The organism is Massilia sp. NBRC 108631, from assembly GCF_059704565.1.
On record NZ_BAAKJE010000027.1, the window covers coordinates 1 to 111,881 of the forward strand.

The window sequence follows — 111,881 nt, forward strand, 5'->3', positions numbered from 1 at the left end:
AGGGTTAATTTTCCCGCACGGGAAAATTAACCCTGACCCCATTTGTCTGGCCGGAAAGATCAGCGCTGGACGTGGAGCTTGATGACGCGCCGGGATGCCGGCGGGGACGGCGGGGCGGCGGCGTCTTTGCTACCGCCGCTGCCGCAGCTGCCGCAGGAACCGCAGCCGGAACCGCAGCTGTCCTGCACCTTGAAGAACCTGGCCAGCTTGTCTTCGTTCAGCCCGCACCGGGCCAGCCCGTAGACGATGCGGCGGCGCCAGCCGGCCGGCAGATACTTGGTGCTGGCGTGCACCAGCGCCGCTGCGACGATCAGGCCGACGATGATCTGCTGCCACATATCAGGTTCCCAGCATGACCGCAACGCGGTAGGTGATGAACGACGCCGTATAGGCCAGCGCGAACATGTAGCCAGCCATGATGAAGGCGTAGCGCACGCTGCCGGTTTCGCGGCGCACCACCGACAGGGTGGACAGGCATTGCGGCGCGAACACGTACCAGGCCAGCAGCGACAGCGCGGTGGCCATCGACCAGGTCTGCGACAGGATGGGCTCGAGCTGCGAGGCCAGCTCGTCGCCGGTCTGGGACAGCGCGTACACCGTGCCCAGCGCGCCTACCGCCACTTCGCGCGCGGCCATGCCCGGCACCAGCGCGATGCAGATCTGCCAGTTGAAGCCGATCGGCGCGAAGATGAATTCCAGGCCGCGCCCCAGCAAGCCCGCCAGGCTGTAGTAGATCGGCGGATGGGTGGCGCCTTCCGGCGCGCCGGGGAAGCTGCTCAGCGCCCACAGCAGCACCATCAACGTCAGGATCACGGTGCCGACGCGGGTCAGGAAGATCTTGGCGCGCTCCCACAGGCCGATGGCCAGGTTGCGCATATGCGGCCAGTGGTAGCTGGGCAGTTCCAGCATCAGCGGCTGCTTGCTCTTGGCGCCCAGCGAACGCTTGAAGAACCACGCCACCGCCATGGCCGAGACGATGCCGGCCACGTACAGCCCGAACAGCACCAGGCCCTGCAGGCTGAGCATGCCCCACACTTCGCGCTCGGGGATGAAGGCGGCAATCACCAGCGCGTACACCGGCAGGCGCGCCGAGCAAGTCATCAGCGGGGCGATCATGATGGTGACCAGGCGGTCGCGCGGATTCTGGATGGTGCGCGCCGCCATCACGCCCGGGATGGCGCAGGCAAAGCTGGACAGCAGCGGGATGAAGGCGCGCCCGGACAGGCCCACGCCGCCCATCATGCGGTCCAGCAGGAAGGCCGCGCGCGGCAGGTAGCCGCAGTCTTCCAGTACCAAGATGAAGAAGAACAGGATCAGGATCTGCGGCAGGAACACCAGCACGCTGCCCACGCCGCTGATCACGCCGTCCACCAGCAGGCTGCGCAGCACGCCGTCGGCCATGTGCTCCTTGAGCAGGCCGCCGCCGCCGTCCACCGTGTCCTTGATCCATTCCATGACGGGCGCGGCCCAGGCGAACACCGCCTGGAACACCAGGAACATCAGCACCGCCAGGATGATGGGGCCGAGCACCGGGTGCAGCACCACGTCATCGATCTTTTCGCTCAGGTTGCCCTTGTCCGCGCTGTCGTTGCTGACCACGGACAGGATGCGCCGCACTTCGCGCTGCGTCTCCTCCACCGGCACCGCGTCGATGGCGGCCAGCGGATTGGCCTTGCTGGCGGCCAGCGGCCACATCAGGTCCAGCGCGCGCAGCAGCGACTTTTCGCCGCCCGCCGTCACCGCCACGGTTTCCACCACCGTCATGCCCAGTTCCCGGGCCAGCTTGTCGGCGTCGATCGCGATACCGCGCTTCCTGGCCACGTCCACCATGTTCAGCGCCAGTATCATCGGCAGGCCGAGGCGCTTGATCTCCAGCACCAGGCGCAGGTTCAGGCGCAGGTTGGTGGCGTCCACCACGCACACCACCACGTCCGGCGCCGCTTCGCCGGCGCGCAGGCCGGCCACCACGTCACGCGTGATGGCTTCGTCCGGCGTGTGGGCTTTCAGCGAATAGGCGCCCGGCAGGTCCAGCAGGCGGAAGCCGTGGCCGTCGGGCGAAGTGAACTGGCCTTCCTTGCGTTCGATGGTCACGCCGGCGTAGTTGGCCACTTTCTGGCGCGCGCCGGTGATGCGGTTGAACAGCGCGGTCTTGCCGCAGTTCGGATTGCCCAGCAGGGCCACCATCGGCGCCTGCGCTGCGGCCTGCGCCGGTTTTTCTACTGCACCCATGGTTTATTCCGGTTGAATGGAGATCAGCGCGGCCTCGAAGCGGCGCAATGCAAAAGTGGAGTTGCCGACCTTGATGGCCAGCGGCTCGCCGCCCGGCATGCCGCGCTTCAGCATGCGGATGCGCTCGCCGGGCACGAAGCCCAGCTCCATCAGGCGCCGCGCCAGGTCGGCGCCGTCTTCCATTTCTTGCGGATTGCCCGGCGCCACGTGCACGACCACGGCGCTTCTGCCGGTCTCCAGCGTGTCGAGTTGGGTCAGGGGGGGCGCTTGCGTCATGGGGCTTCCAGTCGGATCGGTGATGAATTTCTGTGCGGCCATTATAGAGCTAAATGAGAATGAGTTGGATTTGCAGGAACTGCTTGCATTGTACGCCGGGTTGCGGCAGAATAGGAAACGTAATGATAATGATTCTCATTAAGAAACAATTAAAAGTGACGAATCGGCATCAGAATCAGTGAGCATTTAGTTAGCACCATCCTAGCCAGAAGGTAACGCAATGATTGTTTGTATTTGCAACAACATCTCAGACCGCGAAATCCGTCAAGCCATAGAACTGGGCATCACTTCGATCGACGAATTGCGCGCCGACCTGGGCCTGGCCACGTGCTGCGGCCAATGCGCTTCGACTGCCGAAGAGATCCTGACCGCACATCTGGGCTGCATCAATGAAACAGTATTGAAGCGGCCTTCCATGACCACGTAAGGAATGCAATGCATGCGATGACGATAGACGGGCCCTCACCCGACGGGCTGGCAAAGCTGGGCAAATTCACGGCGATCGTCGCCATTCATGCAGGATTCTTCTACCTGCTGCAAACGGGCATGCTGCGCGACGCCGTGCATGCCGTGCTGCCGCAGGTAGTCAACGTGTCGTTCGTGGCGCCTCCCGCGCCGCAGCCGGAACCGCCGGCGCCCAAGACCGTTCCCGTCATGCAGGCCCCGGCCATCACGCCGCCGCCACTGCCGCTGCTGAACATCACCGTCGAAAACACCATCACGCCGCCGCCGGCCCAGCCGCGCAGCGCGGACGCGCCAAGCGCGCCGTCCACCGCGCAGCCGCAGCAGGCCGCCCCGGCGCCGCCGGCGCCACCTGCCGCGCCGCGCCTGGTGCAGGGCGTGGAGTACGTGCGTGCGCCGGCGCCGGTGTATCCCACCATTTCACGCCGCCTGGGCGAAACCGGCGTAGTCATGCTGCGCGTGCTGATCAGCGAAAAAGGCTTGCCGGAGCAGGCCATCATCGCCAAGTCCTCCGGTTCCGGCAACCTGGACGAAGCGGGCCGCGTCGCCGCCATGCGCGCGCTGTTCAAGCCCTATATGGAAGACGGCAAGCCGGTCGCCGTGTACGTGCTGGTGCCGATCAACTTCCAGCAGGTCTGAGCGCCCCGCCTCCCCTTTCACCGCTTACGAGTACCACCCCTTCAGTCCCCACCGGCGCCTCATGGCGCCGGCGGGGATTTTTTTCGTCCTGGCTGCCAGCCCCTACATCTCGGCCCACATGCGCAGCAGGTTGTGATAGTGGCCGGTCAGCCCGACCGTGGTGTGGTTGTCGCCCAGCTGGCCGCGCACCTTCTGGATGTTCTGATCCAGCTCGAACAGCATGGCGCGCCGGGCGTCCTCGCGCACCATGCTCTGGGTCCACAGGAAGGACGCCATGCGCTCGCCGCGGGTCACCGGCATCACGCGGTGCACGCTGCTGGACGGGTAGACGATGGCGTCGCCGGCCGGCAGCTTGACCTCGTGCGAGCCGTAGGAGTCCATCACCACCAGTTCGCCGCCTTCGTACTCTTCCGGTTCGCTCAGGAACACCGTGGTGGAGACGTCCGCGCGCAGGGTCTGCAGGGTGCGGCCGTCGGTGCGCACGGCGCCGTCGATATGCAGGCCGTACTGCTCGCCGCCGGCGTAGCTGTTGAAGTACGGCGGCAGGATGCGCAGCGGCAGCGCGGCGGCGAAGAACAGCGGGTTGGCGGTGAGCGCGCGCGCCACCATGTCGCCCAGCTCCTTGGCCAGCGGCGAGCCCTCGGCCAGCTGGCGGTTGCGCTTGACCTGCGCGCCTTGCGCGCCCACGCTTTCGCGGCCATCGACCCAGTCGGTTTGCGCCAGGCGCTGGCGGAAATACAGTACCTGTTCCGGCGTGAGCACGCCGGGAATGTGCAGCATCATATCGGTGTCCTTGCTTGAAGATCAGCCGATATTATCCGCCAAGTGTGCGCAACTGCGCGAGTAACGAAAACGAGAATTGTTCGCACTTCGAACAGCGTTTTCACCACCACTATTATCTGACCATTTTTTCATGTTTTCCTTACAGATATGAGCTTGTTCATGGCAGAATGGCGGCATTTCCTGCTTCAACAACCAGACAAAAAGAGGTATCCCATGAAGGGTGACAACGACGTAATCCGCCTGCTGAACGCGCAGCTGACCAATGAGCTGACCGCCATCAACCAGTACTTCCTGCACGCGCGCATGTACCGCCACTGGGGCTTCGAGAAGATTGCGAAGAAAGAGTACGAAGAATCGATCGGCGAGATGAAGCACGCCGACAAGCTGATCGACCGCATCCTGATGCTGGAAGGCCTGCCTAACCTGCAAGCCATGCACAAGGTGATGATAGGCGAGAACACCGAAGAGATGCTGGACTGCGACCTGAAACTGGAGCGCGCCGCCCACATCACGATCAAGGAAGGCATCGCCCAAGCCGAGAAGGTCGGCGACTACGTGTCGCGCGACCTGCTGCTGATGATCCTGGAAGACACCGAAGAGCACATCGAGTGGCTGGAAACCCAGATCGACCTGATCGGCAAAGTCGGCATCCAGAACTACCTGCAGAGCCAGATGTCCGAATAAGCCGCTCCGCATTACCCCTTGGCCGCCGCCCCCGCTGCGGCGGCCAGTTCCGCTTCTTCCGCGTCCCGGCCGCGCGCCGCCTTCACCTTCACCAGCAGCATCGCCAGCGCAGCGCACAGCAGCAGCGCACCCGCCAGCCTGATCACGTTCTCCGGATGGCCGCCCAGCCACGCGCGGTAGTACAGCGGCAGCGTGAGGATCTGGATGATCATCGGGATCACGATGAACATATTGAAGATGCCCATGTAGACGCCGGTGCGCTCGGGCGGAATGCTGCCCGCCAGGATCACGTAGGGATTGCCCATCATGCTGGCCCAGGCCACGCCGATGCCCAGCATGGGCAGCAGCAGCAAGGCCGGGCTGTCGATCAGCGGGATGCACAGCATGCCCGCGCCGGCCAGCGCCAGGCATACGCTGTGCATGCGCTTGGGGCCGTAGCGGCGCGTGAACGGCACCAGCGCGAACGCGGCCAGGAAAGCGATGAAGTTGTAGAAGGCGCCGATCTGGCCGTTCAGCAGGCCCGCTTCGCGGAAGCCGGGCGAAGCCGGATCGCTGCTGTGGAACATGGTGGCCGCCAGCGACAGCACGATGTATTGCCAGTAGCAGAACATGGCGTACCACTGGAACAGCTGCACCAGCGCCAGCTGGCGCATGGTCGACGGCATGTCGCGCACGGCCGCGCCGATTTCAATCAGCGTGCTGCGCCAGCCCACCGGCGCGGCGCGGATGCGGCGGATTTCCTCGTCGTCCAGCGGCAGCTCGGGCGTGGTCTTCAGCGTCCATAGCACGCTGGCCAGCGAGAACACGGAACCGATCAGGAAGGCGGCGATCACCACATGCGGGATGTGGCTGCCGCTGACGGCGTCCCGGCTCATGCCGAGAAACACCAGCAGCGACGGCGTGAGGTAGGCCAGCGTTTGTCCCAGGCCGGTGAACGCGCTCTGGGTCAGGAAGCCCAGCGAGTGCTGGGCCGGCGCCAGGCGGTCGCTGACGAAGGCGCGGTACGGCTCCATGGTGACGTTGTTGGCCGCGTCCAGTATCCACAGCAGGCTGGCCGCCATCCACAGCGCGGCGCTGAAAGGCATGGCCAGCAGGCCCAGGCTGCACAGGATGGCGCCGACCAGGAAGTAAGGGCGGCGCCGGCCCCAGCGGCTCAAGGTGCGGTCGCTCAGCGCCCCCACCAGCGGCTGCACCAGCAGGCCGGTGACGGGACCGGCCAGCCACAGGTAGGGCAGGCTGGCTTCGTCGGCGCCGAGGTAGCTGTAGATGGGGCTCATGCTGCTTTGCTGCAGGCCGAAACTGAACTGGATGCCGAAGAATCCGACGTTCATGTTGACGATCTGCCAGAACGAAAGGCGGGGCTTGTGCAGCGCCATGGCGTGCTCCGGTTGGGGTGTCAGGCGGCGCTGTGCCAGCGCGCGAGCCAGGGTTGGTAGAAGGCGGTGTCCTGCGGGACGGCGCCGGCGATGCCGCAGATGCCGCCGGCGAAGGCGTTGGCGCGCGCCATGGTGAGCGCGAGCGGCCAGCCTTGGGCGCTGCCGTACAGGTAGACCGCGGAGAAGGCGTCGCCGGCGCCCACGGTGTCCACCATGCGCGGCACGTCGGCCGGGCCGCTGGCGGTAACTTCGCCATCGGCGCCGTAGTGCACCGCGCCGCGCGGGCCCAGCGTGACGATGATGCAGGCCAGCGAGAACTTGGTGATCAATTCGGCGCACGCCAGGCGCACGTCCAGGCTGTCCATGTCGGCGGTGCCGGGGCTGATGTGGGCGTACCAGTCGAACAGCTGCACCAGTTCTTCTTCGTTGACCTTGAGCGTGTCGGCGTGGCACAGCGAATCGAACACGGTGGCTTCGCTGGCCTGGCCGTCGCGCAGGTTCAGATCGAGGTAGCGCGGTGCTTTGCAGGCTTGCAGCAGCGCTCGCAGGGCGGCGCGGCCTTCGGCGGTGCGCTGGGCCAGGGTGCCGAAGTAGACGGCGGAGGGGGCGCCGGGGCCGGGGCCTGGCTCGGCCATGCCGGCCAGCGCGCCCAGCATGGGTGCGGGCTGCACGCGGTCGTAGGCCTGGTCCGGCAGGATGTGGAAGCGGTGGCTGCCGTCACCGGTGCGTTCGACTTGCACGCGGCCGGTCGGTTCACCGGCGCCCACTTGCAGGCCGGCCTCGCTCATGCCGAAGCGCTGGAACTCGCTGCGCATGCGGGCGCCGTTGGCGTCGTCGCCGATGCGGGTGACCATCAAGGGCGGCATGCCGAAGCCGGCCAGGTTGCGCGCCACGTTGAACGGTGCGCCGCCGACTACCTGCAAGTCGCCGAAATCGTCCACCAGCGCTTCGCCAAATACCACGGCCGTTGCCGCTCCGCGTGCTTGTTCCATTGCTGCTCCTTTAAGCTGGTTCATGGCGCCGCCTCCAGCCACAGCATGGACCAGGGCGCGAGCTCCACTACACCCGAGCATAGCTGGCCTGTCAAGCTGTCGCGCCAGCCGGCGTCTGCGGCACCCTGCCCTGGCGTGACTCGCGCCAGGGTGTGCGGCTGCATGCTGCCGGAAAAATTGAACAGTGCCACGAAGCGCGGGCCGCGCGCCAGCGCCAGCACGGCGGCAGCCGAGGCCAGCACGGTGCGCGGGGCGCCTGCCGCCAGCGCCTCCAGCCGCTGCCGGGCGCCCAGCAGCGCGCGCAGGCCGCCATACATTTGCCCGGCGGGCGTGGCCGGGTCGCCGCGCTGGGCGAAAGCATATTCGTCAAATACCGGGCGCTGCAGCCAGCGGCTATCCATGGCGTGCTCGGAGCGCCCGCGGTAGCTGTCGTCGTTGCGCTGGGCCAGTTCATCGCCCATGTAGAGCACGGGCAGCGCGCCCGCACTCAGGGCCAGGCCGTGCAGCAGCAGCGCGCGGCGCAGGGCGGCTTGCTGCCGCTCCAGGTCCTGTGCAAGCGGCTGCGGCCGCGACGGATGCTGCGGCGATGGAGGTGGCGCTACCTGGGCCGGTACCCCGGCCAGGCCAGCCAGCGAGGCGGCCATGCCGTTGCTGCCGTGCGCCGCGTGCGGGTCGCTGCTCTGGAAGGCGGCGCCGCTCGGCCGCGCGCCATCGGCGTACTGACCTGCCGAGCCGCTGTAGAAGTTGGCGATGGCGGCCAGGCGCGCGCGTGCACGCTCCGGGCCGGCGTCCGCGCCGTCCGCCTCGCCCGCCTCGCCCGCCTCGGCGCGCAGCACGTTCCAGCCGATGTCGTCATGGCAGCGCACATAGCTCAGCCACGATGTGTGCGGCGGCAATTCGGGCGTACGGGCCAGCACGGCACGCAGCAGCGCGGCGTCCTGCTCGGCCAGCGCGCCCCACCCTGCCGCCATCAGGCTGCTGTGGTAGGCGATATGGCATTCGGGCGCTTGCGCGTCGCCGAAGTAGGCCGGCAGCTCGCGCGTCGGCACGATGGCCTCGGCCTTGAGCAGCACGCCCGGCGCGGCGATGGCGACAATCGCGCGCAAGGCCTGCAGCAGCGCGTGCGCCTCCGGCTGGTTCATGCAGTTGCTGCCTTCGCGCTTCCACAGGAAGGCCGTGGAATCGAGCCGGAACACTTCAATGCCACGGTTGGCCAGGCGCAGCAGGGCTGCCGCCATGTCCGCAAACACCGCCGGGTTGGCGTAGTTCAGGTCCCATTGGTAGGGATAGAACGTGGTCCAGACCCAGCCGCCCATGTCTTCCACATAGCTGAAATTTCCTGGCGCCACTTGCGGGAACACCTGGCCCAGCGTGCGTTCGTAGCGGTCCGGCATGCGGCGGTCGGGGAAGACGTGGAAGTACGCGCGCAGCGCGCTGTCGCCGCGCCGCGCGCCGCGTGCCCAAGGATGGTCGTCCGCCACGTGGTTGAGGATGAAGTCCGAGCACAGGCTGATGCCGGCAGCGCGCAACCGCGCCGTCAGCGTATCCAGGTCGGCGTTGCCGCCCAGCCTGGGATCGACGTCGTCGAAGCTGGCGACGGCGAAGCCGCCGTCGTTTTCGCCGGCGCGCGGGCGCAGGAAAGGCAGCAAGTGCAGATAGCGCACGCCCAGCTCCCGCAAGTGCGGAATGCGCTGCGCCACGCCGGCCAGGCTGCCGCCGAAACGGTCGGCGTAGGCGCAGTAGCCCAGCATGGACTGGTCCTGGAACCAGTCCGGATTGGCCAGCCGCTGTTCGTCCTGCGCCTGCAGCTCTGCCGGGCGGGCCGCCGCCAGGCGCCCCACTTGCGCCGCCAGTTCGGCATACCAGCGCGCAAAGCCGGGCAGGGTGCCGTACAGTCCGGACAGGCGCTGATGCAGCACGGCCTCCTGTTCGCTGTAGCGGCGCGCGAATTCGGCGCGCCGCGCGTCGGGCAGCGCCGGCATGGCGGACAGCAGGGATTGCAAAGGCGGCAAAGGCTGGGACATCTCGATCATCTTCTTCTAGAGGGTTGCGGGTGGATCAGAAGCTGTAGCTCAGGCTGGCCTTGACCGCGCGGCCGGTAATGGCGCGCGCCGCGTGGCCGTCCCCTTCCACCTCGGTGTAGCCCAGCTTGTTGAACAGGTTGTTGGCGCTGAGCGACAGCACGGTCTGCGGATTGAGCTGGTACTTCAGGTAGGCGTGCACCACGCGGTAGGCCGGCATGTCGATGGTGTTGGCGTCGTCCGCCCACGAGCGGCCGGTGCCGATGATGCTGGCGCCGACGGTCACGTCGCCGATTTCATAACTCGGCGCGACCTGGTACACCACCTTGGCCTGGCGGCGCGGCGTATGGCCGATCACCGATTCCTGGCCGGGGGCGGTGCCGACAATCTCGGCGTCCGTGTAGGTCAGGCCGCCGCTGACGCGGAAGCCGCCCATGCTCCACGCGGCCTCCAGCTCGGCGCCCTTGGCTTCGTAGCGGTTGGCGGTGCTGAGCTGCGTGGTCGCTTCGAAATTGCTCTCGTTGGTCTTGGCCTGGAACAGCGTGAGGAAGGCGCTGGCGCCGCCCTGGCGCCATTTCACACCGCCTTCGGCCTGCTTGACGGTGTTCAGGCTGATCGGCGCGCTGCCGTCCAGCGGGCTGCCGAACAGGATGCGGTCCGCATTGAAGGACACGCCGTCGCTGATGCGGGCGAACAGCGCCAGGTTGCGCTGCAGCTGGTAGTTGCCGCCCACCGAATACGAGGTGCGATCGGCCTGGTAGTTCACCAGTTGCTGCGTGGCCGCTTCGTAGCGCAAGCCGGCATTGCCAACGCCGCTGGCGATATTGCCGCTGCCGGTGGCGCGCTGGTTGTCCTGGCGCACGCTGGCGTCGATGTTCAGCGGGCCGCTTTCCCAGCCCAGGTTGGCGTACGGCGAAGTGAGCTTGTATTCCATGTCCACGGCGCGCGAGCAGCAGCCGCCGAAGGCCGCGCCGATCAGGCCGGGCGTGGCACTGGACGTTTGCAGCAGCGCCGGACTGTCGCCCTTGGCCTGCATCAGGTATTCGTTGAAATTCCAGGTCAGGCCCAGCTTTTGCAGGGAGCTGTACAAGCCCGCCGTGCCGGTCAGCTTGCCGCCGCCGACGGACAGCGACTTGGACAGCTTGACGTCGTTCAGCGTATTGCCCGCGTCGTCGATGGCGGTGTTGAACACCACGGCGTTGAAGGCGCGGCCGTTGTAGGCCTGGCCCTTCTGCGGACCGCTGGCAATGGTGTACGCGCCCATCACGCCATTATTGGCAGGGAACACGCCGATGAAGCGGCCGCTGTTGTCGCTCTTGCGGAAGTTCTCGCTCAGCGTTACACCATTGCCCAGGTCCAGCGACAGGGCGATGCCGAAGCTGTCGCTCTTCACGGCCAGGCCATCGTTGACGTTGCTGGAAACATGGCCGTTGCCCTTGTCCAGCGACACGTCGCGCACCCAGTACGGCGAGTAGAAGCTCACGCTGCGCGGGTCGATACCCGGAATCTCCGAGATGCGGCCGTTGCTGACCTGCACCGGCACCGGCAGCGCGGTAGGCGACTTGTCGTCCAGGTGCTTGAAGGACAGGCGGATGGTGCCGCGTTCGAATTCGTGGGTCAGGTTGCCGCGGATCTGGCCACCCTCTTCCGTGCTCATGCCGGTGCGGCGGATGCCTTCGCCGGTACGGTAGTGGCCGCCGATGAAGAAGCGCGTCTTGTCGGTCAGCGGGGCGCCGTAGCTGAAGTCGTAGCGGGTCTGGTCGTAGCCGAGGCCGCGCGCGATGCCGATGCTGCCGCCCTTGCTTTCGCCGGTCTTGCTGATGAAGTTGATGATGCCGCCCGGCGAGTTGCTGGCCAGGGTGGAGGCCGAGCCGCCGCGCACCACTTCCAGGTGGTCCAGCGTGCCGTCGATCTTCACGTAGCTGTCCGGCGTGATGAAGTTGAAGTCGCCCGACTGCAGCAGCGGCAGGCCGTCTTCCTGCATCTGCACGTAGCGCGAGCCGCCGGCCGAAATCGGCACGCCGCGCACGGTGATGTTGGCGTTGCCTTCGCCGCCGGAGGACTCCGAGCGCAGGCCGGGCACCGAACGCAGCACCTCGGCCGCGCTGGTGGGCGCGGCCAGGGCGATGGTGTCGGCATCCATGGTGCTGACGGAAACGCTGGACTTCATCTTGGAACTGCCGCGCGCGGTGCCGGTGACGACCACGCGCTCCATGTTCAGGCCGTCGGCTGCCGGCGCGGCAGGTGCGGCCGCAGGGACGGGAGCGGCGCTGGCGCTGGCGGCGGTGGATGCGGGAACGGCGGCTTCGGGAGCGGCGGCGGACTGCGCGGCGGCGCTCAGGTGCATCAGGGCGGCTGCGACGGCCGCAGCCATGCAACCCAGTTTTGCGGGATGGTTTTGCATCATGTCTCCTGGTTTTTCTCGGTGGCGCCGCATTCGCTGGCGGCAGGTCTGCGGTGTGCAGTTGCCTCATTATTCACCAGTTCGCATTTTATTGCAATCGATTGCAATAAATTTTCCAAAGACGTTGCAGCGCCTTTGCCTTACGAATTGCAAACGGTTGCAGTTTGACTGTGGGGAAGCGCCGGGTCAGGCGCTGGCGCGCCGCACCAGTTCGGTGGGCAATTGCTGCGAGGCAGCGTCGTGGCCGTCGGCCAGCGCCAGCAGCGCGCCGACCAGCGCGCGCCCGGCCGCGGCGATGGGCTGGCGCACCGTGCTCAGGGGAGGATGGAAATAGGAAGCCAGCTCGATATCGTCGTAGCCGACCACCGCCACGTCGTCCGGCACGCCGCGCCCGAGCGCGCGCAGGGTATTGATGGCCGCCATGGCCAGCAAGTCGCTGCAGGCGAACAGGCCGTCGAAGTGCGCGCCACGGCGCTGCAGTTCGCGCACGCCCTCCTCACCGCCGCCCGGCAGGAAGGACACCGGCACCATCAGCTGCGGATCGGCCTGCAGCCCCTGTGCGGCCAGCGCCTGGCAATAGCCCTGGTAACGCTGCGCCACTTCAGGCAGGTTGGTGTCGCCCAGGAAGGCGATGCGCTTGCGGCCCTGGGCCAGCAAATGCCCGGTGGCCAGCGCGCCGCCGGCCACGTTGTCGCCGCCGACAGTGCAGTACAGCTGCTGCGGCAATTGCGCGCCCCACACCACAATGGGCACGCGGCGCGCGGCCAGCTGGTTCAGCTGGTCATGGTGGCGCCACTGGCCGATCAGGATCACGCCGATCACGCGGCCGCTGTCGAATGGCTGCGCGGCGGCGTCCAGCGTGCCGGCGTCGACCCGTGTCAGCAGCATGTCCAGGCCCTGCTCGGTGAGCGCGTCGGCCAGGCTGCCCAGCATGGCCAGGAAGAAGGGATCGGTGAGCTGCTGGCGGGTGTCCGGGTCGTAGGGCACCACCACGCCCACCGTGCGGTTCTGCTTCAGGCGCAGGTTCTGCGCGCCGATGTTGATGGAGTAATTCAGCGAGCGCGCCAGTTCCATGACGCGCTGCCGGGTTTCATCGTTGACCAGCTTGCTGCCCGCCAGCGCGCGCGACACGGTGGACGTGGACACGCCGGCCAGGCGCGCGATGTCGGCCATCTGCAGGCGGCGCTGCTGGGCGCTGGGCGCGTCCGGCTTGGTGGGCGGCATGGTGCGGCGGGCGGCGGTGGCTTACTGCGGCGCGGTGTCGCGGAACGACGGCCGCTCGGACAGCTTGTCGTACAGGCGCGCCAGGTTGGGATGGGCGCCGCGCCAGTCGATTTCCGGGAAGCGGAAGGACAGCCAGCCCAGCGTGCAGCCCACGGCCACGTCCGCCAGCGAATAGTGGATGCCGGCGCAGTACGGCGACTCGTCCAGCCTGCGCGACAGTTCGGCCAGGCCCAGCTCCACCTTTTTCAGCTGGCGCGCGATCCAGTCGGCGCTCTGCTGCTCGGGCGGACGCTGGGTGCGCTCCAGGCGCACCAGCACGCCGGCGTCGGTGATGCCGTCCGCCAGGGCTTCCCAGCACTTGATGTCGGCGCGGTCGCGGCCGTTGGGCGGCAGCAGCTTGCAGACCGGGGTCAGCGTGTCGAGGTATTCGACCATGACGCGCGAATCGATCATCGCCTGGCCGTCTTCCATGATCAGGCAGGGTACCTTGCCGAGCGGATTGACTTCATTGATGCGGGTTTCGGACACCCACACGTTTTCCAGTTCGAACTGGCAATCCAGCTTCTTTTCTGCCAACACAACGCGGACTTTGCGTACATAAGGACTGGCGAGGGAACCGATGAGTTTCATAGAGGCCAACAGGGTAGAAGTAGGCGCCAGTATAACATCGACAATCCGGCCCAAGGCGCTGCGGTGGTAGAATGGCGGCCTGCTGCGTCTTCTATTGCTCCGTCTTCATTAACTTGCTTCCCGCCTCCATGACTACTACGCCATATTCCACTCTGTCGGCCCTGTCTCCGCTCGACGGCCGCTACGCTTCCAAGACCGACAAGCTGCGCCCCATCCTGTCCGAGTCCGGCTTCATGCACAACCGCGTGAAGGTTGAAATCAACTGGCTGCAAGCGCTGTCGCAAGCCGGTTTCGCCGAGATCAAGCCATTCTCGGCCGACGCCACCGCGCTGCTGGACAAGCTGGTGTCGGACTTCACGGAAGCCGATGCGGCCCGCATCAAGGAAATCGAAGCGGTCACCAACCATGACGTGAAAGCCGTGGAATATTGGCTGAAAGAACAAGTCAAGGACGTGCCGGAACTGGTGGCCGCCTCCGAGTTCATCCACTTCGCGTGCACCTCGGAAGACATCAACAACACTTCGCACGGCATGATGCTGAAAGCGGCCCGCGACGGCGTGATGGTGCCGGCCCTGCAAGGCCTGGTGGCCAAGCTGACCGAGATCGCCCACGTCAACGCCGAGCTGCCGATGCTGTCGCGCACCCACGGCCAGACCGCCTCGCCGACCACGCTGGGCAAGGAGTTCGCCAACGTGGTGGCCCGCCTGCAGCGCGCCGTCAAGCGCATCGAGCAGGTTGAAATCCTGGGCAAGATGAACGGCGCCGTGGGCAACTACAACGCCCACCTGTCGGCCTACCCGTCGTTCGACTGGGCCGCGTTCTCGCAAGCCGTGATCGAGCAGCGCCTGGGCCTGGTGTTCAACCCGTACACCATCCAGATCGAACCGCACGACTACATGGCAGAACTGTTCGACGCCTTCGCGCGCGCCAACACCATCCTGCTGGACCTGAACCGCGACATCTGGACCTACGTCTCGCTGGGCTACTTCAAGCAGAAGCTGAAGGCCGGCGAAATCGGTTCCTCCACCATGCCGCACAAGGTCAACCCGATCGACTTCGAAAACTCGGAAGGCAACCTGGGCCTGGCCAATGCCGTGCTCAAGCACCTGTCCGAGAAGCTGCCGGTGTCGCGCATGCAGCGCGACCTGACCGACTCGACCGTGCTGCGCAACATCGGCGTGGGCTTCGGCTACACCCTGCTGGCCTATGACAGCTGCCTGCGCGGCCTGAACAAGCTGGAAGTGAACCCGGCGCGTCTGGCGGCCGACCTGGACGCCAGCTGGGAAGTGCTGGCCGAGCCGGTACAGACCGTCATGCGCCGCTACGGCATCGAGAACCCGTACGAGCAGCTGAAAGAGCTGACCCGCGGCAAGGGTATCTCGAAAGAAGCGCTGCGCGACTTCATCACCGGCCTGGCGATCCCGCAGGAAGCCAAAGACCTGCTGCTGGCCATGACCCCGTCCAACTACATCGGCATCGCCGACAAGCTGGCCAAGGCCATCTAAGGACCTGCGCGCGGGGCGTGAACGCCCCGCCGCGCGCCCTATCTAAGGCAGTCTTAAGCACGGTTTGATTTTCTTTGGTATATTAGTCCTAACACGTACTAATTTCCGAAAGGCGCCGATGCAACGCTATTCCAAAACCGCCATGCTGCTGCATTGGCTGGTCGCCATCCTCATCATCGCCGCCTTCTTCCTGGGGCTGACGATGGTCGACATCAAGGGCTTCTCGCCCACCAAGCTCAAGTACTATTCCTGGCATAAATGGCTGGGCGTGACCGTGCTGCTGCTGGCCGCCGTGCGCATCCTGTGGCGCAAGGCCACTGTGCCGCCGCCGCCGCCGGCCAGCCTGCCGCAGTGGCAGGTCAAGGCCGCCGACGCCATGCACTACGCGCTGTACTTCTTCATGTTCGCCGTGCCGCTGTCCGGCTACCTGTACACCACCGCCGCCAACGTGCCGGTGGTCTACCTCGGCCTGTGGCAAATCCCCGCGCTGTTCGAAGGCACGCCCGAGCTGAAGGAATTCTTCAAACCCATCCACTACTGGCTGAACATGGCCATGGCCGCCGCCGTGCTGGCCCATGCCGGCGCCGCGCTGAAGCACCATTTCATCGACCGCGACGATGTGCTCAAGCGCATGCTGCCCAAGCTGCCGGACCTGTCCAAGCTGCGCAACTGATTTCCACCTGCCACCTACCCCTGGAGCTTTCATGAACACCACGCACCGCGCCGTCCTCGTTTCCCTGCTGGGCCTGTCGCTGGCCGCCAGCGCCGCCGTCCTGAAAACGGACGCCGCCAAGTCCAGCGTTTCGGCCACCTTCAAGCAGATGAACGTGCCGATCGAATCCAAGTTCAAGAAGCACAACATCGTCATCGACTACAACGCGGCCGCGCCGGAAACGTCCAAGGCCACGGTGGAGATCGAGACCGCCAGCATGGACCTGGGCGACGCCGACATGAACAAGGAAGTGGCCAAGAAGGAATGGTTCAACTCGGCCCAGTTCCCGAAAGCCACCTTCACCTCCACCGCCATCAAGAGCGCCGGCCCCGGCAAGCTGACCGTCACCGGCAAGCTGACCATCAAGGGCAAGGCCGCCGATGTGAGCTTCCCGCTGACCGTGAAGGCCGACGGCAAGAACCAGGTATTCGACGGCGCACTGCCGATCAAGCGCCTGGCCTTCAACATCGGCGAAGGCGAATGGAAGGACACCGGCATGGTTGCCGATGATGTTACGATCAAGTTCCACGTAGTCGCACAGTAAAAATCCCCCCTTTGCACGGAGACGCAATGAAATTCAAGTTCCTGATCGCCGCCTTGATCGCCGCCACCGCCGGTTCGTCCATGGCTGCCGAAACCTTCAACATCGACCCGAACCACACCTTCCCTAGCTTTGAAGCCGACCACATGGGCCTGTCGGTCTGGCGCGGCAAGTTCGGCAAGACCACCGGCACCGTGCAGCTGGACCGCGCCGCCCGGAAGGGCAGCCTGGACATCGTGATCGACGCCAAGACCATCGACTTCGGCCTGGAAGCGATGAACGTCCACGCGCGCAAGGCGGACATGTTCAACGTCGAGAAATTCCCGGAAGTGACCTACAAAAGCACGTCGCTGAAATTCGACGGCGACAAGCTGGTGGCGGTCGAAGGCGACCTGACCCTGCTGGGCGTGACCAAGCCGGTGACGCTGAACGTGAGCAAATTCAAGTGCATCATGCACCCGCGCTACAAGCGTGAAGTGTGCGGCGCCGACGCCACCGGCGAATTCAAGCGCAGCGACTTCGGCATGAACTACGGCCTGCCGAACTTCTCGCCGGAAGTGAAACTGGCGATCCAGGTGGAAGCGATCAAGGCCGACTAAGCCTGCCCGCCTGTGCTCGCAGGCGCCCCCGTCGCCGTGCGCCATGTGCACGGCGGTCTATTTCTGCGCCAGCAGCGCCTTGATGGCCGCTTCGGTCTGGCCATACTGGCCCTCGCCGAAATGGGTGTACACCACCTTGCCGCTGCGGTCGATCAGGTACAGCGCCGGCCAGTACTGGTTGCGGTACGCGCTCCAGGTGGCATAGCGGTTGTCCTGCGCCACCGGGTAGCGGATGTCGAAGCGCTTGAGAGCGGTCTGCACGTTGCTGGTGCTGCGCTCGAAGGGGAATTCCGGCGTGTGCACGCCGATCACCACCAGCCCCTGGTCCTTGTACTTCTCGTGCCAGGACTTCACGTGCGGCAGCACGTTGATGCAGTTGATGCAGGTGTAGGTCCAGAAGTCCACCAGCACCACCTTGCCGCGCAGTTGCTGCACCGTGAGCGGCTCGCTGTTGAGCCATTTTTCGATGCCGGTGAATTCGGCGGCCGGCGTGGGGTTCTTCAGCGGGCCGGCCACGGCGCCGCCGCTGGCGATGGCGCAGGCGGCGGCAAGCGCCAGGGTGCGTGGGATGTTCATGTCACAGTCCTTTCAGGGTAGGGAAAACGGCAGCCACTTGGGCGTAAATCAGGATGTCGTATTGCAGGTAGATGGCAGCTGCGGTGGCAATCACCAGCACGCCGAACACTTGCTGCAGCCGGGCGGCGTGGCGCGCCACGATGCGCACCTTGGCGGTGGCGTACTGGCCGCCGTAGATGATGCCGAGCATGGGGATGGCGGCGCCGATGGCGTACAGCGTGATCAGCAGCGCGGACCAGGCCAGGTCCTGCGAGCGCACCACCAGCGCCAGGATGGAGGCCAGCACCGGACCGGCGCACGGCGTCCATACCGCGCCCAGCGACATGCCCAGCACGAAACCACCGAAATGGCCGTCGCCCGCGCCGCCCGCCCCCACCGCCGCGCCCATGCCGGGCAGCGCCTGCTGCAGGCGCGCCACCAGCCAGTCATAGGGGCCAGGCCACAGGCGCAGCAGGCCGGAAATGGCCAGCATGGCGATGGCGGCGTTGCGCAGCGCCTCCTGCGCCTGGTGCACCGCCGAGGACACCGCGCCCAGCAGCATGGCGAAGGAGGCGAAGGTGAGAATGAAGCCGGCGACGATGAACAGCGGCCGGGTGTTCCTGCCAGCCTTGCCGGCAACGCCGTCAACGCCGGCTACCGCCTCCGCGCCGGGGCGCGCCGCCGCGCTGCCCAGCAGGATGGGCATCACCGGCAGCACGCAGGGGGAAGCGATGGTAAACACGCCTGCCAGCAGGGCCAGCGGCGTTTCGAGCAGGTTGTACATGGCGCCGCTCCCTTTCTCGGATTGGTTTGGATAAGCTCCATTGGACCGCCCGCAGGTATCCTGCATGTGTCCGCCGCGCGGCGCCGTTGCAATGTAGTGTGTACCGCGCCGCAGCGGATACAGAGGGATACAAAGACCGAATTGGGCTGGGGTATCATGGCTGCATGGAAAACACCGACCACATCCTCATCGTCGACGACGACCGCGGCATCCGCGAACTGCTGGCTGCCTACCTTGAAAAGAACGGCATGCGCGTGTCGCTGGCCGCCAATGGGCGCCAGATGCGCGCCGTGCTGGAACAGGGCGAACCGGACCTGATCGTGCTGGACCTGATGCTGCCCGGCGAGGACGGCCTGCTGCTGTGCCGCGAACTGCGGGCCGGCAAGCACCGCACCGTGCCGGTGCTGATGCTGACCGCGCTCAGCGAGGAGGCCGACCGCATCGTCGGCCTGGAGATGGGCGCCGACGACTACCTGTCCAAGCCCTTCGCCTCGCGCGAACTGCTGGCGCGCATCCGCGCCGTGCTGCGCCGCGCGCGCATGCTGCCCAAGAACATGCAGGTGACCGAGGCCGCCCATGTGCTCGGCTTCGGCGACTGGAAGCTGGACACGGTGGCGCGCCACCTGCTCGACGCGGACGGCACCATGGTGGCGCTGAGCGGCGCCGAATACCGCCTGCTGCGGGTGTTCCTCGACCATCCGCAGCGGGTGCTGACGCGCGACCAGCTGCTGAACCTGACCCAGGGCCGCCAGGCCGACGCCTTCGACCGCTCCATCGACCTGCTGGTGAGCCGCTTGCGCCAGACCTTGAAGGACGAGCCGCGCGAGCCGCGCTACATCAAGACGCTGCGCAGCGAGGGCTACGTGTTCTCGTCCGCCGTGACCGTGCTGGAGGGGCGCGAATGAAGGCCGGCGCCAGCGCGGGCATGGATGCCGCCGCCGGGGCGGCACGCGGGTCCGACGGCGGCCCCGACGGCAAGCCCGACGGCGGCCCCAATCGCGGGCCCGCGCTGCGCTGGCCGCGCTCCCTATTCGCCCGGCTGGCGTTGATCCTGTTCGTCGGCCTGGCGGCCGGCAACGCCGCCTCCTTCTGGCTCACCATGACCGAGCGCAACCAGGCCACCATGAACGTCATGGTCGGCTACATCGAGCGCGAGGTGGCCAGCTCGGTCGCCCTGCTGGACCGCCTGCCCGCCGCCGAACGCCCGGCCTGGCTGCCGCGCCTGGCGCGCCGCAGCTACCACTTCATGCTGGAACCGGGCGTGGACGGCGGGGCGCCCGACGCCACCCTGTCGGCCCGCGTAGCCGCCTCGATCGCGGACGGCATCGGCACCACCTACGAGCTGACCGCCAACGCCGTGCCCGGCGACCGCGAGCGCCTGCAGGTGCACCTGCGCCTGAGCGACGGTTCGCCGCTGACCATCGACATCACGCCCATGCCCGGCATCCCGCTTTCGCGCTGGCTGCCGCTGGTGATGGTGCTGCAGCTGGCGGTGCTGATCGCCTGCTGCTGGTTCGCCGTGCGCCTGGCCACCCGTCCGCTGCACCAGCTGGCGCAGGCCGCCGACACCCTGGGGCCGGACCTGAAGGCTGAACGCCTGCCGGAAGACGGCCCATCCGAAGTGGCGCGCGCGGCGCGCGCCTTCAACGCCATGCAGGACCGCATCGCCGGCTACATGACCGAGCGCCTGCAGATCCTGGCCGCCATCTCGCACGACCTGCAAACGCCGATCACGCGCATGCGGCTGCGGGTCGATATGATGGACGACGCGCCCCAGCACGCCAAGCTGCAGCAGGACCTGCAGGAGATGGAAACCCTGGTCAAGGAAGGCGTGGCCTATGCGCGCACCCTGCACGGCACCAGCGAGGAGCCGCGCCGCATCGATCCCGACGCCCTGCTCGACAGCATGCTGGCCGACTACCGCGACGCGGGCCACGACGTCACCCTGCACGGCAAGGCCGGCGGCGCGCTGGTAGCGCGGCCGCAGGCGCTGCGCCGCGTGCTGGGCAACCTGGTGGACAACGCGCTCAAGTTCGGCGGCGCGGCGGAAATCGCGGTGCAGCCGCAAGCGGGCCTGCTGACGATCTCGGTGCTGGATCGTGGCCCCGGCATTCCGGCCGAGTCTCTGGAGGCCGTGTTCGAGCCGTTCGTGCGGCTGGAAACATCGCGCAACCGGGGCACCGGCGGCACCGGCCTCGGCCTGGCGATCGCGCGCCAGCTGGCGCAGGCGATGGACGCTACGCTGAGCCTGCACCAGCGCCCCGGCGGCGGCCTGGAAGCGCGCCTGGCACTGCGCCACGGCTGAGCGACGCAAGCGGCTGGGCGCCGCACGCCCGCCGCGCAGCGTGCCTCGCTTACTTCCCGCTTAAATCCTGATAGGCGGCAGGGACGTTCAAGGCCGGATGGACCCAATCGAACAGCGCGTAACCGGAAAACTCCGGCATGGCGACCTGCTTTACCGTCTCATCCAGGCCCAGCCCTTTGTCCACCGCGGCTTGTACCTGGCTGCGGACGCTATCGAGGTAGTCGATATGCCACTTGATGTCTTCTTTGCCCATCGGCACACCGTGCCCCGGAACGACACGGGCGTCGGCCGGCAGGAAGGCATACACCCGGCGCAGCGTGTCCAGCGTCGCGACCAGGTGGCCATCGAGCAGCCAGGGCAGCGCGGGCTTGTGGGCGATCACCGGGTTGCCCGTCCATAGGACTTTTGCCTGCGGCTCCCATACCCACAAATCGCCGCCGGTCTGTGCAAAGCCGAAGTCGATGATGTCGACTGTTTTGCCGCCCAAGTCCAGCGTCAGTCTGCCGCCCGGCACAACCAGCAGATCAGCCGCGCGCGCCTGGATTTGCTCAATGCCGCGCCCGGTTCCGAAATGCTTGATCATGAACGCCTTGTCGTCGTCCAGGTGCCCGGACAGATAACTGCGCGTCTGCGCATGCTGGATGATGATGGTCTGCGCCGGCAAATACATGTTGCCGTAAGTATGGTCGCCGTGCGAGCTGGTGTTGACGGCGTACAGGATGGGCTTGTGCCCGAGCCGCCGGCTCAAGGCTTGTACCTGGCTGTTCAAGCGCTTGTTCAGCATGGTGTCGACCAGCAGCGCGCCCTTGGCGCCCACCACCAGGCCGCCGCTGGTGGCCGCAGCGCCGCCTTTGGCGTTGAGCTCCTTCGCATTGCTGGCGTAGTAGGCATACACGCCGTCCGCCAGCTTCTCGCTCACCATGTCGACCTGGTTACCGTCCCAGATAGGCTCGGCGCCGCGCGCGTGCGCGGCAAGCAAGGACCCGGCTAGCGCGATAAGGTGAAGAATGTTCATGTCGCTGTCCTCCCAGGCTTCAGGCGATGGAGCGGACCACGCCGCCGTCCGCCTTCAGTGACGTGCCGTTGATCGCGGCCGCCAGGGGACTGCAGACGAACGTGACGACCGCCGCGATTTCGTCCGGGGTGATAAAGCGCTGCAGTATCGATGATGGCCGCACGGTCTGGAAGAATGCTTTCTCGAACGCGTCCCTGCCCTGGCCGCCCTCCCTGGCCATCTGGTCGACAAAGGCGCTCACACCTTCCGAGCTGGTGGGACCGGGCAAGACCGCGTTCACTGTCACGGCGCTGCCTGCGGTCGTTTCCGCCAAGCCGCGCGAGACGGCAAGCTGCGCTGTCTTGCTCATGCCGTAGTGGATCATCTCGGTCGGGATCTGCAGGCCCGATTCGCTGGAAATGAAGACGATGCGGCCCCAGTCCTGCGCCAGCATGGGCGCGAGATAGTGACGGCACAGCCGTATGCCGCTCACCACGTTGACGTCGAAAAAACGATGCCAGTCGGCGTCCGATATGTCACCGAACGGCTTGGCCTCGAAAATGCCCAGGTTATTCACCAGGATATCGACTTGCGGAAAGCGCTCGGTGCATAGCCGGAAACCTTCTTCGCTTGCCAGGTCCGCCGCCAGGCCATGCGCGGCGCCGCTGGCGGCCATCGCCTTGCTGACGCGCTCTTCGGTGCGGCCGTTCACGATCACGTCCGCGCCCTCGCTTGCCAGCCGTGTGGCGATGGCCAGGCCGATCCCGGCGGTGGAGCCGGTGACCAGCGCGGTTTTTCCTGCCAGGTCGAGATTCATGGCTGTCCGCCTTTCATGGAAGGGGCGCCGAGGAATGTGCGGATCACCGCCACGGCCTCGGCCGGTTTCTCTTCCATCAGCCAGTGGCCCGATCCCTGGATGACGGACTCTTGCACATTGGCCGCCACTTCCCGCATGATCTGCGCCTGCATGGCGCCAAAGGACTTTTCCCCGCCCATGGCCAGCACCGGCATGGTCAGCTTGCTCTTGGCAAAGGCCTGGTTGTCCTGGGCGTCCTGGCTGAATGCGGCGAACTGGGCGAAGCCGGCCCGCATGCCGCCCGGACGGGAGTAGGTCTTGGCGAAGAAGTCCTTGGTGGCCGCATTGGGTTGATCCGGGCTGGCGGAAAAGGCGTTCCAGATGCGGTTCAGATAGATCCGTTCGCGGCCCGCCACGAGGCGCTCCGCATCCGGTCCGTTGAAATTGAAATGCCAGACGCCAGGGTGCTGCAGGATCTGGTTCCAGGGGCCGATGCCGGGAATCGGCGCATCCATGACGGCCAGGCGTTCCACCTTGTCGGGATACGTCGCCGTATACGCATAGGCGACCATATTGCCGATATCGTGTGCCACCACCGCTGTCTTGTCATGTCCCAGGGCCTCGACCACAGCGCGGATGTCGCCGGCCTGCGTTTTCTTGTCATAGCCGCCGGCCGGAATCGACGACCGTCCAATGCCGCGCAAATCGGGGACGATCACGGTATGGTCCTTCATCAGGTCGGCCGCCAGCGGGCCCCAGGAATCGCTGTTCTCCGCATAGCCGTGGATGAGCACCACGGCAGGGCCGGACCCGCCCGACCGGACAAAAATCGCCGTGCCGTCGGGCGCCTTGACAGTCCGTGCTTTAAAGCTCGACGGCAGCGAAGGGATCTTCTGCCCGGCCGCCATGGCGGCGTTGAAGAAATACGGACCGCTCAGAGTCAGCATCATGAAAACCGCTGTCACACACCGTTTCATCATCAGCTCCTTTGTTTGCGTAACGTGAAAACCGGAACCGATCATGTCACTGGCGCCTGTTGGCGACTATCCCGTGAAAGGGTTATTTTTCCGCCACCCACATGTCACAAATTCAATGTTAGACTGAAAAAATTCAGTGGACTGCCTCTCAGAAGAAGACGGAAACATGGTGCTAACTTCGCGCTGGGGCGGATGCTGGGTGCTGCTCGGAATGCTGCTGTTGTCCTTGCTGCCCGCCCGCACCGCCCGCGCCCTCGATCCAGACCGCTCAGTCTCGCAATATGCCCATACGACATGGCGCATGGCCGACGGCGAACTGCCTGGCATTCCCCATGCAATCGCGCAGACGACCGACGGCTACCTTTGGGTAGGGACAGGGGGAGGCCTGGTCCGCTTCGACGGCGCGCGCTTTGTGCCCTGGGTGGCGCCGGCAGGAGACGCCCTCTGCGAATGCGCCATCCTGAGTCTGCTGGCGGCACGGGACGGCAGCTTATGGGTCGGCACGCCCCGCTGGCTATACCGCGTCAAGAACGGCAGCGCGAAGAAGTACCCGCTCCGCGCACAGATCAACCAGATCGTCGAAGACCGCGCCGGCAACATCTGGATCGCCAAGTCCAGGCTGATCGCCCCGGACGACGCGCCGCTCTGCCGCATCACGGAAGCCGCCATCAGCTGCTTCGGCGCCAAAGAAGGTCTCCCATTCAAAACGGACGGCCTGGCAGCGCTCGCCGAGGACGGCTCAGGAGGAATGTGGCTGGGTACGGTTCATGGCGTGTACCACTGGACGCCACAACAGATCACCCCGCATTTGCCGCCGCCCCTCGCCTCCGCGTCGGGCGCGACCGGTGTACTGGCACTGCTGCGCCAGGCCGACGGCAGCGTGCTGGTCGGCGTGGGACAAAGCGGCGAAGGGCTCGGGCTGCAACGATTGCAGGATGGTGCATGGCGCGGCTTCCGGGCCCACGATGCCAACGGGACAGCCTGGGCTGTCAGTGCCCTGCATGCCGACCGCTCAGGCGGCCTCTGGGTGGCGACGGTCCGCGACGGCATCTACCACGTGCAGCGTAACGCGGTGGATCGTTTCAGCCGGCATGATGGACTGGCCAGCGAGTCCCCGGATGCGTTGTTTGAAGACCGCGAAGGGAATATCTGGGTCGCATCATCGCAAGGCATCGACCGCTTCCGCGATTTGCCTATCGTTTCATTGACCGCCCAGCAGGGACTGAGCGGCGACCATGTGGCCAGCGTGGCCGCCACGCGCGACGGTGGGCTCTGGGTCGGCAATGGCAACGCGCTGGATTTCCTGAAGGACGACAAACGCCTCCACTCGCTCACTGGGGACGATCTGCTGGGCAAGCAGATCACGGCGATGTTGATCGACCACCGGGACAGGCTGTGGTATGGCGTCGATGTGAATCTGGTGGTGAGAGAGGAAGGCCGCTCCCGGATGGTGACCAAACCCGACGGCGGCGCGCTCGGCGTCGTCATCGGCATCGTGCAGGACGGAGAGCAGAACATTTGGGCCGTGACGACCGGCAGTCCGCAAACACTCCATAAAATCCGCGGCGCGCAAGTGCTCGAATCCATTCCGGTCCCGAAGTCCGCGACGGGCCGGGCGATCGAGGCCGACGTCCGCGAGGGCGTTTGGATCGGCGGAGCGCGCGGCGACCTGCAGCGCTACACGGGCGGAAAAATGACGGTGGTGGCCAGCGCGGGGGATGGCAATGGTATCGGCGGAATGTGGATGGAGCGCGACGGCTCATTATGGGGGGCAACGTCTCGTGGCATTGCGCGCTGGAAGGACAACGTGCTACGGATCATGGACAGCCGCAACGGACTGCCCTGCAACCGTACCGAATCGTTGATTAAAGACGATGCCGGCACCCTGTGGGTCTACGCAAGCTGCGGGGTGATCGCCATTCCCGCCTCGGAATTGAACACCTGGTGGAGCAGTCCGAATGCCGTGGTGAAGTTCCGGCTTTTCGGCTTGCTGGACGGTTACGTCGCAGGTTCGTCGCCCTTCTCTCCCGAGGTCGCGAAATCGACTGATGGCCGGCTGTGGTTTGCCAATGACAGGACCTTGCAAGTCATCGATCCGCGCCGCTTGCCGGCTAACCGCGTCCCGCCGCCGGTACATATCGAAGCAATCATCGCCGACCGCAAGCGCTACGCGCTCGCGGACGGCCTGCGCTTGCCCGCGCTGACGAAAGACATCCAGATCGACTACGTAGCGCTGAGCTATGCACTGCCCCAGAAGGTCAAATTCCGTTACAAGCTTGACGGGCATGACGCCACCTGGCAGGAACCGGGCAACCGGCGCCAGGCGTTCTACAACGATCTGCGGCCAGGGAGCTACCGCTTCAACGTGATCGCCTGCAACAATGACGGCGTCTGGAACGACACCGGCGCAGCGATTCAGTTCACGGTTACCCCGGCGTATTATCAGACCACGTGGTTCCGCGCCCTGGCCGCTGCCTTGACCGTCATGATCTTCTATCTGGCATACCGTATCAGGGTGCGGCAAATTGCTGCCGCCCTCACCGCGCGGTTTGATGAGCGGACCGCCGAGCGCACCCGGCTTGCGGCAGAGCTGCATGACACCATACTGCAATCGATACAGGCCACCAAGCTGATAGCCGATCACGCGCGCCACGATGCGGAATCCAAAAAACCCGGGGAACTCAACGACGCTATCGTCAGCATCTCCAACTGGCTCGCGAAGGCGACCGTGGAGGCGCGCGCGGCACTGAACGACCTGCGTTCGTCCACGGTGGAAAAGAACGACCTCGCCCAGGCATTCCAGTGCGCCGCCGAATCGCTCGGCGTCCCGGCGTCGATGCGATTTACAGTGTCTGTTGAAGGCAGGGCGCGCGACCTGCATCCCATCGTGCGCGAGGAAGTGTATCGCATCGGGAACGAAGCCATCCTCAATGGCCTCAGGCATTCAGGCGGCGATAAGCTGAACGTCGTGCTGGTTTACGCGCACAGGCTGATCGTGCGCATCACCGACAATGGAACAGGGATCGCACCCGATATCGCCAGGAGCGGCAGGCCCGGGCACTTCGGCTTGCAGGGCATGCAGGAGCGGGCTTGCCGCATCCATGCAAAGTTGACCATAGGGAGCGGGCCGACTGGCGGTACCGTGGTGGAACTGGCCGTTCCAGGAAAGATGGTGTACGCAGAACACCACTACGGCATGCTGAAACGGCTTTCTAAGAAGGTCGCACACTGCTTCCCGCGCAGACAGGCTGCCACCGACGACGCCAAAGGACCGATGTGATGAGCGAACCCGCCAAAATCAGCTTGCTCGTCGTCGATGACCATCCGCTGATGCGCGAAGGCGTGTCGAAGGTGATCAACGATCAGCCCGACATGCATGTCGTGGCGCAAGCGGCCAAAGGCGGCGAAGCGTTGGCACTGTACCGCCAGCACAGGCCGGCCATTACGCTGCTCGATCTGCGTCTGCCCGATATCGGCGGTATCGAAGTCCTGGCGGCAATCCGCGCCGAGGATCCGCAAGCGAACGTCATCATCTTCACCACCGCCGAAGGGGACGTGGACATTCAGCGCTGCCTGCGCGGCGGGGCGCGCGGCTATGTCCTTAAAAGTACATTGCCGCACGAGCTGACGGCGATCATCCGCCAGGCCCATCAAGGCAGGCGGTGCATTCCGGCGGACGTGGCAGCGCAGCTTGCCCACTACACCGGCGAGTCCGGCCTGACGGCGCGGGAGATCGAGGTGCTGTGCAAGGTCGCCTGCGGCCACCGCAACAAGGACATCGCCGGTCAGCTGTTCATTTCAGAAGAAACGGTGAAGGCGCATATGAAGCACATCCTGGACAAGCTGGGCGCCAGCGGCCGCTCGGAAGCCGTGGCGATCGCGGTACGGCGCGGCATCATGCAGCTCTGATCATCGAGCTGGCCTTCACCGGATACGCCCCGGCGGCGGCGGAAGCGCGCCTGGCGCTTTGCCAAGGCCGAGGAACCGGCCCTAGGGGCCGGCAAGGTCGCCCGCCGGCCGGAAATGGCTGGGCGGCGCACCCGCCCACGAGACGAAGGCGCGCCTGAAATTGGTCGCGTCGCTATAACCCAGGCGCGCCGCGATTTCATTATTATTCAGGTCGCTGGTTCTTAAATAACTGAGCGCCAGCTGCATGCGGTGGCGCGACAGGATTTCACTATACGTGGTGCCTTCCGCCTCCAGCCGGCGGCGCAAGGTGCGGGCGTTCACCGCCAATTCCTGCGCTATTTCGTCTATGTTGGGAAATACTCCCGAGCAGCCCAGCAATATCATCAGCACGGCGCCCGCCGCAGTGGCGTTGCGCGTCATCTTCTGCAAGGACTGCTCGCACAATTCCAGCATCATCGCGTGCGTGATGGCGTCCGCTTCCGGCCGCTCCTTTATGGTCTGCATTTCGCTGAAAACGATTTCATTTCTTTCCTGCTCAAATAATATCTCGCAGTTGAATATCGCCATATATTCTGCCGCATGCGGCGGCGCGGCGAATCGCAGCCTGATGCTTTTAAATTCAAAGCCGTCGCCATATAAATCCCGCACCATCGATTTAAAACACGACATTTTCAATTCGACGACGAAACGGTATAAGGGATCGGTGGGGGCGCAGGCCAGCTTGGGCTCGATTTGCCAAACGGCCCAGCAATCCTTGCCTGCATAACGCAGGCTCGTCAGCGGGTCGATCAGGCAATCGTATTTCAATATGGCTTGCAGCAGCGCCCTGCGGTTCGGACTGCTCAGCAGGGCAAACCCGAAAATTCCGCAGGCCGAGGCATTGAAGCAAGTGCCCACTTGCAGCGCGGCGTCCGGCGCATAGCGGATGGCGTTGCGGATCACCGCCACCATCTGCAGCACGGAAAAGCGCGTCGCAGCGACACGCATCTCGTCCTCCCCGATGCCGCTGCCGGCCAGCGCCTGCTGCGCAGCCACGCCGCGCGCAGCCAGGTGGTTCAGCAGGAACACCACCAGGTGAGCGGGATAGAAGCGCACGCCGTGGCTGTAGGGCGCGGGCGCGGCGGGGGACGGGCTGGAATCCTGAAGCAATTGACTGACCTTGACTGACTGATTCATCTCTCTTTTAACCTGTCCTGAACTGACCTGAAGAATGTCCGGTATCGACCTATGAACATTTCCCAAAAGGAAGTATATTGGTCATTTTGCAATTCAGCGCCAACTGATTCAGATAAAAATTATAGCACCCGATCTTTAAGAGTTCACAAATTGAAAATATATTTTACAAGTGGCATTCAATAATCAGGCAGCCATCATTCTGCTCTTCAGCAATAGATCAATTCGATGATTTTTATCAGAGCCTGTCTTTGGGGTTTGCTTGTGATCGCCTTGATACTGATCTGATGCAATTGAAAGACCTCCGGATATGTTCAAGAAAATCACGCGCGAGCAAGCCCGCGTCGGCATGTATGTGCAGGCATTGTGCGGCAGCTGGTATAGCCATCCCTTCTGGCAACGCTCCTTCCTGATCCGCGACAGCGACATGCTGGCCAGGCTGCAGGCCAGCGCGGTGGAGGAAATGTGGATCGACCCCGCCAAAGGCGTCGCCGCAAGCGGCAACGAGCTGGCGCGCGCCGCCGAACTGGTGGACCGCGCGCGCGCGGCCGTCTGCGCGCTGTTCAGCCAGGCGCGCGCGGGCGACGCCGCCGCGCTGCCGGGCGCGCTGGCGTCCACCCTGCCGCTGGTGGACGACATCATCGGCTCCCTCTCGCACCATCCCGGCGCCATGCTGAGCCTGATCCGGCTGCGCACCAGCGACGACTACACCTACACCCATTCGGTCGCCGTCTGCACGCTGATGGTAGCGCTAGCCCAGCATATGGGCATGGCCCCCGGCGCGGTGCGCGAATGCGGCCTGGCCGGCCTGCTGCACGACATCGGCAAGGCCACGGTGCCGCCGGAGATCCTGAACAAGCCCGACCGGCTCAGCCCGGCCGAGTTCGAAGCGGTCAAGCTGCACCCGGTGACCGGGCACGCGCTGCTGAACGCGGCAGGCGGCCTGCCGGCGGTGGTGGCGGACGTCTGCCTGCACCACCACGAACGCTACGACGGCATGGGCTACCCGTCGCGCCTGGCCGGCGCCGACATCAGCCTGCAGGCCCGCATGGGCGCGGTCTGCGACGTGTACGACGCCATCACCTCGCAGCGTCCCTACAAGGCGCCCTGGAGCCCGCCGGACGCGCTGCGGCGCATGGCGGTCTGGACCCGCGAAGGCCATTTCGATCCCGCCGTCTTCGCCGCCTTCGTGCGCTGCATCGGCATCACCCCCGCCGCAAATTTCACTTGCGTAACCGAAGTGAATTTACTATAGTCGTTGTAACTTCACCAAGCAGGCCGCATCGATGAGCAAAACCTCCTTCGCCGACAAGAACTGCCCCATCGCCCAGACGCTGGAGCAGGTGGGCGAATGGTGGACTTTCGTCATCCTGCGCAACGCCTTCTGCGGCATGCGCCGCTTCCAGGAATTCCAGCAGCACCTGGGCATCAGCACCAGCATTCTGACGCAGCGCCTGAACCGCCTGGTCGACAGCGGCATCCTGCTGCGCCAGCCGGCCCCGGACGACGGCCGCGTACTGCACTACCTGCTGACCGACAAGGGCCGCTCGCTCTACCCCATCCTGGCCGCCATGACGCTCTGGGGCGAACAATGGGCGCCCAACCCCAAGGGCGCGCGCCTGACCATGGTGGAACGCGCCACCGGGCTGCCGGTGGCCGGCGTGGGCATCCTGTCGGCCGACGGGCGCCAGCTGATGCCGGACCAGATCGACACGGTGGCCGGCCCCGGCGCCGACGACAGCACGCACGCATTGATGCGGATACGAGAGGAGACCATAAAAAATGCATCCTGAAGTTGACCAAGACCTGCGCTGGCTCAAGTCCTATCCGGAAGGCGTCCCGGCCACCATCGACCCGGAACAATACCGCTCGCTGCTGCAGTTGTTCGACGAGTCCTTCGCGCGCTTTGCCGCGCGCAATGCCTACGTCTGCATGGGCAGCGCGCTCACCTACGCGGAGCTGGACGGCCACTCGCGCAGCCTGGCGGCGTGGCTGCAGCAGCGCGGCCTGGGCCAGGGCGCGCGGGTGGCGGTGATGATGCCAAACCTGCTGCAGTATCCGATCGCGGTGGCCGCCATCCTGCGCGCCGGCTGCACCGTGGTCAACGTCAATCCGCTGTACACGCCGCGCGAACTGGCGCACCAGCTGAAGGACTCCGGCGCCGAAGCCATCATCATCCTGGAGAACTTCGCGGGAACGCTGGAACAGGTACTCGCGGACGGCGCGCCGGACATCAAGCACGTTGTGCTGGCCACCATGGGCGACATGCTCGGCACGCTCAAAGGCGCGCTGGTAAACCTGGTGCTGCGCCGGGTGAAAAAAATGGTGCCGGCCTACCGCCTGCCTGGCGCGGTTCCCTTTCGCCAGGCGCTGCAACAGGGCGCCGCGCTGCCGTTGCGGCCGGTGCAACCGCAACACGGCGACGTCGCCTTCCTGCAGTACACCGGCGGCACCACCGGCGTGTCCAAGGGCGCCACGCTGACGCACCGCAACGTCATCGCCAATATGCTGCAGAACGACGCCTGGGCCGGTCCGGCGCTGCGCCAGGCGCAGGCGGGCGGCGCACTGGTGACCGTGTGCGCACTGCCTCTGTACCACATCCTGGCGCTGAACGCCTGCATGTTGATGGGCGCGCGCTGGGGCGCCACCAACCTGCTGATCCCCAATCCGCGCGACATGGCCGGCTTCGTCAAGGAACTGTCGCGGTACCGCGTGAACTTCTTCCCCGGTGTGAACACGCTGTTCAACGGCCTGCTGAACCAGCCCGGCTTTTCCAAGCTGGACTTCTCCGGCCTGCGCATCACGCTGGGCGGCGGCATGGCGGTGCAGAAGGCGGTCAGCGACCGCTGGCGCGGCATCACCGGCGTGCCTATCCTGGAAGGCTACGGCCTGTCCGAAACGTCGCCCACCGCCACGCTGTGCCCGCCCGGCCAAGGCGAGTTCTCCGGCACCATCGGCCTGCCGGTGCCGTCCACCGAAGTGGCCATCCTGGACGACCACGGCCAGCCGCTGCCGCCAGGCCAAGCGGGGGAAATCGCAATACGCGGCCCGCAAGTGATGGCGGGCTATTGGAACCGGCCCGACGAGACCGCGCAAGCGATGACCGCCAGCGGCTATTTCAAATCGGGCGACGTCGGCGTCATGGACGAACGCGGCTACGTGAAAATCGTTGACCGCAAGAAGGACATGATCCTGGTGTCCGGCTTCAACGTCTACCCGAACGAAGTGGAAGGCGTGGTGGCGGCGCACCCGGACGTGCTGGAGTGCGCCTGCATCGGCGTGCCAGATTCCGGCTCGGGCGAAGCGGTCAAGCTGTTCGTGGTGCGCCGCAACGCCGCGCTCACCCAGGCGCAGCTGATGGACTACTGCAAGGCGCAGCTGACCGCCTACAAGAAGCCGAAATACATCGAGTTCCGCGACGCGCTGCCGAAGTCCAATGTCGGCAAGATCCTGCGCAGGGAACTGCGGGAAGCGGCCTAGCGCGGCAGCCGGCTCAGGGCAGCAGCAGCGAGTGCTGGCTGGCGGTGTGGAAGTCGCGCCAGACGCGGTTGATTTCGCTCTCTTCGTGGGCGGCGTACAGGCCGCAATAGGGATACAGTTCGTCCACCGCCTGGCGCGACACGGCCACCAGCGCCAGCGAAGCGGCTTGCAGTCCCGCCATGTCGGCCGCGCCCAGTTGCGCGCCCGCCGCCACCAGCGCCCAGGCGCGCTCCAGCACCCAATAGAAATGCTTGCGCGCGGCCGCGAAGGAATGCTGTTTCGCCTCCAGCAGCGCCGCCACGCCCGGCGCCTCCAGCAGCGGCAAGCCGGACATGGAATGCTTGCGGCGGCTCATCGCGGGCCGCGCCAGCTGCATGAAATGGGCGGCCATGCCGGCCATGTTGGCGGCCAGCGTGACGAAAGCCAGCGAGTAGAACGGGAAGCGGTACAACGGACCGTCCGCCGTGGCGCTGGCCGCGCCGATGGAAAAACCATGGTCGCGGTGCAGCCACTGTCCGTCGATGCGGTAGCTGTGCGAGGCGCTGGCGCGCATGCCGATGCTGCCCCACGACGGCACCATTTTCACCTGCCCGGCCGGCACAATGAAGGCGCGGATGCGCGGCGCGCCATGCTCGTCCAGCAGCGGCCGGCCGTGTTCGCGCAACACCGCGTTCAAGGTGAAATGGGTGGCCATGGGGGCGCCGCTGGCGTAGTCCCAGCGGCCGCTGATGCGGTAGCCGTCGCCCTCCAGGTCGGCATGGCCGGTGGGCGCGCCGCTGCCGCCCACGCACACGCGCCGCGTGCCGACGATGGCGCGCGCCGTGTCGGGCGGCAGGAAACCGGCGAACCAGCCGGCGCCGGCGCACAGGGTCAGCACCCAGCCCATGCTGCCGTCGATGGCGGCCACCGCTTCCTCGAGCCGCACCGCGTCCGGCAAGGCCAGTTCGGCGCCGCCGCAGGCGCGCGGCGCCAGCATTTTCAGCCAGCCGCGCCGGTGCAGCAAGGCTTGCTGGACGGGATGCAGCAAGCGTTCAGCGTCCGCCGCGGCGGCGTAGTGCGCAATGCGGCGCGCATCGCGCGCCGCCAGCGGCGCAGCGTAGCTGTCCGGCGCGGCCCCCGGCAGGGAGGCAGATGCGGCGGGGGACGGGGGGGAGGATGCGTCGGCGGAGTCGGTCATGCTGGGCTTGCTCAGTAGCTAAGCCCAGCATTCTCGCATTATTTCTGCTCAGGCGCCGAGCTGGCCTGGTTGCGCTTGGCGATCTCGTTGCCAAGGTAGCCGCCGCCGATGGCGCCGGCCACCGTGGCCAGCGTGCGGCCTTTGCCGCCGCCCACCTGGTTGCCCACCAGGCCGCCCACCACGGCGCCGATGCCGATGCCGAGCGCACTGTTCTGAGGCTCGGCGGCAGGCGCGGGCGCCGCAGCGGGCTGCTGCGCCACCTGCGGCGCCGGCTGCGGGGCAGGCTTCGCGTACTCATGGTGCACCACGGTCTTGTGATGCACGACCTGCTTGGGCGCCGCTGCCGGCGCGGGGGCCGGGGCTGGCGCCGCCGCGGCAGGCTGGACGGCCAGCGCATTGCCTGCAGGCAGCGTGCCCGGTGCGGTGGGGCTCAGCTCGGCCGGCGCGCTGCCCTGCAGCGCAGCCGTGGCGGGCACAGTCGCCACATCGCTTTTCGCGCCGGGCAGCAGGCCGGCGAAGGCAGCGGCGCCAACCAGGCTGGCGATGGTGACGGACGCGGCGGCGACAGCCATCAGCGGGTGGATGCGGTTGCTGGTCGAGGTATTTTCCATTTTTGTTCTCCGTAGGATAGACGCACAATGGCGCCGATACCGGTGATAACGCGCCAAAAACGGATCGGGCTGTTGGAAAAATGTTTCCAGAGTAATCAAATGTAAGCGGCCAGCGTACGCTGGCGCACGGACTGCCCCCCTCTTCCCGCCGAGAATAGTCCCAAGGGCCACCCGGCCGGGTTGGCCTGTCTGTCAACTGTGAAGGGGAATCGACATGAACTTTATCATCTGGATCGTAATTGGCGGCATCATCGGCTGGCTTGCCAGCATGGTCATGAAAACCGACGCGCAGCAAGGCATCCTGCTGAACATGGTGGTCGGTATCGTAGGGGCGCTGCTGGGCGGTTGGCTGCTCTCGCCGCTGTTCGGCGTTTCCACCATCAACGCGGACGATTTCAGCGCGCTGTCGCTGCTGGTTTCCTTCCTGGGTGCGGTTATCCTGCTGGGTATCGTCAACCTGATATTCCGGGGCCGCTTGCGCTAGCTAGCGCCCTGCCCCGCCGGTAAATCATTATCGAAAAGCCAACGCCCAGCGTTGGCTTTTTGTGCACAGCAACCAAGAATATCGTTGACGTAATTGAACGCCATAAGGATACTCGGCATTTTTCCGCCCTTGAGTGTCCTATTCAATGAACAAAACCCTGATCGCGCTCGCCATCCTGAGCACCGCAGCCCACGCCGATGAAGGCATGTGGATGCCGCAACAGCTGCCACAAGTAGCTAAGCAACTGAAAGCCGCCGGCCTGAAGCTGGACCCGTCCAAACTGACCCAGCTGACCGAGTTCCCGATGGGCGCCATCGTCAGCCTGGGCGGCTGCTCGGCCTCCTTTGTGTCGCCGCAAGGCCTGGTTGCCACCAACCACCACTGCGTGTACAACAGCGTGGCGCACAACTCCACGCCGCAGAACGACCTGCTGGCCAACGGTTTCCTGGCCAAGACCTTCGCCGACGAAGTGCCGGCCACGCCGGGCACGCGCATCTTCGTGACCACCGAGGTGCTGGACGTGACGTCCAAGATCATCACCCCGGAAGTGGCCAGGCTGAACGGCAAGAAGCGCAGCGACGCGATCGAAAAGAACCAGAAGGCCATGGTGGCCGAGTGCGAAAAGGATCCGGGCCACCGCTGCACCGTGTCGGCCTACTATGGCAGCCTGGAATACTACAAGATCAAGCAGCTGGAAATCCGCGACGTGCGCCTGGTGCACGCGCCGCCTGAAGGCGTGGGCAAGTTTGGCGGCGACACGGATAACTGGATGTGGCCGCGCCACACCGGCGACTACGGCTTCTACCGCGCCTATGTGAGCAAGGACGGCAAGGCCGCCGACTTCAGCAAGGACAACGTGCCTTACGTGCCGAAGCACGTGCTGAAGCTGGCCAAGGAAGGCGTGAAGGAAGGCGACTTCATCATGGTGGCCGGCTACCCCGGCCGCACCAACCGCCACCGCCTGCCGTCGGAAGTGGACTTCACCTTCGGCTGGAACTATCCGCAGTTCGTGAAGGCGTCGGGCGACAACCTGGCCATCATCGCCGCCGAGACCAAGGACAACAAGGATGCCGCGCTGAAGTACGCCGGCCAGGTTGCCAACGTCAACAACTACTACAAGAACCGCCAGGGCATGCTGGACTCCTACGCTGGCAGCGATTTCCTGGCCCGCAAGACGCGCGAGCATGAAGAGCTGAAAGCGTGGGTCAACAGCGACGCCAAGCGCAAGGCCGAATACGCGGCCGGCATCGCGCAGGTGGAAGAGCTGATCGCCAAGCGCGACGCCAACGTCAAGCGCGAGTTCGAACTGAGCTACTCGCAGCCGCGCCTGCTGAACACCGCGCGCACGCTGTACCGCCTGGCCAATGAATCGCAAAAGCCGGACGTGGAGCGCAAGGCCGGCTACCAGGAACGCGACCTGAAGCGCATTGAAGCTTCGGTGGCGGCACTGGTGCGCAACTACGACGAAAAGGTCGACAAGGCGCTGGTGCTGCACCACCTGGCCAAGTACGCCGCCATGCCGAAGGCAGAGCGCAACGCCAACTGGGACGCCGCCATCGGCATCGTCGACGGCATGGACGCGGCCGCGCTGAAAGGCGTGATCGACAAGCTGTACGCCGGCAGCAAGCTGGGCGACGCCGCCGAGCGCAAGGCATGGCTGGGCAAGAAGCCGGCCGACTTCCAGGCCGCCAACGACAGCTTCATCAAGGCCGCCGTCGCGATGTACGACGTGGCCATGAAGGAAGAAGCGGAAGAGGAAGAACTGGCGGGCAGCCTGCAGCAGGCCTACTCGAGCTACATGAAGGCCAAGATCGCCTACATGAAGACCAAGGGCCAGGCCGTCTACCCCGACGCCAACAGCACCCTGCGCGTGACCTTCGGCAAGATCGCCGGCCGCCCATGGGGCACCGCCGACGGCACCGCCTGGACCGCGTTCACCACCGTCAAGGGCGTGGCCGCCAAAGCCACCGGCACGGGCGAGTTCAACGCGCCGAAAGCGCAGCTGGACGCGATCAAGAACAAGGACTTCGGCAAGTACGTCGACCCTGTGCTGAAATCGGTACCGGTGAACTACCTGGCCACGCTGGACATCACCGGCGGCAACTCCGGTTCGGCCGCGCTGAACGCCAAGGGCGAGTTCATCGGCCTGGCCTTCGACGGCACGCTGGACTCCATCATCTCCGACTGGGACTTCAACAACGCCAACACGCGCGACATCCAGGTCGACCTGCGCTACATGCTGTGGAACATGAAGCACGTGGACAAGGCCGACAACCTGTTGAAAGAAATGGGCGCCGAGTAAACATCGGCGTCTAACCCCGGGCGGTAACTCCCCGCCCTTTTGAAAGCCACGCGCGCCCGACTGCCCGCGTGGCTTTTTTTCGCCTCTCCGATCAGGCCGGCGCCAGTTTCAGGCCGGCGATGCAGGCGATGATGGCGGCGATCAGCAGCAGGCGCAGGGGGCTGGCGCTTTCGCCGAAGGCGGCGATGCCGATCAGCGCGGCGCCGGCCGCGCCCAGGCCGGTAAACACGGCAAAGGCGGTGCCCACCGGCAGGTGCTTGAGCGAGATCGTCAGCAGCGCTATGGCGCCGTTGGCGAACACCAGGCCCGCCACGCTGGGCCAGAAACGGGTCCAGCCTTCGGCGTATTTGAGGGCCACCGCCATCGCGATGTCTACCAGTGCGGCGGCCAGCAATATCGTCCAGGCCATGTCATTCCCCTTGCGCCTGCGCCATGCCGCGCGCCGTGGCGGGGCGGCGCGCAATGCGCTCCAGCCACGCGGACACCGCAGGATACGCCGCCATGTCCAGCCCCAGTTCGTGGTGCGAGGCCAGCCACGGCCAGGTGGCAATGTCGGCAATGCTGTAGTCGCCGCCCGCCAGCCAGGCGCTGGCCGCCAGCCGCTGTTCATACACGCCATAAAGACGGCGCACTTCGCGGCCGTAGCGCTCCAGCGCCTGTTCGTTGCGCGGTTCGGTGCAAGCGCCATGGCGGAACCACCACAGCTGGCCCAGCATCGGCCCCACGCTGGCCACCTGCAGGAACAGCCATTGCAGCACCGTGCTGCGCGCCGCACCGTCTTTCGGCAGCAGGCGTCCGGCCTTATCGGCCAAGTGGATCAGGATGGCGCCGGATTCAAAGATGGCCTGGCCGTCGTCCACCAGCAGCGGGATCTTGTGGTTGGGGCTCATGGCCGCGAACTCCGGCTGGTGCTGCTGGCCGGCGTTCAGGTCCAGCAGGCGGACTTCATGCGCCAGTTCCAGCTCCTGCAGGGCGATGGTGATTTTCTGGCCGTTGGGGGTGTTGGCGGTATACAGCGTCATCATGGTGCGGCTCCTGGTGAAGTGATGGCGCCAGTATAGGTTCTGCAAAAACGCATTAAAATTGGCAAAAACTGCCAAATGGTTCTGCAAAAATGCACAACATGGATTGGGAAGACCTGCGCTACTTCATCACCCTGAGCGGCGCCATGGGCCGGGGCGGCGGCGTGTCCGCCGCAGCGCGCGAGCTGGGCGTGAACCACTCCACCGTGCTGCGCCGCCTGGGCAGCCTGGAACGCGCGCTCGGCGTGCGCCTGTTCGAGCGCTTCCAGTCCGGCTACACGATGACGCAGGCCGGCGAAACGCTGCAGGCGCGCCTGGCCGGCGTGGAGGAGCAGATCGCCGCGGCCCGCAGCGCCGTGGGCGGCCAGGACCAGCAGCTGGAAGGCGAAATCCGCATCACCACCACCGACACGCTGGCGCGCAGCCTGCTCATGCCCAGCCTGGCGCGCTTCCAGCAGCGCCATCCCGGGGTGCGCCTGCAACTGGTGCTGAACAACGCCTTCCTGAACCTGAACCGGCGCGAGGCCGACGTGGCGCTGCGGCCGTCCAACACGCCGCCGGACACGCTGGTCGGCCGACGCCTCGGCGCACTGTCGAGCGCCATTTACGCTTCGCACAGCTATCTGAAAGCGGCCGCCAAGCGGGGGCCTGGCGGCGCGGGTGGCGCCGCCAGCATCAGCGGCGGCGATGGCATCGGCATCAGCAGCGGCGCCACCGGCATCGGCCCGGCCGACTGGGCCGGGCACGACTGGATCGGCCTGGACGACACGCTGGCCCACCTTGAGCAGGCCCGCTGGCTGGCGCAGAATGTGCCGCCCGAGCGCATCCGCATGCGCGTGGACAGCCTGCTGGCCATGGTGGACGCCGCGCGCGACGGCATCGGCATGGCGCCGCTGCTGTGCCACCTGGCGGACCCGGAGCGCCGCCTGCGGCGCGTGGCAGAACCGGACCCGCGCTTTGACACCGGCCTGTGGCTGCTGACCCACCGCGACCTGAAGGACACCGCGCGCATCAAAGCGCTGACCCAGTTCCTCTACGAAGACCTGGGCGCAGCGCTGGGTTAGAACAACTTACTTCAGGCGCGCCTTCAGTTCCTGCGACGCCTGGCTCATCGCCGCGCGCACGCCGTCCACGCCGGTCAGTGGGTTCAGCAGGCCGAAGTCGTGGATCATGCCGTTGTAGCGCACCGTGGTGACGCTCACTCCGGCGGCGTCCAGCTTGCGGCCATAGGCTTCGCCTTCGTCGCGCAGCACATCGAATTCGGCGGTCTGGATCAGGGCTGGCGGCAGGCCTTGCAGTTGCGGCAGCGTGGCTTGCAGCGGCGACGCGTAGATTTCTTTGCGCTGGGCTGCGTCCTTGGTGTAGCTGTCCCAGAACCAGACCATCATGTTTTTGGTGAGGAAGTGGTTGTCGGCGAATTGCTGGTAGGAGGGCGTGTCGAAATTGGCGTCCGTCACTGGCCACAGCAGCACCTGCGAGCGCAGCTTCGGTTCACCCTTGTCCTTGGACATCAGCGCCACCACCGCCGCCATATTGCCGCCCACGCTGTTGCCCGCCACCGCAAGGCGGCTGCCGTCCACCTGGATCTCCTTGCCGTGCGCTGCCACCCACCTGGTGGCGGCGTAAGCCTGCTTGATGGCCACGCCGTAACCGGCTTCCGGCGAGCGGGTGTAGTCCACATAGACTGCCACCGCGCCGGAGCCCGAAACCAGGTCGCGGATCAGGCGTTCGTGGGTGGGGAAGTCGCCCAGCACCCAGCCGCCGCCGTGGAAGAACATGAAGGCGGGCAGCGTACCCTTGCTGCCGGCGGGACGCACGATCACCAGCTTGATCTCTTCCCCGTCCACGCTGATGGTCTTGCGCGACACGTCGGCTGCGGGCAGCTTGGCGCCCCTCTGCGCGCCTTCCAGCACGGCGCGGGCGGCGGCCGGGGTCATGGTCTCGAGCGGCTGGCCGCCCTCCAGCGCGGTCAGGAACTTGGCGGTCTTGGCTTCCACGCCCGGCAGGCCGCCGGCGAAGGCGCTCGATGCGATCAGGGTGGCCAGGGATGCTGCGATCAGGGTTTTGATGGTGCGCATGATGTTTCCTATCGTTGGTTATTTAATAGTGCGCTACTTATTTGAGGGAGGCCGGCAACGTTATTGCCGCTGCATGGGATGAATAATATATAGCGCGCGATTTAATAGCAAGCTATTTTTATCGTCCGCCCGGCGGGCGGCACTTGCGTTAAAGTCAGGTTTGCATATTCACCAATGAAAGGAAGTCCCATGACCACCAAGAAAATCGCCGTCCTGATCGGCAGCCTGCGCAAGGATTCCATCAACCGCAAGTTCGCCCACGAGCTGATCGCCCTGGCGCCGGCCTCGCTGGCGTTCGAGTTCGTCGACATCGGCGGCCTGGCCCTGTACAACCAGGACCTGGACGAGGTAGGCCAGGCGCCCGCCGCCTGGACCGCCTTCCGCGACACCATGGCCAGGGTGGACGGCGTGCTGATCGTCTCGCCCGAGTACAACCGCTCCATGCCGGCCTCGGTCAAGAACGCGCTGGACGTGGGCTCCCGCCCTGCCGGCAAGAGCATCTGGAGCGGCAAGGCCGGCGGCGTGGTCACGGTGTCGCCGGGCGGCGTGGGTGGCTTCGGCGCCAATCATGCCATCCGCCAGTCGCTGGTGGCGCTCAACGTGGCCACCATGCCCGCGCCGGAAGCCTATATCGGCGGCGCCGCCAAGATGCTGGGTGAGGACGGCAAAGTGAACAACGACCAGACCCGCGAAGTGCTGCGCAAGTTCATCACCGCCTACGCGGCCTGGGTGGACAAAAACGCGCCTGTGTAAGCGCGCGGCCGGGGCGGGGAAGACCGCCCCGGTGCTACAATTCGGCTCTGATCCAGCGCCTACCCGGCGCGCCTTCACCACCATACCTCTGAGATCCAGACGCCATGCACCCAGAAATGCTCACGCCCTACGAAAAGGGCAACCGTAACCAGACCACCCTTTGGACCGAATGCATCGCCTTCTACGAAGAGCTGGCGCGCCGCTTCCCGCAGGTGCTGCGCTTCGAGCAGATCGGCGTATCGGACGGCGGCATTCCGGTGCACCGCGGCGTGGTGAGCGCGGACGGCGTGTTCGGCCGCGAAGAGATCAAGGCCGCCGGCCGCACCGTCTTCTTCAACAACAACGGCATCCACCCGGGCGAGCCGGAAGGCGTGGACAGCTGCATGGCCATGGTGCGCGACTTTTGCCACGACCCGGCCAAGCTGGCCGCGCTGGGCGAAACCGTGTTCCTGTTCATCCCCGTATACAACGTGGACGGCTGCCTGAACCGCGCCAACACCTCGCGCGTGAACCAGGACGGCCCGGAGCAGTTCGGCTTCCGCGGCAACAGCCGCCACCTGGACCTGAACCGCGACTTCGTCAAGTGCGACACCCTGAACGCGAAGCTGTTCAACCAACTGATCGCCTCGTGGCAGCCGGACGTGATGGTGGATACCCACACCTCCAACGGCGCCGACTACCCGTATACCATGACGCTGATCCACACCCAGGCCGACAAGCTGGGTTACGGCCTCGGCCCCTTCCTGCGCAACACCATGCTGCCTGCGATCTACGCCGAGATGGAGCAGCGCGGCTGGCCGACCTGCCCGTACGTCAATCCGGTGCAGGACACGCCGGACGACGGCATCGCCGAATTCCTGGAAGTGCCGCGCTTCTCCACCGGCTTCGCGGCGCTGCACCACGTGATCGGCTTCATGCCCGAAACGCACATGCTCAAGCCCTTCGCGGACCGCTACGAATCCATGCGCGCGCTGGTGGAAACCACGCTGGCCTTCACCGTCAGGCACGGCGCCGAAATCAAGCGCCTGCGCGCCGAGGCCAGGGCCGAGGGCCGCAAGCAGGCCGCCTGGCCGGTGATGTGGCAGATGGACGAGAGCAATCCCGCCACCTTCCGCTTCAAGGGCTACGCCGCCAGGCGCCACGCCAGCGTGATCGGCAACTACACCCGCCTCTCCTATGACCGCAGCCAGCCTTGGGAAAAGGACATCGCCTACTACAACAGCTTCCCCGCCAGCGTCACCGTGCGCGCGCCGAAAGCGTATGTGGTGCCGCAGCAGTGGCGCGAAGCCATCGAGCGCCTGCAATGGAACGGCGTGCGGATGACGCGCGTTGAGAAAGCCGAAACGGTGCAGGCGCAGTACTACCACATCGCCTCCGTGCAATCGCGCCCCACCGCCTACGAGGGCCACATGTTCCACGACGGCGTGGAAGTGGAAGCGCGCACGGGCGCCTTCCAGCTCAACGTGGGCGACTACATCGTTTCGCTGGACCAGGACAACGCCCGCTATGCGGTGGAGACGCTGGAGCCGCAAGGCCACGACAGCTTCTTCCGCTGGGGCTTCTTCAACAGCGTGCTGGAAAAGAAGGAAGCCTTCTCCGACTACGTGTTCGAAGACCTGGCTTTGGACATGCTGGAAACCGAGCCTGAACTGAAAGCCAAATTCGAAGCGTGGAAGCTGGCCAACCCTGCCCTGCTGAGCAACCAGGACGCGGTGCTGCACTTCATCTTCCACAACGGCAAACGGCATGCCGAGCCGGAGTGGCGCCGCTACCCAGTGCTGTCGATCCTGTAAGAGATCGATGCACTACGCACTCAACCTGCGGACCTTCTTCTACAGCCACTACTTCCACCTGGGCCTGCGCTTCGCGGCAGGCCTGGTCGGCGTCACCATCATCGCGCTGCAGTTTACCGGCATGGCCGTCGCCATGACGGTGTGCATCGGCGCGCTGTGCACGGCGCTGATGGACATGCCCAGCCCCCTGAAGCACAAGCTCAACGAGATGCTGGCGTCGGTGCTGCTGTGCACGACCGTCACGCTGCTCATCAGCCTGTGCGGCCCCGTGCCCTGGCTGCTGATGACCATGCTGGTGCTGGTGAGCTTCTTCGCCAGCATGATGGTGGTGTACGGGAAGAAGTCCATGCCTTTGCAGCTAGCCACGCTGTTCATCATGACCATGTCGATGGAACATGTGATGACGGTGCGCGAGTCCTTTATCCACGCCGGCCTGTTCCTGCTGGGCAGCGTGGCCTATCTGGCCTATGCGATGGCGCTGGCATGGCTGCTGCGCCACCGCATCAAGCAGCAGGTGCTGGCCGAGGCGCTGTTCGAGCTGGCCGCCTACATCGACATCAAGGCCGACTTCTACGACACGCGCTACAACCTCACCGAGCAGTTTAACAAGCTGGTGCGGCATCAGGCGCTGCTGGCCGACCGCCAGCAGGCTTCTCGCGACCTGATCCTGCGCAGCCACCAGAACCGCAAGGACGCCATCGTGGTGCAGGTCCACGTCTGCATGCTGGACCTGTACGAGCAGATCCTGTCCACCCACACCGACTACGCGCTGCTGCGCACCCACCTGGCCGACGCGCCGGTGCTCAGGACACTGCACGACCTGGCCTACAAGGCCGCGCGCGATATCGAGTCGGTCGGCTACGCGGTGACGCGCAAGCGGCCCTCGCACGCGGCCATCAGCTACGCGCCCGAGATGGAGGCGCTGGAAGCGGCCATCGCGCAGCTGCAGGCGGACGCCGACGCGGGCAAGCCCGCAGGCGAGGCGCTGGCTGTGCTGCGCGCCCAGCGCAACAAGATCCGCGCCATCATCCGCATGATAGGCGAGCTGCACGTGGCCAGCCAGAAGGAGTACGAAGGCACACCGTTCTGGGTGGACGCCGACATGCAGCCCTTCCTGTCGCAGCAGAAGTACGAACTGCAGCTGATGCTGTCGCACTTCCGCATGGACTCGCCTATCTTCCGCTTCTCGCTGCGGGTGGCGATGGCGATTGCGGCCGGACTGGCGGTGGGCCACATGCTGCCGTACGCGGCGCACAGCTACTGGATCGTGCTCACCATCGTGATCATCCTGAAGCCCAGCTTCAGCATGACCAAGCAGCGCCGCAGCGACCGCATCGCCGGCACCATCATCGGCTGCGTGATCACGGCGCTGATACTGAAGTTCGTCGACTACACACCGGCCATCGTCGGCATCCTGATCCTGGCGACGGTGGCCACGCCCACCTTCATCTACCTGCGCTACCGCTACGCGGCGATTGCGGTATCCATCATGATCCTGCTGCAGATGCACCTGATCGCACCTGGGAACACCAGCCTGATCACCGAGCGCCTGGTGGACACCTTCATCGGCGCGGCGGTGGCCACCGTATTCAGCTTCGTGCTGGCCAACTGGGAATACCAGACCTTGCCGCGCCTGATACGGCAGGTGCTGGACGTGAACCTGCGCTATATGCAGGCTTCGTTCGAACTGCTGCAGGGAAAAAGCCGCAACGACTTCCCCTACCGCATAGAGCGCAAGCGGCTGATGGACAGCCTGGCGGGCCTGAGCGCGGCGCTGGTGCGCATGCTCGACGAGCCGGCCAGCAAGCAGCGCGCGGCCGAGGACATCAACCTGTTCATCGTGCAGAACTACCTGCTGGTGGCGCACGTGGCGGCGCTGCGCGCCATCCTGCGGCGGCACGTGAAGGATATTCCGGCGGACGCGGTCAACGCCATGCTGGCGCACAGCCACGCCCAGGTGTACCTGACCCTGTCGCGCGCGCTGGCGCAGCACGGCCAGCCGATTGCGCCGCTGCCGGCGCAGCCGGTTCCGACCGAGCCCCCCCACGCGGAAGCGGCGGTGGCCTGGCCGGGCTGGCCGGTGGTTCAGAGGCGCATCCGGCTGCTTCAGGCGGATGCGGATAAAATCGTGGTTCACAGCGAGGCGATCGTCCACAACGTCTCCCCCAACTAGCCACAGGAGACAGCATGACCGACCACGCCCCCTTGAGCGGACGCGACCTGATAGCGGCGCTGTGCGTGGTCCTCATCTGGGGCACCAACTTCGTGGCCATGAAGTTCGGCCTGCGCGACTTCACGCCATTCCAGCTCGGCGCCGGGCGCTTCCTGTTCGCCATCCTGCCGCTGGTGTTCTTCATCCGCCCGCCCAAGCTGTCGTGGCGCATCGTGCTGCTGTACGGGCTGTGCCAGGGCGTGGGGCAGTTCGGATTGCTGTTTCTCTCGCTGCGGGCCGGCATGAGCGCCGCGCTGGCCTCAGTGATCCTGCAGACGCAGGTCTTCTTCACCGCCATCTTCAGCTACGCCCTGCTGAGCGAGCGCCCCAGCCGCGCGCTGCTGGCCGGCCTGGCGCTGGCCGCCTGCGGGCTGGGATGCTTCGGCCTGAACTACGTGGGCGGGGCCAATGCGGCCGCAGGCGCAGCGGCGGGCGGGACCACCCTGGCCGGCTTCCTCCTGTGCCTATGCGCGGCCGCGATGTGGGCGGCGTCCAATATTGTGGTGCGGCGCGCGCAGCGCAGCACACCGCAGTTCGACGTGCTGGCCTTCATGGTATGGAGCAGCCTGGCGCCCATCCTGCCCTTCATCGGCCTGTCGCTGCTGTTCGACGACCCGGCCACGCGCTGGCGCTGGACCGGCGCGCCGCCCAGCACCTGGGCCTCGCTGGCCTACCTGGGCTGGATGGCCACCATCCTCGGCTACGCCATGTGGACCGGCCTGCTCAAGCGCCACCCCGTGAACCGGGTGGCGCCGTTCAGCCTGGGCGTGCCCGTGGTGGGCATCGCGGCCGGCATGCTGGTGCTGGGCGACACCATCAACGCCCTGCAGTGGGCGGGCATCGCCCTGATCGTCGCCGCCCTCGCCTGCGTGCTGTGGGGCGGCCGTTTCCTGGACCGCGCGCGCCCACGGCCATAGGCGGCATATGATGTGTAGCGCACATAAGGCGCGGCCAGTCAGCTCTACAATACAAGCACCCCCAACCAACCGGAAGCACCACGATGAAACAGCTGATGCTCGTTTGCAGCGGCCTGCATGCCCTGATCGCGCTGCTGTTCGGCGGCGGCGCGCTGCTGCTGGTCGCCATTGCCGCGCGCATGGGCTGGTATGCGGCCGGCGGTGAACTCGGCCTGGCTGCGGCGCAGGAAGTGATCGAAGCGATCGGCATCCTGGCGGCCGCCGTGGTGGCGCTGCAAATCGCCGAAACCATCATCGAGGAAGAAGTGGTGCGCGACGCCGACATCAGCGCGCCTACGCGGGTGCGGCGCTTCCTGTCGCGCTTTTTCGTGGTGGTGGTGGTGGCGCTGGCCATCGAAGGCCTGGTTGCCACCTTCCGCGCCGTCCACGAGGACGCCGAAGACTTGGTTTACGTCGCAGCGCTGGTCGCCAGCGTCGGCGTGCTGCTGGCCTCCTGGGGCATCTTCGTCCACCTCAACCGCTCGGCGGAAGAACTCGAACCCGCCGCCATGGAACAAGCCCAGGCCGAAGACCACAAGGTGCAGCCTTAGATTCAACTATGCATATCCGATGCTCCCGAAAAGCAAAATTCCCGTCCCTCAAATTGAATCTCGGGACAAACCGCACACAGGCCAGTAACACTGCCACGGATCGCCAACTGTGGCGACACCAATACCGCGTTCCCTTGACTATCGTTTGATAGGACGATTTGCATCGCTGTAGCCCATGGACTACAGTTATTTATGCTTCAGATTCTGCAAAGCGAAAGGTTCAAACGCTGGCAAACGGCACTCAAGAATCGTCAGGCAGTCTTGCGCATCAACGCGAGACTGGAGCGTTTGCGGGCGGGAAATTTTGGCGACACAAATATCTGCGCGATGGCATCAGCGAGCTCAGAATTGACGCAGCTGGCCAAGGATACCGGGCTTGCCCGCGAAAGCCTCTACAAGGCATTGTCGGCAGAGGGCAACCCTGAATTCGCGACCATCATGAAGGTCGCGAAGGCACTTGGCTTATCGTTCAGCCCTGGTCGTGCCTAGTGCTTAGCGCCACGCGGGCGGCGGCGAGGTCCCAGGCGGCGCAGCCGACGGTTTTGAAGAGCACGGGCTCGGCGTCGGCCATCGGGGCGGCGCCCAGGGCTTGGGCGATGCCTTGCACTTGCGACCAGTCGGTGCCGGCTTGCAGCAGGTCGCCGGCTTCGTGGCGGGCGCCTTCGGGGTCGTCGACGTAGATGCGGCTGCCTGACACCGTGGCGGGGGCGATTTCGGCGGCGTCGGGTTTGAAGGCGCCGACGGCGATGATGAGGCGCCCGGCGCGCGCGGGGTGCAGGTAGACCGGCTGCTTGCTGGTGGTGCCGGTGATGACGACGTCGATGTCGTCGGCCATGGCGGCGATGTCGGCGGCTGCGGGCGGGCGCGCGAAGGCGCCCGGTTCATGCGAGTCTGCACCATGGGCGCCAGCATGCGCCGCGTGCAGGTGCTCGGAGATGAAACGTTCGGCGGAGGCGCCGGTGCGGCCGCCGATGCTGACGGCGGCGTGCGGGTAGATGACGGCCAGCGCCTTCGCATGGTTCAGCGTCTGGGTGCCGGTGCCGACCAGCAGCACATGGCGCGGCGCGCGGCCCAGCAGCGTGGCGATGCCGAGCATGGACAGCGCGGCGGTGCGGCGGCCCGTGACGGTGGCGCCGTCCAGCGTGAGGACGACGGCGCCGGTAGTCGCGTCCAGCACGCTGACCTGGCCCGCGATGGTGGGCAGGCCGCGCACGCTGTTGTCCGGCACCACGGTAATCAGCTTGTGGACCGCGATGTCGGGCGCGGTGGCGACCATGGACAGGATCACGCCGCCGCCGGCCAGCGGCACCACTTGCCGCGCCGGGCAGGCGATGACGCCTTGCGCGGCCTGCCATACGGCCAGGCGCAGCGCATCCAGCAGCGCGGGAAAAGGAATCAGGGCGGCGGTGTCGGCCGCGTTCAATGCTGCTGAGGACATGGATGTCTCCGTTTCCGGTAGCCGCGCGCACGCTTGATTGCGTGCGGTGTCCTGACTATCATAGCAGTCAACATTGTTTCATTGTTATGGAAGATGTCCGCACACTGTCAGAGCTGTGGCGCCTGCTGCGCCAAATTCCGCGTGTCATTCTATTGGGGCGAAACCGATGCGCATCCGGGCGGCACCGTGCCGCAGCGCATGGTGGTGCCGATCTCGCCGCACCTGGTGGCGATGCGCGGCACCGAGCACCGGCCGTCGCGCTGTTCGGCGCTGGACGGCGAAGTCGGCCGGCAGGTCGGCTGTTCCATCTATCCGCAGCGTTCCAGCACCTGCCGCGAATTCGAGGCGGGCACGCCAGCCTGCAACGCAGCGCGCGCCCATTATGGTCTGACCGAGATCGAAACCGACGCCGAAGCCGTTTAGGAGCTTATGCGTGGCAGACGCGGTTGCGCCCCGCTTCCTTGGCCTGGTAGAGCAGCGCGTCGGCCTTTTGCAGCATGGCTTCGGCAGTGCCCACGGCGTAGTCGGCAAACACGCCCATGCTCATGGTGACCTTCAAGCCGGGCTCCACCTCGTGCCACGGGTGCTGCTCGATGATCTGGCGCAGCTTATCGCACAGGGCAGCCGCTTGCGGCAGGTCGGTTTCCGGTAGTGCCAGCACGAATTCCTCGCCGCCGTAACGCGCTACCAGGTCGCTCAGCCGCACGTGCTGGCGCAGGATGGCGCCCACCTGGCGCAGCACCGCGTCGCCGGTCGCGTGCGAGTAGTTGTCGTTGATCTTCTTGAAGAAGTCGATGTCGCCGATGACCAGGCTGAGTGGGCGCTTGTGGCGCACCGCCTGGTTGTACAAGGTGCTGGCCTGTTCGTCGAAATGGCGGCGGTTGTACAGGTTGGTGAGCGCGTCGCGGATGCTGAGCTCACGCAGCTGGTCGGCCTGCTGCAAGATGGTCTGGTGCGACGCTTGCAGTTCTTCGTGGCTGCGCGCCAGCTGTTCGCTCATTTCGTTGAAGGCGCTGGCCAGGGTGGCCACTTCGTCCTTGCCTTGCACCGGCACTTGCTGGCGCAGCGAGCCGCCGTGCATGGCGCGCACGGCGCTGGTGAGGTGGCTCAGGCGGCTGCTCAGGCCCCGGCTGAGCGCCAGGCCGAGGCCCAGCGCCAGCAGCGCAGCACCGGCGGCGCCGGCGGCCAGGGAGGAACGCATGGCGGCAAGGAATTCGAGTTCCTGCCGGCTGGGCGTGATCACGCCTTCAGGAGAGACGTAAGCGGCCACCTTGCCATTCACTTCGATCGGGCGCGCCTTGGCGCGGGCATCGGCCGGCAACTGGCTGTCGCGGCTGTACTGGCCGGCGCCGAGCAGGACTTTGTAGTCCGGGTCGGTCAGCACGAAGCGGTATGGTGGCGCCTGGCGCTGGCGGCCGCGCTCTGGACGGTCGTCGGACGGAGCCTGGCGCTGGCCGGCGAACGGCTCGGTCGCGCCGGTTGCCTGCGGCTGCTGCAGGTAAGCGGCGCGCCAGATACGGGGCGCCGCCTGCGGCGTGCCGCGCTCGTCGGCCTGCACGCTGCGGTCCTCCTTAGCCGGAGCGGCGGCCGGAGGCGCGCGGCGGTCTTCGAACTCGGGGCGGCGGCCATCGGGCGGGCCACGGCGCTCGTCGAACTCGGGGCGGCGGCCGTCGGGCGGGCCACGGCGCTCGTCGAATTCGGGGCGGCGGCCGTCGGACGGGCCACGGCGCTCGTCGAATTCGGGGCGGCGGCCATCGGGCGGGCCACGGCGCTCGTCGAGTTCGGGGCGGCGGCCATCGGGTGGGCCACGGCGCTCGTCGAGTTCGGGGCGGCGGCCATCGGGTGGGCCACGACGCTCGTCGAACTCGGGGCGGCGCGCGTCGGGCGGGCCACGGCGCTCGTCGAGTTCGGGGCGGCGGCCATCGGGTGGGCCACGGCGCGCGTCGGGCTGAGGGGCGCCTTCGGGGCGTGGCGGCCGCGCCTCGTCCTGGCGCGACTGGCGGTCGATATTGGGCGGCATGCGTTCAAGCAGGTCGCTCGGACGCTCGCTGTCCGGCGCCACCTGGCCGCGCTCGGTGCGCTGGACGAAGCGGTCAAAGGACTCGGTGGCAATCGCCGTCTTCCAATCGCCATACTCGGTCAAATAAGCCGTCATGAATTTATGGAAGTGCTCGGCGGCCTGCTTGCTCCGTATGGTGTCGAACTTGGTGTTGACACTGGAATAAGTCAGGCCGCCCACCACCGCCACCGACGCCAGTCCGGTCAGCAGCAAGGCGAGCATGAGTTTGATACGCAAAGACATCCCGAATCCCCTGTTTTTAATTGCTTTTAGGCCATCAATGATACAGCAGAGCTACCTCTGCGTGCCTGCAGCTTCGGCAGAGTTATTTGAATTTTTTATAGGCCACATCACAAATGAAAAGTTTATTTATGGATGTGGAGCATCTATACTGCACTGCAACATCACACGCATTGGAGCACATCATGACCACCGCAAGCAACCTGACGTTCAACAGCTACAACGAAACCAGCTATTTCGCCAACGTTGGCCGGGCAGCACGCGGTCTGATGGCTGCCCTGCTGGCCCACAAGCCTGCCGCCGCACCGGTGCAGCGCAGCAAACCACAGGCTACGCTGTTCGAACTGGCCAGCCGTCCAGACGCGAACATGCCTAACCTGATGACCGAACTGCACTTCATGGCATCGCGGGGTTAATCATGGAACTGATCGCCCTGTTCACCACTGTCATCGCCGCCGCCGCAGTCGCCGCCCGCATCTGCCTGCAACCCGTCCTGGACCGTTCGCTGGAAGAGCTGGAAACCCTGGCCAAGGCGCACTAAGGCAGGCAATACCAAAAAAAAACCCGGCCGAGGCCGGGTTTTTGTCATTCTGGGCACTTGCCCGCCGACGGTCAGGCCTTCTTCAAGCGCGAGTTGTGCATGCTGTAGCCGAAGTAAGTCACCACCGCCACCAGCATCCAGATGGTGAAAATCACCTTGGTGGCGTGCGACAGGTTGACCATCAGGTAAGCGCAGGCGCCGATGCTGAGGGCCGGCACAAAGTAAGGTCCGAACGGCACGCGGAAGCCGCCCTTGGTCGGAATGCCCGCCTCGCGGTCCTTGCGGCGCAGGACCGGCACCGCCACGGACACGATGATGAAGGCGGTCAGCGTGCCCATCGAAACCATGTCCCACAGGAAGGTGGAATCGACCAGGCCGGCCACCACGCCCACCACCAGGCACACGATCAGCGTGTTGCTGACCGGGGAATGGGTTTTCGCGTTCACCTTCTGGAAAGTCTTCGGCACCAGGCCGTCCTTCGAGATGGCGTACAGGATGCGGGTCTGGCCGTAGATGGTCACCAGCGTCACCGAGAACACCGAGATCACGGCGCCCGCCGACAGCACCAGCGCGGGCCAGGCCTTGCCGGTGACGTTCTGCAGGATCACCGCCAGGCCGGCGGCCTGGCCTTCGAACTTGTGCGCCGGCTGGGCGCCCATGGCCGCCACGGCGACCAGCAGGTAGAACACGGTGACAATGACCAGCGCACTCAGGATGCCGATGGGCACGTTGCGCTTGGGGTTGCGCACTTCCTCGCCGGCGGTGGCGATGGTGTCCAGGCCGATGAACGAGAAGAACACCGTCCCCGCCGCCGCCGCGATGCCGGTGGCGCCCGGCAGCCACTCGCCGCTCACCGGTTTCAGGAAGGGTGTGAAGTTGTTGGAATCGAAGCCGCTCAGCGCGACGGCGGCGAAGAAGACCAGGATGGCCAGCTTGACCAGCACCATGATGGCGTTGGTGGTGGCCGATTCCTTGGTGCCGCGCACCAGCAGCACGCAGCACATGGCCACCAGTATCATCGGGGGCAGGTTGAAATGGCCGACGTTCCATGCCCAGCCGGTGGGCGTGGCCAGGATCAGCGGTGTGCGCAGCGTCTCCGGGATCTGCCAGCCGATGGCGTTGACCAGGAAGTTGTTCAGGTAGTCCGACCAGCCGATCGCCGTGGCGCTGGCCGCCAGCCCGTATTCAAGCAGCAGGCAGAAAGCGACGATGAAGGCCAGGAACTCGCCCACCGTGCTGTAGGCGAAGGAATAGGCGGAACCGGAAGCGGGAATGCGGAACGACAGCTCGGCGTAGCACAGCGCGGTCAGGCCGGCAGTGATGGCCGCCAGCAGGAAGGACAGGATCACCGAGGGGCCGGCCTTGGGCACCGCTTCCACCATGGTGAAGAAAATGCCGGTACCGATGGTGGCGCCGACGCCTATCATGGTCAGCGAAAACAGGCCCATGGAACGGGCCAGGCCTCCGGTATGGGTGTCGCCCTGTTCGGCGTGCAAACCGACCGGCTTGGTACGGGTCAATTTCTGGGCCAGCGTTTGAGTCACAGGCATTCCTTGTATGGTGTGTAGCCGCCGCGCCGGTTGTGCCGCCGCGCTCTGCTGATGGGTACGGTCAAAAACAAGCGATTATAGGGCCTTACGCCGCGCTCGCCATGAGGATTTTTGTACAAGAATGACAACTGTGTTGTTGCGTTAAGACGCAGGCCGGCCGCCTCCGTGCCCCCGGCCCTCAGCGCTGGCCCAGGCGCGTGCTGCCGAACAAATCCTTCAGTTCGCGCGGCTGTGAACGCCAGTACTGCGGCGGCGCCTGCACCTGCGCGCCCAGTTTGGCCGCCGCGTGCCAGGGCCAGCGCGGGTCGTACAGCATGGCGCGCGCCAGCGCCACCACGTCCGCGTCCTCCTGCGCCACGATGGATTCGGCGTGCTCCGGTTCCGTCACCAGGCCGACGCCGATGGTCGGCAAGCCGGTGGCGTGCTTGATGCGGCGGGCGAAATGGATCTGGTAGCCCGGCCCCAGCGGAATCTGCTGCAAGGGCGAGATGCCGCCGCTGGACACGTGGACGAAGTGCGCGCCGGCCTGCTGCAGTTCGCGCGCGAGCACCACGCTCTGCTCGATGTCCCAGCCGCCCTGCACCCAGTCCGACGCCGAGATGCGCATGCCCACGCACACCGACTCCGGCACCGCCGTCCGCACCGCGCGCAGCACCTCCAGCGGAAAGCGCATGCGGTTCTCCAGCGTGCCGCCGTAGCGGTCCGTGCGCTGATTGGACAGCGGCGACAGGAACTGGTGCAGCAGGTAGCCGTGCGCGCCGTGCAGCTCGATACCTTCGATGCCCAGCGCATGCACGCGGCGCGCCGCGGCCACGAAGTCATCCTTCACGCGCTGCAGTCCCGCCTCGTCCAGCGCCAGCGGGGCGTGCTCGCCCGTTGCATGCGGCACGGCGGACGGCGCCACGGTCTGCCAGCCGCCGTGCGCGGGCGGCACGCTGGCGCCGCCCTCCCAAGGGCGCTGGCTGGAAGCCTTGCGGCCGGCGTGCCCCAGCTGCACCGCCAGCGGCATGGCCGAATGCTTGCGGATGGCCTGCACCACCGGGGCCAGCGCGGCCTGGTGCGCGTCGGACCACAAGCCCAGGTCCCAGGCCGAAATCCTGCCCTCGGGCGACACGGCGGTGGCCTCGGTCATCAGCAGGCCGGCGCCGGACAGCGCCAGCTGGCCGAGGTGGATCATATGCCATTCGGTGGCCAGGCCGTCCTCGGCGGAATACTGGCACATGGGCGCGATGGCGATGCGGTTCGCCAGCGTCAGCGGGCCAAGTGCGTAAGGGGTGAACAGCTGGCTCATGAAGCGCTCCAGAAGGGAAAAAATGCCAGTGTACCGCCACTTCAAGTGGCCAGTTACAGTTGCTTACTTTTGATACAGGGCCATGTATAGCTTGCGGCGTGCCGGATCGTTAATCTTGAGTCTCGGCAAAATAACAAAGGAGATCATCATGGCGATCATCAAAAAAATCCCCACTGTCAGCAACCGCTTCTCAGCGCTGAGCGCAGTTGCGGCGATCTCCGTCATTATCCTGTGCATGGCCGGCACCGCCGCCATCGCCGGCTGGCTGCCTGCCCACCCGCGCGCGGCAGGACAGGACACACCGGATAATGACTTGCCGCCGGTTTCTTCCGCTCCCCAAGCGTCGCCGATTGCGGCTCCGGTTGCAGCACCCGTTGCTGCCCCTGCGCCCGACCGTTCCATGCAGCCGCGCGTGCGCCGCGCCGCGCATGTGACCTCTACAACCTGAGCGCAAAAAAACAACAGCACTCCAGAGCAACTTTCAATTGAAAAGGGGGCGGCGCCATAGGGCGGCGCCCCCTTTTTCACGCCCGGGCATTTCTGCCCATTTTTTTTGCTTTGTTTTACCTATGAAACGCTGATTTTTATTTGAGACAAAAAGCTGGATTCTCGAAAAATGTCTGCTATATTTCAATCACATTACAACCCACATACGAAGCGTTGTTTTATATGTGGAACATATGATTGTGAGAGAAATGATGATCGAAATCGAATTCCGCAACGTCGGCAAGAGTTTCATCGACCGGCAAACCTCACAGCCGCGTTCTGCGGTTACCAACGTCAACATTTCCATTCGCAGCGGAGAAGTCGTGTCCATCATCGGTCCGTCCGGCTGCGGCAAAAGCACACTGCTGAACATGGGCGCCGGCTTGTACCTGCCGACGGTGGGCGAGGTGTACGTGGGCGGCGAACTGGTGACCAAGCCGGTGAAGAAAGTGGCCTTCATGCTGCAAAAGGATTTGCTGATGCCATGGCGCACCATCCGCGCCAACGTGGGGCTGGGCCTGGAGATCGACGGCGTGTCCGCCAAGGAGCGCGACCAGGCCGCCAATGCGCTGCTGGCCAAGTGCCACCTGAAAGGCTTTGAAAGCCACTACCCTTACCAGCTGTCCGGCGGCATGCGCCAGCGCGCGGCGCTGGCCCGCACCCTGGCGGTGGACCCGCATGTGCTGCTGCTGGACGAGCCATTCTCCGCGCTGGACGCCCAGACCAAGATGATCCTGCAGCAGGATCTGGCACAGATGCTGTACGAGAAGCAGCGCACCGCGCTGTTCATCACCCACGACCTGATCGAAGCCATCGCCTTGTCCGACCGCCTGCTGGTGATGAGCGAGCGCCCCGGCACCGTGATCGAGGAAATCGTGGTCGATCTGCCGCACCGCAACGATCCGCTGGCGCGCCGCAAGCTGCCCGAAATCGGTCCCCTGGCGGGGCGCCTGATGGAGCTGCTGAAAGTGGGCAAGGACCAGGAAGCCGAACTGCATTAATCCATACCGAACGCCGTTTCGATACTAATCAGGAGTGTATATGAGCATGCATAAAATCCTCGCCTCGGCCGCCTGTGCCGTCGCCATGGCCTTCGCCGCCGCACCAGTGCTGGCGGCACCTGAAGAAGTCACCTACCTGCTGCCGGCGCCGCCGAACACCCCGGCCTTCGCGCCGTGGATGATCGCGCAGCAGAAGGGCTACTACGCGGAAGAGAACTTGAAAGTGAACTTCGTGGCGGCCAAGGGCGGCGTGGACGTGGCCAAGCAGATCGGCGCCGGCAACGCGGTGATCGGCGGCGCCATCGGCGACACCCCCATCATCGTGCGCGCCAACGGCGTGCCGGTGAAAGCCATCGCGGTGCTGGGCGCGGGCTCGCTGACCATGGTCGGCGTGCACCAGGGCGGCGGCATCAAGTCGCTGGCCGACCTGAAGGGCAAGACCATCACCGTCATGTCCTACACCGACACCACCTACTACGCACTGCTGGGCAATATGAAGCACGTGGACCTGGGCAAGAGCGACGCGGCGATCCAGGCCGCCGGCCCGTCCGGCGTGTGGCAGGTGTTCGCGGCCGGCAAATCGCAGGCGCTGGCCGGCGTGCCGGACTGGATCGTCAGCGCCACCGACGCCGGCGCCAAGGTGGACATCATCGAGACCAACGGCTTCAAGTCCATGGCGCAGGCCATCCTGGCGTCCGACGACACCATCAAGAACAAGCCGGAACTGCTCAAGCGCCTGGTGCGCGCCACGCTGCGCGGCATGGAAGACATCATGAAAGATCCGAAGGCCGCCACCGCCGCCTACGTCGAAGCCATCCCTTCCTACAAGGGCAAGGAAGCGAGCATCGAGCAGATCTTCAATATGTACCGCAAATATGTCTACGCCAACCAGAAGCCGCTGGGCCAGATCGACGGCGCGCGCATGGAAAGCGTGCAGAAGTTCTATGTCAGCGAAGGCATCGTCTCCAAGGCGGCCGCCGTCAACGACCTGTTCACCAACCAGTTCATCGGGACGGCGCGCTAAATGGATACCGCAACTTCAGCCAATTCAGTCTCCCCCGCCATCATGACCACGCCCGCCAAGACCGCCCCGCTGCTGAGCGAAAAAACGCGCACCGTGCTGGGCAGCCTGCTGGTGCTGGCGATCTTCCTGGCGGCCTGGGAATGGGGTCCCGGCGCGCTGGGCATGCCCGAGTTCATCCTGCCGCGCTTCTCGCGCGTGCTGCAGGAATCGGTCTTCATGTGGAAAAACAGCGACCTGCTGGGCCACTTCGGCATCACCGCCATGGAAGTGGTGATCGGCTTCGCGCTCGGCTCCCTGCTGGGACTGGCGGTCGGCGTGGCGCTGGGCCTGTCGCCGCGCGCCGAAGCCATGCTCTCGCCCTACATCCTGGCGCTGCAGATCGCGCCGAAAGTCGCCTTCGCGCCGCTGTTCGTGATGTGGCTGGGCTACACCATCTACCCGAAGATCATCGTCGCGGTGCTGATCGTGTTCTTCCCGGTGATGATCAACGTGCTCTCGGCCATCCGCACGGTGGACCCGGACATGGTGAACCTGGTGCGCACGCTGAACGCGTCGCGCTGGCAGATCTTCTGCCTGGTGGAATTCCGCTCCGCCATGCCGGCCCTGTTCTCCGGCCTGCGCATCGCCTCCACCCTGGCCGTGATCGGCGTGACGGTGGGCGAACTGGTGGGCGGCAACCAGGGCCTGGGCTTCCTGCTGGTGGACGGCGAGGGCCAGGGCAACACCGCCGCCGTGTTCGTGGCCATCTGCGCGCTGACGCTGACGGGCATCGTCACCTACGGCGCGGTGGTATGGGCCGAACGGCGCGTGCTGCACTACCTGCCTAAAGCAGCAACCAGCACGAAATAAGGAGGCGCTTCAGATGACTACTACCCAACTCCTGGCCGGCCGCAAGGTGCTCGTCACCGGCGCGGCGCGCGGCCTGGGCCTGGCCTTCGCCACCGCCATCGCCGAGGCCGGCGCTACCGTGGCGCTGGCTGACATCCTGCACGACACGCTGGCCGCTTCGGTGGCGGCGCTGCGTGAACGCGGCCTGCAGGTGCACGGCTTCCCGCTCGACATGGCCGACCCGGCTTCGATCGACGCCTGCGCCGCCGCGGCGGTGGCCCGGCTGGGCGGGCTCGACGGCCTGGTCAACAACGCCGCCATCACCAATTCGGGCGGCAGGTCGTCCGAGCAGATCGAGATCGCCATGTGGGACAAGGTGATGGAAGTAAACGTGCGCGGCACCTGGCTGATGACCAACGCCTGCCTGCCCGCGCTGCGCGCCTCCGGCAGCGGCGCCATCGTCAACCTGGCATCGGACACGCCGCTGTGGGGCGCGCCCAACCTGATGGCCTACGTGGCCAGCAAGGGCGCCATCATGGGCATGACCCGTTCGCTGGCGCGCGAGGAAGGTGCCCACAACATCACCGTCAACGCGGTGGCGCCGGGCCTGACCAAGGTGGAAGCCACCGAGTACGTCCCGGCCCAGCGCTACCAGACCTACCAGGACGGGCGCGCCCTGCAGCGCCTGCAGGTGCCGGAAGACGTGACCGGCGCGGTGCTGTTCGCGCTGTCCGGCCTGTCCCGCTTCGTCACCGGCCAAGTCCTTGCCGTCAATGGCGGCTTCGTAATGAACTAAATCAGGAGCATACAAATGAGCGACGTATCCGAACAAAAGCAGATCCAGCGCAGCTGGGACCAGCCGCAAGGCGCCTCCTTCGAGGAATGGATGAACACGCGCGTGGCGCGCTTCTCCACCCGCAAGTACGACTGGAACGCGCTGAAATTCCAGGCCGACTACGATCCGAAGTACCGCCGCGCGCAGATGCGCTACATCGGCACCGGCGGCACCGGCGTGGCCAACGACAGCAGCGTGATCCCGTCCGAGCACTTCACCTTCTCGACCATGATCATCCCGGCCGGCCATGAAGGCCCGCCGCACGTGCACGTGGACGTGGAAGAAGTGTTCTTCGTCCTGCGCGGCAAGCTGAAGCTGGTGCTGGAAAAGGACGGCGAGCGCTTCGAGACCATCCTGACCGACCGCGACGTGGTGTCGATTCCGCCCGGCGTGTACCGCGAAGAGATCAATATCGGCGAGGAAGACGCGCTGATGTGCGTGATGCTGGGCGCGCAAAAGCCCATCACGCCAACCTATCCGCCAGAGCACCCGCTGGCCAGCATCAAGCGAGGCTGAGATGAACTTTGCCGGCATCAGCGCCATGGCACCGGAAGCGGACGGCTTGCAATACGCCCTGTCCCTGCTGGAGCGCCATTTCGCGGAACGCACGGTCGCCGTTGAAGGCGGCATGGTGAGCTACCGCGAAATCGCAGCCGCCCCGGGCGCGCCAGGCGTGCCGCCGGCGCCCGCCGCGCAGTCCGCCACGCAGTCAACCGTAGTGCTGCTGCACGGCATAGGCTCGGGCGCCGCCTCCTGGCTGCCCTGCGCGCTGGAGCTGGCCGCCGCCGCACCGGGCAGCCGCGTGATCGCATGGAACGCGCCCGGCTACGGCAGCTCCTCCGTGCTGGCCGCAGCGCGTCCCGGCGCGGAAGCCTACGCCGCCCGCTTGCGCCAGATGCTGCAGGCACTGGGGGTACTGGACTCCGGCCGCTTTGTGCTGGTGGGCCACTCGCTGGGTGCGATGATGGCCTGCGCCTACGCCGCCGCCCACCCTGCCACGCTGGACAAGCTGGTGCTGCTCAGCCCAGCGCGCGGCTACGGCCAGGCGGCGCGGCTGGCGCAAGGTGCGCAAGTGGCGCGCGAGCGCCTGTCCACGGTCGGCGAACTGGGTGTGCACGGCATGGCCACGCAACGCTCCAGCCGCCTGTTGTCGGGCAATGCCGGCACTACCCAGCGCGACTGGGTGCGCTGGAACATGGCGCAGCTGAACCTGCCAGGCTACACCCAAGCCGTGCACCTGCTGTGCGGCGACGCCATCGACAATTATGCGCTGTCCGGCGCGGTGTGCGCGGTGGCCTCGGTCCATTGCGGCAGCGCCGACAACGTCACCACGCCGGCCGATTGCCGCCTGGTGGCCGAACACCACGGATTGCCGTTCGCCCTGATCGACCAGGCAGGCCACGCCTGCTACGTGGAGCAGCCCCAGGCTGCCGCGGCGGCCATCCTGAACTAAACCATTACAACTTACGGGACCAAACATGAACAACAAGCCTGAACAAGCGGAAGATGACAGCGCCGACAAATACACGGTGCCCGGCCTCGAACGCGGCCTGCGCCTGCTGTGCGAATTCAGCCGCCACGAGAAGACCTTGTCGGCGCCGGAACTGGCCAAGCGCCTGGACGTGCCGCGTTCCACGGTGTTCCGCCTGCTGACCACGCTGGAGCGCATGGGCTTCGTCGAGCGCGCCGAAGGCGGCCGCGATTACCGCCTCGGCATGGCCGTGCTGCGCATGGGCTTTGAATACCTGGCTTCGCTGGAGCTGACCGAGATCGGCCGCCCGCTGCTGGAACGGCTGCGCGACGAAATCGGCTACTCCACCACGCTGGTGGTGCGCGACGCGCGCAACATCGTCTACGTGGCCAAGTCCAGTACCCCGGCGCCGTTCGTCAGCACCGTCAACGTCGGCACCCGCCTGCCGGCGCACGCCACCGTACTGGGCCGCGTGCTGCTGCAGGACCTGACCCTGCCGCAGCTGCGCGAGCTGTATCCGGAAGAGCACCTGAAGGTGTACTCGGACAGCACGCCGCACACGGTGCTGGACCTGTTCAACATGCTGCAGCAGGACCGCGAACGCGGCTACGTGTGGGAACAGGGCTTCTTCGAGCGCGGCATTTCCACCATGGCCGCGCCGGTGCGCGACCACAGCGGCAAAGTGGTCGCCGCGCTGGGCGCCACCATCCCCGACCAGCAGATCGGCACCGGCCACCTGGAGCGCATCGTGGCCCAGGTACGCGGCAGCGCGGACGAGCTTTCCCGCCTGCTGGACCATGCGCCGACCGAAACCGCGCAAATCGTCAACCTCTGGCAGCGCTGATTTTACGGAGCACATGATGAGCATGACTAATCTTGCAGGCCGGGTAGCGGTGGTGACGGGCGGTTCGTCCGGCATCGGCTACGCGACCGTACAGCTGCTGCTGGAAGCCGGCGCCGCCGTGGCCCTGTGCGGCCGCGACGCCGCCCGCCTCGAATCGGCTGGCGCCGAACTGCGCGCGCAGTTCCCCGCCGCGCGCCTGCTGGCGCAAACCTGCGACGTGCTGGCGCCGGAACAAGTGGCGGCATTCGCTGCCCGCGTGCAGCGGGAACTGGGCGCCGCGTCCATCCTGGTGAACAATGCCGGCCAGGGCCGCGTATCGACTTTCGCCGATACCGCCGACGAAGCGTGGATGGAAGAACTGCGTTTGAAGTTCTTCTCCATCATCCACCCCACCCGCGCCTTCCTGCCGCAGCTCAAGACCGGGCCCGGCGCCGCGGTGGTGTGCGTCAACTCGCTGCTGGCGGTGCAGCCGGAGCCACACATGGTGGCCACGTCCGCCGCGCGCGCCGGCGTGCACAACCTGGTGCGCTCGCTGGCCACCGAATTCGCGCCGGACGGCGTGCGCGTGAACGGCATCCTGATCGGCCTGGTGGAATCGGGCCAGTGGAAGCGCCGCTTCGACGCCCGTCCGGAAGAAGACCAACACCTGGACTGGGCCGCGTGGACGCGCCGCCTGGCACAGAAAAAACAGATTCAAATCGGCCGTCTCGGCCTCCCCGAAGAAGCAGCGCGCGCCATCATGTTCCTGGCCTCTCCGCTCTCTTCCTACACTACCGGCAGCCATATCGACGTCTCTGGAGGACTTTCACGCCATGTCTAATACCAATCAAATCACCGTCGGCGGCGCCATTGCCGCTTTCCTCGAGCAGTGCGGCGTGAAAGCCGCCTTCGGCGTGATCTCCATCCACAACATGCCCATCCTGGACGCCTTCGGCGAACGCGGCCAGATCCGCTTCGTGCCGGCACGCGGCGAAGCGGGCGGCGCCAACATGGCCGACTCCTATGCCCGCAGCACCGGCGGCCTGGGCGTATGCCTGACCTCGACCGGCACGGCGGCCGGCAACGCCGCCGGCGCCATGGTGGAAGCGCTCACCGCCGGCACCCCGCTGCTGCACCTGACCGGCCAGATTGAAACGCCTTACCTGGACCAGAGCCTGTCCTATATCCACGAGGCGCCGGACCAGCTGACCATGCTCAAGGCCGTGTCCAAAGCCGCTTTCCGCATCCGCAGCACGGACACCGCGCTGAGCACCGTCAAGCAGGCGGTCCAGATCGCGCTGACGCCGCCCATGGGCCCGGTCAGCGTGGAGATCCCGATCGACATCCAGGCCGCGCTGATCGACATGCCGTCCGACTTCAAGCCGCTGCCCATCCAGCGCAACGAGCCGTCGGTGCACGCGCTCGACGAACTGGCCGCGCAGCTGAAGAAGGCCAAGCGCCCGATGCTGTGGCTGGGCGGCGGCAGCCGCGGCGCCTCGAAGCAGGTGCAGCGCCTGCTGGACATGGGCTTCGGCGTGGTCACCACCACCCAGGGCCGCGGCGTAGTGGCCGAAGACGACCCGCGTTCGCTGGGCGCCTTCAACCTGCATAAGCCGGTGGAGAACTTCTACCAGACCTGCGACGCCATGCTGGTGGTGGGTTCCCGCCTGCGCGGCAATGAAACGCTGAAGTACGAACTGAAGCTGCCGCGCGCGCTGTACCGCATCGACGCAGATCCGGCCGCCGAAGGCCGCTGCTACAAGAGCGACTACTTCGTCTGCGGCGACGCGGAGCTGGCGCTGGAAGCGCTGGCCGACCGCCTGGAAGGCAAGATGAGCATCGACCCGTCCTTCATCGCCGACCTGCAGGCCGCCCGCGCGGTGGCGGTGGCCGGCCTGGTCGACGGCCTCGGCCCCTACAGCGCGCTGGTGGACCAGCTGCAGGAAGCGGCGGGCCGCCGCTTCAACTGGGTGCGCGACGTGACGGTGTCGAACTCCACCTGGGGCAACCGCTACCTGCGCATCTTCGATCCGCTGGCGGGCGTGCATGCACTGGGCGGCGGCATCGGCCAGGGCCTGGCCATGGGCATCGGCGCAGCGGTCGGCGCGGCGGTGACCAAGTCGGGCAAGAAGACCTTCACGCTGGCCGGCGACGGCGGCTTCATCCTGAACCTGGGCGAGCTGGCCACGGCAGTGCAGGAAAAGGCCGACATGGTCATCGTGCTGATGAACGACAAGGGCTACGGCGTGATCAAGAACATCCAGGACGTGCAGTACGGCGGCCGCCGCCACTACGTCGACCTGCACACGCCGGACTATGCCGAGCTGTCGCACTCGCTGCAGCTGCGCCACGCCCGCGTGAGCAACCTGGCCGATGCCGGCCAGGCGCTGCGCACCGCGCTGTCCGAACCGGGTCCCTTCCTGCTGGAGATCGACATGCTGTCCATCGGCAGCTTCAAGACCGCCTTCGCAGGTCCGCCGGTGAAGGCAGCCGCGCCGGCCGAAGCCGCCACCGCCACCGCATAAGGAGAGCCCGCCATGCTGCATGTATCGATGATAGGTTGCGGCGCCATCGGCGTCGGCGTGATGGAGCTGCTGAAAAGCGATCCCGAGGTGGTGTTCGACCTGGTGATCGTGCCGGAGTCCGGCCTTGAGCACGCCGGCGCCACCGTGCGCGAACTGTGCCCGCACACCAAGGTGGGCGTCGGCCTGAACGGCAGCCGGCCCGACCTGCTGATCGAATGCGCCGGCCACCGCGCCATCGAGGAACACATCATCCCGGCGCTGGAGAGCGGCATTCCGTGCATGGTGGTGTCGGTGGGCGCCCTGTCCGAGGAAGGCCTGGCTGAAAAACTCGAACAGGCGGCGCAGCGCGGCAAAACCCAGGTGCAGCTGCTGTCCGGGGCGATCGGCGCGATCGACGCGCTGGCTGCGGCCCGCATCGGCGGCCTGGATTCGGTGGTCTACACCGGCCGCAAGCCGCCCGGCGCGTGGAAGGATACGCCCGCCGAAAAGCTGGTGGACCTGGACGCGCTGACGCAGGCCACGGTCATCTTCGAAGGCACGGCGCGCGAAGCGGCGCGCCTGTATCCGAAGAACGCCAACGTGGCGGCCACGCTGTCGCTGGCGGGCCTGGGCCTGGACCACACGCAGGTGCGCCTGCTGGCCGATCCCGCCGCGACCGAGAACGTGCACCACGTGGAAGCGAGCGGCGCCTTCGGCGGCTTCGAGCTGACCATGCGCGGCAAGCCGCTGGCGGCCAATCCCAAGACTTCCGCGCTGACGGTATTCAGCGTGGTGCGCGCACTGAACAACCGCGCGCACGCCCTCTCGATCTAAGGCAAGACAGATGAACTCGAACATCACTCAACAAATCTGCGTCGCGGGCGAATGGCGCCTCGGCGGCGGCGACAAGTATGCCACGCTGTATCCCGCCACCGGCGAACCGGTAGCCTACCTGCACGCCGCCAGCGTGGACGACGTGCACGAAGCCATCGAGCGCGCCGACCTGGCCTTCCGCACCAGCGGCTGGGCACAGCGCAAACCGCACGAGCGCGCCGCCGTGCTGAACAAAGTGGCGCAGCTGATCCGCGAACGCGGCGAGGAACTGGCGCAGATGCAGCGCCTGGACAACGGCAAGCCGATCACCGAAACGCGCAACCTGGTGGCCAGCGCCGCCGCCACCTTCCAGTTCTTCGCGGCAGCCTGCGAAACGCTGGAGGAAACCATCACCCCGGCGCGCGGCGACAACCTCACCATGAGCGTCTACGAGCCAATGGGCGTGGTGGCCGCCATCACGCCGTGGAACTCGCCCATTGCCAGCGAAGCGCAGAAGATGGCGCCGGCACTGGCGGCCGGCAACGCGGTGGTGGTGAAACCCGCCGAAGTGACGCCGCTGGCGGCGCTGGAACTGGCCCGCATCTGCATCGAAGCCGGCGTGCCGGCCGGCCTGATCAGCGTCCTGCCGGGCAAAGGCTCGGTGATCGGCGACGCCATCACCCTGCACCCGCTAGTCAAGCGCGTGTCCTTCACCGGCGGCACCAGCACCGGCAAGCACATCGCCCACATCGCGGCCGACAAGATGATGCCGGTGTCGCTGGAACTGGGCGGCAAGTCGCCCACCATCGTGTTCGAGGACGCGGACCTGGACCACGCCGTGGCCGGCGTGCTGTACGGGATCTTCAGCAGCTCGGGCGAGTCGTGTATCGCCGGTTCGCGCCTGTTCGTGGCGCACAGCATCTACGACAGCTTCATGGAGCGCCTGGCCGCCGGCGCCGCCGCGCTGCGCGTGGGCGACCCGGCCGACGAGAAGACCCAGCTCGGCCCCCTGATCACCGCGCGCCACCGCGACAGCATCGAGTCCTATGTGGCGCTGGGCGTGGCCGAGGGCGGCCGCATCCGCACCGGCGGCATGCGCCCGCAAGGCGCCCAGTTCGAGAAGGGCAATTACTACCTGCCGACCATCATCGAAGGCGTGCAGAACGACTGGCGCATCTGCCAGGAAGAGATCTTCGGCCCGGTGCTGGTGGCCATGCCCTTCACAGACGAAGCGGACCTGATCGCCCAGGCCAACGACAGCGTGTACGCGCTGGCCGCCGGCATCTGGACCCAGGACTACAAGAAGGCCTGGCGCTACGCGCGCGCGGTGCAGGCCGGGAACGTGTGGATCAACACCTACAAGCAGTTTTCGATTTCGACCCCGTTCGGCGGCTGGCGCGACAGCGGCCTGGGACGCGAAAAGGGCCGCCTCGGCATTCTGCAATACATGGAACAGAAAAGCGTCTACTGGGGCATGAACGACATGCCGCTGCCGTGGGCGCAGGGAGCAAAGTAATGGACGTACTTGGAATCGACGAGATCACCTACGGCGCGGACGACCTGCCCGCCTGCAAGACCTTCTTCTCCGACTGGGGACTGAAGCTGGTGGAGGAAACCGCAGGCCTGCTGGCATTCGAGACGCTGAACGGCTGCCGCGTGCTGGTGCGCCGCGCGGACGACCCGGCGCTGCCGCCGGCCATCGAAGCCGGTCCCACGCTGCGCGAAGTGGTGTGGGGCGTGTCATCGCCCGAGGTGATGGAGCGCTTCGGCGCCATCGTGCGGGGCCTGCCCGGCGCCTACGAGAACGCGGCCGCCGGCCGCATCGGCTGCACCGACCCGAACGGCCTGGCCGTGCGCTTCCAGGTCACCCGCAAGCAGGACGTGGACGTGCAATGCGCCGAGATGAACACCTGGTCGCACCGCCCGCGCGTGAACCAGCGCAGCCCGGCCTACGAGCGCGCCACCCCGATCGAGGTCGGCCACGTGGTGTTCTTCGTGAAGGACGTGGCGGCCTGCGAAGCCTTCTACCGCAAGCACTTCGGCTTTGTGCAGTCGGACAGCTACCCCGGCCGCGGCGCCTTCCTGCGCTGCGCCGACGTGGGCGGCCACCACGACATCTTCCTGCTGCAGACGCCCGATCCGAAGGCCGGCCTGAACCACGTGGCCTTCACCGTGCGCGACATCCACGAAGTGTTCGGCGGCGGCATGCACATGTCGCGCCAGGGCTGGGACACGCAGCTGGGACCGGGGCGCCACCCGATCTCGTCGGCCTACTTCTGGTACTTCAAGAATCCGGCCGGCGGCCTGATCGAATACTACGCCGACGAGGACCAGCTGGACCAGCACTGGGAGCCGCGCGAGTTCGAACCCGGCCCCACGGTGTTCGCGGAATGGGCCATCGAAGGCGGCCTGGATGGCAACACGCGCAGGCAACGCAACGCCAAGGCGCCCGAAGGCAAATTCCTGACCGACAAACCAAAGTCCTGAACGGAGACACATCATGCAAGAACGTTACCTGACCGTACACCAGACCCGCCGCCGTGAACCCACCGGCTATGAGGACTTGCTGGGCGATTCCATCGAACGCGCTTTCGCGTCCGGCATCGCCGACCTCACCGCGCTGGTGGCGCACCTGAACCGCACCGGCCCCGGCTTCCCCGGCGGCGGCGCATGGACCGAAGAAGGGTACCAGGCCGAAGTAGCGCGCCTGGCCGCTGAATGCTGAACAAGGAAGGACAAGCCATGAGAACCGTAGCCAACGATCCAGTAGAAGCCGTCCTCGCCGCCGGCCTGAAAGACCTGTGGTATCCGATCTGCCCGTCCGGCTTTATCGCCGAGCGCCCCGTCTCGCTGCGCCGCCTGGGCCGCAAGTTCGTGCTGTGGCGCGAAGCGAACGGCACCCTGCACGCGCTGGAAGACCACTGCCCGCACCGCGGCGCGCCGCTGTCGAAGGGCATCGTGCTGGGCGACCGCATCGCGTGCGGCTACCACGGCGTGCAGGTGCGCTTCGACGGCGTGGTGACCAGCGTACCGGGCAGCCCGGGCTGCAAGCTGGAAGGCGCCAAAGCCACCCGCTCCTTCCATGTGCAGGAGGCGGCCGGCGCCATCTTCGTGTACAACGCCAGCAAGGATGTGGACCAGCCGCCGCCGCTGGAACTGCCGCCGGAACTGAGCGCGCCCGAGTACTCGAATTTCCTGTGCTACGCCGAATGGAACGGCGACTACCGCTACGTGCTGGACAACGTGCTCGACCCGATGCACGGCACCTTCCTGCACAAGCAGTCGCACTCGATGGCCGAAGGCGAATCCACCGCCGCCTTCCGCGTGCGCGACACCGACACCGGCTTCGTGTTCGAGAAGGAAGGCCAGCGCGGCGTGAACTTCGACTGGACCGAATATGCCGAAACCGGCATCCAGTGGATGCGCCTCGAGATCCCCTATCCGAAGACCGGCGGCCCGGGCGGCAACTTCATCATCATCGGCGGCTACGCGCCGATGGAGGAAGGCGCCACCGCCGTGTTCTTCTGGCGCGTGCGCAAGGTGGAAGGCTGGCAGCGCGACACCTGGCGCTTCCTGTACAAGAACCGCCTGGAAGCGCGCCACTGGCATGTGCTGGAGCAGGACCGCGAGATCCTGGAAGCGATGGAGCCGGACGCCAACCAGCGCGAAATGCTGTACCAGCACGACATGGGCATCGTGCGCCTGCGGCGCCACCTGCGCGGCCTGGCCAAGGCGCAGATCGCCGCCGCCGAAGAGAAGACCGCCTAAGACATCAGAGTATCGGGAGCAATCGCCATGAGCAACAGTCAACAGATCACCGTGCGCGTGCAGGCCATGCGCTTCGAAGCGCAGGGCATCGTCAGCGTGGAGCTGGTGTCGCCGGACGGCGCCGAGCTGCCCGCCTTCGCGGCCGGTTCGCACATCGACCTGCATTTGCCGAACGGCGTGGTGCGCAGCTACTCGCTGTCGAATTCGCCGCTGGAGCGGCGCCGCTACGTAATCGGCGTGCTGCATGACCGGAACTCGCGCGGCGGCTCGCGCTACGTACACGAGCAGCTGAGGGTGGGCTCCACGATACAGATAGGCGCGCCGCGCAACAACTTCCCGCTCGACGAAACGGCCGCGCACACGGTGCTGATCGCCGGCGGCATCGGCATCACGCCCATCTACAGCATGCTCAACGAACTGCGCCGCATGGGCAAGTCGGTGGAACTGCTGTACTGCGCGCGCAGCCGCAACGAGGCGGCGTTCGTCGACCAGCTGCTGGCCGACGGCCGCGCACAGACCCACTTCGACCAGGAGGCGGGCGGCCCGCCGGACCTGCGCGGCTACCTGGCCGGCAAGTCGGCCGCGGCCCACTTCTACTGCTGCGGCCCAACGCCGATGCTGAACGCGTTCGAAAGCATTTGCGCGGAACTGAAGCTGCCCAATGTGCACATCGAGCGCTTTGCCCCGGCCGAGCCGGTGGTGGCGATGCAGGGCAGCGAGTACGAATGCCAGCTGGCCCGCTCGCAGAAGATGGTGATGGTCCCGGCCGGGAAGTCGCTGCTCGACGCGCTGCTGGAAGCTGGCATCGATGTGGACCACAGCTGCCGGGAAGGCGTGTGCGGCTCGTGCGAAACGGCGGTGATCGACGGCGTGCCGGAACACCGCGACGGCGTGCTGACCAAGGCCGAACGCGAGTCGGGCAAGACCATGATGGTCTGCGTCTCCGGCTGCAAGGGGAACCGCCTGGTGCTCGACCTCTAAGCCACGCGCGCTGCGCTACCGGCACCCGGCCGGTTTTTTTTGCGCCCAATTCAAGTTTGAAACGACGTTTTATCCATGAAACGCGGCTCGCGCCGCCTATAACAAAAGGGGAGTTCCGATGAAGAAGCACATCTACGCCGCAGCAGCAGCAATCGCCAGCACCGCAATCACCGGCGGCGCAGCCCAGGCGCAAAGCAACGTCACCATCTACGGCAGCCTGGATGCGGGCGTGGCTTACGTGAGCAACCTGGCTGGCAAGTCCACCGTGCGCGTCGACCAGGGCACCATGCAGCCGGACCGCTTCGGCTTCCGCGGCGTGGAAGACCTGGGCGGCGGCCTGAAGGCCGTGTTCCAGCTGGAAGGCGGCTTTGCCACCGACACCGGCGCCAGCGTCAACGCCACCAAGCTGTTCAACCGCACCACCATGGTCGGCCTGTCCGGCAATTTCGGCAGCGTCACGCTTGGCAACATGCCGGACATCGTGTTCGACTACGCGGGCAAACTGAGCAACGGCTTCCAGCTGACGAACTTCTACCTTTTCCACCCCGGCAACCTGGACACGCTGGCCAATACCTACCAGTACAACAACGTGGTGCGCTACACCTCGCCTGCCATGAACGGCCTGACCGTCAGCGCCATGGTGGGCATGGGCGAACAGGCCGGCGACAGCAGCAAGGGCCGCAACGTCAGCGCCGGCGCCAACTACGTCAACGGCCCGGTGCGCCTGGCCCTGGCCTACAGCAAGCAGAACGACCGCGCCGCCGGCTATGCGGGCGCCTTCCTCTCCACGCTCAACCTGGGCAACGCCGGCACCGTGTTCGACAGCCTGACCACCTGGGCGGCCGGCGGCGGCTACAAGGTCGGCGACTGGCGCCTGAACGCGCTGTACACGCAAAGCACCGTGGACCTGCCGGCCTCCAGCTTCAAGCAGAAGAACGTGGACCTGGGCGCGGCCTGGAACTACACCCCGCTGAACACCCTGAACATCGGCTTCACCAACTCCAAGCTGGGCGGCGCCAAGTACAACCAGTTCAGCATCGGCAACGCTTACGCTTTCTCCAAGCGCACCGAGTTCTACGTGCAGGCGGCCTACCAGAAAGCCAGCGGTTCGGCGCGCTTCGCGCTGCAGAACAACACCGGCGCGGCCGATGGCCGCAACCAGCTGGTGACCACGATGGGCGTGCACCACTCGTTCTAAAACCTGATCGCAGTGCCACGCCGCGCCGTGCCCCTGTTCCGGTCAGGGCCGCGCGGCGTTCTCCATGGAGTTCACATGTTCGCAAATCTTAAAATCGGCAACCGGCTGGCGGCAGGCTTCGGCATCATCATCGCGCTACTGGGCGGTATCGTACTGGTGGCGGTACAAAGCCTGGCCAGCCTGAATCAGGCCACCAGCCAGATCGTCGACGACCGCTATCCGCAAGTGGTGCTGACCACCAGCCTGCTGTTGCAGGTGAATGAGAACGCCATCTCGATGCGCAACATGCTGCTGGCCGATAATCCGGACATGCTGAAGGCGGAAACCGCCTCCATCGCCGCCGGCGAGCAGGCCATCGCCGAAGGGTTGAACAAGCTGCAGGGCATGCTGTCCAGCGAGGCGGGACGCAAGGCCTACGCGGACATGCAGGTGCTGCGTGCGAAGTACCAGGCCGGCCAGGCCGAGTTCATGAAACTGGCGGGCAGCGGCGGCACCATCGACGCGTCCGCGCTGCTCATGACCACGCTGCGCGACGACCAGCTGGCCTACACCGCGCGCATGAAAGGCTTCCTGGCCGGCGGCGGCAAGCTGATGGAAAAGAGCGGGCGCGAGGCGGCCGACCTGTATGCCGCCAAGCGTTTGCACATCCTGCTGCTGGCCGCCGCAGCCTGCGTGCTGGCGGTCGGCTTCGGGCTGTGGATCACGCGCACCATCACCGGCCCGCTGGGCGAGGCGGTGCGGGTGGCACGCACCGTGGCCGGCGGGGACCTGAGCAGCGAGATCGAGGTGCGCTCGCAGGATGAAGTGGGCCAGCTCCTGCAGGCCTTGAAGGAAATGAACGGCAGCCTGCGCAACATCGTCAGTGAAGTACGCAGCGGGACCGACGCGATTGCCGGCGCCGCCAGCGAAATCGCGCAGGGCAACCTGGATCTGTCGGGCCGCACCGAGCAGCAGGCCAGCGCACTGGAGGAAACCGCGTCGGCCATGGAAGAGCTGTCGGCCACCGTGAGCCAGAACGCGGAGCACGCGCGGCAGGCGCGCGAACGGGCGCAGGACGCGTCCTGCGTGGCCACCGGCAGCAGTTCGGTGGTGGAGCAGGTGGTGGCGACCATGGATGCGATCAGCGCGTCCTCGCGCCAGATCGGCGATATCATTGGCGTGATCGACGGCATCGCCTTCCAGACCAATATCCTGGCGCTGAACGCGGCAGTGGAGGCGGCGCGCGCAGGCGAACAGGGACGCGGCTTTGCCGTGGTGGCGTCCGAAGTGCGTACGCTGGCGCAGCGCTCGGCGGCAGCGGCCAAGGACATCAAGCACCTGATCGACGCCTCCACCGCCAGCGTGGCGAGCGGCGGCAAGCTTGCGCAGCAGGCCGGAGCGACGATGCATAATGTGGTCACCAGCGTGGCGCAGGTGGCGGTGTCGGTCAGCGAGATCGCTTCCGCCAGCGCGGAACAAAGCAGCGGCCTGGCGCAGGTGAACCAGGCGGTGGTGCAAATGGATGAGACCACGCAGCAGAACGCGGCGCTGGTGGAGCAGGCGGCAGCGGCGGCGCAGGCGCTGCAGGACCGCGCGGCAGAGCTGGCGCGGCTGGTGAGCGTGTTCCGCCTGAACGCCGGCGACGGCATGCACGGTCCGGCGCTCCGCGCGGCGGGCCCGCGTCCCGCCCTGCTGGCAGCCTGACCGATTTTGAGAGGAGTGCGGATGGAACAGATCAGTGTAAGCAACTGGAACGAATTCACGGCCCTCAGCGCGGAGCTGGACGGCTGGGCATTCCGTGGCCAGCAGGATGTGCGCTGGCCGCTGATGACATCCCTGGCGCGCTACCTGAGCGCCTACATCCCGGACCAGGCCAGCTGGCGCGCGCGCGAGGAACGCGCCATCCGCATCTTCCGCCGCAAGGCGCACAACTACCTGACCGACCCGTCGGTGCTGGACAACGCGCTGCGCTGCCTGGCACTGATGCAGCACCACGGCGCGCCCACCCGCCTGCTGGACTTCACCAAGTCGCCCTTCGTGGCGGCGTTCTTCGCGCTGGAGCGCGCCACCGGCGACGCCGCCGTCTACGCGCTGAACACGCCGCGCCTGTGGACCGCCGCGCCGCACACCGATCCCGGCATGGACCGCGACCATATCGACCCGCGCGAGGGCGGCAACTTCACGCGCTTCTACCTGCCCAACAGCCACGCCATCATCTGGATCGGCGAGCCGACCGAGATGGACCGGCGCCTGGTGGCCCAATCGGGCACGCTGGTGGTGCCCGGCATGCTGGACAAGCCGCTGGACGAGATCCTGCCCGCCTATGGCGACAGCGGCGCCCTGCTCAAGCAGATCGTGCTGCCGCAGGCCATGCGCGACGAGGCGATGAAAGCGCTGTACCGGATGAACATCACCAACGCCACGCTGTTCCCGGACCTGGACGGCCTGGCGCGCTCCATCGGCATGGAGCTGGAGATGGTGTGGCCGGTCGCCACCGGCCCGTGATTCTCAGAACGGCCCGAGGAAATCCAGCTTGCCAAGCTTCACGCCCTGCGCGCGCAGGATGCCGTAAGCGGTCGTGATGTGGAAGTAGAAGTTCGGCAGCGCGAAGGTGAGCAGGTAGCCCGAGCCGGTAAAGGACTGGCTGAAGGCGCCGAACGCCAGCGTCACCTCGCGCGCATCGGCGCCGTCGAACTGCGCCTGGGGCACGCTCTCCAGGAAAACGATGGTTTTCTCGATGCGTTCCTGCAACTGCTGGAAGCTCGCTTCGTTGTCTTCAAACTTGGGCGCATCCACCGCGCACAGGCGCGCCACGCACAGCTTGGAGGCGTCGCTGGCGCGTTGCACTTGCGCCGACAGCGGGAGCATGTCTTCGGCCAGGCGAGCGCCCAGCAGCACGTCCGGCACGGCGCCGCTGGCGGCGGCATGCTCCTCGCCCTTCTTCAGCAACGCGGACAATACATTGAGCCCGCGCACAAACACCGGGACCGACACCTGATACATGGATAGGGACATGGCGGCTTCTTTCGATGATAGGAAGGTGGAAATCATACGTGTATTATCTGGTTTTCGCTCGCAGAAGCGCAATTATAGGAATGACAATGAAGTTCCCATCGATTTTCAAGGCCGCCGGCGTTGCCGCTGCGGCCACCCTGGCCCTGAACGCGCAGGCCGACAGCTTCACCTCCTCCGCGTCGAGCGCGGGCTCCGCTTCCAGCGGCAGCGTGTCCACTTCGCTGAACGGTTCCAGCAACAGCTCCAGCGGCGACAACAAGACCGCCGGCGGCCCGTACCACATCATCCAGATGGCGGCAGCGCCGGGCAAGGCCAACACCACCCGCCTGACCCTGCAGCACGACGCCAGCGGCAAGCTGCTGGTGCTCGACCTGCCGGCGGCCATCGCGGCCAAGGAAGGCCTGGAACTGGGCGGCGTGGTGCTGACGCAGCCGCGCTCCTACGGTTTCGAGTTCGCGCACGCGGACACGCAAAAAGCCTTCTTCCTGGTGCTGGAGGACGACTGGCATAGCGAACTGGCCGCGCGTCCCGTCAACCTGTGACATTGCGCCACCTGGCGGCATGCGCGCTGAGCGCATGCATGCTGAGCCTGGCCGCGCTGCCGCTTGGCGGCGCCCAGGCGGCCACCTTCTGCGACCGCTCCAACAGCCTCACCGCCGGTGAGCAGGATCGCCTGCTGCGCTTCGCCGCCGTGGTGCGCGAAGAGCTGGGCCAGCCTGGCGGCAGCGCAGCACTGGTGAGCCGCTCCGGCCTGGACCTGTCGCGCTTCAACATCCGCTACTCGCACGCAGCGCTCGGCTGGCGCGGCGATGCCGGCGGCTGGACCACGCGCCAGCTTTACTATTCCTGCGACGAAGACCGCCCGCGCATCTTCGACCAGGGCGTGGCCGGCTTCGTCATGGGCACGGACGATCCGAAGCTGGGCTATATCTCGGTGGTGCGCCTGCCGGCGGAAGCGGCCAACACGGTGCGCCTCGCTTCGCTGGACGGGCAGATTGCACTTGGCCTGCTGGCGGGCACTTACAGCGCGAACGCCTACGCCTTCGGCCTGCAATACCAGAACTGCAATCAATGGGTGGCGGAGCTGCTGGCCGCCGCGTGGGGCAACCTGGCCAACGGCGGCGACGTGCGCGAGCGGGCGCAGGCCTGGCTGCGCGAAACGGGCTATGCGCCGGAGGGCGTGGCTGTAAACTCGAGCTTCCTGATGCTGGCTTCGTACTTCGTGCCGCATGTACACCTGGACGACCATCCGGCGCAGGACCGCTATGAGATGAAGCTGAAGGTGAGCTTGCCGTCCACGCTGGAGGCCTTTGTGCAGCAGCGCTATCCTGCCAGCGAGCGCACGGAGATCTGCCACAACGCGCGGCAAATCGTGGTGCACAAGGGATGGACACCGGCCGCTGCGGGATGCCAGGCCGGACCGGGCGACCGGGTGATCGCCCTGGACTAGCCTGGACTAACTGAGCCGCACCACCATCAAGCCTGCGCGCAAGCCGATGCGGACGTCCGGGTTCGGGAACACCACCATTTCTTCCGGGTGCTGAACGGTATAGACCGTGTCGCCGTCGCGCGCGATTTCGTCACCCTGCTTGAGCGGTGTGAAGTTCCAGGTGTCCTTGCCGAACGCCATCTGGAATTGGTCGCTCAGCTTGATGATCTGGCGCGCGGTGGCGTACACGTGCGGCGCCGCTTTCGCCTGCCTGGGCTCCGCGCCGCGCAGCAGGTCGTCCAGCGCCTGCGACGCTTCCGTGAACTGCTCCAGGTTGTTTTCGCCCAGCGTGCCAACACGGCCCAGCTCCACCGTGGTGCCGGCTGCGGCGTGATGCTCGGCGGAGTAGTAGCTGTAGGTGCCCACCGATGCCGGATTCATGATGACGGCGCCGATCGCCGCCTGCCCCAGCCAGCCGATCAGCTTTCCGCGCGCGCCGTCCTCGATGATCTCGGGGACAATGGCGAAGGTCGGGTAGACCGAGGGGCGGATGGCGGTGTGCAGGTCCAGGTGCCAGCGCACCGGCCCCGCATCCTTGAAAAAGTCGCTGGTGGCGGCAATCATCACGTCGGCGCGCGCCGCTTCGGCCGTGCCTTCCAGCGTGCCGCGCTGGGCGCGGAACATGCGGTTCAGATCCGCGTCGATGAAACGCTTGCCGGCGCGGATGGCGCCGATGTTGCCGACACAAAGCATCAGGTCCACCGCCAATGCCGACGCATTGGCCGCAACGTCGCGCGACAGCGCGTCCAGCAGGTAGGCCACCACTTCGATCGGGCCGGTCTCATCGCCATGCACACCGACCGAGACCAGCACCGCAGCACGCGCGGCGCCATCGGCATCCGCACCGGCATCGGCCGGGGTAGGACGCTTCACGGTCAGGATGCCGTCGGCCGGCTGCGTCACCGCAAAACCGGCCGCCGCGAAGCGGGCCGCGACGGCGCTGAAGTCCGCCTCGGCCAACGCCCTTACTGCTTCAGGCAACATCGCCATGCGCTTAAGCCGCCAGCGGAACGGCGTTGGCCGCTTCGGACAGCGCCCACACGTCCAGCATCGCCTGCTCCAGGTCCGCCGAGGTGGCGTAGCCGGACAGCCCCAGCGTGTTGGTCACCACTTCCACGGCTTCGGCCGCGTCGTGGCCGTTGGTGGCGCGGGCCAGCACTTGCGTCAGCAGGCGCTGCTGCGTGCGGCGCAGCGCGTGCTGGGCGTAGCTGCGCAGCTGCTCTTGCGAGCGGCTGGCGGCAGGCAGCTTCAGGCCGCGTTCCAGCGTGTCGATGCCCGCCTGGCTGCGCAGGGCCATGCCCACTTGCAGGAAGGCCGGCAGGTCCATGCCGCCCGGACGCTTGACCGACAGCGCCGCGAACACGAAGGCCGCCACGGCTTCCACCGCGTCCACCGCTTTCCATGCATGCGCGAATTCAGGACGCAGGCCCGGCGTGGTGTCGGCTTCGGACTGGCCATCGGCCGGCACCAGTTTCTTCAGCATGTCCGGCTGGGCGAACAGGCGGGTCAGCTCGTCCACGCCGCCGGCTGCGCGCAGCTGGTCGGCAGGCACGGCCAGCACGCCCTGGATCACAGCGCGCTGCAGGCTGCGGGTGCGGCCGTCGACCTTGATCGACACGGCGCGCGGCACTTTCAATGCATCCGCGTCCAGCGCCTCGAACACCGGCGCCAGGTTCAGCGCCGACCATGCCTGGCCCCAGGCCAGGATCACGTCGGCTTCATCCACGCTATGTTCGGCAGCCAGTTCGCGCAGCATCAGCGGACCGCAGCGGTTCACCGATTCGTTGGCCAGCACGGTGGCCAGGATGGCGTTGGCCAGCGGGTGCGCCAGCGCGGGACGGGTGGCCACCAGCAGGTCCGGGAAGTACGGCTTGAGCACCGCCTCGGCCCAGCTCTCTTCCGTCAGCGGCAGCGCCGACAGCAGGCGCTTGTAGCGGTTCTTCACGTTGGCGATCACCACCGCCAGTTCCGGCGTGGTCAAACCACGGCCGTCGAGCTTGCGGCGCGCCAGTTCAGCCACGGTGGGCAGCTGCTCCAGTTCACGCGACAGCGCACCCTCTTCTTCCAGGCTGGCGATCAGCGCGGCGTAGCCGTCCTGCACCGCTGCCTCGGACTGTGCTTGCTGTTCGCGCACCAGCAGGTGCGTCTGCAGCGTGTTGTCGCGCAGGACCAGGCGCTCGATGTCGTCCGTCATTTCGTTCAGGATGCGGTTGCGGTCCGCTTCGGACAGCTGGCCGGCGTTCATTTCCACGTCCAGCCACATCTTCGCGTTCACCTCATGGTCCGAGCAGTCCACGCCGGCCGAGTTGTCGATCGCATCGGTGAAGATGCGGCCGCCCGCCAGCGCGAACTCGATGCGGCCGGCCTGGGTGGCGCCCAGGTTGCCGCCTTCGGCCACGATCTTGCAGCGCAGTTCACTGCCGTTGACGCGGATATTGTCGTTGGCGCGGTCCTTCACTTGCGCATGCGACTCGGCCGACGACTTGATGTAGGTGCCGATGCCGCCGTTGTAGAACAGGTCCACCGGCGCCAGCAGGATGCGGTGCATCAGCTCTTCCGGCGGCAGCGCGGTTTCCGCGATGTCCAGCGCGGCGCGGATCTGCGGCGACAGTTCGATCGAGCGGGCGCTGCGCGGGAATACGCCGCCGCCCTGCGAGATCAGTTCCTTGTTGTAGTCTTCCCACGAAGAGCGCGGCAGGGCGAACATGCGCTGGCGTTCGGCAAAGGAAACGGCGGTGTCCGGATTCGGGTCCAGGAAGATGTGGCGGTGGTCGAACGCGGCCAGCAGCTTGATCTGGTTCGACAGCAGCACGCCGTTGCCGAACACGTCGCCCGACATGTCGCCCACGCCCACCACGGTAAACGGGGTGGTTTCCATGTTGTGGTCCATCTCGTAGAAGTGGCGCTTGACCGCTTCGAACGCGCCCTTGGCGGTGATGCCCATCTTCTTGTGGTCGTAGCCGTTCGAGCCGCCGGAGGCGAAAGCGTCGCCCAGCCAGAAGCCGCGCTGCACGGCGATGCCGTTGGCGATGTCGGAGAAGGTCGCGGTGCCCTTGTCGGCGGCCACCACCAGGTAGGGGTCGGCGCCGTCGTAGCAGACGGTGTCCGCTGGCGAGACGATATTGCCCAGCACGCGGTTGTCGGTCACCTCCAGCAGGCTGGAAATGAACAGGCGGTACACGGCTTCGCCTTCAGCGGCGATGGTTTCGCGCACGGCGTCCTTCGGCATCATCTTGCACACGAAGCCGCCCTTGGCGCCGGCCGGTACGATGACGGCGTTCTTCACCATCTGCGCTTTTACCAGGCCCAGCACCTCGGTGCGGTAGTCTTCCATGCGGTCCGACCAGCGCAGGCCGCCGCGCGCCACGGGGCCGCCGCGCAGGTGCACGCCTTCGAAACGGCGCGAAAACACGAAGATCTCGCGGAACGGACGCGGTTCCGGCACCAGCGCCAGGTGGCTGGTGTCGAACTTGAAGATGATCTTGTCGCCCTGCTGCTTGTTCTGGTAGTAGTTGGTGCGCAGCGTGGCGGCCATCAGGTCGACCATGGCGGCCAGGATTTCCTCGGTGTCCGCATGGTTCACGGACGCCAGGCGCGACTTGACGCCGGCCAGTTTCTCCAGCGCTGCGGTGCGCTCGGCTTCCGGCAGCGCGGGGTTGAAGCGCTGTTCAAACGCATCGACCAGTTCCTTCACCAGGGCCGGCTGCTTGCGCAGCGTTTCAGCCACGTAGCGCACCGAGAAGCGGCTGCCGGCCTGGCGCCAGTAGCTCGCATAGGCGCGCACCAGCTGCACCTGGCGGGTGCTCAAGCCGCCTTCGATGACCAGGCCGTTCAGGCGGCCGTCTTCTGCTTCGTTGTTGAACAGCGAGGTGACCAGGTCCTGCACCACTTCGGCCACGCCGGGCTGCGCCAGCTTGGCGGCGCTGACCTCGTCCACCAGCAGGCTGGTGACGAAGTGGCGCTTGCCGTCGCCGGTGTGGATGGTGTAGGTCTGCTCGCGGTCGATCGCCACGCCGGCATTGTGCAGCGCCGGCAGGATATTGGACAGCGACGGCACGCGCTCCACCGAGTACAGGCGGATGGTGGTGGCCTTGCTGTCGGCCGAAGCCAGTTCCACGCGCGCGGCCACGCGGCCGCCGTCGCCCTGGCGCAGCATGGCGCCCAGGTCATGGAAGGCCACGGCGGGTGCGGTGGCGTTCACGTAGTCCACCGGCAGCGTGGCGCACAGTTTGCGCAGGCTGGTGCGGGTGCCCTCTTCGAACACGGCGTCGGCCAGGGTGGAGAAGCTGTTGTGCCAGCCATCCAGGATGGACAGCAGCGGACGCTGGATGTCGGACTCCAGGTCCAGCGGATAACGGGCGGCGTGCGCGATCAGGTAGACGCGCGCCAGCGGGCCGTCGGCGACCAGGGTTTGCGAGCTGACGTGCGAGGCGCCCGAGCTTTGCTGCAGGGCCTTGGCCAGCGCGTGCGCCACCGAGGCGCTGTAGCGCTCGCGCGGCAGGTAGACCAGCACGTTCAGGTGGCGGGCGTACACGTCGCGGCGGGCGAACACCTTGGTGCGCGGCTGCTTGTACAGCGACACGACCGCGCCGCACACGTCGGCCAGCCACTGCGGTTCGGCTTCCATCGCTTCGGTGCGCGGCAGCGATTCCAGGATCTCGACGAACTTCTCGGCGCGGAAGCCTTCCTTGCGCACGCCGGCGATCTGCAGCACCTGCGCGATGCGGCCGCGCGCGAACGGCATGCGGGTCAGCGGGGTGATGGTGGCGGCGCGGGTGAACAGGCCGACGAAGCAGTGTTCGCCCAGGATGGCGCCGTTGGCGTCGGTGTTGCGCACGCCGATGAAGTCCAGGTGCTGGTCGCGGTGCAGCGTGCCTTCCACGTCGGCCTTGACGATGGACAGGGTATGCGGACGCTTGGAGAGGGTGTCGAAGTCGCCGGGGATGTTGGCCAGGCAGGTGCCGTAGATCGGGTGCGAGGTGTCCTGCAGCACGCCGATGCGGCTCGGGATGTCGCGTTCCAGTTCGCGTACGCCAGGCTTGACCTGGTAATAGGCGTAGCCGAACGGCTCGAAGCCTTCGGTGCGGGCCCAGTCCAGGAAGGCGGCCACTTCCTGGCCTTCTGCACCGCCGTTCGCGGCTGCTGCCGCGCCCACGCTGGTGAAGCGCTCTTTCATGGCGTCCAGGTCGCGGCGCACCACGGCGGCGTCGCGCGCCACCATTTCCAGGCGCGCCACCAGGGCCGCCAGGTCGCCTTCGGCCAGGTCGTCGGCCAGCAGGACCAGCACGTAGGATTCGAACTTGCCGCCGGCCGCGTCAGCGCCGACGGCGGTCGCCACGCCGTCGGCGGAACGCGCCACCGGCAGCACCGCGTTCAGCACGCCGTTGGCGATCAGGCGCTGCTTGCGCAAGGCCATGACGATGGAGTCCACCAGGTACGGCATGTCGTCGTTCAGGATCAGCAACGCGGTCGCCTTGCCGCCGCGGCCGTCGGCGTAGCGCAATTTGGCGATCTGCACACCTGCGCCGCTGCGCTTGGCAGCCTGCGCAAAACCTTCCCACAGCACCGGGACCAGACTGTCCGGCGCGACGCCGGCCAGGTCTTCTTCATCTATGGCCGCGAGCCAGGCGCCGATCAGGGCGGAGACTTGGCCGCTGTCGGCCGACTTGTTCGCGTTGATCAGGTCCAGCGTCTGTTTGCGCAGGTCTTGTGGCATTTGTGTCATCGTTGCTTCTCCAATACGTTGTGTGTATTCCGTCCACACCGTGAGGCTTTTGGCTGGACGGCGGCGACGCTTTATTCGGTTGCGGGGGTTGGCCCCGCAACCATATGGGGATGATTACTCGAATTTACAGATCGAACTTACAGATCATACAGCCCCGGCAAGCCCAGGATGCGGGTCAGCTCCTCCAGTGCGGCGCGGGTTTCCAGCGCCAGCGCGGGGTCGGCCAGGTCTTGCGGCTCCAGGTGGTCGCGGTAGTGCTTCTCCACCCACGCCACCAGCGTGTGGTACAGCGCCTCGGTCATGACCACGCCCTGGTGCATGGCCGCCGCTTCCTGGTCCGTCAGCGCCACGCGCAGGCGCAGGCACGCAGGGCCGCCGCCGTTGCGCATCGACTGGCGCAGGTCGAAATGGATCAGTTCATCGACCGGGCCGCCGCTGGCCACCAGGCCGTCCAGGTAGCGCGCCACGGCGGGGTTCTCCTGGCACTCCTGCGGGATCACCAGCGCCATCTTGCCGTCCGCCTTGGACAGCAGCTGGGAGTTGAACAGGTAGCTGTGCACCGCGTCGGCCACGGCCACGGCGCCGGTGTCCACGCGCACCGCCTGCAGCTCCGCGCCCACGCCGGCCATGGCCGCGCGCACGCGCTCCAGCGTGGCCGCTTCGTCGGCGAAAGCCTGCTCGTGGTAGAACAGCACGTTGCCGTTACCGACCGCGATCACGTCGTTGTGGAACACGCCCTGGTCGATCACGTCCGGGTTTTGCTGGACGTAGACGGTGCGCTCGGCGGCCAGGCCGTGCAGGCGCGCCACGGCTTGCGATGCTTCCAGCGTCTGGCGCGCCGGGAAGCGCTTGGGCGCGGGCGCGGCCGCGTCGAACTCCACGCGGCCGTAGACGAACACTTCGACCGCTTGCGCGCCGTGTGCGGCGCACAGGCGCGTGTGGTTGGCCGCGCCTTCATCGCCGAAGGCCGGAGTACCGGGCAGCGCGTCATGCACGGCGAAGTGCTTCGGATCGCTGAAGATGGCGCGCAGGCTGCGCGCCGACTGCGCGTGCTCGAAAGCGCGGTGCAGCTTGTTGTTCAGGTTGGCCGGCGTGAAGTGCACGCGGCCGTCGCCGGTGTCCGCCGAGGGGCTGACGGTGGCGGCGTTGGCGGTCCACATCGGCGAGGCGGAGTAGGCGCAAGCCAGAATCACCGGCGATTCCTTGTAGGCCCTGGCCAGCACGTCGGCGTCGCTGCCGGTGAAGCCCAGGCTGCGCAGCAGGCGGAAATTGGGACGGTCCTGCGGCGGCAGCAGTGCTTGCGCAAAACCGCGCTGCGCCAGCGCGCGCATCTTCGCCAAGCCCTGCAAGGCGGCCTGCTTCGGGTTCGACGCGCTCTTGACGTTGTTGAACGAAGCCACGTTGCCGAACGAGAGGCCGGCATAGTTGTGGGACGGGCCTACCAGGCCATCGAAGTTGAATTCGCGTGCTTGCGCCATGGCGTCGTTTTCCTTAGAAGTTCATGCCGGGCGACAGCTTGGCCGGCATTTCGAGTGCGCTGTTCTCGATTGAAGCGACCGGGTAGGCGCAATAATCCGCCGCGTAGTAGGCGCTCGGACGGTGGTTGCCGGACTTGCCCACGCCGCCGAACGGCGCGCTGCTGGCAGCGCCCGTGGTGGGGCGGTTCCAGTTGACGATGCCGGCGCGCGCCAGCACCTGGAACTTGTTCCACAGCGCTGCGTCGTTCGAGATCAGCGCTGCTGCCAGGCCGTATTCGGTGGCGTTGGCGGCTTTGATGGCGCTGTCGAAATCGTCCACGCGGATAATCTGCAGCAGGGGACCGAACCATTCCTCGTCCGGGATGCCCTTGGCGTTGGTGGTGTCCACGATGCCGGCCGAAACGAAGCCGGTGCCTTGCTGCAGCTGCTTCATTTCCAGCAGCAGCTTGCCGCCCCTGGCCACCATGTCGTGCTGGGCCTGCACCAGGCGCGCGGCGATCGGCGCCGACACCACCGGGCCCATGAAGGGCTGCGGCTCGGCGTTCGAGGCGCCCACCACCAGCTTGGAGGCGACTTCCACCAGGCGCGCGATGAAGGCGTCGCCGGCCGGGCCGGTCTGCACCACCAGGCGGCGCGCACAGGTGCAGCGCTGGCCGGCCGAGATGAAGGCGGACGACACGGCCATGAAGACGGCTGCGTCGACGTCCTTGATGTCCCACACCACCAGCGGGTTGTTGCCGCCCATTTCCAGCGCCAGCAGCTTGCCGGTCTGGCCGGCGAACTGGCGGTGCAGCGCGGCGCCGGTCTGGCTGCTGCCGGTGAACAGCACGCCGTCGATATCCTTGTTCTGGCCCAGCGCGATGCCGGTGTCGCGGCCGCCGTTCACCAGGTTCAGCACGCCGGCCGGCAAGCCGGCCAGCTGCCACAGCTGCACGGTTTTCACGGCGGTGCGCGGCGCGTATTCGCTGGGCTTGAAGACCACGGTATTACCGGCGATCAGCGCGGGTACGATGTGGCCGTTGGGCAGGTGGCCGGGGAAGTTGTACGGGCCGAACACGCCGAATACGCCGTGCGGGCGGTGGCGCAGCACGGCTTCGCCGTCGGCCACCTTGCTGCGGGTTTCGCCGGTGCGCGCGCCGTAGGACTGGATCGAGATGTCCACCTTGTTGGCCATGGTGGTTACTTCGGTGCGCGCCTCCCACAGCGGCTTGCCCACCTCCTCGGCGATCAGCAGCGCCAGCTCTTCGGCGCTTTCCTTCAGCAGGTCGCGGAAGCGGGTGACGATGGCCACGCGCTGCTCCAGCGGCGCGAGGGCCCAGCCTTCGAACGCTGCGCGCGCCGCGCCAGCCGCCGCGGCCACGTCTTCCGGGGTCGCTTCGCGGCTGGCCCAGGTCTGCTTGCCGTTCGACGGGTCGATGGTCACCAGTTCGGCGCCATGGCCGGCGGACCACTGGCCGTTGATGAAATTGCTCAGGGCGTTGTTCGATGCGTCAGACATTGGTGTTCTTCCTCACGTTGAGAGTCAAAGTGCGCACGACGTCGCCGGCGTGCACGCGCAGCAGTTTCTGGTCGTCGGCGGACAGGTCGATCTTGCCGTTCACCGAGGCGGCGTCCGACAGGATCATGCGAAAATCCTTCAGGTTGGTGTTCGACACCAGCACCGGCTCCTGCTGCGGCGCGCAGGCGTGCGTCATGTCGGTGTCGACGTCGACCACGGCCAGGGCGCTGTCGCGCACCGCGCGCAGCTCGGACACGCGGCCCTGCAGCACCGGCCCGGCGTCGAAGATGTCGACGTAGCCTTCGAAGTGCATGCCTTCCTGCTCCAGCAGGCGGCGCGCCGGCACGGTGGAGGTGTGCACCTTGCCCACCACGTCCTGCGCGTCCTGCGGCAGGTAGGCCACGTACAGCGGCTGGCGCGGTATCAGCTCGGCGATGAAGGACTTCTTGCCCTGCGCGGTGAGGGCATCGACATGGTCGAACTCCATCTTGAAGAAGTGGCGGCCCAGGCCTTCATAGAACGGCGAGCGGCCGTCCGACTCCTGGTAGCCGCGCATTTCGGCGATCAGCTTTTCCGTGAACAGGTGCGGGAACTGGGCGATGAACAGGAAGCGGCACTTGGACAGGAATTTGCCGTTGTTGCCGTGGCGGTAGTCCGGGTTCAGGAACAGCGAGCACAGTTCGGTGCTGCCGGTCAGGTCGTTGGACAGATACAGCGTCTCCATGCGCGTGAACACCTTCAGTTCGCGGCTGGAATGCACCAGGGTGCCGATGCGGTAATTGTAGAACGGCTCGTCCAGGCCCACCGAGCCCTTGATGGCGCACACGCCGGCCAGGCGGCCGCTGTCGGTGTCCTCCATGACGAACATGTAGTCGCGCTTTTCGGGCGGGATGGTTTCGGCGAAGGAGGCCACGGCGATTTCCAGGCGGTCGCCCAGCATCTTCATGTCCGGCTTGAGCGTGGTCATGCCGGAGCCGACCTGGCTGGCCATGTCGAACAGGGCGTCCAGGTCGCTGGCTTGTATGGCGCGTACTACTAGCATAGGAGTCTCTTTTTAGATGCGTACACAAATCACGCTGCCGCCTTCGGCAACCTGCAGCGTTTCCTGCACTTCCACCGGCAGGGCGATGGTGGCGCTGCCTTCGATGGCCGGCACCGCCACCACCACGGCGCGGAACTCCTGGCCGGCGTTGGCGGCCACCGCGTAGGGCACCACCGGTTCGCCCGCGCGCGACGGGCGCGGCGTGGCCACAGTGCGCTGCAGCGACGAGGTGCAGGTGCGCAGCGCGTGCTTGTGCGCCTGCAGTATGGGGCCGCCGTCGAAAATGTCGATGTAGTCGTCGGCCTCGAAGCCTTCGGCCGTGAGCAGGCTGAAGGCCAGTTCGCCGGACGGATGGATCTGGCCCATCACGGCTTGCGCGTCGCCCGGCAGCAGCGGCACGTACACCGGGTAGTGCGGCATCAGCTCGACGATCAGCGTGCGGTTGCGCGCGCCGCCTATGGTGCGCTCGGCGTCGAGGAAGTCCATCTGGAAGAATTTGCGGCCCACGGCGTCCCAGAACGGCGACTCGCCGTTCGGGCCGGTGGCGCCGGCCAGGGGCACGAAGAAACGGTCGGCGAAGCGCTGCGGCGCCATGGCGGCGAACAGCAGGCGCGCGCGCGACAGCAGCGCCGCCTCGGGGCGGTTCTGCACCGCTTCGTTGACATAGAAACTGGACAGCTGCGAATAGGCAGTCAGCTCGGAGCACAGCGTCAAGGCGTGCACGCTATGGCTGATGTTCAGGTCGCGCGACACCTGCTGGATCACGTCGTTGCGGAACGAGAAATAGGTGCCATTGGAGCCGGCCGAAGCGAAGATGGCGGCGGTGCCCACGATGCCGTGGTCCGCCAGGGATTCCAGCACGAACAGGTACGATTCCTCGCTGGGGATATCGACGTGGGCGCTGAAGGATGCGATCGAAGCCTCGACCGCCTGCGCGATTTTGTCGCGCGTCTTGGGCAAGGTATGGACACCCGGCATGCTTACCGCAGCCAGCTTTTCCAGCGCTGCGATATCCGCAAGTTCTACCGGACGGACAACATACATGTGAACTCCTTTGTTTTTATACTTACGGGCGCTGCAGGGGACGGACCGGGCGGCCCGTCCCCGGGGGCATTACGCGGCCAGGCTGTCGAGCGCGGCGCGCAGCAGGCGGCCGGCTTCGGCGATCTGCTCGTCGCTCACCACCAGCGCGGGCGCGAAACGCACCACGTCGGTACCGGCGATCAGCACCATCAGGCCTTGCGCTTCGGCTGCCTTCTGGATGTCTTTCGACTTGCCCTTCCACGCGTCGGCCACCACCACGCCCAGCAGCAGGCCGCTGCCGCGCACGGTCGACAGGATGGCAGGGTATTCCCTGGTCAGGTCCTGCAGCAGGGCCACCAGCTTGCCCGACGCTTCATTCACGCGCGCCAGGAAGGCCGGCTGGTTGATGGTGTTCAGCACGGTCAGCGCCACGCTGGCGGCCAGCGGGTTGCCGCCGTAAGTGGTGCCGTGCGAACCGACGCCCAGCGAGGCCGCCAGTTCGTTGGTGGTCAGCATGGCCGCCACAGGGTAGCCGTTGCCCAGCGCCTTGGCCGAGGTCAGCACGTCCGGGGTGATGCCATAGCCCTGGTAGGCGAACAGGTGGCCGGTGCGGCCCATGCCGGACTGCACTTCGTCGAAGATCAGCACGGCGCCGGTCTTGTCGCACAGGTCGCGCAGCTCTTGCAGGAAAGCCTTGTCGCCCGGCAGCACACCGCCTTCGCCCTGGATCGGTTCCACGATCACGGCGCACACGTCGTCGCCAATGGCGGCGCGTGCGGACTCGATGTTGTTGTATTCGATGTGGTCGATCGCTGGCGGCAGCGGCTCGAATCCTTCGGTGTACTTCGACTGGCCGCCAACCGACACGGTAAACAGCGTGCGGCCGTGGAAGGAGCTGAAGCAGGACACGATGCGCGATTTGTGCTCGCCGAACTTGGCGTGGGCGTGCTTGCGGGCCAGTTTCAGGGCCGCTTCGTTGGCTTCGGCGCCGGAGTTGCAGAAGAAGGCGCGGTCGGCGAAGGTGGCTTCGGTCAGGGCCAGGCCCAGGCGCAGCACCGGCTCGTTGGTGTAGCCGTTACCCAGGTGCCACAGGGTGTTGGCCTGCTTGGTCAGCGCTTCGACGATGACGGGATTGCAATGGCCCAGCGCCGTCACGGCGATGCCGGAGGTGAAGTCCAGGTAGTGCTTGCCGTTCTGGTCCCACAGGTCCAGGCCCGATGCGCGCACCGGCACCATCGCGGCTGGCGCGTAGGTTGGAACCAGTACTTCGTCAAAAGTCTGCCGGGTGACAGGGCGAGTGGTTACAGTCGAATCAAGCTTTGCGTTCATGGCATTCCCTATCAATGTATAGAGGTACGGCCGCAACCAGGCGGCCACGGGTGGTACGACATTATAAAAAGCGGGATGCTAAAACTCTTTTGCGGATGCGACAAGGATTTTCATAATTCAGAAGGCCTCCGCATACCCGGTATGCCCGGCGGACTATGCCACGGCTCAGCCGTTCAGCTTGCGCTGGCGCTCCTCGCGCGGGGTGTTGCCGAACAGGGTGCCGAAGGCGGTGGAAAAATGCGAGCCGGAGGAGAAGCCGCACATCAGCCCCACCTGCACAATGGATGAATTGGTCTCAAGCAACAACTGGCGCGCGCGCTGCAGGCGCAGCTCCAGGTAGTAGCGCGACGGCAGGCTGCCCAGGTACTGCTTGAACAGCCGCTCCAGCTGGCGGCGCGACAGGCCCACCAGGTTGGCGATGTCGTCGGTCGACAGCGGCTCCTCGATATTGGCCTCCATCAAGGTCACCGCCTCCGACAGCTTGGGCTGCAGCGCCCCGAAGCGGGCCTGCAGGGCCACCCGCTGGCGCTCCTCGTGATTGCGCACGCGGTCGATGCACAGCGCCTCCTTCACTTCGGCCTGCACGTTGGCGCCATACAGCGCGTCCACCAGCGTCAGCGCGAAGTCGGCGCTGGCGGCGCCGCCGCAGCAGCTCAGGTGCGGGCCGTCGATCTCGAACAGGTGCGGCGTCAGGATGGCGCGCTCGGAAATGCTTTCCGTGTCGGCGTACAGCGCCCACGGCAGGGCGATGCGCACGCCGCCCATCAGCCCGGCTTCGGCCAGCCACAAGACGCCAGCGCCCACCCCGCCCCAGTAGGGCGCGGCACGCAGCCGCTCCACCACGGCGCGCAGCTGCGCGGGCGGCGGCGCTTCCTGCTGCTCGTCGGCCACCAGCAGCGCCAGGTGCCAGCCCCCGGCGGGCCCGGCGGCCAGTTGCTGCGGGGTGCGGATGTCGAGCTGGAATGGCGGGCCCACGCTGCGCGCGGCCAGGCGCAGCGGCTGGACCAGGCCGGCCCAGGTAAGCGTGTCCGCCTCGCCCGCATTGACCAGCAGCACGCGCAGCGGCTGCTCCTGGGACAGGCGGGACAAAGGGGAAAACGGCATCGGCGGATCTGAGCTAGTGGGTGATTACTCGGGCGCCAGCGCGGTCGGAGGCCGCGCTACGCTCCATTGGCTCACTATCATACCGGAGATCAACAATACCGCGCCGAGCAGGCCCGTCCAGGCGAGCGTCTCGCCCAGCCAGAAATAGCCGAACATGGCGGCGCAGCCCGGCTCGAAGGCATAAATCACGGCCGCCTCGTTGGCCGTGCTGTGGCGCTGGCCCCAGGTTTGCAGCGAAATGATGAGGGCGGTGGCCACCACCCCCAGGTAAATCAGGTTCCAGCGGTACAGCTTCAGGCCCTGCCAGATGTATTCCCAGTAGTCGCCCATGTCCTGCGGGCCGGCCACCGGGCCGCGCGGCACCTCGCGCAGCGCGATCCACAGCGCCGCGCATACCGCCACGGTGAGGATTTGCGCCGCCGTCAGCGTCATCAGGCGCCCGGCCTTGCGGGTGAACACTTCCATCATCTTGATGTAGCAGCCGAAGCACAGCGCGGCCAGCAGCGCCAGCGTGTCGCCCCGGCCCCAGACAAAGGCGCCGTCCCAGCACAGCGCGAACAGGCCCACCAGCGCCAGCGCCAGGGCGGCGACGATGCGGCGCTCCGGCAGCTTGCCCAGGAACACGCCCAGCAGCGGCGGCACCAGCACGTTCAGGCCGCAGACGAAGGCGTTGCGGTTCGAACTGGTCAGCGACAAGCCTTCCACCTGGAACAGGTAGCAGAAAAACAGCACGATGCCGCTAAGCAAGCCGTAGCGGCAGTCCGCCCACCTGGCGCGCACCAGGAAGGGCGACAGCAGCACGCTGGCCATGGCAAAGCGCGACACCACGATCCAGTTGGTGGACAGGTACGCGGTCATGTCCTTCATGGCCGGGAAGGTGGTGCCCCAGACAACGGTGACGAGCAGCAGGGCGGCGATGCCGCGGGCGTGGCTAGGCAGGGACGGCATGGATCGGCTTCATGTTCATTTATCAATATTCGCTGGCCGCGTAGTGTACCGCGATTGCCGCCCCGCAGCAGGGAGCTATAATCACGGTCTATGGGCGAACGATATTTGAAAAGTATCCGGTTACTGGCCGAATGCATGCAGGGCTTTGAACGCCTGTCGGGCGAGCACGTGCGCGAGTGCGGGCTGACCCATGCGCAATTCGACATCATCGCCACGCTGGGCAACACCGAAGGCATGTCCTACAAGGAGCTGGGCGACAAGACCCTGATCACCAAAGGCACCATGACAGGCGTGATCGAACGCCTGGAGCAAAAAGGCCTGGTGGAACGGGTCCGCAGCCTGGACGACAAGCGCTCGTGGTTCATCCGCCTCAGCCCGCAAGGCGAGCAAGTGTTCCGCGAAGTGTTCCCCAAAGTCATCTCCCGTGGCGGCGAGGTGTTCGCCGGCTACAGCGACGACGACTTCGCCGCCCTTGAAAAAACCCTGTCCGGCCTCAAACAAGTGATATCGGCAGGCGGCGCCTGAGGGCCGGCCAGCGGACTCGCACAGCGGCCCAGCGCGCGCCCATCCCCCCAACAACCAAGGAACGACATTGAAAACCTCCCTGCTCGAAGGCAAAAAGCCTGCGAAATTCGACAAGCACATCATCGGCAACCTGTTGCTCAACGTCGACACCCCGGACGAAGTGCGCAAGGAAAAGCTGATTATCGGCGTGCGCAATGAAGACGGCGAAATCTACCGCCTGATCGGCGCCACCAAGCACAACAGCTTCATGAACGCCATCGAGGAGCTGTTCGACCTCGGCCTGGTCGACGAACTGCAGGACAGCGAAGGCACCAGCGAAGGTTGCGACGCTATCTTCAGCGAAGCCGACTAAAATACAAGCGGATCACGCCGCGTGGCGGCGCGACCCGCAGTCCCGGCACGAATTGTGTCGCAAATAAATTCCACACGGCAATAATTTGCGTATAATTTCCTGATGGACAGACTGGACGCCTTCAAGCAAATCGCTGCTCAAGCGAGCCGGGGGGATCTTGCGTTCCCGACCAATGTGAACGCGTCGATCCGGCTGCAGGAGGCGCTCAGCGATCCCGACTGCCACGTCGAGGCCGCAGCCAAGCTGATCCAGGCCGACCCGCTGCTGGCGGCCCGCACCGTGGCCATCGCCAACTCGGTGGCCTACAACCGTTCCGGCACTGAAATTTCCAGCGTACGCTCGGCCGTCCAGCGGCTCGGCGTGCGCACCCTGCAGTCGCTGGTGGCCGCGCTTATCGTGCGCCAGCTCGGCAGCAAGATCACCGATCCCACCCTGAAAGCCATGGCCGCCCAGCTGTGGGAGCACACCGCCCATGTGGCGGCGCTGGCCCAGGTGATCGCGCGCCGCGTCACCCATGTCGATCCCGATACGGCGCTGTTTACCGGCATCATCCACGAGGTGGGCGCCTTCTACATGCTGGCCCAGGCCGACGCCTACCCCGGCGTCATGCAGGGCGAACCGGAAGACTGGGTGGAGCACGGCGAGATGGTCATCGGACGCGGCGTGCTGCGCAAGCTGGTGGTACCGGAAGCCGTGATGGCGTCCGTGGAGGCGATGTGGGAAGGCATGCGCGCGCTGCCGCCGGAAAACCTGGGCGACACCCTGCTGCTGGCCAACGACCTGGCCCCGGTGCCCTCCCCCATGCACCAGCGCCCCGGCGCCACCACCCCGGCGGCGGCCCGCACCATCGATTTCGCCATCGGCGAAGGCACGCTGGACGGCATCCTGCGCGAATCGGCCAGCGACGTGAAATCGCTGTTCTCGGTGCTGATGCTGTAGCTTGCTGCCGGTTCGCTGAAGATGGGCTATAGTTGCAGCAACATTAACTACAACTCACGCTTCCATGTTCTCGCCGCCCACCGTAGACAGTATCAATTCCCTGCTTCCTTCCGAACCGCTGCTGATGATGGGCGCCGGCCCGGTGCCGATTCCGCACAGCGTGGCGCAAGCCAATTCCATCGTCATCAACCACCTCGGCGGCACGATGGCCAAGATCATCCACCAGATGAAGGAAATGGCGCGCTACGTGTTCCAGACCGAATCGCGCTGGATACTGGGCGTGGCCGGCCCCGGGTCGGCGGCGATGGAGATGAGCGTCTGCAACCTGGTGTTCCCCGGCACGCGCGTGCTGAGCGTGTGCAACGGCTACTTCGGCCGCCGCTTCGCCGAGATGGCCACCCGCGTGGGCGGCCAGGTGGCGTGCCTGAACGTGGCGGACGGCGAGGCGGCCCAGGTGGCGGCCGTGCGCGAACACCTGGAACGCTTCCGCCCCGAGGTGCTGACCATCGCCCAGGGCGAAACCTCCTCCACCGTGTTCAACATCCACCTGCCGCAGATCACCCGGCTGGCGCGCGAGTATGGCTGCTACGTGATCGTGGACGCGGTTTGCACCCTGAGCACCATGCCGTGCGAGATGGACAACTGGAAGATCGATGCGATGGTGACCGGCGGCCAGAAGGGCCTGTCGTCGATTCCCGGCGTGTCGCTGATCGCGTTTTCGGAGCGCGCCTGGGAGCGCATCAACGCGCGCCCCGTGCCGCCGCCGCACTGGTGCCTGGATGCCAAGCTGGCGGAGCAGTTCTGGCATAACGCTTCCTACCACTACACGGCGCCGGTGTCCGGCATCCTGGCGCTGCACGAGGCGCTGCACCTGATCTGCCAGGAGACGCTGGAAGTGCGCTTCGCGCGCCACCTGCGCTGCTCCATGGGCCTGCAGCGCGGCGTGGAGGCGATGGGACTGAAGCTGTACGGCACGCCGGAGTCGCGCCTCAATTCCGTGGTCGGCATCGTGGTGCCGGAGGGCATTAACCGGGCCGAGATCTGCGAACAGATCTCGCTCAAGTACCGGGTGGAGATTTCCGGCTCCTTCGGCCTGAACATCGTGCGCATCGGCCAGATGGGCGAGCAGTGCCGCGCCCACCACCTGTTCCGCACGCTGCATGCGCTGGGTTCGACCATGAAGGAGCTGGGCGCGGACGTGGACGTGGCGGCCGGCGTGGCGGCGCTGGAGCGGCAGCTGCAGGGCGCGCTGTAAGGCGCGGCCGGCGGCGCCCCGGCGCCGGAGGCAAGCGGCCACCGGCTTTGCTCAGCTGCGGCTTGAGCCGCTGCCCCAGGCGGTTTCGCTGTAGCGGAATTTCGGCCGCAGCTCGCGGGCGAACTGCTGCAGCTCCAGCGTGAAGCCGCCCAGCGACAGTTCGCCGTTCATGTAGCGGCCGATCAGCGGCGGCAGGTCCAGACCGTCGCGGAAATCAATCTCCCTGGTGTCGATGAAGCCGCCACGCCGCAGGTCCGCTTCCAGCGCCTCGGCGCGCTGCGCATCCTCTTCCGCGTGCTGGCGCGCGGCCAGTGCGCGTTCGTAGTCGCGCCGGCTGCCGGCCAGCTTGTCCTGCAGGTTCACCACCTCCAGCACCAGCTTGTCGTCCTCCGGGCTGGGCGTGGCGCGCGCCTGTGCGATCAGCTCCGCGATCGGCAGCGACTTCAGGCTTGCCGCCTGCAGCTCCTGCGCGCGGCGGTAGCGCGCGTCGGTGCAGGCGGCGTACTCGGCCAGGCCGGCGCGCACGCGGCGCAGCCGTTCGTCCGCCTGCGCCAGGGCTGCTTCCAGCGGCGCCACGGCCTGCGCAATGCGCTCGGCGATGGTGGGCGGCGGCGGCGCGAAAGACAGCGCATCGAGCTGCGCGCGCGCATCGGCCAGCGCCTGCGCGCTGCGTTCGGCACGCGCCGGCAAGGCTTGCTGCATGGCCAGCAGGATGTTCTCGTTGCGGCGGTTGGCGTCGAAATTACACAGGCCCGCGATCCAGTCGTCCTTGACGGTCTGCGCGCCGCTGCGGCGGTAGTCGGCCGTGCGGTAGCCCGCTTCGCGCAGGAAGACATACAAGGGGTCGCTGCGATAGCCGGCCAGCTTGGAGACGATCTCGGTCTCCAGTTCGGCGTTCATGGCCAGCAGCGCCTGGTGCGCGTCCTCGGCGCGCTGGTAGCGTTCGCGCGCCGCCTGCAGGACCTGGGCCGCGTCCAGGTGGGCGCCGGGCCGCAGCGCCGCTTCGCGGATCTCTGCGCCGCGCTGGCGGATGGCTGCCACATGGTTGGCGACGTCGCTGTTGACGGTTTGCAGTTCGGCGCGCAGAGCTTGCCACTCATCGGCGCGGAAGGCCAGTTCGCGCTCCACTTCGGCCGCGATATTCTGGCCGCCTTCCAGATGCAGCGAGGCTACCTGCCGCAGCAGGCCGGCGATCTTCTGTTCCAGCGCGGTCTGGTCCCGGCTGGCATCGGCCGTGCGCTGGTCGCAGCTTTCCAGCTTGCCCTGGTAGATGCGGGTGTTCTCGGCGATGGCGGCGGTGAATTCGCTGGCGAGCATGGCGTTATTTGACAAGGCGGGTCAGCCAGCTTTTCCAGCCGGACGGGCGTCCCTGGCCGGCACGCTGGGCTGCAATGTATTGCAGCGCTTTTTCGCGTTCGGCGGGGTCGGCGGGGCCAGGTTCGAATTCCAGGCGCTGTGCGAAATAGGCGCGCACGCCTTCGGCGATCAGCTCGTCATCCACGGCGAGCCGGTTCGCTGCGTAGTATTCGCGGATGCGCGCGGCCACTTCCTCGCGCCGCCTGGGCAGGTCGAGATGTTCGTCCACCACCATCTGCCGGTGGCGCAGCTCGTCGATGATGGCCATCGCGCCCAGCTGCTCACTCAGACTCCCTGCCATACCGCCTGTCCTTTCATGCCACTAAAAACTGTCGCTGGTGCTGTAGCTGCCGCCGCTGCTGCTGTCCGAGCTGCTGCTACTGCTACTGCCACTACCGCTGGAGCGGCCGTTTGATGTGCCGCCCGATGCGCTGCTGCCCCAGTTGCTGCCGCCCGAATTGCCGCGCCCCGAACGCCGGCGCGAGCCGGAAGAGGACGAGCCACCGCCGCTGCTGGCCAGCGCGCCCACCACCGCCACCACCACGGCCCCCACCGTCAGCAGCACGGTGCCGGTAAGCTTGGCGCCGGTCTTGCCGACTTCGATCCACGAGATCGTACCATCGTCGTCATGGTAAGGCCCCAGCTCGCGCGTGTGGCGCCCGATTTCCGCGTGCACCTGCTGTTCGCTGTACTTGCCGTTCACGTAGCCGTCCAGCACCTGCCTCAGATCCAGTTCGTCCTCGAAGAAGTGGCGCGTCACGCCGCCCGCCTGCGGCAGCGCCTCGAGCAGCCGGTCCCGGATTTCGCCGGCCAGCAGCCGTTTTTCGCGGGCCTCGCGCAGGCGCTCCGCCAGCGCGCCGTATGCCTGCTCCAGCGCGGCGCGCTCCTGCCGCAGGCCGGCCAGGCGCTGCACCAGCGCGTCGTCTTCCGCTGCCGGGGTGGCGGCCGCCTGCGCCGCCAGCTCGTCGATGGAACGGGCCTGCAGGAAATTCCGCACCAGCTGCTGCGCCGCGACATAGCGCGCGTCGCTCTTGTCCGCGTAGGCGGCCAGCACCGCGCGCACGCCGGCGACGGCGCCCTGCTGCAAGTCCAGCTCGCGGCTGCGCTCGGCCAGGCGCGCCTCGGCGCCCGGCAGGTCCAGCGCGGCGGCGGCGGCGTCAAGCAGCTTGTGCTCGGCTTGGGCCGCCTGCGCCAGGTCCGCGTCCAGCAAGCAGGCGCGGCGCGCCAGTTCCTGCTGCATCTCCAGCAAGGTCTGCTCCGAGGCGCGGTTTTCCTTGAAATGGCAGAGCCGCGCGACCCAGGCGTCCAGCATGCGCACCGGCGGCAGCGCGCCGTAGCTGCGGTCGCCGTAGCGGCGCTGCCGCAGGTAGGCGTACAGGCTGCCCTCGGCCTGGTAGGGGCCCAGCTTGGCGCTGCATTCGGCGCTCAGCTCGTGGTGGTCCGGCTGGAAGGCATCGCGCGCCTGGCGCGCCAGCACGTGCGTCTGCGCACTGATGACGAACGCCGTGTCGGCGGCCAGGTTGGCGTGCAGCTGGCTGCGCAGCGCCTCGCACTCGCGGCGCGCCCGGTCGCGCGCGGCCAGCGCCTGCGCCACCGTGGCTTCGGCCTGGGCCAGCCGGGCGCGCTCGCGCTGCTCTTCGCGCGCGCGGTCGGCCAGTTCGCTCTTGACCCGGTTGCCGAACTCGACCTGCTGGTCCAGCTGGAGCTCGGCCACCTGTCCCAGCAGCCCGGCGCTGGCGGCGTCGCACCCGGCCTGGCGCGCGGCGGTGTCGGCGCTCTGCCGTTCGATGCCGGCCAGGGCCTGCTCGTGCTGGCTGCAAAAGGCCTCGAGTTCCGCAATGTAGGTATCCTGCTCCATCACCACTCCGTAATCGTGTCGGGCTGCGCCTTCAGCGTGCGCGCGTAGCGCACCGTGAGCGAGTTGGCCGGCTTGCTGCCCATCTCGCGGCTGTCCACGTGGCCGCTGGACTGCTTCTCGGCCTTCACCCTCTCATACTCGCTGCGGCTCACGCGCACGCCATAGAATTCGGTCCAGGTGCTGTCGCCGGTTTCCGCATTGCGCACCGGGACTTGCACATTGTTGCCCTCCGCGTCCAGCGCTTCGACAATCAGGTACCAGGACTTGCCGCCCGATGCGTTGTAGTTGCGCTCCACTCCCGAGCGCACACCGTCGCGGTCGGCCACCAGAATGTTCAGCGGCAGCCTGGCGAAGCTCAGCAAGGCCTCAGCCTGCGCGGCCAGCGCCTCCACGCGCCCTGCGTCCAGCTGCGCGGCGGCACTCAGGGCCGACTGCGACAGCGCCTGCACGCGCAGCCTGTCGTCGCCGGACAAGCCCATCTTGCCAAGCAGTGAAACGACTTGGCGCACGTCCTGCAGGTGGCCTTCCGCCAGGGCGGCCTGCGCCAGCTGCGTACCCAGTTCCGTTACGGCGAGCTGCGCGGCGGTGGCGCCGGCGCCATTGTTTTCTTCCAGCGCCAGTTGCACCTTGCGCACCTGCTGCCGGATGGCCGGCGCGTTCCACAGCACCGCTTCGCTGTACTGGCGCTGCAGCGCCAGCATGGCCGATTGCGCCCCAAGCATCAGCTCCAGCCGCTGCAGCGTGTGCTGCGCCTGCGTCAGCACGGCTTGCGCGGACTGGGCTTCGGCCTTGCGCTGGCCGAGCGCCGCCAGGAAGGCGCCGCGGTTGTCTGCGGTGATGGCGTCCGCTTCGGGCGCGGCGTCCTTCAGCGTTGCTTCGGTTTGTTGCAGCCCGGCCTGCACCTGGGCCAGCATGGCTGCGGCGGGCCGCAGCTGCGCGTGGGCCGCGCCGGAGCGTCCGGCCAGCTGCACCGCCTGCGCGATCACGTCCTTCTGGCTGGCGCGCGCCTGCTCCAGCACCTCGGCCAGCTGCGCCACGTGTTCGCGGCTGTCGCGGTGCAGGCGCCAGTGGTCGCGGTAGTTCATGCCGCCCCACATGGCCAGGCAGGTCGCGGCGCAGCCCAGCCACAGACCGTAGGCCTTCGCGTGCTCGCCGCGCTTGACGTACAGGCGCGACAGCAAGCCGGCCAGCTTGCCCGGCGCGGCGGGACGGAATTCCAGGCGGCCGTCGAAGTAGGCGCGCACGCCTTGCGCGACCAGCGCGTCGTCCACCGGGATGTTGTGCGCCGCGTAGTAGTTGCGGATGCGCTGCTCCGCGTCGGCGCGGCGGCGCGGCAGGTCGAGATGCTCGGCCACCACCATTTGCCGGTGGCGCAGATCATCAATGATGGACATCGCTCCCAGTTGTTCGGACAGCCTGCCTGCCGCCACTAAGCAGCGCCCTTGTTCAGCAGGGCGATGAAGCGCTGTTTGCTGTCCTCGGTGGCCGCTTCGATCTCTTTCGAGGTGCGGGTCGATTCCTCGCGCAGTTCTTCGATCAGTTTCAGGCTGCTGCCCTGGAATTCAACGATGGCGTTGGCCAGCGCGCTCACCGAGCTGGCCTTCAGCGTGGAACCGTAGCCGGCGCGCAGGCCCGCTTCGAGCTGCTGGCCGCCGGCCTTGGCCAGCGATTCCAGGCCCTGGTTGATGCCGTCGGTCATGGCGTCCATGGTGCTGGTGGTTTCTGCCAGGCCGGCCATCGAGGTGAACGACGCGGCCAGGCCGGTGAACACCACTTCGTTGGTGGCGAAGAAGGTCACGGCGCGCTGGTAGATGCGCTCCTTGACGGTATGGGTCTGCTGCAGGCGGGCGAACACCAGTTCGGCCGTGTTGTAGGAGGTCTTCAGGTCGTCGGCGATGTCTTTCACGATCTGGTAGGACTTGTCCTCGTCCTGCACCGCGCGCAGCGCTTCGTCGCGCGCCAGTTCCAGGCGCGCGCGCTCGACGGCGTCGGCCACGTTTTCGGTGGCCTTGTTGGCCACGTCCAGCGCAACCTTGCGGCGCTCCAGTTCGGCGGTCGCCGTTTCCAGCACCTGCTGCGCGTCCACCTCGGCCGTTTTCAGCGCCATGCGGAAGTCGCGGTAGGCTTCCAGGATAGCGTTCTCGCGCTGGATTTGTTCGTTGGCCGACTTGGCCACGTCCAGGTAGGTGGCGCGGATGTCGTTGAAGCGGTCGGGAATCGAGCCGCGGCGCATCTTCATCCAGCCCATCTGGATGCGTTCCTGGAAGTCGATCTTGCCGTCGGCCATCCAGCCGCTCATCTTCTCGGCATCCTCGCGGATGGAGTTGAAGCCGGTGGTGATCTCGGCGTAGCGGGTGGAGATGTCCATGCCCTGGATCTGGTCGCGCACGGCGGCGTTGAAGGTGGACGAGTACTGCAGCGTGGTGGCGATGGCCGTGATTTTCACGGCATCGTATTTGGAGACTTTCTCCAGCAGCGGCACCACCGGAGCAGCCTCGCGGTTGCCCAGGTTGACGCCGATGGTGCGCAGCGCATTGACTGCACGGTCGAGATAGCTGATTTGGTTCATTCGAGACTCGCAAGTGATGGGTTTGCTATAAAGAAAGTAGCCCGCAACGCATCTTATAACAAAAACATCCTTGCGAAAATCTCACCCGGCTTTTATCGCTTGCGGAACCGCAAGCCCGGCCAAAGCCGGGCCCATATTGGGCAGCAAACCAAGCAGCAAATTCGGCAACGGGCCCGGAGCCAGGTTCGGCGCCGGATGCGCCGAATTCACCGCGCCCGCCAGGCGCTGGCGCGACTTGCGCGCCGTGTCGCATAACAGGCACATGGCTCAGGCCTCCGCCGGCTGCGGCGGCAGCGCCTGCTGCGTCCGCTTCCACGCAGGCAGCTGCTGCATGCGCCCGAACCAGGCCATCAGGTTGGCGTAGCCGCCCAGCGGCAGCGCGGCCTGGTCGAGGTACATGATGGGCGCGGCCAGCGCCAGGTCGGCCAGGGTCAGGCTGTCGCCCACCACCCACTGGCGGCCCGCCAGGTGCTTGTCCAGCACGGTGGCGTAATCGGCCAGGTCGCTTTCGCCGCGCTCTTCTTCGCGCGCGTCCGGTCCCTGGCCGGTCACATAGCCTTTCCAGATACGCTCCCAGGTCAGCACGCCGATGGCCGGCGAGAGGTGCTGGCAGGCCCAGAACATCCAGCGGTTGACGTCGGCGCGCACACGCACGTCCTGCGGGTAGACGGTCTGGCCCGGCGTCTTCTCGGCCAGGTACTGCATGATGGCGCAGGATTCCCACAGCACGAAGCCGTCGTCTTCCAGCACCGGGATCTTGCTGTTGGGATTGAGCTCGCCCAGGCGGCGCCGGTCGTCCGCGCTCATCAGGTCAACTTCGACGAATTCCACCGCCGCCCCCAGGTGGGCAGCCAGCATGGCCACGCGGCGGGCATTGGACGAAATCGGGTGGTGGTATATGCGCATGGCTGGCTCCGTTTGTGATTAGCGATAAAGCTATATTAAGAGACAGCCATGACAGTTTCTGTCAGTAGCGTTAGGCTATAAATCCGCGCTACAGATCCACTTTCATGCTGAGCTTGACCGTGCGCGGCAGGCCGGCCGACAGGCGCGTGCCGCCGGCCGCCCAGTACTGCTTGCCGCTCGCGTTTTCCACGTTGGCTTGCCAGGTGGTGCGCTTGCCGAACGCCTGCGTCGTAACGGGTACCGGCGCTGAACAGGGTGACGCCGCCCAGCCAGGCCTGGTTCAGATCGTTCACCGGGCGCTTGCCGGTATGGTAGGCGCCGCCGTTGATCGACCAGCCAGGCAGCGCCGCCGGCGCGTAGGACAGGAAGGCGCTGGCGGTCTGGCGCGCGGCGTTCTCCGGCAGCTTGCCGTTGTAGGCGGCGCTGATGTTGCGGAAACGCGGAGCGAGCCACTGCGCCGAGGTTTGCCACGCCAGTTCGCGCGTGAGCTGGCCCTGGGTGGACAGCTCCAGGCCGCGGTAGCGCTGCTGGCCGTCTGCCACGTAACGGTTGGCACTGTTGGTGTAGTAGCCGGGACGCTCGATCTCGAACAGCGCCGCCGACAGCAGGGTGCCGCCGTTGCCGCCAGCGGCGCGCCAGCGCGTGCCCAGCTCGCGCTGCTTGCTGACGCCCGGCGCCAGGCGCTCGCCCTGGTTGGCGGTGCCGGTGGGGCCGGTTTCGCCCTCTTCCAGGCCTTGCGCGGCGGAAGCGTAGAAGCTCAGCTGCGGCGCGGCCTTGTAGACCACGGCCGCCATCGGCGCGGTCTTGGCGGCGTCGTAGCGCGCCGCACCCTGCTCGCTGCGGTAGCCGGCGCGGCGCAGGCCGGCGATCAGCTGCCACCGCGCCCCCAGCTCCATGCGGTCCAGCGCGTACAGGCCGGCGTCGCGCGAGGCCAGCGCCGCCGTGGTGGGCGCCGTGGGCACGGCGCCGTAGACGATGCCGGCGATCGGCTGCGGGTGGTACAGGTTTTGCGCGGCGATGGTGTAGTTGGCCTGGTAGATCGGATCCTGGGTCTTGACGGTGCGGGCGGCGCCCAGGGTCAGCTCGTGGCGGATGGCGCCGGTGCCGAAGCTGCCGGCCAGTTCCGCCCGCAGCAGCTCGGACGCGGTCACCGAGGTCTGGATGTTGCCGTTGATGCGGCCGGCGCCGGTGGCCACGGCGGCGTTGTTGTTGAAGCGGAAGATGGCCAGGCGGCGGCCGCGCTCCGTCTCCGAGCGGCCTGCTTCCACGGTCAGCGCCCAGTTGTCGCCCAGCGCATAGTCGGCACGCAACTGGGCGTTGGCCACGCGCGCTTCGAAGAGGGCTTCTTCGGGGCCGGCCGGGCGGCGCGGGTCCACCGCGCGCGGCAGCGGGATGGCGCCGTCGGCCACGGCCGGCAGCGCGACGCCCACCTGCTCGGTCATCTTGCGGCGGTCGTATTCCAGGTCCGCTTTCAGCAGCAGGCGCGGCGACACGCGCCAGTCGAAGGCGGCCGAGGCGAAGCGGCGCATGCCGTCGTCCACGCCGTCCAGGTGGGAGCCCAGCACGCCGCCGGCGGCGTTCACGCGCAGGCCGAATTCGTTGGCGCCGCCGAAGCGGCGCGCCACGTCGGCGCTGGCCACGGCGCTGCCGTTATCGTCGATCTGCAGGCCGGCACTGGTGACGGGGGTGGCGCCGGCGCGCCTGGTGACGAAGTTCACCACCCCGGCCGGCGTGGTGAAGCCGTAGTACAGCGCCGAGGCGCCCTTCAGCACTTCCACCCGCTCCTTGTTCTCCATCGCCACCTGCGAGAAGTTCATGATGGGCAGCGAGCCGTTCAGGCGGTAGTTGGTGCGGTTCTCGACCGGGATGCCGCGTATTACCAGCTGGTCCCAGGTGTCGCCGGCGTTCTGCTGGCGCGTAACGCCGGCGGTGTTGCGCAGCGCGTCGTACAGCCCGCCCGCGGCCTGCAGTTCCAGCACGTCGCGCGTGACCACGTTGACGGTGGAGGGCACGTCCATGATGCTGCTGCCGCGGAAGCTGCCCGCTTCCACCGTGTTGGGCAGGAAGCCCTGCGCGCGCGGCGGTGACGCGCACCGTGCCGAGCACGGTATCGTCCTGGGCCCAGGCCAGGGACGAGGCGGACAGCACGAAAGTGAGGAAGAAAAAGCGGGGCATGACGTGGCTTTCAAATTTGCAGTGACTGACCCGGCATCATATCGCAAATGAGAATCATTCTCAAATTTGGGCAAAAAAAACCCGCCGGGGAGCGGCGGGTGAAGTCCAAAACTAGGGATGTCCTGAAAGAGACGGTTCCACTATAAGCCCGGGGGGCCGCGCACTCTGTGCGCTGACTAACGCAATCGGCAACTGCGGCGGCAACTGCGCGGCCAACCGCGCCTAGCTCTCCTCCGTGATGCAGTTTTCCTCGCGCCAGGTCTTGAGCAGCGCGTGGCGCGGGGTCGGATAGCGTTCTGCAATGCTGTCGGCGGACCGGATGCGGTCCATGCGGAAATGGCGCAGCGCGCCGCGCATTTCACAGAACGCGGCCAGCAGGCGCCGGCCCTCGAAGTAGGCCAGCGCGAATGGCCATACCACGCGCTCGGAGGCGCGCCCCTGCTCGTCGCTGTAGCAGATGCGCAGCTTGTGCTGGCGCCGTATCGCCAGCCGCGCAGGCAGGATGTGCGGGTCTTCCTGCTGCTGGTTGAAGCCGATCGGCACCCACAAGCTGGTTTCGGCCATGTCGTCGCGCAGGTCTTTCGGCGTGGCGGTGGCGATCTTGGCCAGCGCGCTGGCGGCGGCACGGGCCAGGTCCGGGTCGCCCTGGCGCTTGACCCAGCGCGCACCCAGCACCAGCGCCTCCAGCTCGTCGGCGCCGAACATCAGCGGCGGCAGGAAGAAGCCGGCGCGCAGCAGGTAGCCCACGCCGGCCTCGCCTTCCAGCGGCGCGCCCAGCTCGGCCAGGGTCTGCATGTCGCGGTAGATGGTGCGCTCGGACACGCCCAGCTGCTCGGCCAGCACCGCCGCCGTCACCGGGCGCCGGCTGCCGCGCATGGCGTCCATCAGCTGGAATAGTCTTCCGGTACGGCTCATCGTGCATCCTTTGGTATTGCTGTATGAAAAATGCCGCCAGGCTTGCGCGTGGCGGCATTGTCGCGGGGCGGGAGTGTTACACCACAGCGCCGTCGGTTTCGTCCTTCTCCTTGATCGGCTTGATCAAGTCTTCGCGCTTCACGCCCAGCCACATGGCCACGGCGGCGGCCACGAACACCGACGAGTAAATGCCGAAGCAGATACCGATGGTCAGCGCGATGGCGAAGTAGTGCAGGGTCGGGCCGCCGAACAGCAGCATCGACAGCACCATCATCTGGGTGCAGCCGTGGGTGATGATGGTACGCGAGATGGTGGAGGTGATCGCGTTGTCGATCACTTCATGCACCGAGGCCTTGCGCTGCTTGCGGAAATTTTCGCGGATACGGTCGAAAATAACCACCGACTCGTTGACCGAGTAGCCCAGCACCGCCAGCACCGCCGCCAGTACCGTCAGCGAGAATTCCCAGCCGAAGTAGGCGAAGAAGCCCAGGATGATGACCACGTCGTGCAAGTTCGCGATAATCGCCGCCACCGCGTATTTCCACTCGAAGCGCACGGCCAGGTAGATCATCACGCCGACGATCACCATCACCAGCGCGTTCAGGCCGTTCTGGGCCAGCTCGTCGCCCACCTGCGGGCCGACGAATTCCACCTTGTTCAGCTGCACGGTCTCGGCGCCGGCCGCGTCCACGCAAGCGTTCTTGGCGATCTGCTCGCCCTTGGCGGAGACGGTCTCCATGCGCTTGATGCTGCCGCTGTCGGCCTTGCACAGCGCCTCGAACACCTTCTGCGACGCGTTGGCCGTGTCGGTGCCCTTGGCGCCCTGCACGATCGGCAGTTTCAGCATCACGTCGCGCGCGGTGCCGAAGCTGGTCACTTCAGGGTGCTCGTAGCCCAGGCCCTGCACGGTGGCGCGGATGCCTTCCAGGTTGGCAGCGTGCGGGTACTTCACTTCCATCACGGTGCCGCCCTTGAACTCGATCGACAGGTTCAGGCCCTTGTGCAGCAGGAAGAAGACAGCCGCCACGAACGTCAGCGCCGACACCACGTTGAAGATCAACGCGTGGCGCATGAAGGGGATGTCTTTTCTAATGCGGAAAAATTCCATGTTGTTCTACCTTCTGTACGGTTATTTCGACTGGCCTGGAACCCAGACCGTGCCGATAGCGATGGACTGCAGCTTCTTCTTGCGGCCGTACCACAGGTTGACCACGCCGCGCGACACGAAGACGGCGGAGAACATCGAGGTCAGGATGCCCAGGCAGTGCACCACGGCGAAGCCGCGCACGGCGCCCGAACCGAACACCAGCAGCGCCAGGCCGACGATCAGGGTGGTGACGTTGGAGTCCAGGATGGTGGCGAAGGCGCGGTCGAAGCCGGCCGCGATGGCGGCCTGCGGCGATGCGCCGGCGCGCAGCTCCTCGCGGATGCGTTCGTTGATCAGCACGTTGGCGTCGATCGCCATGCCCAGCGCCAGCGCGATAGCGGCGATGCCCGGCAGGGTCAGCGTGGCCTGCATCATGGACAGCAGCGCGATCAGCAGCAGCAGGTTGACGCCCAGCGCCAGCACGCTGAAGAAGCCGAACATCATGTAGTAGGCGATCATGAACACGGCGATGGCGGCAAAGCCGTACACCATGGACAGCTGGCCCTTCTTGATGTTCTCGGCGCCCAGCGCAGGGCCGACGGTGCGTTCTTCGATCACGGTCATCGGTGCGTACAGCGCGCCGGAGCGCAGCAGCAGCGCCAGCTCGGCCGAGTTCTCGGCGTTGCCCATGCCGGTGATCTGGAAGCTGCTGCCCAGTTCACTCTGGATGGTGGCCACCGACAGCACTTCCGGCTTGCCCTTCTGTTCGTACAGCACGATGGCCATTTTCTTGCCCACGCGTTCACGGGTGGCTTCACGCATCTTGCGGCCGCCGTCGCCGTTCAGGTCGATCGACACGGCAGGCTGCTGGTTCTGGTCGAAGCTGGCGGTGGCGCGCGAGATGTAGTCGCCGCTCAGCACGATGTCCTTGTACAGCACCACGGGCACGTTCTTGCCGACGGTGAACAGCTCGGAATTGAACGGAACGGCCGCCTGCAGTTCGGTGCCGGGGGTGATGCTTTCGTCTACCATGCGCACTTCCAGCGTGGCGGTGCGGCCGATGATGGCCTTGGCGCGCGCCACATCCTGCACGCCGGGCAGCTGGACCACGATGCGGTCCGGGCCCTGCTGCTGGATCACCGGCTCGGACACGCCCAGTTCATTGACGCGCTTGGACAGCGTGGCGATGTTCTGGCGCACGCCGTTGTCCATTGCGTCCTTCAGGGCGGCCGGCTTCAGGCTCAGCGTGAGCAGCAGGTCGGCGCCGTCGCTGCCGTCGGCCATGGTCAGGTCCTGCTGCTGGTCGGCGATGGCGGCCCTGGCGGCGGTGCGGGTGGCCGCGTCGCGGAACTTCACCTCGACGGTGTTGCCCTTGCGCTCGATGCCGGCGTGGCGGATGTTCTTGTCACGCAGCTGGCTGCGCACAGCGGTCTGGATGCCTTGCACGCGCTTGTCCAGCGCGGCCTGCACGTCCACCTGCATCAGGAAGTGCACGCCGCCGCGCAAGTCCAGGCCCAGGTACATCGGCAGCGCGCGGATGCTTTGCATCCAGGCCGGCGTGTTGGCCGTCAGGTTGTTGGTGACGATGTAGGTCGGGTCGTTCGGGTCCGGGTTCAGGGCGCGTTCCAGCGACAGCTTGGCCTTGAACTGGGTGTCGGTGTCGTTGAAGCGCACGCGCACCGAGACGCGGTTGCCGGCGCCATCCAGGGTCACGGCTTCATGCGCCAGTTTCTCCTGTTTGAGCAGGCTGTCCACGCGGGCGCTCAGCTCGCTGGTGACCTTGACGGTGGACTTGCCGCTGGTGACCTGCAGTGCGGGGGATTCGCCGAAATAGTTCGGCGCCGTATACAGTGCGCCCAGCAGCACGGTAATGGCGATGATGATGTACTTCCAGACAGGATAGCGATTCATATATTCTGCGTTCCAGGAGAGACTCAAACGGGCCGCGTATGCTGGATAGGCGGCCCGTGGTGATTACAGCGCTTTCAGCGTGCCCTTAGGCAGCAGCGTGGTGATCGATGGCTTCTGCACCACGATCTCGGTGCCGGCGGCCACTTCCAGGGTCACGTAGACGTCGGTCACTTTCGAAACCTTGCCCAGGATGCCGCCGGCGGTGACGACTTCGTCGCCCTTGGCCAGTGCGTCCATCATCGCTTTCTGTTCCTTGGCGCGCTTTTGCTGAGGACGGATCATCAGGAAATACATGACCACGAACATCAGGACCAGCGGCAGGAAGCTGGTGAGGTTGCCGCCCAGGCCGAGTGCGTCTGTAGGGGCTTGAGCGTAGGCATTGGAAATGAACACAGGGAACTCCAGTAGTTATATTAGTTTGAAAAAATAGCGCTGTATTCTAGCATTGGCCGGTCCGGGCTAGACGTTTCCACCATGTGGGGCCGGTAAATGTTTTTGCAAGCTTGCCGCTTAGACTCCGCGCGCCCGGTCGGCATGGAATTGCGTCACCCAGGCCGGGAATCGGTCCTCGTCCAGCGCCTCGCGCATCTGGCGCATGATGTCGAGGTAGTAATGCAGGTTGTGGATGGTGTTCAGGCGCGCACCGAGGATTTCCTGCGAGCGGTGCAAGTGGTGCAGGTAGGCGCGCGAGAAGTTGCGGCAGGCGTAGCAGGCGCAGGTTTCGTCCAGCGGCTGCGTATCTTCCTTGTAGCGCGCGTTCTTGATCTTGACGTCGCCGAAGCGGGTGAAGATCCAGCCGTTGCGCGCATTGCGGGTCGGCATCACGCAGTCGAACATGTCGACACCGTTCGACACGCCGGCCACCAGGTCTTCCGGCGTGCCCACCCCCATCAGGTAGTGCGGCTTGTTGGGCGGCAGGCGCGGGCCGACGTGGGCCAGCACGCGCATCATGTCTTCCTTCGGCTCGCCCACCGACAGGCCGCCGATGGCCAGGCCGGGGAAGTCGATCTCTTCCAGCTTGGCCAGCGATTCGTCGCGCAGGTTCTCGAACATGCCGCCCTGGACGATGCCGAACAGCGCGTTCGGGTTCTCGCCGCGGTTGAACTCGTCCATGGAGCGCTGCGCCCAGCGCAGCGACATGCGCATCGACTTGGCCGCTTCGTCCACGGTGGCCGGACGGCCCTGGATTTCATACGGCGTGCATTCGTCGAACTGCATCACGATGTCCGAATTCAGCACGCGCTGGATCTGCATCGAGATTTCCGGCGACAGGAACAGCTTGTCGCCGTTGATGGGCGAATTGAAGTGCACGCCCTCTTCCGTGATCTTGCGCATGTCGCCCAGCGAAAACACCTGGAAGCCGCCCGAGTCGGTCAGGATGGGCTTGTCCCAGCCCATGAAGCCGTGCAGGCCGCCGAACTTGGACATCACGTCGTTGCCGGGGCGCAGCCACAGGTGGAAGGTGTTGCCCAGGATGATCTGGGCACCGATTTCCTTCAGTTCCAGCGGCGACATGGCTTTCACCGAGCCGTAGGTGCCGACCGGCATGAAGATCGGCGTCTGCACTTCGCCATGGTTCAGTTTCACGGTGCCGCGGCGGGCCTTGGTCAAGCCGGTGGTATCGGTCTTGATGAGTTTAAATTCCAGCATGGTTTTCCTTATTGTGCCCGGGACTGCGTCGTCAGCAGCATCGCGTCCCCGTAGCTGAAGAAGCGGTATTCGTTGGCGATCGCGTGGGCGTAAGCCTGGCGGATCTCTTCAAAGCCTGCGAAGGCCGACACCAGCATCAGCAGGGTCGACTTCGGCAGGTGGAAATTGGTGATCAGGCGGGTGACCGACCTGAACCGGTAGCCCGGGGTGATGAACAGGGCCGTGTCGGCGCTGCCGGCTTCGATCCGGCCGCTCTGCGAGGCCGATTCCAGCGCGCGCAGGCTGGTGGTGCCCACGGCGACGACGTCGCGGCCGGCGGCGCGGGTGGCGCGCACCGCGTCCACGGTGGCCTGCGGCATGGTATACCACTCGGTGTGCATCTTGTGCTCGGCCAGGTTTTCGGTGCGCACCGGCTGGAAAGTGCCGGCGCCCACGTGCAGCGTGACGTAGGCGAAATTGACGCCCTTGTCGCGCAGCTTTTGCAGCAGCGCTTCGTCGAAATGCAGGCCGGCGGTGGGCGCGGCCACGGCGCCCGGCACCTTGTTGAACACGGTCTGGTAGCGGGTTTCGTCGAACTCGTCGGCGGCGTGCTCGATGTAGGGCGGCAGCGGCAGGCGGCCGTGCGCTTCGATCAGCTCGAACACGTCATCCTCGAAGTGCAGGGTGTAGAACTCGCCGGCGCGCTCGCCGACGGTGACGTCGAAGGCGTCGGCCAGGCGGATCTTCACGCCGGGGCCGGGCGACTTGGAGGCGCGCACCTGGGCCAGCACGGTGCGGGTGTCGAGCACGCGCTCGACCAGCGCCTCGACCTTGCCGCCGCTGTCCTTGACGCCGAAGAAGCGGGCTTTCAGCACGCGGGTGTCGTTCATCACCAGCAGGTCGCCGGCCTGGAGCTGGTCCAGGATATCGGTGAACTGGCGGTCGTGCAGCGCGAGCGCCGCGCCTTGTCCATCCACGTGCAGCAGGCGCGATGCGCTGCGGTCCGGCAGCGGAAATTGCGCTATGCGCTCCTGTGGCAAGTTAAAATCGAAATCTGATAGAGAATACATGACGCACTTCTGAAACTGTTGGGCAACCCTCTATTTTACGCTAGTAGACGGAAGCACCTGCGAATTTGCCTAACCTATGCCCGTACCGACGCAAAAACCTGTCAAGAAAGCACCCGCCAAGGGCGGCAAGCTCACCGCCGCCAACGCCGAAGCCAAGCTCGCCAAACTGGGCCTGCGCACCGATATGGACCTGGTGCTGCACCTGCCCATGCGCTACGAGGACGAAACCCAGGTGTTCACCATCGCCGACGCCTGCCTGCGCGGCGGGCAGACCTGGCAGGTGGAGGGCGTGGTGACCAGGAACGAAATCACCTTCAAGCCGCGGCGCCAGCTGCTGGTGCACATCGCCGACGAGACCGGCGACATCCAGCTGCGCTTCATGAACTTCTACGGCAGCCAGGTCAAGCAGCTGGCCGAAGGCACGCGGGTACGGGCAAGGGGCGAAGTAAAGCACGGTTTCTTCGGCGCCGAGATGGTGCATCCGGTATACAAGGTAATCAACGAAGGCGCGCCGCTGCCCACCGCGCTCACGCCGGTTTACCCGTCCGGCGAAGGCCTGCCGCAGTACTTCCTGCGGCGCGCCATCACCGAGGCCATGAAGCGCGTGGACTGGACCGACACCCTGCCTGCTGAGCTGGTGCGGCGCATGCACCTGAGCGACTTCGAGCCGGCCGTGCGCCTGCTGCACTCGCCCACGCCGGAAGTGGACGAGCACGCGCTGATGGACCGCTCGCACCCGGCCTGGACGCGGGTGAAATTCGACGAACTGCTGGCGCAGCAGCTGTCGCTGAAACGCGCACAGCAGGCGCGCCGCTCCAAGGGCGCGGCCGCGCTGAAGAAGGTGGGCCAGTTATCGACAGCCTTCCAGGCCGCGCTGCCGTTCAAGCTGACCGGCGCCCAGCAGCGCGTGCTGGACGAGATCCGCGCCGACCTGCGCCAGCAGTATCCGATGCAGCGCCTGCTGCAGGGCGACGTGGGCGCCGGCAAGACCGTGGTGGCCGCGCTGGCTGCGGCGCAAGCCATCGACAGCGGCTACCAGGCCGCGCTGATGGCGCCCACCGAGATCCTGGCCGACCAGCACTTCCGCAAGATCGCCGCGTGGATGGAGCCGCTGGGCGTGAGGGTGGTGTGGCTGACGGGCAGCCTGAAGAAGAAGGAAAAGACGCTGGCCACCGAACTGGTGGAGTCCGGCGAGGCGCGGCTGGTGATCGGCACCCACGCGCTGATCCAGGACACGGTGCAGTTCGAGAACCTGGGCCTGGTGATCGTGGACGAGCAGCACCGCTTCGGCGTGGGCCAGCGCCTCACCCTGCGCAACAAGGGCAACACGGGCGCCATTCCGCACCAGCTGATGATGTCGGCCACGCCAATTCCGCGCACCCTGGCGATGACCTACTACGCCGACCTGGAAGTGTCGGTGATCGACGAGCTGCCGCCGGGCCGCACGCCCATCGTCACGCGCGCCATCGACCAGAACCGGCGCGACGAAGTGGTGGCGCGCGTGCACGCGGCGGCGCTGGAGGGGCGGCAGGTGTACTGGGTTTGCCCGCTGATCGAGGAATCCGAAGCGCTGCAGCTGCAAACCGCCACCGAGACCCACCAGTTGCTGGCCGAAGCGCTGCCGGACCTGAACGTGGGCCTGGTGCACGGCCGCCTGAAGCCGGCCGAGAAGCAGGCCATCATGGACGCCTTCAGCGCCAATCAGATGCAGGTGCTGGTGGCCACCACCGTGATCGAGGTGGGCGTGGACGTGCCGAACGCCTCGCTGATGGTGATCGAACACGCCGAGCGCTTCGGCCTGTCTCAGCTGCACCAGCTGCGCGGGCGCGTGGGGCGCGGCTCGGCGGCCAGCGTGTGCCTGCTGCTGTACCAAAGCCCGCTGGGCCAGATCGCAAGGCAGCGCCTGATGACGATGCGCGAGACCACCGACGGCTTCGAGATCGCACGGCGCGACCTGGAGATACGCGGCCCCGGCGAATTCCTCGGCTCGCGCCAGAGCGGCCAGGCCATGCTGCGCTTCGCCGACCTGGAGACCGACGGCTGGCTGGTGGACCAGGCGCGCGACGCCGCCCACGCCCTGCTGCACGATCCGGCCAGCGCGGAAACCGTGGCAACCCATCTGGAGCGCTGGCTCGGCGGCCGCGAAGAGTTCCTGAAAGTGTAGCCTAGCCGTGCGCCAGGATGGCTAGCTCGCCACGGCCAGCCACAGCGGGCTGCCTGGCAAGTGTGCCAGGTTGCTCTGCCAGGCCGGACTCAGTTTCGTCAGCCAAGCCAGCGCCGCCTGGGTCCGGGACGCATCCTCCACCGTTTCGCCCGGCCAGGAGAGGGTCGAACTGCCGGTCAGCGCAGCGTCGCCCTTGGGCGCGAGTGGATGCGGCACCTTCATCTCGGACAGCACGCGCACCGCGCGCTCCTCTTCACTACTGAGCTGCGGCAAGGCGATACCGCAGATTTTGATCAGCGCGAAGAAGATCAGGCTCATTGTGAGGCACAGGCTGGAACAGTATTTGCCGCTGACGGCGGCGCAACCGGCCGGCGGGGCGTGTGTACCAAGCCCGCTGGGCCAAGTCGCCAAGCGGTGGCTGATGACGCCGACAGAGTTGCAGTAATTGCATGAAGTTGCGCGATGGAACGGGGTGTGCGAAACTCGCCCACCTAATGCGCACACTCTCCACCTCCATCCTGTCCCTGGCCGTCGCTGCAGCCTGTTTGCAACTGGCGAAGCCCGCGCATGCCGACCAGCAGTACGTGGCAGGCCCCGTCACACCTGCGGTAGCTGTGGCCGCGCCATCCGCGCCTACGCCTGCAACGCCGGCGCACGCACCGGCGGCCGCTGCGGCTGCTGCATCGACGTCGCCGGCGCCAGCGGCGACGGCAGCGGCCGGGGCTACCGCCACCGCATCAGCAAGTTCCACGCTGGGCGTGACGGTGGTGACGGCAGTGGGAACGACAGCTGGCGCCATGCTGGGCGCGATGCTGGGTCCGAAACCAGCGCCGGCGCCGGTGGCGGCGACGCCTGAAACTGGAACAGCCGCAGCAGAGAAGCCGAAATCCAGGTGGCTGTGGCCGCTGGAAAGCGCCAAAGCCCGCGTCAGCAGCTTCTTCGGCGCGCTGCGCGGCCGGCGCGCCCACGGCGGCGTCGACATCTCCACCCCGGTCGGCACGCCCGTCAAGGCAACCGACAGTGGCGTGGTGGTGGCATCCACCAACCGCTACCTGGGCGACAAGAAGTACGGCGAAGTGGTGGTGATCGAGCACTTGAACGGCTTCAAATCGCTGTACGCACACCTGAACACGCGCGACGTGAAGGTCGGCGACGAAGTGAAGGCCGGCCAGTCTATCGGCCAGTCCGGCCAAACCGGCCACTCAACCGGCCCGCACCTGCACCTGGAAGCGTTCTACAACGGCGCCCGCACCGACCCGGGGCATCTGCTGGCGGGCCTGGAAGACATCGCGCTGCCGTCGGCGCTGAACGCCAAGCAGTACACCTCGACCGACGGCAGCTTTGTCACCAAAGCGCCCTACGTGGCGCCCGCGAAGGCAGGAAAGGCCGGGAAAACAGGCAAGACTGGCAAGACAGAGAAGAGCTCCAGCAAAGCCAATGCGGGCAATACCGGCAAAGCGGCGCCTCAGAAGCACATCAAGAAGCGCGCGCCCAAGTCCAGCAAGAATTCCGGCCGCAAGTAGGCCAGGAACACCAGCGCCAGCACGCCCGCCATTGCCGCACGTATCAGCCAGACCTTCATGCTGCCCTCCCGCGCCTACGCAGGCTTGAGCGCGCCGCGCGCCAGCGGACGCTCGTCCACCGGCAGATTGGCCAGCCCCGCCATCACGCCCAGCGCAATCGCAATGCCCCACACCACGTTGTAATTGCCCTGCAAGGCGAACAGGTAGCCTCCCAGCCACACGCCGAGGAAACTGCCGATCTGGTGCGAGAAGAACACCACGCCAGCCAGCATGGACATGTGCTTGACGCCGAAGATGCCCGCGATAACGCCGTTGGTGAGCGGCACCGTGGACAGCCAGATGAAGCCCATGGCCGCCGCGAACAGGTACACCGACATGGAAGACAGGGGCGCCAGCAGGAACAACCCGATCACGATGGAGCGGATGAAGTAGATCCCCGACAGCAGGTAGCGTTTGGGCACCATGCCGCCCCACTTGCCGGCGTAGTAGGAACCGAAGATGTTGAACAGGCCGATCAGCGCCAGCGCCATCACGGCCAGCCTGGGGTCCGCCATGCCCTTGTCCTTCAGGTAGGCCGGCAGGTGCACCGCGATGAACACCACCTGGAAGCCGCACACGAAATAGCCCGCCACCAGGAACAGGAAGGAACGGTTGCGCATCGCTTCGCCGAAGGCATCGCCGATGCTCTGGTGCGCGGCGCCGGCCGGCGCCACCGGCGGCTCGCGCAGGAAGAAGGCCATCGGCACCATGGCGATGATGACCGCCGCCGCCAGCATGTAGAAGGCGCCCTGCCAGCCGATCGACGAAATCAGGTACTGCTCCAGCGGCATCATGAGGAACTGGCCGAAGGAACTGGCGGCGCCGGACACGCCGAAGGCCCACGAACGCCGCTCCACCGGCGCCACGCGGCCGATGATGCCGCTGACCGCGCCGAACGCGGTGCAGGACAGCCCGAGGCCGATGAATACGCCGGAGCCGGCGATGAACAGCGTGGGCTGCGTGACCACCGCCATCCACACCAGGCCAGCCATGTAGCTGAGCGCGCCGACCAGCACCACGCGCATGGTGCCGAAGCGGTCCGCCGCCATGCCGGCGAAGGGACCGAAAGCGCCCCACAACAGGTTCTGCAGGGCCAGCGCCAGCGAATAGGTTTCGCGGGTCCAGCCGTTGGCTTCCGAGATGGGCTGCATCCAGAAGCCGAAACCGTGGCGCACGCCCATGGCCAAAGTCAGCACCACGCCGCTGGCCAGCAGCACGGATTTGAGCGTCGGTACGCGGTCTGATGTGAACATGGCGTGGCTCCTGGTTTTTATGGTTTGTTGTTGATGCGGTTACGACGCGTCGGCGCTGTAGCGCACGCCGATCTGGGCGCGCATGGTGTCGAGGATGCCCATCAGGGCGATGCTCTCGTCGAGCGGCATAACCGGGCTCTCCAGCAGACCGGCGCGCAGGCAGCGCACCACTTCGGCCGCCTCGTGCGGGTAGCCGTTGCCGCTGCGCGGAATGAGCAGCTCGGTCTTGCTGCCATCGGCCAGTTCCACCGTCAGCGAATTGGTGTAGTGGAAGCGCGAGTTCAGCCGCACATGGCCCTTGTCGCCGGAGATGGTCAGTTCGCACGGCGTGCGGGCGCGCAGGCTGGACAGGCAGGAGGACACGGCGCCGCTTTCATGCTTGAGCGTGAACGCGGCCTGCACGTCGACACCGGTGGCGCCCAGTTCGCCCTGCGCCTGCACCGAGGCGACCGGCCCGAGGAAATAGGCCGACAGCGACAGCGGGTAGATGCCCAGGTCGAGCAGCGAGCCGCCACCCAGCTCGGGGTTGAACAGGCGGTGCTCAGGGCCGGCGTCCGAGGCGAAGCCGAAGTCCGCGGTGACGCCGGCGGGCTTGCCGATGTCGCCGCTGTCCACGATGCGCTTGGCTTCCACGATGGCCGGCATGAATCGGCTCCACATGGCTTCCATCATGAACAGCTTTTTCTCGCGCGCGAGGGCGACGATTTCTTCGGCCTGGCGGCGGTTCACGGTGAACGATTTTTCCACCAGCAGCGCCTTGCCGGCGTTCAGGCACATGATGGCATTCTCGTAGTGCATGGGGTGCGGGGTGGCGATGTAGATGACGTCCACGTGCGGGTCGTCGGCCAGCGCCTGGTAGCTGGCGTGGCGGCGCTTTACGCCGTA

The 111,881-nt window shown here is 66.4% G+C and carries 104 protein-coding genes (1 of these 104 running past the window's edge); 53 read left to right on the plus strand and 51 right to left on the minus strand.

The annotated features are described in order from the left end of the window. Positions 1-59: 59 nt before the first annotated feature. The 3 genes from AC6H42_RS02400 to AC6H42_RS02410 are packed head-to-tail and all read right to left on the minus strand — an operon-like array spanning position 60 to position 2,505. Positions 60-338 (minus strand): DUF6587 family protein, encoded by a 279-nt coding sequence (locus tag AC6H42_RS02400; protein ID WP_497547337.1) that lies wholly within the window; start codon positions 336-338, stop codon positions 60-62. 1 nt (position 339) lies between these two features. Then, positions 340-2,229: a ferrous iron transporter B gene (gene feoB, locus AC6H42_RS02405; RefSeq protein WP_497547338.1), complete on the minus strand. Its 1,890-nt coding sequence runs from the start codon at positions 2,227-2,229 to the stop codon at positions 340-342. A gap of 3 nt (positions 2,230-2,232) precedes the next feature. After that, entirely contained in the window at positions 2,233-2,505 is a 273-nt protein-coding gene (locus AC6H42_RS02410; protein ID WP_057152743.1) for a FeoA family protein, read from the minus strand. Positions 2,506-2,725: 220 nt separating this feature from the next. On the opposite strand from AC6H42_RS02410, the gene AC6H42_RS02415 reads away from it, so the two are divergent. Both AC6H42_RS02415 and AC6H42_RS02420 read left to right on the plus strand, forming a co-directional pair. Then, positions 2,726-2,932, plus strand: a complete 207-nt coding sequence (locus AC6H42_RS02415; RefSeq protein WP_057152742.1) for a (2Fe-2S)-binding protein — start codon at positions 2,726-2,728, stop codon at positions 2,930-2,932. A gap of 17 nt (positions 2,933-2,949) precedes the next feature. After that, on the plus strand, positions 2,950-3,606 hold the full coding sequence (locus AC6H42_RS02420; protein ID WP_229418007.1) for an energy transducer TonB: 657 nt from the start codon (positions 2,950-2,952) through the stop codon (positions 3,604-3,606). Positions 3,607-3,708: 102 nt separating this feature from the next. Here the strand turns inward: AC6H42_RS02420 and AC6H42_RS02425 are convergent, their stop codons facing one another. Next, the gene (locus AC6H42_RS02425; RefSeq protein ID WP_057152740.1) at positions 3,709-4,389 is read right to left on the minus strand and encodes a Fe2+-dependent dioxygenase; all 681 of its coding nucleotides are present in this window, start codon (positions 4,387-4,389) and stop codon (positions 3,709-3,711) included. 213 nt (positions 4,390-4,602) lie between these two features. On the opposite strand from AC6H42_RS02425, the gene bfr reads away from it, so the two are divergent. Further along, the gene (gene bfr / locus AC6H42_RS02430) at positions 4,603-5,073 is read left to right on the plus strand and encodes a bacterioferritin (RefSeq protein ID WP_057152739.1); all 471 of its coding nucleotides are present in this window, start codon (positions 4,603-4,605) and stop codon (positions 5,071-5,073) included. An 11-nt stretch (positions 5,074-5,084) separates the two neighbouring features. On the opposite strand, the gene AC6H42_RS02435 is transcribed toward bfr, so the two are convergent. From AC6H42_RS02435 to AC6H42_RS02460, 6 genes are all read right to left on the minus strand, one after another. Continuing rightward, positions 5,085-6,449 (minus strand): MFS transporter, encoded by a 1,365-nt coding sequence (locus AC6H42_RS02435; RefSeq protein ID WP_057152738.1) that lies wholly within the window; start codon positions 6,447-6,449, stop codon positions 5,085-5,087. A gap of 20 nt (positions 6,450-6,469) precedes the next feature. Continuing rightward, entirely contained in the window at positions 6,470-7,441 is a 972-nt protein-coding gene (locus AC6H42_RS02440) for a PfkB family carbohydrate kinase (RefSeq protein WP_497547339.1), read from the minus strand. Between the two features lie 20 nt (positions 7,442-7,461). Then, complete coding sequence (locus AC6H42_RS02445; RefSeq protein ID WP_497547340.1) at positions 7,462-9,474, minus strand: alpha-amylase family glycosyl hydrolase; 2,013 nt, start codon at positions 9,472-9,474, stop codon at positions 7,462-7,464. A gap of 25 nt (positions 9,475-9,499) precedes the next feature. Beyond that, positions 9,500-11,869, minus strand: a complete 2,370-nt coding sequence (locus AC6H42_RS02450; protein ID WP_229418005.1) for a TonB-dependent receptor domain-containing protein — start codon at positions 11,867-11,869, stop codon at positions 9,500-9,502. Between the two features lie 183 nt (positions 11,870-12,052). Beyond that, the gene (locus AC6H42_RS02455) at positions 12,053-13,090 is read right to left on the minus strand and encodes a LacI family DNA-binding transcriptional regulator (protein WP_057152736.1); all 1,038 of its coding nucleotides are present in this window, start codon (positions 13,088-13,090) and stop codon (positions 12,053-12,055) included. Positions 13,091-13,111: 21 nt separating this feature from the next. Further along, positions 13,112-13,720 (minus strand): glutathione S-transferase family protein, encoded by a 609-nt coding sequence (locus tag AC6H42_RS02460; RefSeq protein WP_057152735.1) that lies wholly within the window; start codon positions 13,718-13,720, stop codon positions 13,112-13,114. Positions 13,721-13,848: 128 nt separating this feature from the next. On the opposite strand from AC6H42_RS02460, the gene purB reads away from it, so the two are divergent. The 4 genes from purB to AC6H42_RS02480 all read left to right on the plus strand — a co-directional run bounded on the left by purB (position 13,849) and on the right by AC6H42_RS02480 (position 17,077). Beyond that, positions 13,849-15,225, plus strand: coding sequence for an adenylosuccinate lyase (gene purB, locus AC6H42_RS02465; RefSeq protein WP_057153605.1), 1,377 nt, complete (start codon positions 13,849-13,851; stop codon positions 15,223-15,225). 79 nt (positions 15,226-15,304) lie between these two features. Next, entirely contained in the window at positions 15,305-15,898 is a 594-nt protein-coding gene (locus tag AC6H42_RS02470; RefSeq protein WP_373888157.1) for a cytochrome b, read from the plus strand. A 31-nt stretch (positions 15,899-15,929) separates the two neighbouring features. After that, on the plus strand, positions 15,930-16,481 hold the full coding sequence (locus AC6H42_RS02475) for a YceI family protein (protein WP_057152733.1): 552 nt from the start codon (positions 15,930-15,932) through the stop codon (positions 16,479-16,481). A gap of 26 nt (positions 16,482-16,507) precedes the next feature. Beyond that, on the plus strand, positions 16,508-17,077 hold the full coding sequence (locus tag AC6H42_RS02480; RefSeq protein ID WP_057152732.1) for a YceI family protein: 570 nt from the start codon (positions 16,508-16,510) through the stop codon (positions 17,075-17,077). Between the two features lie 57 nt (positions 17,078-17,134). Here AC6H42_RS02480 and AC6H42_RS02485 read toward each other — a convergent pair whose 3' ends face one another. Continuing rightward, positions 17,135-17,653, minus strand: coding sequence for a thioredoxin family protein (locus tag AC6H42_RS02485; protein WP_057152731.1), 519 nt, complete (start codon positions 17,651-17,653; stop codon positions 17,135-17,137). A gap of 1 nt (position 17,654) precedes the next feature. Then, a complete protein-coding gene (locus tag AC6H42_RS02490) occupies positions 17,655-18,416 on the minus strand; it encodes a cytochrome c biogenesis CcdA family protein (RefSeq protein WP_497547341.1) in 762 nt (253 codons plus the stop codon). Between the two features lie 164 nt (positions 18,417-18,580). Here AC6H42_RS02490 and AC6H42_RS02495 point away from each other — a divergent pair, with 164 nt between their 5' ends. Both AC6H42_RS02495 and AC6H42_RS02500 read left to right on the plus strand, forming a co-directional pair. Next, the gene (locus AC6H42_RS02495) at positions 18,581-19,321 is read left to right on the plus strand and encodes a response regulator (RefSeq protein ID WP_496313722.1); all 741 of its coding nucleotides are present in this window, start codon (positions 18,581-18,583) and stop codon (positions 19,319-19,321) included. Continuing rightward, complete coding sequence (locus AC6H42_RS02500) at positions 19,318-20,721, plus strand: ATP-binding protein (protein ID WP_229418004.1); 1,404 nt, start codon at positions 19,318-19,320, stop codon at positions 20,719-20,721. The genes AC6H42_RS02495 and AC6H42_RS02500 overlap by 4 nt, the downstream gene beginning before the upstream one ends. Positions 20,722-20,770: 49 nt before the next feature. Here the strand turns inward: AC6H42_RS02500 and AC6H42_RS02505 are convergent, their stop codons facing one another. From AC6H42_RS02505 to AC6H42_RS02515, 3 genes are read right to left on the minus strand one after another with little or no spacing between them, the layout of a single operon-like run. Beyond that, positions 20,771-21,736, minus strand: coding sequence for an MBL fold metallo-hydrolase (locus AC6H42_RS02505; protein ID WP_057152728.1), 966 nt, complete (start codon positions 21,734-21,736; stop codon positions 20,771-20,773). A 19-nt stretch (positions 21,737-21,755) separates the two neighbouring features. Continuing rightward, the gene (locus AC6H42_RS02510; protein WP_057152727.1) at positions 21,756-22,532 is read right to left on the minus strand and encodes an SDR family NAD(P)-dependent oxidoreductase; all 777 of its coding nucleotides are present in this window, start codon (positions 22,530-22,532) and stop codon (positions 21,756-21,758) included. Next, positions 22,529-23,488 carry an alpha/beta fold hydrolase gene (locus AC6H42_RS02515; RefSeq protein ID WP_157200808.1) on the minus strand — a complete coding sequence of 320 codons (960 nt, stop codon included), beginning with the start codon at positions 23,486-23,488 and terminating at the stop codon, positions 22,529-22,531. The genes AC6H42_RS02510 and AC6H42_RS02515 overlap by 4 nt, the downstream gene beginning before the upstream one ends. A gap of 166 nt (positions 23,489-23,654) precedes the next feature. On the opposite strand from AC6H42_RS02515, the gene AC6H42_RS02520 reads away from it, so the two are divergent. Together AC6H42_RS02520 and AC6H42_RS02525 are read left to right on the plus strand one after the other, a co-directional pair. Next, on the plus strand, positions 23,655-26,768 hold the full coding sequence (locus tag AC6H42_RS02520; RefSeq protein WP_497547342.1) for a sensor histidine kinase: 3,114 nt from the start codon (positions 23,655-23,657) through the stop codon (positions 26,766-26,768). Further along, on the plus strand, positions 26,768-27,397 hold the full coding sequence (locus AC6H42_RS02525) for a response regulator (RefSeq protein WP_497547343.1): 630 nt from the start codon (positions 26,768-26,770) through the stop codon (positions 27,395-27,397). Before AC6H42_RS02520 ends, AC6H42_RS02525 begins: the two co-directional genes overlap by 1 nt. Before the next feature lie 81 nt (positions 27,398-27,478). Here AC6H42_RS02525 and AC6H42_RS02530 read toward each other — a convergent pair whose 3' ends face one another. Then, positions 27,479-28,573 (minus strand): AraC family transcriptional regulator, encoded by a 1,095-nt coding sequence (locus AC6H42_RS02530; RefSeq protein ID WP_082551447.1) that lies wholly within the window; start codon positions 28,571-28,573, stop codon positions 27,479-27,481. A 307-nt stretch (positions 28,574-28,880) separates the two neighbouring features. Between AC6H42_RS02530 and AC6H42_RS02535 the strand changes: the two genes are divergently transcribed. The 3 genes from AC6H42_RS02535 to AC6H42_RS02545 are packed head-to-tail and all read left to right on the plus strand — an operon-like array spanning position 28,881 to position 32,050. Continuing rightward, positions 28,881-29,825, plus strand: coding sequence for an HD-GYP domain-containing protein (locus AC6H42_RS02535; RefSeq protein WP_497547344.1), 945 nt, complete (start codon positions 28,881-28,883; stop codon positions 29,823-29,825). A 31-nt stretch (positions 29,826-29,856) separates the two neighbouring features. After that, the gene (locus tag AC6H42_RS02540; protein ID WP_497547345.1) at positions 29,857-30,363 is read left to right on the plus strand and encodes a winged helix-turn-helix transcriptional regulator; all 507 of its coding nucleotides are present in this window, start codon (positions 29,857-29,859) and stop codon (positions 30,361-30,363) included. Next, positions 30,353-32,050 carry a long-chain-fatty-acid--CoA ligase gene (locus AC6H42_RS02545; protein ID WP_057152720.1) on the plus strand — a complete coding sequence of 566 codons (1,698 nt, stop codon included), beginning with the start codon at positions 30,353-30,355 and terminating at the stop codon, positions 32,048-32,050. Before AC6H42_RS02540 ends, AC6H42_RS02545 begins: the two co-directional genes overlap by 11 nt. Before the next feature lie 13 nt (positions 32,051-32,063). Here AC6H42_RS02545 and AC6H42_RS02550 read toward each other — a convergent pair whose 3' ends face one another. Next, positions 32,064-33,227 carry an acyl-CoA dehydrogenase family protein gene (locus tag AC6H42_RS02550; RefSeq protein ID WP_497547346.1) on the minus strand — a complete coding sequence of 388 codons (1,164 nt, stop codon included), beginning with the start codon at positions 33,225-33,227 and terminating at the stop codon, positions 32,064-32,066. 38 nt (positions 33,228-33,265) lie between these two features. Next, the gene (locus tag AC6H42_RS02555; protein ID WP_497547347.1) at positions 33,266-33,838 is read right to left on the minus strand and encodes a glycine zipper 2TM domain-containing protein; all 573 of its coding nucleotides are present in this window, start codon (positions 33,836-33,838) and stop codon (positions 33,266-33,268) included. A gap of 214 nt (positions 33,839-34,052) precedes the next feature. On the opposite strand from AC6H42_RS02555, the gene AC6H42_RS02560 reads away from it, so the two are divergent. Together AC6H42_RS02560 and AC6H42_RS02565 are read left to right on the plus strand one after the other, a co-directional pair. After that, positions 34,053-34,322, plus strand: coding sequence for a GlsB/YeaQ/YmgE family stress response membrane protein (locus tag AC6H42_RS02560; protein WP_057152718.1), 270 nt, complete (start codon positions 34,053-34,055; stop codon positions 34,320-34,322). Between the two features lie 145 nt (positions 34,323-34,467). Beyond that, on the plus strand, positions 34,468-36,624 hold the full coding sequence (locus AC6H42_RS02565) for a S46 family peptidase (protein WP_057152717.1): 2,157 nt from the start codon (positions 34,468-34,470) through the stop codon (positions 36,622-36,624). Positions 36,625-36,715: 91 nt separating this feature from the next. Here AC6H42_RS02565 and AC6H42_RS02570 read toward each other — a convergent pair whose 3' ends face one another. After that, a complete protein-coding gene (locus tag AC6H42_RS02570; RefSeq protein ID WP_057152716.1) occupies positions 36,716-37,033 on the minus strand; it encodes a DMT family transporter in 318 nt (105 codons plus the stop codon). A 1-nt stretch (position 37,034) separates the two neighbouring features. Continuing rightward, positions 37,035-37,649 carry a glutathione S-transferase family protein gene (locus AC6H42_RS02575; RefSeq protein WP_497547348.1) on the minus strand — a complete coding sequence of 205 codons (615 nt, stop codon included), beginning with the start codon at positions 37,647-37,649 and terminating at the stop codon, positions 37,035-37,037. Positions 37,650-37,738: 89 nt separating this feature from the next. Between AC6H42_RS02575 and AC6H42_RS02580 the strand changes: the two genes are divergently transcribed. Further along, positions 37,739-38,710: a LysR family transcriptional regulator gene (locus AC6H42_RS02580; RefSeq protein WP_497547349.1), complete on the plus strand. Its 972-nt coding sequence runs from the start codon at positions 37,739-37,741 to the stop codon at positions 38,708-38,710. Positions 38,711-38,716: 6 nt separating this feature from the next. Here AC6H42_RS02580 and AC6H42_RS02585 read toward each other — a convergent pair whose 3' ends face one another. Then, on the minus strand, positions 38,717-39,724 hold the full coding sequence (locus tag AC6H42_RS02585; RefSeq protein ID WP_497547350.1) for an alpha/beta hydrolase: 1,008 nt from the start codon (positions 39,722-39,724) through the stop codon (positions 38,717-38,719). A 189-nt stretch (positions 39,725-39,913) separates the two neighbouring features. Between AC6H42_RS02585 and AC6H42_RS02590 the strand changes: the two genes are divergently transcribed. From AC6H42_RS02590 to AC6H42_RS02615, 6 genes are all read left to right on the plus strand, one after another. Next, positions 39,914-40,477 carry an NADPH-dependent FMN reductase gene (locus tag AC6H42_RS02590; protein WP_497547351.1) on the plus strand — a complete coding sequence of 188 codons (564 nt, stop codon included), beginning with the start codon at positions 39,914-39,916 and terminating at the stop codon, positions 40,475-40,477. A gap of 104 nt (positions 40,478-40,581) precedes the next feature. Beyond that, on the plus strand, positions 40,582-42,270 hold the full coding sequence (locus tag AC6H42_RS02595) for a M14 family zinc carboxypeptidase (RefSeq protein ID WP_057152711.1): 1,689 nt from the start codon (positions 40,582-40,584) through the stop codon (positions 42,268-42,270). 7 nt (positions 42,271-42,277) lie between these two features. Further along, positions 42,278-44,443: an FUSC family protein gene (locus AC6H42_RS02600; RefSeq protein ID WP_057152710.1), complete on the plus strand. Its 2,166-nt coding sequence runs from the start codon at positions 42,278-42,280 to the stop codon at positions 44,441-44,443. Between the two features lie 14 nt (positions 44,444-44,457). Continuing rightward, positions 44,458-45,399, plus strand: coding sequence for an EamA family transporter (locus tag AC6H42_RS02605; RefSeq protein ID WP_057152709.1), 942 nt, complete (start codon positions 44,458-44,460; stop codon positions 45,397-45,399). Positions 45,400-45,482: 83 nt separating this feature from the next. Then, positions 45,483-45,989 (plus strand): hypothetical protein, encoded by a 507-nt coding sequence (locus tag AC6H42_RS02610; RefSeq protein ID WP_057152708.1) that lies wholly within the window; start codon positions 45,483-45,485, stop codon positions 45,987-45,989. Between the two features lie 192 nt (positions 45,990-46,181). Then, on the plus strand, positions 46,182-46,478 hold the full coding sequence (locus AC6H42_RS02615; RefSeq protein WP_057152707.1) for an addiction module antidote protein: 297 nt from the start codon (positions 46,182-46,184) through the stop codon (positions 46,476-46,478). Here the strand turns inward: AC6H42_RS02615 and lhpI are convergent. Continuing rightward, positions 46,459-47,427 (minus strand): bifunctional Delta(1)-pyrroline-2-carboxylate/Delta(1)-piperideine-2-carboxylate reductase, encoded by a 969-nt coding sequence (gene lhpI / locus AC6H42_RS02620; protein ID WP_497547352.1) that lies wholly within the window; start codon positions 47,425-47,427, stop codon positions 46,459-46,461. The genes AC6H42_RS02615 and lhpI overlap by 20 nt on opposite strands. Before the next feature lie 93 nt (positions 47,428-47,520). Here lhpI and AC6H42_RS02625 point away from each other — a divergent pair, with 93 nt between their 5' ends. Then, positions 47,521-47,850: a YkgJ family cysteine cluster protein gene (locus AC6H42_RS02625; RefSeq protein WP_497547353.1), complete on the plus strand. Its 330-nt coding sequence runs from the start codon at positions 47,521-47,523 to the stop codon at positions 47,848-47,850. A gap of 4 nt (positions 47,851-47,854) precedes the next feature. Here the strand turns inward: AC6H42_RS02625 and AC6H42_RS02630 are convergent, their stop codons facing one another. Beyond that, positions 47,855-49,729, minus strand: a complete 1,875-nt coding sequence (locus AC6H42_RS02630) for a sensor domain-containing diguanylate cyclase (RefSeq protein ID WP_497547354.1) — start codon at positions 49,727-49,729, stop codon at positions 47,855-47,857. 182 nt (positions 49,730-49,911) lie between these two features. Between AC6H42_RS02630 and AC6H42_RS02635 the strand changes: the two genes are divergently transcribed. Next, positions 49,912-50,142, plus strand: coding sequence for a hypothetical protein (locus AC6H42_RS02635; RefSeq protein ID WP_157200779.1), 231 nt, complete (start codon positions 49,912-49,914; stop codon positions 50,140-50,142). 2 nt (positions 50,143-50,144) lie between these two features. After that, the gene (locus AC6H42_RS02640; RefSeq protein ID WP_267877820.1) at positions 50,145-50,267 is read left to right on the plus strand and encodes a hypothetical protein; all 123 of its coding nucleotides are present in this window, start codon (positions 50,145-50,147) and stop codon (positions 50,265-50,267) included. A 71-nt stretch (positions 50,268-50,338) separates the two neighbouring features. Here AC6H42_RS02640 and AC6H42_RS02645 read toward each other — a convergent pair whose 3' ends face one another. Continuing rightward, positions 50,339-51,811 (minus strand): APC family permease, encoded by a 1,473-nt coding sequence (locus AC6H42_RS02645; RefSeq protein ID WP_157200778.1) that lies wholly within the window; start codon positions 51,809-51,811, stop codon positions 50,339-50,341. Positions 51,812-51,995: 184 nt separating this feature from the next. Then, positions 51,996-53,108, minus strand: coding sequence for an NADH:flavin oxidoreductase/NADH oxidase (locus AC6H42_RS02650; protein WP_057152702.1), 1,113 nt, complete (start codon positions 53,106-53,108; stop codon positions 51,996-51,998). A gap of 148 nt (positions 53,109-53,256) precedes the next feature. Here AC6H42_RS02650 and AC6H42_RS02655 point away from each other — a divergent pair, with 148 nt between their 5' ends. From AC6H42_RS02655 to AC6H42_RS02745, 19 genes are all read left to right on the plus strand, one after another. Further along, the gene (locus tag AC6H42_RS02655; protein ID WP_157200777.1) at positions 53,257-53,556 is read left to right on the plus strand and encodes a hypothetical protein; all 300 of its coding nucleotides are present in this window, start codon (positions 53,257-53,259) and stop codon (positions 53,554-53,556) included. Between the two features lie 247 nt (positions 53,557-53,803). Continuing rightward, positions 53,804-54,595: an ABC transporter ATP-binding protein gene (locus AC6H42_RS02660; RefSeq protein ID WP_229417999.1), complete on the plus strand. Its 792-nt coding sequence runs from the start codon at positions 53,804-53,806 to the stop codon at positions 54,593-54,595. Positions 54,596-54,641: 46 nt separating this feature from the next. Further along, complete coding sequence (locus AC6H42_RS02665; RefSeq protein WP_057153601.1) at positions 54,642-55,619, plus strand: ABC transporter substrate-binding protein; 978 nt, start codon at positions 54,642-54,644, stop codon at positions 55,617-55,619. Further along, positions 55,620-56,468, plus strand: coding sequence for an ABC transporter permease (locus AC6H42_RS02670; RefSeq protein ID WP_082551444.1), 849 nt, complete (start codon positions 55,620-55,622; stop codon positions 56,466-56,468). Positions 56,469-56,481: 13 nt separating this feature from the next. After that, a complete protein-coding gene (locus tag AC6H42_RS02675) occupies positions 56,482-57,243 on the plus strand; it encodes an SDR family oxidoreductase (RefSeq protein WP_497547355.1) in 762 nt (253 codons plus the stop codon). Between the two features lie 15 nt (positions 57,244-57,258). After that, positions 57,259-57,798: a cupin domain-containing protein gene (locus AC6H42_RS02680; protein ID WP_057152699.1), complete on the plus strand. Its 540-nt coding sequence runs from the start codon at positions 57,259-57,261 to the stop codon at positions 57,796-57,798. 1 nt (position 57,799) lies between these two features. After that, complete coding sequence (locus AC6H42_RS02685; protein WP_082551443.1) at positions 57,800-58,735, plus strand: alpha/beta fold hydrolase; 936 nt, start codon at positions 57,800-57,802, stop codon at positions 58,733-58,735. 25 nt (positions 58,736-58,760) lie between these two features. Next, positions 58,761-59,597, plus strand: coding sequence for an IclR family transcriptional regulator (locus AC6H42_RS02690; RefSeq protein WP_057152698.1), 837 nt, complete (start codon positions 58,761-58,763; stop codon positions 59,595-59,597). Positions 59,598-59,613: 16 nt separating this feature from the next. Further along, entirely contained in the window at positions 59,614-60,417 is an 804-nt protein-coding gene (locus AC6H42_RS02695; protein ID WP_057152697.1) for an SDR family oxidoreductase, read from the plus strand. Next, the gene (locus tag AC6H42_RS02700; RefSeq protein WP_057152696.1) at positions 60,410-62,101 is read left to right on the plus strand and encodes a thiamine pyrophosphate-binding protein; all 1,692 of its coding nucleotides are present in this window, start codon (positions 60,410-60,412) and stop codon (positions 62,099-62,101) included. The genes AC6H42_RS02695 and AC6H42_RS02700 overlap by 8 nt, the downstream gene beginning before the upstream one ends. 60 nt (positions 62,102-62,161) lie before the next feature. Next, entirely contained in the window at positions 62,162-62,914 is a 753-nt protein-coding gene (locus tag AC6H42_RS02705; protein ID WP_497547379.1) for an aspartate dehydrogenase, read from the plus strand. A gap of 10 nt (positions 62,915-62,924) precedes the next feature. Continuing rightward, positions 62,925-64,409 (plus strand): aldehyde dehydrogenase, encoded by a 1,485-nt coding sequence (locus AC6H42_RS02710; RefSeq protein WP_497547356.1) that lies wholly within the window; start codon positions 62,925-62,927, stop codon positions 64,407-64,409. Then, a complete protein-coding gene (locus AC6H42_RS02715) occupies positions 64,409-65,380 on the plus strand; it encodes a VOC family protein (protein WP_497547357.1) in 972 nt (323 codons plus the stop codon). Before AC6H42_RS02710 ends, AC6H42_RS02715 begins: the two co-directional genes overlap by 1 nt. A 13-nt stretch (positions 65,381-65,393) precedes the next feature. Then, positions 65,394-65,618 carry a recombinase-like helix-turn-helix domain-containing protein gene (locus AC6H42_RS02720; RefSeq protein ID WP_057152692.1) on the plus strand — a complete coding sequence of 75 codons (225 nt, stop codon included), beginning with the start codon at positions 65,394-65,396 and terminating at the stop codon, positions 65,616-65,618. 17 nt (positions 65,619-65,635) lie between these two features. After that, a complete protein-coding gene (locus tag AC6H42_RS02725) occupies positions 65,636-66,661 on the plus strand; it encodes a Rieske 2Fe-2S domain-containing protein (RefSeq protein ID WP_497547358.1) in 1,026 nt (341 codons plus the stop codon). 27 nt (positions 66,662-66,688) lie between these two features. After that, positions 66,689-67,642: a PDR/VanB family oxidoreductase gene (locus tag AC6H42_RS02730; protein ID WP_057152691.1), complete on the plus strand. Its 954-nt coding sequence runs from the start codon at positions 66,689-66,691 to the stop codon at positions 67,640-67,642. 118 nt (positions 67,643-67,760) lie between these two features. Further along, the gene (locus tag AC6H42_RS02735) at positions 67,761-68,840 is read left to right on the plus strand and encodes a porin (protein ID WP_497547359.1); all 1,080 of its coding nucleotides are present in this window, start codon (positions 67,761-67,763) and stop codon (positions 68,838-68,840) included. A gap of 75 nt (positions 68,841-68,915) precedes the next feature. Next, positions 68,916-70,523, plus strand: coding sequence for a methyl-accepting chemotaxis protein (locus tag AC6H42_RS02740; protein WP_497547360.1), 1,608 nt, complete (start codon positions 68,916-68,918; stop codon positions 70,521-70,523). A gap of 21 nt (positions 70,524-70,544) precedes the next feature. After that, positions 70,545-71,324 carry an FRG domain-containing protein gene (locus tag AC6H42_RS02745; protein ID WP_057152688.1) on the plus strand — a complete coding sequence of 260 codons (780 nt, stop codon included), beginning with the start codon at positions 70,545-70,547 and terminating at the stop codon, positions 71,322-71,324. A gap of 3 nt (positions 71,325-71,327) precedes the next feature. Here the strand turns inward: AC6H42_RS02745 and AC6H42_RS02750 are convergent, their stop codons facing one another. Further along, a complete protein-coding gene (locus tag AC6H42_RS02750; RefSeq protein ID WP_057153598.1) occupies positions 71,328-71,834 on the minus strand; it encodes a DUF1993 domain-containing protein in 507 nt (168 codons plus the stop codon). Between the two features lie 86 nt (positions 71,835-71,920). Between AC6H42_RS02750 and AC6H42_RS02755 the strand changes: the two genes are divergently transcribed. Together AC6H42_RS02755 and AC6H42_RS02760 are read left to right on the plus strand one after the other, a co-directional pair. After that, entirely contained in the window at positions 71,921-72,376 is a 456-nt protein-coding gene (locus tag AC6H42_RS02755) for a hypothetical protein (RefSeq protein WP_057152687.1), read from the plus strand. 38 nt (positions 72,377-72,414) lie between these two features. Further along, positions 72,415-73,284 carry a DUF2145 domain-containing protein gene (locus tag AC6H42_RS02760; RefSeq protein WP_057153597.1) on the plus strand — a complete coding sequence of 290 codons (870 nt, stop codon included), beginning with the start codon at positions 72,415-72,417 and terminating at the stop codon, positions 73,282-73,284. 6 nt (positions 73,285-73,290) lie between these two features. Here AC6H42_RS02760 and AC6H42_RS02765 read toward each other — a convergent pair whose 3' ends face one another. From AC6H42_RS02765 to AC6H42_RS02805, 9 genes are all read right to left on the minus strand, one after another. Continuing rightward, positions 73,291-74,313, minus strand: a complete 1,023-nt coding sequence (locus AC6H42_RS02765) for a succinylglutamate desuccinylase (protein WP_057152686.1) — start codon at positions 74,311-74,313, stop codon at positions 73,291-73,293. Positions 74,314-74,317: 4 nt separating this feature from the next. Continuing rightward, positions 74,318-79,048 (minus strand): NAD-glutamate dehydrogenase domain-containing protein, encoded by a 4,731-nt coding sequence (locus AC6H42_RS02770; RefSeq protein ID WP_057152685.1) that lies wholly within the window; start codon positions 79,046-79,048, stop codon positions 74,318-74,320. Positions 79,049-79,185: 137 nt separating this feature from the next. Beyond that, on the minus strand, positions 79,186-80,526 hold the full coding sequence (gene astB, locus AC6H42_RS02775) for an N-succinylarginine dihydrolase (RefSeq protein ID WP_497547361.1): 1,341 nt from the start codon (positions 80,524-80,526) through the stop codon (positions 79,186-79,188). A gap of 13 nt (positions 80,527-80,539) precedes the next feature. Beyond that, entirely contained in the window at positions 80,540-82,024 is a 1,485-nt protein-coding gene (gene astD / locus AC6H42_RS02780; protein ID WP_497547362.1) for a succinylglutamate-semialdehyde dehydrogenase, read from the minus strand. Next, positions 82,017-83,066, minus strand: coding sequence for an arginine N-succinyltransferase (astA, locus tag AC6H42_RS02785; RefSeq protein WP_497547363.1), 1,050 nt, complete (start codon positions 83,064-83,066; stop codon positions 82,017-82,019). Before astA ends, astD begins: the two co-directional genes overlap by 8 nt. Positions 83,067-83,078: 12 nt before the next feature. Further along, positions 83,079-84,110 carry an arginine N-succinyltransferase gene (locus AC6H42_RS02790; RefSeq protein ID WP_057152682.1) on the minus strand — a complete coding sequence of 344 codons (1,032 nt, stop codon included), beginning with the start codon at positions 84,108-84,110 and terminating at the stop codon, positions 83,079-83,081. Between the two features lie 69 nt (positions 84,111-84,179). After that, on the minus strand, positions 84,180-85,418 hold the full coding sequence (locus AC6H42_RS02795; RefSeq protein WP_497547364.1) for an acetylornithine/succinyldiaminopimelate transaminase: 1,239 nt from the start codon (positions 85,416-85,418) through the stop codon (positions 84,180-84,182). Between the two features lie 165 nt (positions 85,419-85,583). After that, complete coding sequence (locus tag AC6H42_RS02800; protein ID WP_057152680.1) at positions 85,584-86,522, minus strand: GlxA family transcriptional regulator; 939 nt, start codon at positions 86,520-86,522, stop codon at positions 85,584-85,586. Positions 86,523-86,546: 24 nt separating this feature from the next. Then, the gene (locus AC6H42_RS02805) at positions 86,547-87,470 is read right to left on the minus strand and encodes a DMT family transporter (protein ID WP_057152679.1); all 924 of its coding nucleotides are present in this window, start codon (positions 87,468-87,470) and stop codon (positions 86,547-86,549) included. A gap of 135 nt (positions 87,471-87,605) precedes the next feature. On the opposite strand from AC6H42_RS02805, the gene AC6H42_RS02810 reads away from it, so the two are divergent. The 4 genes from AC6H42_RS02810 to AC6H42_RS02825 all read left to right on the plus strand — a co-directional run bounded on the left by AC6H42_RS02810 (position 87,606) and on the right by AC6H42_RS02825 (position 90,541). Further along, positions 87,606-87,995, plus strand: coding sequence for a MarR family winged helix-turn-helix transcriptional regulator (locus AC6H42_RS02810; RefSeq protein WP_229417997.1), 390 nt, complete (start codon positions 87,606-87,608; stop codon positions 87,993-87,995). Between the two features lie 67 nt (positions 87,996-88,062). Then, positions 88,063-88,347 (plus strand): hypothetical protein, encoded by a 285-nt coding sequence (locus AC6H42_RS02815; protein WP_057152677.1) that lies wholly within the window; start codon positions 88,063-88,065, stop codon positions 88,345-88,347. Positions 88,348-88,449: 102 nt separating this feature from the next. Continuing rightward, positions 88,450-89,286, plus strand: coding sequence for an HDOD domain-containing protein (locus AC6H42_RS02820; protein ID WP_057152676.1), 837 nt, complete (start codon positions 88,450-88,452; stop codon positions 89,284-89,286). 64 nt (positions 89,287-89,350) lie between these two features. After that, the gene (locus AC6H42_RS02825; RefSeq protein ID WP_057152675.1) at positions 89,351-90,541 is read left to right on the plus strand and encodes a pyridoxal-phosphate-dependent aminotransferase family protein; all 1,191 of its coding nucleotides are present in this window, start codon (positions 89,351-89,353) and stop codon (positions 90,539-90,541) included. Positions 90,542-90,592: 51 nt separating this feature from the next. On the opposite strand, the gene AC6H42_RS02830 is transcribed toward AC6H42_RS02825, so the two are convergent. From AC6H42_RS02830 to queA, 13 genes are all read right to left on the minus strand, one after another. Beyond that, entirely contained in the window at positions 90,593-91,858 is a 1,266-nt protein-coding gene (locus AC6H42_RS02830; RefSeq protein WP_057152674.1) for a coiled-coil domain-containing protein, read from the minus strand. A gap of 4 nt (positions 91,859-91,862) precedes the next feature. Beyond that, a complete protein-coding gene (locus tag AC6H42_RS02835) occupies positions 91,863-92,198 on the minus strand; it encodes a DUF6384 family protein (protein WP_497547365.1) in 336 nt (111 codons plus the stop codon). Positions 92,199-92,219: 21 nt separating this feature from the next. After that, complete coding sequence (locus AC6H42_RS02840) at positions 92,220-93,755, minus strand: coiled-coil domain-containing protein (RefSeq protein ID WP_497547366.1); 1,536 nt, start codon at positions 93,753-93,755, stop codon at positions 92,220-92,222. Further along, positions 93,755-95,185, minus strand: a complete 1,431-nt coding sequence (locus AC6H42_RS02845) for a DUF6384 family protein (RefSeq protein WP_267877819.1) — start codon at positions 95,183-95,185, stop codon at positions 93,755-93,757. Before AC6H42_RS02845 ends, AC6H42_RS02840 begins: the two co-directional genes overlap by 1 nt. Next, entirely contained in the window at positions 95,185-96,324 is a 1,140-nt protein-coding gene (locus tag AC6H42_RS02850) for a hypothetical protein (protein WP_057152670.1), read from the minus strand. The genes AC6H42_RS02845 and AC6H42_RS02850 overlap by 1 nt, the downstream gene beginning before the upstream one ends. Before the next feature lie 267 nt (positions 96,325-96,591). Further along, complete coding sequence (locus tag AC6H42_RS02855; protein ID WP_057152668.1) at positions 96,592-97,230, minus strand: glutathione S-transferase family protein; 639 nt, start codon at positions 97,228-97,230, stop codon at positions 96,592-96,594. A 35-nt stretch (positions 97,231-97,265) separates the two neighbouring features. Next, a complete protein-coding gene (locus AC6H42_RS02860) occupies positions 97,266-99,248 on the minus strand; it encodes a TonB-dependent siderophore receptor (protein WP_497547367.1) in 1,983 nt (660 codons plus the stop codon). A 379-nt stretch (positions 99,249-99,627) separates the two neighbouring features. After that, positions 99,628-100,320, minus strand: coding sequence for a helix-turn-helix transcriptional regulator (locus tag AC6H42_RS02865; protein WP_057152666.1), 693 nt, complete (start codon positions 100,318-100,320; stop codon positions 99,628-99,630). 76 nt (positions 100,321-100,396) lie between these two features. Beyond that, positions 100,397-101,428, minus strand: a complete 1,032-nt coding sequence (gene secF / locus AC6H42_RS02870; RefSeq protein ID WP_057152665.1) for a protein translocase subunit SecF — start codon at positions 101,426-101,428, stop codon at positions 100,397-100,399. A gap of 21 nt (positions 101,429-101,449) precedes the next feature. Further along, positions 101,450-103,318 (minus strand): protein translocase subunit SecD, encoded by a 1,869-nt coding sequence (gene secD, locus AC6H42_RS02875; protein ID WP_057152664.1) that lies wholly within the window; start codon positions 103,316-103,318, stop codon positions 101,450-101,452. Between the two features lie 63 nt (positions 103,319-103,381). Further along, positions 103,382-103,711, minus strand: a complete 330-nt coding sequence (gene yajC / locus AC6H42_RS02880; protein WP_025595760.1) for a preprotein translocase subunit YajC — start codon at positions 103,709-103,711, stop codon at positions 103,382-103,384. A gap of 117 nt (positions 103,712-103,828) precedes the next feature. Further along, on the minus strand, positions 103,829-104,968 hold the full coding sequence (gene tgt / locus AC6H42_RS02885; protein WP_497547368.1) for a tRNA guanosine(34) transglycosylase Tgt: 1,140 nt from the start codon (positions 104,966-104,968) through the stop codon (positions 103,829-103,831). Positions 104,969-104,976: 8 nt separating this feature from the next. Continuing rightward, positions 104,977-106,017 carry a tRNA preQ1(34) S-adenosylmethionine ribosyltransferase-isomerase QueA gene (gene queA / locus AC6H42_RS02890; protein WP_497547369.1) on the minus strand — a complete coding sequence of 347 codons (1,041 nt, stop codon included), beginning with the start codon at positions 106,015-106,017 and terminating at the stop codon, positions 104,977-104,979. A gap of 76 nt (positions 106,018-106,093) precedes the next feature. Between queA and recG the strand changes: the two genes are divergently transcribed. Next, the gene (gene recG, locus AC6H42_RS02895; protein WP_057152658.1) at positions 106,094-108,181 is read left to right on the plus strand and encodes an ATP-dependent DNA helicase RecG; all 2,088 of its coding nucleotides are present in this window, start codon (positions 106,094-106,096) and stop codon (positions 108,179-108,181) included. Positions 108,182-108,202: 21 nt separating this feature from the next. On the opposite strand, the gene AC6H42_RS02900 is transcribed toward recG, so the two are convergent. Then, a complete protein-coding gene (locus tag AC6H42_RS02900; RefSeq protein WP_057152656.1) occupies positions 108,203-108,499 on the minus strand; it encodes a hypothetical protein in 297 nt (98 codons plus the stop codon). A 176-nt stretch (positions 108,500-108,675) separates the two neighbouring features. Between AC6H42_RS02900 and AC6H42_RS02905 the strand changes: the two genes are divergently transcribed. Next, positions 108,676-109,704 carry a M23 family metallopeptidase gene (locus AC6H42_RS02905; RefSeq protein WP_497547370.1) on the plus strand — a complete coding sequence of 343 codons (1,029 nt, stop codon included), beginning with the start codon at positions 108,676-108,678 and terminating at the stop codon, positions 109,702-109,704. 74 nt (positions 109,705-109,778) lie between these two features. On the opposite strand, the gene AC6H42_RS02910 is transcribed toward AC6H42_RS02905, so the two are convergent. Both AC6H42_RS02910 and AC6H42_RS02915 read right to left on the minus strand, forming a co-directional pair. After that, positions 109,779-110,996, minus strand: coding sequence for an MFS transporter (locus AC6H42_RS02910; RefSeq protein WP_497547371.1), 1,218 nt, complete (start codon positions 110,994-110,996; stop codon positions 109,779-109,781). Between the two features lie 39 nt (positions 110,997-111,035). Next, positions 111,036-111,881, minus strand: partial view of a Gfo/Idh/MocA family protein gene (locus AC6H42_RS02915; protein ID WP_497547372.1) — the 3' portion only. 144 nt of this gene lie beyond the right edge of the window; only the last 846 of its 990 coding nucleotides appear in the window; the start codon falls outside the window, past its right edge — the gene reads right to left on this strand; the stop codon is at positions 111,036-111,038.

Excerpts from the sequence above, each read along its gene's own strand:
- AC6H42_RS02800 (WP_057152680.1), bottom strand. The coding sequence starts at position 86,522 with ATGCCGTTTTCCCCTTTGTCCCGCCTGTCCCAGGAGCAGCCGCTGCGC.
- AC6H42_RS02565 (WP_057152717.1), top strand. The coding sequence starts at position 34,468 with ATGAACAAAACCCTGATCGCGCTCGCCATCCTGAGCACCGCAGCCCAC.
- AC6H42_RS02450 (WP_229418005.1), bottom strand. The coding sequence starts at position 11,869 with ATGATGCAAAACCATCCCGCAAAACTGGGTTGCATGGCTGCGGCCGTC.
- AC6H42_RS02820 (WP_057152676.1), top strand. The coding sequence starts at position 88,450 with ATGGACAGACTGGACGCCTTCAAGCAAATCGCTGCTCAAGCGAGCCGG.
- AC6H42_RS02660 (WP_229417999.1), top strand. The coding sequence starts at position 53,804 with ATGATGATCGAAATCGAATTCCGCAACGTCGGCAAGAGTTTCATCGAC.
- AC6H42_RS02665 (WP_057153601.1), top strand. The coding sequence starts at position 54,642 with ATGCATAAAATCCTCGCCTCGGCCGCCTGTGCCGTCGCCATGGCCTTC.
- AC6H42_RS02670 (WP_082551444.1), top strand. The coding sequence starts at position 55,620 with ATGGATACCGCAACTTCAGCCAATTCAGTCTCCCCCGCCATCATGACC.
- AC6H42_RS02585 (WP_497547350.1), bottom strand. The coding sequence starts at position 39,724 with ATGCGCACCATCAAAACCCTGATCGCAGCATCCCTGGCCACCCTGATC.
- AC6H42_RS02540 (WP_497547345.1), top strand. The coding sequence starts at position 29,857 with ATGAGCAAAACCTCCTTCGCCGACAAGAACTGCCCCATCGCCCAGACG.
- AC6H42_RS02530 (WP_082551447.1), bottom strand. The coding sequence starts at position 28,573 with ATGAATCAGTCAGTCAAGGTCAGTCAATTGCTTCAGGATTCCAGCCCG.
- AC6H42_RS02605 (WP_057152709.1), top strand. The coding sequence starts at position 44,458 with ATGACCGACCACGCCCCCTTGAGCGGACGCGACCTGATAGCGGCGCTG.
- AC6H42_RS02515 (WP_157200808.1), bottom strand. The coding sequence starts at position 23,488 with ATGAAACGGTGTGTGACAGCGGTTTTCATGATGCTGACTCTGAGCGGT.
- AC6H42_RS02650 (WP_057152702.1), bottom strand. The coding sequence starts at position 53,108 with ATGAGCCAGCTGTTCACCCCTTACGCACTTGGCCCGCTGACGCTGGCG.
- AC6H42_RS02720 (WP_057152692.1), top strand. The coding sequence starts at position 65,394 with ATGCAAGAACGTTACCTGACCGTACACCAGACCCGCCGCCGTGAACCC.
- AC6H42_RS02840 (WP_497547366.1), bottom strand. The coding sequence starts at position 93,755 with ATGGAGCAGGATACCTACATTGCGGAACTCGAGGCCTTTTGCAGCCAG.
- AC6H42_RS02795 (WP_497547364.1), bottom strand. The coding sequence starts at position 85,418 with ATGAACGCAAAGCTTGATTCGACTGTAACCACTCGCCCTGTCACCCGG.
- AC6H42_RS02535 (WP_497547344.1), top strand. The coding sequence starts at position 28,881 with ATGTTCAAGAAAATCACGCGCGAGCAAGCCCGCGTCGGCATGTATGTG.
- AC6H42_RS02555 (WP_497547347.1), bottom strand. The coding sequence starts at position 33,838 with ATGGAAAATACCTCGACCAGCAACCGCATCCACCCGCTGATGGCTGTC.
- AC6H42_RS02695 (WP_057152697.1), top strand. The coding sequence starts at position 59,614 with ATGAGCATGACTAATCTTGCAGGCCGGGTAGCGGTGGTGACGGGCGGT.
- AC6H42_RS02690 (WP_057152698.1), top strand. The coding sequence starts at position 58,761 with ATGAACAACAAGCCTGAACAAGCGGAAGATGACAGCGCCGACAAATAC.
- purB (WP_057153605.1), top strand. The coding sequence starts at position 13,849 with ATGACTACTACGCCATATTCCACTCTGTCGGCCCTGTCTCCGCTCGAC.
- AC6H42_RS02805 (WP_057152679.1), bottom strand. The coding sequence starts at position 87,470 with ATGCCGTCCCTGCCTAGCCACGCCCGCGGCATCGCCGCCCTGCTGCTC.
- AC6H42_RS02655 (WP_157200777.1), top strand. The coding sequence starts at position 53,257 with ATGGCGATCATCAAAAAAATCCCCACTGTCAGCAACCGCTTCTCAGCG.
- feoB (WP_497547338.1), bottom strand. The coding sequence starts at position 2,229 with ATGGGTGCAGTAGAAAAACCGGCGCAGGCCGCAGCGCAGGCGCCGATG.
- AC6H42_RS02600 (WP_057152710.1), top strand. The coding sequence starts at position 42,278 with ATGCACTACGCACTCAACCTGCGGACCTTCTTCTACAGCCACTACTTC.
- AC6H42_RS02400 (WP_497547337.1), bottom strand. The coding sequence starts at position 338 with ATGTGGCAGCAGATCATCGTCGGCCTGATCGTCGCAGCGGCGCTGGTG.
- AC6H42_RS02850 (WP_057152670.1), bottom strand. The coding sequence starts at position 96,324 with ATGAACCAAATCAGCTATCTCGACCGTGCAGTCAATGCGCTGCGCACC.
- AC6H42_RS02630 (WP_497547354.1), bottom strand. The coding sequence starts at position 49,729 with ATGTCTTTGCGTATCAAACTCATGCTCGCCTTGCTGCTGACCGGACTG.
- AC6H42_RS02505 (WP_057152728.1), bottom strand. The coding sequence starts at position 21,736 with ATGAACATTCTTCACCTTATCGCGCTAGCCGGGTCCTTGCTTGCCGCG.
- AC6H42_RS02580 (WP_497547349.1), top strand. The coding sequence starts at position 37,739 with ATGCACAACATGGATTGGGAAGACCTGCGCTACTTCATCACCCTGAGC.
- AC6H42_RS02710 (WP_497547356.1), top strand. The coding sequence starts at position 62,925 with ATGAACTCGAACATCACTCAACAAATCTGCGTCGCGGGCGAATGGCGC.
- astD (WP_497547362.1), bottom strand. The coding sequence starts at position 82,024 with ATGTCTGACGCATCGAACAACGCCCTGAGCAATTTCATCAACGGCCAG.
- AC6H42_RS02425 (WP_057152740.1), bottom strand. The coding sequence starts at position 4,389 with ATGATGCTGCACATTCCCGGCGTGCTCACGCCGGAACAGGTACTGTAT.
- AC6H42_RS02855 (WP_057152668.1), bottom strand. The coding sequence starts at position 97,230 with ATGCGCATATACCACCACCCGATTTCGTCCAATGCCCGCCGCGTGGCC.
- AC6H42_RS02460 (WP_057152735.1), bottom strand. The coding sequence starts at position 13,720 with ATGAAACTCATCGGTTCCCTCGCCAGTCCTTATGTACGCAAAGTCCGC.
- AC6H42_RS02770 (WP_057152685.1), bottom strand. The coding sequence starts at position 79,048 with ATGACACAAATGCCACAAGACCTGCGCAAACAGACGCTGGACCTGATC.
- AC6H42_RS02750 (WP_057153598.1), bottom strand. The coding sequence starts at position 71,834 with ATGTCCCTATCCATGTATCAGGTGTCGGTCCCGGTGTTTGTGCGCGGG.
- AC6H42_RS02675 (WP_497547355.1), top strand. The coding sequence starts at position 56,482 with ATGACTACTACCCAACTCCTGGCCGGCCGCAAGGTGCTCGTCACCGGC.
- AC6H42_RS02830 (WP_057152674.1), bottom strand. The coding sequence starts at position 91,858 with ATGCTCGCCAGCGAATTCACCGCCGCCATCGCCGAGAACACCCGCATC.
- AC6H42_RS02680 (WP_057152699.1), top strand. The coding sequence starts at position 57,259 with ATGAGCGACGTATCCGAACAAAAGCAGATCCAGCGCAGCTGGGACCAG.
- AC6H42_RS02740 (WP_497547360.1), top strand. The coding sequence starts at position 68,916 with ATGTTCGCAAATCTTAAAATCGGCAACCGGCTGGCGGCAGGCTTCGGC.
- AC6H42_RS02685 (WP_082551443.1), top strand. The coding sequence starts at position 57,800 with ATGAACTTTGCCGGCATCAGCGCCATGGCACCGGAAGCGGACGGCTTG.
- AC6H42_RS02415 (WP_057152742.1), top strand. The coding sequence starts at position 2,726 with ATGATTGTTTGTATTTGCAACAACATCTCAGACCGCGAAATCCGTCAA.
- AC6H42_RS02910 (WP_497547371.1), bottom strand. The coding sequence starts at position 110,996 with ATGTTCACATCAGACCGCGTACCGACGCTCAAATCCGTGCTGCTGGCC.
- AC6H42_RS02485 (WP_057152731.1), bottom strand. The coding sequence starts at position 17,653 with ATGAACATCCCACGCACCCTGGCGCTTGCCGCCGCCTGCGCCATCGCC.
- AC6H42_RS02550 (WP_497547346.1), bottom strand. The coding sequence starts at position 33,227 with ATGACCGACTCCGCCGACGCATCCTCCCCCCCGTCCCCCGCCGCATCT.
- AC6H42_RS02865 (WP_057152666.1), bottom strand. The coding sequence starts at position 100,320 with ATGAGCCGTACCGGAAGACTATTCCAGCTGATGGACGCCATGCGCGGC.
- AC6H42_RS02610 (WP_057152708.1), top strand. The coding sequence starts at position 45,483 with ATGAAACAGCTGATGCTCGTTTGCAGCGGCCTGCATGCCCTGATCGCG.
- AC6H42_RS02410 (WP_057152743.1), bottom strand. The coding sequence starts at position 2,505 with ATGACGCAAGCGCCCCCCCTGACCCAACTCGACACGCTGGAGACCGGC.
- AC6H42_RS02825 (WP_057152675.1), top strand. The coding sequence starts at position 89,351 with ATGTTCTCGCCGCCCACCGTAGACAGTATCAATTCCCTGCTTCCTTCC.
- AC6H42_RS02445 (WP_497547340.1), bottom strand. The coding sequence starts at position 9,474 with ATGATCGAGATGTCCCAGCCTTTGCCGCCTTTGCAATCCCTGCTGTCC.
- AC6H42_RS02745 (WP_057152688.1), top strand. The coding sequence starts at position 70,545 with ATGGAACAGATCAGTGTAAGCAACTGGAACGAATTCACGGCCCTCAGC.
- AC6H42_RS02790 (WP_057152682.1), bottom strand. The coding sequence starts at position 84,110 with ATGTATGTTGTCCGTCCGGTAGAACTTGCGGATATCGCAGCGCTGGAA.
- AC6H42_RS02700 (WP_057152696.1), top strand. The coding sequence starts at position 60,410 with ATGTCTAATACCAATCAAATCACCGTCGGCGGCGCCATTGCCGCTTTC.
- AC6H42_RS02705 (WP_497547379.1), top strand. The coding sequence starts at position 62,162 with ATGGAGCTGCTGAAAAGCGATCCCGAGGTGGTGTTCGACCTGGTGATC.
- astB (WP_497547361.1), bottom strand. The coding sequence starts at position 80,526 with ATGGCGCAAGCACGCGAATTCAACTTCGATGGCCTGGTAGGCCCGTCC.
- AC6H42_RS02635 (WP_157200779.1), top strand. The coding sequence starts at position 49,912 with ATGACCACCGCAAGCAACCTGACGTTCAACAGCTACAACGAAACCAGC.
- AC6H42_RS02435 (WP_057152738.1), bottom strand. The coding sequence starts at position 6,449 with ATGGCGCTGCACAAGCCCCGCCTTTCGTTCTGGCAGATCGTCAACATG.
- AC6H42_RS02495 (WP_496313722.1), top strand. The coding sequence starts at position 18,581 with ATGGAAAACACCGACCACATCCTCATCGTCGACGACGACCGCGGCATC.
- lhpI (WP_497547352.1), bottom strand. The coding sequence starts at position 47,427 with ATGTCCTCAGCAGCATTGAACGCGGCCGACACCGCCGCCCTGATTCCT.
- AC6H42_RS02490 (WP_497547341.1), bottom strand. The coding sequence starts at position 18,416 with ATGTACAACCTGCTCGAAACGCCGCTGGCCCTGCTGGCAGGCGTGTTT.
- AC6H42_RS02595 (WP_057152711.1), top strand. The coding sequence starts at position 40,582 with ATGCACCCAGAAATGCTCACGCCCTACGAAAAGGGCAACCGTAACCAG.
- AC6H42_RS02420 (WP_229418007.1), top strand. The coding sequence starts at position 2,950 with ATGACGATAGACGGGCCCTCACCCGACGGGCTGGCAAAGCTGGGCAAA.
- AC6H42_RS02455 (WP_057152736.1), bottom strand. The coding sequence starts at position 13,090 with ATGCCGCCCACCAAGCCGGACGCGCCCAGCGCCCAGCAGCGCCGCCTG.
- AC6H42_RS02440 (WP_497547339.1), bottom strand. The coding sequence starts at position 7,441 with ATGGAACAAGCACGCGGAGCGGCAACGGCCGTGGTATTTGGCGAAGCG.
- AC6H42_RS02715 (WP_497547357.1), top strand. The coding sequence starts at position 64,409 with ATGGACGTACTTGGAATCGACGAGATCACCTACGGCGCGGACGACCTG.
- astA (WP_497547363.1), bottom strand. The coding sequence starts at position 83,066 with ATGCTAGTAGTACGCGCCATACAAGCCAGCGACCTGGACGCCCTGTTC.
- recG (WP_057152658.1), top strand. The coding sequence starts at position 106,094 with ATGCCCGTACCGACGCAAAAACCTGTCAAGAAAGCACCCGCCAAGGGC.
- AC6H42_RS02860 (WP_497547367.1), bottom strand. The coding sequence starts at position 99,248 with ATGGACGTGCCCTCCACCGTCAACGTGGTCACGCGCGACGTGCTGGAA.
- AC6H42_RS02755 (WP_057152687.1), top strand. The coding sequence starts at position 71,921 with ATGAAGTTCCCATCGATTTTCAAGGCCGCCGGCGTTGCCGCTGCGGCC.
- AC6H42_RS02590 (WP_497547351.1), top strand. The coding sequence starts at position 39,914 with ATGACCACCAAGAAAATCGCCGTCCTGATCGGCAGCCTGCGCAAGGAT.
- AC6H42_RS02725 (WP_497547358.1), top strand. The coding sequence starts at position 65,636 with ATGAGAACCGTAGCCAACGATCCAGTAGAAGCCGTCCTCGCCGCCGGC.
- AC6H42_RS02510 (WP_057152727.1), bottom strand. The coding sequence starts at position 22,532 with ATGAATCTCGACCTGGCAGGAAAAACCGCGCTGGTCACCGGCTCCACC.
- AC6H42_RS02835 (WP_497547365.1), bottom strand. The coding sequence starts at position 92,198 with ATGGCAGGGAGTCTGAGTGAGCAGCTGGGCGCGATGGCCATCATCGAC.
- AC6H42_RS02900 (WP_057152656.1), bottom strand. The coding sequence starts at position 108,499 with ATGAGCCTGATCTTCTTCGCGCTGATCAAAATCTGCGGTATCGCCTTG.
- AC6H42_RS02760 (WP_057153597.1), top strand. The coding sequence starts at position 72,415 with ATGCTGAGCCTGGCCGCGCTGCCGCTTGGCGGCGCCCAGGCGGCCACC.
- AC6H42_RS02615 (WP_057152707.1), top strand. The coding sequence starts at position 46,182 with ATGCTTCAGATTCTGCAAAGCGAAAGGTTCAAACGCTGGCAAACGGCA.
- AC6H42_RS02905 (WP_497547370.1), top strand. The coding sequence starts at position 108,676 with ATGCGCACACTCTCCACCTCCATCCTGTCCCTGGCCGTCGCTGCAGCC.
- AC6H42_RS02570 (WP_057152716.1), bottom strand. The coding sequence starts at position 37,033 with ATGGCCTGGACGATATTGCTGGCCGCCGCACTGGTAGACATCGCGATG.
- secF (WP_057152665.1), bottom strand. The coding sequence starts at position 101,428 with ATGGAATTTTTCCGCATTAGAAAAGACATCCCCTTCATGCGCCACGCG.
- AC6H42_RS02520 (WP_497547342.1), top strand. The coding sequence starts at position 23,655 with ATGGTGCTAACTTCGCGCTGGGGCGGATGCTGGGTGCTGCTCGGAATG.
- AC6H42_RS02640 (WP_267877820.1), top strand. The coding sequence starts at position 50,145 with ATGGAACTGATCGCCCTGTTCACCACTGTCATCGCCGCCGCCGCAGTC.
- AC6H42_RS02735 (WP_497547359.1), top strand. The coding sequence starts at position 67,761 with ATGAAGAAGCACATCTACGCCGCAGCAGCAGCAATCGCCAGCACCGCA.
- AC6H42_RS02545 (WP_057152720.1), top strand. The coding sequence starts at position 30,353 with ATGCATCCTGAAGTTGACCAAGACCTGCGCTGGCTCAAGTCCTATCCG.
- tgt (WP_497547368.1), bottom strand. The coding sequence starts at position 104,968 with ATGCTGGAATTTAAACTCATCAAGACCGATACCACCGGCTTGACCAAG.
- AC6H42_RS02525 (WP_497547343.1), top strand. The coding sequence starts at position 26,768 with ATGAGCGAACCCGCCAAAATCAGCTTGCTCGTCGTCGATGACCATCCG.
- AC6H42_RS02810 (WP_229417997.1), top strand. The coding sequence starts at position 87,606 with ATGCAGGGCTTTGAACGCCTGTCGGGCGAGCACGTGCGCGAGTGCGGG.
- AC6H42_RS02475 (WP_057152733.1), top strand. The coding sequence starts at position 15,930 with ATGAACACCACGCACCGCGCCGTCCTCGTTTCCCTGCTGGGCCTGTCG.
- AC6H42_RS02765 (WP_057152686.1), bottom strand. The coding sequence starts at position 74,313 with ATGGCGATGTTGCCTGAAGCAGTAAGGGCGTTGGCCGAGGCGGACTTC.
- AC6H42_RS02480 (WP_057152732.1), top strand. The coding sequence starts at position 16,508 with ATGAAATTCAAGTTCCTGATCGCCGCCTTGATCGCCGCCACCGCCGGT.
- secD (WP_057152664.1), bottom strand. The coding sequence starts at position 103,318 with ATGAATCGCTATCCTGTCTGGAAGTACATCATCATCGCCATTACCGTG.
- AC6H42_RS02575 (WP_497547348.1), bottom strand. The coding sequence starts at position 37,649 with ATGATGACGCTGTATACCGCCAACACCCCCAACGGCCAGAAAATCACC.
- AC6H42_RS02500 (WP_229418004.1), top strand. The coding sequence starts at position 19,318 with ATGAAGGCCGGCGCCAGCGCGGGCATGGATGCCGCCGCCGGGGCGGCA.
- AC6H42_RS02625 (WP_497547353.1), top strand. The coding sequence starts at position 47,521 with ATGTCCGCACACTGTCAGAGCTGTGGCGCCTGCTGCGCCAAATTCCGC.
- AC6H42_RS02560 (WP_057152718.1), top strand. The coding sequence starts at position 34,053 with ATGAACTTTATCATCTGGATCGTAATTGGCGGCATCATCGGCTGGCTT.
- AC6H42_RS02730 (WP_057152691.1), top strand. The coding sequence starts at position 66,689 with ATGAGCAACAGTCAACAGATCACCGTGCGCGTGCAGGCCATGCGCTTC.
- bfr (WP_057152739.1), top strand. The coding sequence starts at position 4,603 with ATGAAGGGTGACAACGACGTAATCCGCCTGCTGAACGCGCAGCTGACC.
- queA (WP_497547369.1), bottom strand. The coding sequence starts at position 106,017 with ATGTATTCTCTATCAGATTTCGATTTTAACTTGCCACAGGAGCGCATA.